This window comes from Streptomyces pratensis (genome assembly GCF_037137275.1).
Taxonomy (GTDB): Bacteria; Actinomycetota; Actinomycetes; order Streptomycetales; family Streptomycetaceae; genus Streptomyces; species Streptomyces pratensis_B.
Genome location: NZ_JBBBEN010000084.1, coordinates 1 through 104,601, shown reverse-complemented (window position 1 = coordinate 104,601; position 104,601 = coordinate 1). Strand labels below are relative to the sequence as shown.

The 104,601-nt window shown below is 71.9% G+C and carries 79 protein-coding genes, 2 tRNA genes and 4 pseudogenes; 35 read left to right on the top strand and 50 right to left on the bottom strand.

Going from position 1 to position 104,601, the window contains the following annotated elements; all coding sequences use genetic code 11:
• The 5 genes from V9U70_RS11755 to V9U70_RS11735 form a co-directional block, all read left to right on the top strand.
• The coding region (locus tag V9U70_RS11755) for an FG-GAP repeat domain-containing protein (protein WP_336674534.1) at window positions 1-744 on the top strand (744 nt) is incomplete at its 5' end.
• Between the two features lie 359 nt (window positions 745-1,103).
• Window positions 1,104-1,700, top strand: a complete 597-nt coding sequence (locus V9U70_RS11750) for an acyltransferase (RefSeq protein WP_336674533.1) — start codon at window positions 1,104-1,106, stop codon at window positions 1,698-1,700.
• Window positions 1,701-1,970: 270 nt separating this feature from the next.
• Window positions 1,971-3,074, top strand: coding sequence for a non-hydrolyzing UDP-N-acetylglucosamine 2-epimerase (wecB, locus tag V9U70_RS11745; RefSeq protein WP_336674532.1), 1,104 nt, complete (start codon window positions 1,971-1,973; stop codon window positions 3,072-3,074).
• A gap of 111 nt (window positions 3,075-3,185) precedes the next feature.
• Window positions 3,186-4,562 carry a glycosyltransferase gene (locus V9U70_RS11740; protein WP_336674538.1) on the top strand — a complete coding sequence of 459 codons (1,377 nt, stop codon included), beginning with the start codon at window positions 3,186-3,188 and terminating at the stop codon, window positions 4,560-4,562.
• Entirely contained in the window at window positions 4,559-6,679 is a 2,121-nt protein-coding gene (locus tag V9U70_RS11735) for a glycosyltransferase (RefSeq protein WP_336674529.1), read from the top strand. Before V9U70_RS11740 ends, V9U70_RS11735 begins: the two co-directional genes overlap by 4 nt.
• 92 nt (window positions 6,680-6,771) lie before the next feature.
• Here V9U70_RS11735 and galE read toward each other — a convergent pair whose 3' ends face one another.
• From galE to V9U70_RS11640, 19 genes are all read right to left on the bottom strand, one after another.
• The gene (gene galE / locus V9U70_RS11730; protein ID WP_336674528.1) at window positions 6,772-7,749 is read right to left on the bottom strand and encodes a UDP-glucose 4-epimerase GalE; all 978 of its coding nucleotides are present in this window, start codon (window positions 7,747-7,749) and stop codon (window positions 6,772-6,774) included.
• A gap of 2 nt (window positions 7,750-7,751) precedes the next feature.
• Window positions 7,752-9,035 (bottom strand): nucleotide sugar dehydrogenase, encoded by a 1,284-nt coding sequence (locus tag V9U70_RS11725; RefSeq protein WP_336674525.1) that lies wholly within the window; start codon window positions 9,033-9,035, stop codon window positions 7,752-7,754.
• Window positions 9,036-9,039: 4 nt separating this feature from the next.
• A complete protein-coding gene (locus tag V9U70_RS11720; protein ID WP_336674524.1) occupies window positions 9,040-10,656 on the bottom strand; it encodes a glycosyltransferase family 2 protein in 1,617 nt (538 codons plus the stop codon).
• Window positions 10,653-11,666 (bottom strand): Gfo/Idh/MocA family protein, encoded by a 1,014-nt coding sequence (locus tag V9U70_RS11715; protein ID WP_336674523.1) that lies wholly within the window; start codon window positions 11,664-11,666, stop codon window positions 10,653-10,655. The genes V9U70_RS11720 and V9U70_RS11715 overlap by 4 nt, the downstream gene beginning before the upstream one ends.
• Window positions 11,663-12,781: a DegT/DnrJ/EryC1/StrS family aminotransferase gene (locus V9U70_RS11710; RefSeq protein WP_336674521.1), complete on the bottom strand. Its 1,119-nt coding sequence runs from the start codon at window positions 12,779-12,781 to the stop codon at window positions 11,663-11,665. Before V9U70_RS11710 ends, V9U70_RS11715 begins: the two co-directional genes overlap by 4 nt.
• A 331-nt stretch (window positions 12,782-13,112) precedes the next feature.
• Window positions 13,113-17,375, bottom strand: coding sequence for a ribonuclease E/G (locus V9U70_RS11705; protein WP_336674519.1), 4,263 nt, complete (start codon window positions 17,373-17,375; stop codon window positions 13,113-13,115).
• A gap of 228 nt (window positions 17,376-17,603) precedes the next feature.
• Window positions 17,604-18,386, bottom strand: a complete 783-nt coding sequence (locus V9U70_RS11700) for a TIGR03936 family radical SAM-associated protein (protein WP_336674517.1) — start codon at window positions 18,384-18,386, stop codon at window positions 17,604-17,606.
• A gap of 123 nt (window positions 18,387-18,509) precedes the next feature.
• Window positions 18,510-19,703: a hypothetical protein gene (locus tag V9U70_RS11695; RefSeq protein ID WP_336674515.1), complete on the bottom strand. Its 1,194-nt coding sequence runs from the start codon at window positions 19,701-19,703 to the stop codon at window positions 18,510-18,512.
• Window positions 19,704-19,764: 61 nt separating this feature from the next.
• Window positions 19,765-21,705, bottom strand: coding sequence for a TIGR03960 family B12-binding radical SAM protein (locus V9U70_RS11690; RefSeq protein ID WP_336674514.1), 1,941 nt, complete (start codon window positions 21,703-21,705; stop codon window positions 19,765-19,767).
• Between the two features lie 51 nt (window positions 21,706-21,756).
• Window positions 21,757-23,292 (bottom strand): CYTH and CHAD domain-containing protein, encoded by a 1,536-nt coding sequence (locus V9U70_RS11685; protein ID WP_336674513.1) that lies wholly within the window; start codon window positions 23,290-23,292, stop codon window positions 21,757-21,759.
• 29 nt (window positions 23,293-23,321) lie between these two features.
• On the bottom strand, window positions 23,322-24,515 hold the full coding sequence (gene rodA, locus V9U70_RS11680) for a rod shape-determining protein RodA (protein ID WP_336674511.1): 1,194 nt from the start codon (window positions 24,513-24,515) through the stop codon (window positions 23,322-23,324).
• Complete coding sequence (gene mrdA / locus V9U70_RS11675; protein WP_336674509.1) at window positions 24,515-26,728, bottom strand: penicillin-binding protein 2; 2,214 nt, start codon at window positions 26,726-26,728, stop codon at window positions 24,515-24,517. Before mrdA ends, rodA begins: the two co-directional genes overlap by 1 nt.
• A gap of 103 nt (window positions 26,729-26,831) precedes the next feature.
• A complete protein-coding gene (gene mreD, locus V9U70_RS11670) occupies window positions 26,832-27,497 on the bottom strand; it encodes a rod shape-determining protein MreD (protein ID WP_336674508.1) in 666 nt (221 codons plus the stop codon).
• 11 nt (window positions 27,498-27,508) lie between these two features.
• A complete protein-coding gene (gene mreC, locus V9U70_RS11665; protein WP_336674506.1) occupies window positions 27,509-28,546 on the bottom strand; it encodes a rod shape-determining protein MreC in 1,038 nt (345 codons plus the stop codon).
• Between the two features lie 169 nt (window positions 28,547-28,715).
• Window positions 28,716-29,735 carry a rod shape-determining protein gene (locus V9U70_RS11660; RefSeq protein WP_336674504.1) on the bottom strand — a complete coding sequence of 340 codons (1,020 nt, stop codon included), beginning with the start codon at window positions 29,733-29,735 and terminating at the stop codon, window positions 28,716-28,718.
• Between the two features lie 289 nt (window positions 29,736-30,024).
• Window positions 30,025-30,438, bottom strand: coding sequence for a nucleoside-diphosphate kinase (gene ndk, locus V9U70_RS11655; protein ID WP_336674502.1), 414 nt, complete (start codon window positions 30,436-30,438; stop codon window positions 30,025-30,027).
• Window positions 30,439-30,587: 149 nt separating this feature from the next.
• On the bottom strand, window positions 30,588-30,941 hold the full coding sequence (locus V9U70_RS11650) for a DUF4233 domain-containing protein (protein WP_336674500.1): 354 nt from the start codon (window positions 30,939-30,941) through the stop codon (window positions 30,588-30,590).
• 7 nt (window positions 30,942-30,948) lie between these two features.
• Entirely contained in the window at window positions 30,949-32,481 is a 1,533-nt protein-coding gene (gene folC / locus V9U70_RS11645) for a bifunctional tetrahydrofolate synthase/dihydrofolate synthase (RefSeq protein WP_336674499.1), read from the bottom strand.
• A gap of 161 nt (window positions 32,482-32,642) precedes the next feature.
• Window positions 32,643-35,264 carry a valine--tRNA ligase gene (locus V9U70_RS11640; protein ID WP_336674498.1) on the bottom strand — a complete coding sequence of 874 codons (2,622 nt, stop codon included), beginning with the start codon at window positions 35,262-35,264 and terminating at the stop codon, window positions 32,643-32,645.
• A gap of 272 nt (window positions 35,265-35,536) precedes the next feature.
• Here V9U70_RS11640 and V9U70_RS11635 point away from each other — a divergent pair, with 272 nt between their 5' ends.
• Window positions 35,537-36,526: a hypothetical protein gene (locus V9U70_RS11635; RefSeq protein ID WP_336674496.1), complete on the top strand. Its 990-nt coding sequence runs from the start codon at window positions 35,537-35,539 to the stop codon at window positions 36,524-36,526.
• Window positions 36,527-36,624: 98 nt separating this feature from the next.
• Here V9U70_RS11635 and clpX read toward each other — a convergent pair whose 3' ends face one another.
• The 5 genes from clpX to V9U70_RS11610 form a co-directional block, all read right to left on the bottom strand.
• Window positions 36,625-37,923, bottom strand: coding sequence for an ATP-dependent Clp protease ATP-binding subunit ClpX (gene clpX / locus V9U70_RS11630; protein WP_336674494.1), 1,299 nt, complete (start codon window positions 37,921-37,923; stop codon window positions 36,625-36,627).
• 156 nt (window positions 37,924-38,079) lie between these two features.
• Complete coding sequence (locus V9U70_RS11625) at window positions 38,080-38,763, bottom strand: ATP-dependent Clp protease proteolytic subunit (RefSeq protein ID WP_336674492.1); 684 nt, start codon at window positions 38,761-38,763, stop codon at window positions 38,080-38,082.
• A gap of 82 nt (window positions 38,764-38,845) precedes the next feature.
• Window positions 38,846-39,451, bottom strand: coding sequence for an ATP-dependent Clp protease proteolytic subunit (locus V9U70_RS11620; protein WP_327179998.1), 606 nt, complete (start codon window positions 39,449-39,451; stop codon window positions 38,846-38,848).
• A 299-nt stretch (window positions 39,452-39,750) separates the two neighbouring features.
• The gene (tig, locus tag V9U70_RS11615; protein ID WP_336674490.1) at window positions 39,751-41,154 is read right to left on the bottom strand and encodes a trigger factor; all 1,404 of its coding nucleotides are present in this window, start codon (window positions 41,152-41,154) and stop codon (window positions 39,751-39,753) included.
• A gap of 150 nt (window positions 41,155-41,304) precedes the next feature.
• Window positions 41,305-41,381 (bottom strand) — tRNA-Pro (locus V9U70_RS11610).
• Between the two features lie 168 nt (window positions 41,382-41,549).
• Between V9U70_RS11610 and V9U70_RS11605 the strand changes: the two genes are divergently transcribed.
• Window positions 41,550-41,623 (top strand) — tRNA-Gly (locus tag V9U70_RS11605).
• Window positions 41,624-41,724: 101 nt separating this feature from the next.
• Here the strand turns inward: V9U70_RS11605 and V9U70_RS11600 are convergent.
• Window positions 41,725-41,919 (bottom strand): hypothetical protein, encoded by a 195-nt coding sequence (locus tag V9U70_RS11600; protein WP_032790970.1) that lies wholly within the window; start codon window positions 41,917-41,919, stop codon window positions 41,725-41,727.
• 520 nt (window positions 41,920-42,439) lie between these two features.
• On the opposite strand from V9U70_RS11600, the gene V9U70_RS11595 reads away from it, so the two are divergent.
• Complete coding sequence (locus tag V9U70_RS11595) at window positions 42,440-43,606, top strand: acyltransferase family protein (protein WP_336674489.1); 1,167 nt, start codon at window positions 42,440-42,442, stop codon at window positions 43,604-43,606.
• 98 nt (window positions 43,607-43,704) lie between these two features.
• On the opposite strand, the gene V9U70_RS11590 is transcribed toward V9U70_RS11595, so the two are convergent.
• The 5 genes from V9U70_RS11590 to V9U70_RS11570 form a co-directional block, all read right to left on the bottom strand.
• The gene (locus tag V9U70_RS11590; RefSeq protein ID WP_336674488.1) at window positions 43,705-44,202 is read right to left on the bottom strand and encodes an HD domain-containing protein; all 498 of its coding nucleotides are present in this window, start codon (window positions 44,200-44,202) and stop codon (window positions 43,705-43,707) included.
• 140 nt (window positions 44,203-44,342) lie between these two features.
• Window positions 44,343-45,488, bottom strand: a complete 1,146-nt coding sequence (locus V9U70_RS11585) for a PP2C family protein-serine/threonine phosphatase (RefSeq protein WP_336674486.1) — start codon at window positions 45,486-45,488, stop codon at window positions 44,343-44,345.
• Between the two features lie 207 nt (window positions 45,489-45,695).
• Entirely contained in the window at window positions 45,696-46,520 is an 825-nt protein-coding gene (locus tag V9U70_RS11580; protein WP_336674484.1) for an Fpg/Nei family DNA glycosylase, read from the bottom strand.
• A gap of 109 nt (window positions 46,521-46,629) precedes the next feature.
• Window positions 46,630-47,118: a ribose-5-phosphate isomerase gene (locus tag V9U70_RS11575; RefSeq protein WP_336674483.1), complete on the bottom strand. Its 489-nt coding sequence runs from the start codon at window positions 47,116-47,118 to the stop codon at window positions 46,630-46,632.
• Window positions 47,119-47,405: 287 nt separating this feature from the next.
• A complete protein-coding gene (locus V9U70_RS11570; protein WP_336674481.1) occupies window positions 47,406-47,999 on the bottom strand; it encodes a biotin transporter BioY in 594 nt (197 codons plus the stop codon).
• Between the two features lie 316 nt (window positions 48,000-48,315).
• Between V9U70_RS11570 and V9U70_RS11565 the strand changes: the two genes are divergently transcribed.
• From V9U70_RS11565 to V9U70_RS11555, 3 genes are all read left to right on the top strand, one after another.
• Complete coding sequence (locus V9U70_RS11565; RefSeq protein ID WP_336674479.1) at window positions 48,316-49,704, top strand: amino acid permease; 1,389 nt, start codon at window positions 48,316-48,318, stop codon at window positions 49,702-49,704.
• A 160-nt stretch (window positions 49,705-49,864) separates the two neighbouring features.
• Complete coding sequence (locus V9U70_RS11560; protein WP_336674477.1) at window positions 49,865-51,298, top strand: amino acid permease; 1,434 nt, start codon at window positions 49,865-49,867, stop codon at window positions 51,296-51,298.
• Window positions 51,299-51,419: 121 nt separating this feature from the next.
• Entirely contained in the window at window positions 51,420-52,490 is a 1,071-nt protein-coding gene (locus V9U70_RS11555; RefSeq protein ID WP_336674475.1) for a glycerophosphodiester phosphodiesterase family protein, read from the top strand.
• A 62-nt stretch (window positions 52,491-52,552) separates the two neighbouring features.
• Here V9U70_RS11555 and V9U70_RS11550 read toward each other — a convergent pair whose 3' ends face one another.
• Both V9U70_RS11550 and tkt read right to left on the bottom strand, forming a co-directional pair.
• Entirely contained in the window at window positions 52,553-53,224 is a 672-nt protein-coding gene (locus tag V9U70_RS11550) for a Dps family protein (protein ID WP_336674473.1), read from the bottom strand.
• A gap of 110 nt (window positions 53,225-53,334) precedes the next feature.
• Window positions 53,335-55,578, bottom strand: a complete 2,244-nt coding sequence (tkt, locus tag V9U70_RS11545; RefSeq protein WP_336674472.1) for a transketolase — start codon at window positions 55,576-55,578, stop codon at window positions 53,335-53,337.
• Between the two features lie 397 nt (window positions 55,579-55,975).
• Between tkt and V9U70_RS11540 the strand changes: the two genes are divergently transcribed.
• The 3 genes from V9U70_RS11540 to V9U70_RS11530 all read left to right on the top strand — a co-directional run bounded on the left by V9U70_RS11540 (window position 55,976) and on the right by V9U70_RS11530 (window position 57,937).
• A complete protein-coding gene (locus V9U70_RS11540; protein ID WP_336674470.1) occupies window positions 55,976-56,617 on the top strand; it encodes a superoxide dismutase in 642 nt (213 codons plus the stop codon).
• A gap of 187 nt (window positions 56,618-56,804) precedes the next feature.
• Window positions 56,805-57,149 (top strand): metalloregulator ArsR/SmtB family transcription factor, encoded by a 345-nt coding sequence (locus V9U70_RS11535; RefSeq protein WP_336674468.1) that lies wholly within the window; start codon window positions 56,805-56,807, stop codon window positions 57,147-57,149.
• A complete protein-coding gene (locus tag V9U70_RS11530) occupies window positions 57,146-57,937 on the top strand; it encodes a DUF2071 domain-containing protein (protein WP_336674466.1) in 792 nt (263 codons plus the stop codon). The genes V9U70_RS11535 and V9U70_RS11530 overlap by 4 nt, the downstream gene beginning before the upstream one ends.
• Window positions 57,938-58,015: 78 nt before the next feature.
• On the opposite strand, the gene V9U70_RS11525 is transcribed toward V9U70_RS11530, so the two are convergent.
• Window positions 58,016-58,246, bottom strand: coding sequence for a hypothetical protein (locus tag V9U70_RS11525; RefSeq protein WP_336674464.1), 231 nt, complete (start codon window positions 58,244-58,246; stop codon window positions 58,016-58,018).
• A gap of 171 nt (window positions 58,247-58,417) precedes the next feature.
• Between V9U70_RS11525 and V9U70_RS11520 the strand changes: the two genes are divergently transcribed.
• Window positions 58,418-59,077 carry a CatB-related O-acetyltransferase gene (locus tag V9U70_RS11520; protein WP_336674462.1) on the top strand — a complete coding sequence of 220 codons (660 nt, stop codon included), beginning with the start codon at window positions 58,418-58,420 and terminating at the stop codon, window positions 59,075-59,077.
• Window positions 59,078-59,105: 28 nt separating this feature from the next.
• Here the strand turns inward: V9U70_RS11520 and V9U70_RS11515 are convergent, their stop codons facing one another.
• The 6 genes from V9U70_RS11515 to V9U70_RS11490 all read right to left on the bottom strand — a co-directional run bounded on the left by V9U70_RS11515 (window position 59,106) and on the right by V9U70_RS11490 (window position 64,136).
• Window positions 59,106-59,264: a hypothetical protein gene (locus V9U70_RS11515; protein ID WP_336674461.1), complete on the bottom strand. Its 159-nt coding sequence runs from the start codon at window positions 59,262-59,264 to the stop codon at window positions 59,106-59,108.
• 258 nt (window positions 59,265-59,522) lie between these two features.
• Window positions 59,523-61,841 carry a rhamnogalacturonan lyase family protein gene (locus V9U70_RS11510; RefSeq protein ID WP_336674460.1) on the bottom strand — a complete coding sequence of 773 codons (2,319 nt, stop codon included), beginning with the start codon at window positions 61,839-61,841 and terminating at the stop codon, window positions 59,523-59,525.
• A gap of 366 nt (window positions 61,842-62,207) precedes the next feature.
• The gene (locus V9U70_RS11505; protein ID WP_336674459.1) at window positions 62,208-62,336 is read right to left on the bottom strand and encodes a hypothetical protein; all 129 of its coding nucleotides are present in this window, start codon (window positions 62,334-62,336) and stop codon (window positions 62,208-62,210) included.
• A gap of 193 nt (window positions 62,337-62,529) precedes the next feature.
• Window positions 62,530-62,877 carry a VOC family protein gene (locus tag V9U70_RS11500; protein ID WP_336674458.1) on the bottom strand — a complete coding sequence of 116 codons (348 nt, stop codon included), beginning with the start codon at window positions 62,875-62,877 and terminating at the stop codon, window positions 62,530-62,532.
• A 63-nt stretch (window positions 62,878-62,940) separates the two neighbouring features.
• Window positions 62,941-63,393: a GNAT family N-acetyltransferase gene (locus V9U70_RS11495; protein ID WP_336674456.1), complete on the bottom strand. Its 453-nt coding sequence runs from the start codon at window positions 63,391-63,393 to the stop codon at window positions 62,941-62,943.
• Window positions 63,394-63,485: 92 nt separating this feature from the next.
• On the bottom strand, window positions 63,486-64,136 hold the full coding sequence (locus V9U70_RS11490; protein ID WP_336674454.1) for a mycothiol-dependent nitroreductase Rv2466c family protein: 651 nt from the start codon (window positions 64,134-64,136) through the stop codon (window positions 63,486-63,488).
• Window positions 64,137-64,302: 166 nt separating this feature from the next.
• Here V9U70_RS11490 and pepN (V9U70_RS11485) point away from each other — a divergent pair, with 166 nt between their 5' ends.
• From pepN (V9U70_RS11485) to pepN (V9U70_RS11470), 4 genes are all read left to right on the top strand, one after another.
• The gene (gene pepN, locus V9U70_RS11485; protein ID WP_336674453.1) at window positions 64,303-66,894 is read left to right on the top strand and encodes an aminopeptidase N; all 2,592 of its coding nucleotides are present in this window, start codon (window positions 64,303-64,305) and stop codon (window positions 66,892-66,894) included.
• A 659-nt stretch (window positions 66,895-67,553) separates the two neighbouring features.
• Window positions 67,554-70,862 (top strand): S8 family serine peptidase, encoded by a 3,309-nt coding sequence (locus V9U70_RS11480; RefSeq protein ID WP_336674452.1) that lies wholly within the window; start codon window positions 67,554-67,556, stop codon window positions 70,860-70,862.
• Between the two features lie 246 nt (window positions 70,863-71,108).
• The gene (locus tag V9U70_RS11475; protein WP_336674450.1) at window positions 71,109-72,137 is read left to right on the top strand and encodes an aspartate-semialdehyde dehydrogenase; all 1,029 of its coding nucleotides are present in this window, start codon (window positions 71,109-71,111) and stop codon (window positions 72,135-72,137) included.
• A gap of 259 nt (window positions 72,138-72,396) precedes the next feature.
• The gene (gene pepN / locus V9U70_RS11470; protein ID WP_336674449.1) at window positions 72,397-74,973 is read left to right on the top strand and encodes an aminopeptidase N; all 2,577 of its coding nucleotides are present in this window, start codon (window positions 72,397-72,399) and stop codon (window positions 74,971-74,973) included.
• A 161-nt stretch (window positions 74,974-75,134) separates the two neighbouring features.
• Here the strand turns inward: pepN (V9U70_RS11470) and alc are convergent, their stop codons facing one another.
• From alc to V9U70_RS11445, 5 genes are all read right to left on the bottom strand, one after another.
• Window positions 75,135-76,289 (bottom strand): allantoicase, encoded by a 1,155-nt coding sequence (alc, locus tag V9U70_RS11465; RefSeq protein ID WP_336674448.1) that lies wholly within the window; start codon window positions 76,287-76,289, stop codon window positions 75,135-75,137.
• Between the two features lie 65 nt (window positions 76,290-76,354).
• Entirely contained in the window at window positions 76,355-77,263 is a 909-nt protein-coding gene (locus tag V9U70_RS11460; RefSeq protein ID WP_336674447.1) for a LysR substrate-binding domain-containing protein, read from the bottom strand.
• Between the two features lie 125 nt (window positions 77,264-77,388).
• Complete coding sequence (locus V9U70_RS11455; protein ID WP_473828693.1) at window positions 77,389-77,619, bottom strand: hypothetical protein; 231 nt, start codon at window positions 77,617-77,619, stop codon at window positions 77,389-77,391.
• 20 nt (window positions 77,620-77,639) lie between these two features.
• Window positions 77,640-79,922 (bottom strand): 4-alpha-glucanotransferase, encoded by a 2,283-nt coding sequence (malQ, locus tag V9U70_RS11450; RefSeq protein WP_336674445.1) that lies wholly within the window; start codon window positions 79,920-79,922, stop codon window positions 77,640-77,642.
• Window positions 79,923-80,234 carry a hypothetical protein gene (locus V9U70_RS11445; RefSeq protein WP_336674443.1) on the bottom strand — a complete coding sequence of 104 codons (312 nt, stop codon included), beginning with the start codon at window positions 80,232-80,234 and terminating at the stop codon, window positions 79,923-79,925.
• Between the two features lie 337 nt (window positions 80,235-80,571).
• On the opposite strand from V9U70_RS11445, the gene V9U70_RS11440 reads away from it, so the two are divergent.
• Window positions 80,572-83,556, top strand: coding sequence for a beta-N-acetylglucosaminidase domain-containing protein (locus V9U70_RS11440; RefSeq protein ID WP_336674442.1), 2,985 nt, complete (start codon window positions 80,572-80,574; stop codon window positions 83,554-83,556).
• A gap of 88 nt (window positions 83,557-83,644) precedes the next feature.
• Here the strand turns inward: V9U70_RS11440 and V9U70_RS11435 are convergent, their stop codons facing one another.
• Window positions 83,645-84,181: an HNH endonuclease gene (locus V9U70_RS11435; protein WP_003969129.1), complete on the bottom strand. Its 537-nt coding sequence runs from the start codon at window positions 84,179-84,181 to the stop codon at window positions 83,645-83,647.
• A gap of 338 nt (window positions 84,182-84,519) precedes the next feature.
• Here V9U70_RS11435 and V9U70_RS11430 point away from each other — a divergent pair, with 338 nt between their 5' ends.
• The 12 genes and pseudogenes from V9U70_RS11430 (at window position 84,520) to V9U70_RS11375 (ending at window position 97,944) form a co-directional block, all read left to right on the top strand.
• On the top strand, window positions 84,520-85,581 hold the full coding sequence (locus V9U70_RS11430) for a mechanosensitive ion channel family protein (protein WP_336674438.1): 1,062 nt from the start codon (window positions 84,520-84,522) through the stop codon (window positions 85,579-85,581).
• Window positions 85,582-85,759: 178 nt separating this feature from the next.
• Window positions 85,760-86,989, top strand: coding sequence for an ROK family transcriptional regulator (locus tag V9U70_RS11425; protein WP_336674436.1), 1,230 nt, complete (start codon window positions 85,760-85,762; stop codon window positions 86,987-86,989).
• Between the two features lie 220 nt (window positions 86,990-87,209).
• A pseudogene (locus V9U70_RS11415) lies at window positions 87,210-87,472 on the top strand (carbohydrate ABC transporter permease); the annotation flags it as partial.
• A 1-nt stretch (window position 87,473) separates the two neighbouring features.
• Window positions 87,474-88,739 carry a 6-phospho-beta-glucosidase gene (locus V9U70_RS11410; protein ID WP_336674434.1) on the top strand — a complete coding sequence of 422 codons (1,266 nt, stop codon included), beginning with the start codon at window positions 87,474-87,476 and terminating at the stop codon, window positions 88,737-88,739.
• Window positions 88,730-89,704, top strand: a complete 975-nt coding sequence (locus tag V9U70_RS11405; RefSeq protein WP_336674432.1) for an N-acetylglucosamine kinase — start codon at window positions 88,730-88,732, stop codon at window positions 89,702-89,704. Before V9U70_RS11410 ends, V9U70_RS11405 begins: the two co-directional genes overlap by 10 nt.
• A gap of 382 nt (window positions 89,705-90,086) precedes the next feature.
• A complete protein-coding gene (locus V9U70_RS11400; RefSeq protein ID WP_336674430.1) occupies window positions 90,087-90,707 on the top strand; it encodes a hypothetical protein in 621 nt (206 codons plus the stop codon).
• Window positions 90,708-90,781: 74 nt separating this feature from the next.
• The gene (locus V9U70_RS11395) at window positions 90,782-91,450 is read left to right on the top strand and encodes a type 2 periplasmic-binding domain-containing protein (protein ID WP_336674428.1); all 669 of its coding nucleotides are present in this window, start codon (window positions 90,782-90,784) and stop codon (window positions 91,448-91,450) included.
• Window positions 91,451-91,543: 93 nt separating this feature from the next.
• Complete coding sequence (locus V9U70_RS11390; protein WP_336674427.1) at window positions 91,544-92,896, top strand: coiled-coil domain-containing protein; 1,353 nt, start codon at window positions 91,544-91,546, stop codon at window positions 92,894-92,896.
• 325 nt (window positions 92,897-93,221) lie between these two features.
• Window positions 93,222-94,482 (top strand): annotated as a pseudogene (locus V9U70_RS11385) (tetratricopeptide repeat protein); the annotation flags it as partial.
• A gap of 2 nt (window positions 94,483-94,484) precedes the next feature.
• Window positions 94,485-95,891, top strand: coding sequence for a PP2C family protein-serine/threonine phosphatase (locus tag V9U70_RS11380; RefSeq protein WP_336674426.1), 1,407 nt, complete (start codon window positions 94,485-94,487; stop codon window positions 95,889-95,891).
• 55 nt (window positions 95,892-95,946) lie between these two features.
• A pseudogene (locus V9U70_RS30555) lies at window positions 95,947-96,312 on the top strand (hypothetical protein); the annotation flags it as partial.
• Window positions 96,313-96,468: 156 nt separating this feature from the next.
• Window positions 96,469-97,944, top strand: coding sequence for an FHA domain-containing protein (locus V9U70_RS11375; RefSeq protein ID WP_336674424.1), 1,476 nt, complete (start codon window positions 96,469-96,471; stop codon window positions 97,942-97,944).
• Between the two features lie 15 nt (window positions 97,945-97,959).
• Here V9U70_RS11375 and V9U70_RS11370 read toward each other — a convergent pair whose 3' ends face one another.
• Window positions 97,960-98,958, bottom strand: a complete 999-nt coding sequence (locus V9U70_RS11370) for a methyltransferase domain-containing protein (protein ID WP_336674422.1) — start codon at window positions 98,956-98,958, stop codon at window positions 97,960-97,962.
• A gap of 220 nt (window positions 98,959-99,178) precedes the next feature.
• On the opposite strand from V9U70_RS11370, the gene V9U70_RS11365 reads away from it, so the two are divergent.
• Together V9U70_RS11365 and V9U70_RS30550 are read left to right on the top strand one after the other, a co-directional pair.
• Entirely contained in the window at window positions 99,179-99,580 is a 402-nt protein-coding gene (locus tag V9U70_RS11365) for a globin (protein ID WP_336674421.1), read from the top strand.
• A gap of 19 nt (window positions 99,581-99,599) precedes the next feature.
• Window positions 99,600-99,799 (top strand): annotated as a pseudogene (locus tag V9U70_RS30550) (hypothetical protein); the annotation flags it as partial.
• A gap of 233 nt (window positions 99,800-100,032) precedes the next feature.
• Here V9U70_RS30550 and V9U70_RS11360 read toward each other — a convergent pair.
• The 4 genes from V9U70_RS11360 to V9U70_RS11345 all read right to left on the bottom strand — a co-directional run bounded on the left by V9U70_RS11360 (window position 100,033) and on the right by V9U70_RS11345 (window position 103,531).
• Window positions 100,033-100,737: a DUF8010 domain-containing protein gene (locus tag V9U70_RS11360; RefSeq protein ID WP_336674420.1), complete on the bottom strand. Its 705-nt coding sequence runs from the start codon at window positions 100,735-100,737 to the stop codon at window positions 100,033-100,035.
• Entirely contained in the window at window positions 100,734-101,156 is a 423-nt protein-coding gene (locus V9U70_RS11355) for an acyl-CoA thioesterase (protein WP_336674419.1), read from the bottom strand. Before V9U70_RS11355 ends, V9U70_RS11360 begins: the two co-directional genes overlap by 4 nt.
• A 5-nt stretch (window positions 101,157-101,161) precedes the next feature.
• Window positions 101,162-102,826 (bottom strand): energy-dependent translational throttle protein EttA, encoded by a 1,665-nt coding sequence (gene ettA / locus V9U70_RS11350; RefSeq protein WP_336674417.1) that lies wholly within the window; start codon window positions 102,824-102,826, stop codon window positions 101,162-101,164.
• Window positions 102,827-103,042: 216 nt separating this feature from the next.
• A complete protein-coding gene (locus tag V9U70_RS11345) occupies window positions 103,043-103,531 on the bottom strand; it encodes an NUDIX hydrolase (protein WP_336674535.1) in 489 nt (162 codons plus the stop codon).
• Between the two features lie 16 nt (window positions 103,532-103,547).
• Here V9U70_RS11345 and V9U70_RS11340 point away from each other — a divergent pair, with 16 nt between their 5' ends.
• Window positions 103,548-104,327, top strand: coding sequence for a GntR family transcriptional regulator (locus V9U70_RS11340; protein ID WP_336674415.1), 780 nt, complete (start codon window positions 103,548-103,550; stop codon window positions 104,325-104,327).
• Window positions 104,328-104,601 lie beyond the last annotated feature (274 nt).

The following is a 104,601-nucleotide window of genomic DNA, read 5'->3' as shown; positions in this document are numbered from 1 at the left end:
CGTGATCACGATTACACCGGTGACCTGAAGGACGACCTGCTGGGAGTGGACTCCACCAACACCCTGCAGCTCTACTACGGCAACGGCTCCACCGGCGTGGACTTCACGAAGGAGCTCGGCGGCGGCTGGGACGACATGGACAAGGTCGCCGGCGCCGACTTCAACGGCGACGGCGACGGCGACCTCATCGCCACCAACAAGAACACCGGCAAACTGTTCCTCTACCTCGGCGACGGCGACGGCGGATTCGAGTCCGCCAAGGAAATCGGACACAGCTGGACCGGCATCGAACACCTCGCGGTCGGCGACTTCACCGGCGACGGCAAGGCCGACATCGTCGCCGTCCGCAAAACAGACGCCACCCTGCACCTCTACACCGGCAACGGCAGCGGAGTGACCTACACCAAGCAGATCGGCAGCGGCTGGTCGAAGATGACCAACCTGGCCGCCGGCGACTTCAACGGCGACAACATCGCCGACCTCATCGCCACCCGCGAAGACACCGGAACCCTCCAGCTCTACCCCGGCATCTCCGGCGGCATCAGCAACGCCATCGAAATCGGCACCAGCTTCCACCTCATGAACAAACTCACCCTGGCCGACATCAACAGCGACGGACGCGCAGACGTCATCACCGTCAACCGCAACACCGGCGACCTCTTCCTCTACACCAGCAAGAGCAACAGCCTCAACGCCGCCACCAAGATCGGCCACGGCTGGGGCACCTTCAAACACCTCATCTGAGACCACCGCACGAGGGCCGGTCCCCGCGGGTGGCGGACGTGGGCCCACGCCTCGTCGCAGGCGAGCTGAACGGCCGGTCACCACACATTGGGGCCGCCCTGGGCGGTGGCGCCGAGCCCCGACGGACTCGCGATGAGGACCACTTTCTCCGCGGCGACAGAACCTCGTGCGAGGAGTGGGTTTCTCGAACTGTTGGTCGGCCCTGCGCGCGGGACCGGTCCTCGCCGTCCGCCGAGCTTACGGGTGCATACATCGTAAGGTGGTGCGGCGAAGCGGGATCGGGGGCCTGCCTATCGCAAGGCTCCTCTCCGGGGACCGTAAGCTTTCCGGAAAATCCGCCTTCCGGAAGGTGTCCGTACGTGACTTACAGGGTCCAGCCCACCGCCCAGGTCGACGAGACCGCCGAGATCGGGGCCGGCTCCAGCGTCTGGGAGCTGGCGCAGATCCGCGAGGGAGCCAAGCTCGGCGAGGGCTGCGTCGTCGGCCGCGGCGCCTACGTCGGCACCGGGGTCCGTATCGGCGACAACGTCAAGCTCCAGAACTACGCCCTCGTGTACGAGCCCGCCGAGCTCGGCGACGGCGTCTTCGTCGGCCCCGCCGTGGTACTCACCAATGACCACAACCCCCGCTCGGTCGACCCGGACGGCAAGCAGAAGCGCGGCGGCGACTGGGAGGCCGTCGGCGTCCAGGTCGCCGAGGGCGCCTCGCTCGGCGCGCGCTCGGTCTGTGTCGCGCCGGTGCGGATCGGCCGGTGGGCGATGGTCGCGGCGGGTGCGGTGGTCACCAAGGACGTCCCGGACTTCGCCCTCGTCGTCGGCGTACCGGCCCGCCAGATCGGCTGGGTGGGCCGCAGCGGCGTGCGCCTGGTCGCACGCGAAGACGAGCCGGGGGTATGGGAGTGTCCGGAAAGCGGGTCTCTGTACGAGGAGAGGGACGGGGCGCTGACCGAGCGCTGAAGTCCCGCACGGCACAGCAGGCCCTCCCCGCTCCCGGGGACGGCCATGGCGTTGACAGACGGCCCATGACGTCTGCGTCACCGAACAGCCGGTCGGGCAGGGGCAGTTCGACCTCAACTGTGTGACGAGCTCCACAGAGGCTGTCCGGACAGGTCAGGGCAGTACGCGCACCTGCGTCGCCTACAGCCTCCGACCCCCGCGGACCGGATGATTGCCTAACATGACCCTGACCAAGTCCGCACGCGACCTGACCCAGAAGAAGAGTGCCCAGTGAAAGTCATCAGCATCGTCGGCGCCCGTCCACAATTGGTGAAACTGGCACCCATCTCGGCCGCCTTCGCCGGCACGGACCACGAGCACGTCATCGTGCACACAGGCCAGCACTATGACGCGGATCTCTCGGATGTCTTCTTCGACGGTCTCGGCATCCCCGACCCGGACGTCCACCTCGGTGTCGGTTCCGGGAGCCATGGCGTGCAGACCGGGTCGGTCCTGTCCGCCCTCGATCCAGTGTTGGAACGCGAGAAGCCGGACTGGGTCCTGGTGTACGGAGACACCAACTCCACCATCGCCGGTGCGTTGTCGGCGGTGAAGATGCACCTTCCCGTCGCGCACCTGGAAGCAGGCCTGCGTTCGTTCAACCGGCGCATGCCGGAGGAGCACAACCGGGTACTGACCGACCACTGCGCCGACCTCCTCCTCGCGCCGACCGAGGAGGCCGTACGCCACCTCGCCGCCGAGGGACTGGCCGACCGGGCGGAGCTGGCGGGCGATGTGATGGTCGACATCTGCCTCCGCATTAGGGACGCCGTACTGGCCGGTGAGCATGCCGCCCCTTCGCTGCCCGACGGCATCGACCCCTCCCAGCCGTTCCTGCTCGCCACACTGCACCGCCCGGACAACACGGACGACCCCGCCCGGTTGTCCGCGATCATCGACTCTCTGGCGGGTCTGCCCGTGCCCGTCGCCCTGCTGGCCCACCCTCGCCTCACCGCGCGTGCCGAGGCCCACGGCATCGAACTGAACAAGGGCGCCGTCCACGTCGGCAGGCCGCTTCCGTACGCGGGGCTCATCGCGGCGGTCCTGGCCTCCACCGGCGTCATCACCGACTCGGGCGGACTGCAGAAGGAAGCTTTCCTCCTCCAGCGGATCACCACGACCATCCGGCCGGAGACAGAGTGGGTGGAGACCGTGCAGACGGGCTGGAACACGCTGGTCCCCGACCCGCAGAACATGGACGCGGCCACCTGGGCAGCCACGGTGAACCGTTCCGCGCCGACGGGGGACCCCGGTACCCCGTACGGGGACGGCAACGCCGCGAAGAACGTCGTCCGGATCATGGAAGCGTGGAAAGGAGTCAGCCGGTCCGTGTGACATGCGCGGCGCCACTCGTGGCGCTAATAGGTATATGTCACCGTGCTAGCGTCACTAGTTATGTCAGCGTCTCCCAGGTCCGGGCTGGTCTCGAAGGGCACACGGCCTCATGTGATCTACCTCGCCATCGGTTTCCCGCCCGCCGCCAAGAGCTGTGCCTACCGCATGCGGGAAACCGCGAACCAGTTCATCCGCGCCGGCTGGGACGTCACCGTCGTCACCATCGCCCAGGAGTCGTGGGAACGCGACTCGGGCATCGACCTCACCCTCTTGGAGCAGGTCGACCCGCAGGTGAAGGTGGTGGAGCTGCCGCTAGCGCGTGAGGATCTGGAGACGGACATCCGTCTCTACGACGAGGCCCGCGCCCTGCGCCCCAACCAATGGGCTGCCGAGCTGCGCCAGCGCCAGTCCGAGACCTTCCCGGAGCCCAACTTCGGCGAGTGGCGCGGCGCGCTGGAGCAGGCCGTCCTGGATATCCATGGGGAACACACAGCGGATCTCCTGCTGGCCAGCTGTGTTCCCTATGTGAACCTCGCCGCCGCCTGGAAGCTCTGGGAGGAACACCGGGTCCCCTATGCGGTCGACTTCCGCGACGGTTGGTCCATCGATGTCATCGACGGCACGGAAGCCTTCTCCCGCGACTCCGAACTGGGCCGCTGGGAGCAGAAGATCCTCGACCACGCCGTCTCGCTGTGGGTCGTCAACGACCCCATCGCCGAGCACTACCGGTCGCGGTATCCGGACTTCGCCGACCGTGTCCACGTGGTGCGCAACGGTTACGACGCGGACAGCTCCCCCGGCCGGGTCCACCGCCCCGACGTCGACTCGGGCCTCGTCTTCGGCTATCTGGGAACGGTGAACTTCAGCGCCGCTCACTTGGAGACCGTCCTCGACGCCTGGCGCTCGGCCCGCGAGCAGGAACCTCTGCTGGCCACGGCTCGTTTTGAGGTCCGCGGTCATATCGGCAACGGAGCGGGCCGGGGGGTAACCCGGCACACAGAGATCCTCAAGGAGGCCGAACCGGACGGTGTTCGCTTCGGCGGGCCGGCCTCCAAGGCGGAAGTCGCCGAGATTTACGCCCGCTGGGACGCCATGGTCCTCATCCTCATCGGGGGGCGCTATGTGACCTCCGGCAAGGTGTACGAGTACATGGCCACTGGCCTCCCCATCGTCTCCGCCCACGTCGTGGAACACGACGCGTCGAACGTACTGCGCGGCCATCCCCTGTGGACAGGAGCCGTCGGCCTCGATGTCGAGGCGCTGGCGCAGTCGTTCATCCAGGCCGCTCACCTGGCGGTCAACACCAGCGACGCGCTGCACGCCGAGGCGATGACCCACGCCGACCAGTTCACCCGCGAGTCGCTGATGACCTCGGCGGTGCGGAATCTGATCGAGCGGCTGGACCTGGAAAGCCCCGGATCGGTCGGTGTCGCGGGGGCGGCCGCCCTCTCCAAGAAGTCGATCGTCACCGGAGGGTCCGCAACGTGACCGATGTCCTGTTCATCGCGACCAAGAAACCACCGGTCGGTGTTCTTGCGGACGCTCTGACGCAGTTCCGGGCCAGGGGTGCCAGCACCTACCTGGCTGGTACCTTCCGCACTGCTTCGGTCGCCGAGGAACTCACCCTGGCCGGCCTCGACGAGGTGCACCAGCTGCCGCGCAATCTGAACAAGCGCAGTGCGGCATTGCGCCGCAAGGCGAAGGCATCCCCTGCGGGCATGCGGGTGTGGATGCAAGCGCAGCGTGACCGGTGGCTGCGTCGACAGGCCCGCAGCGCCCACGTGATCGTGGCCTTGGACCCCGGCGCCGTTTACACGGTCTGGCGGCTGGCCCAGTACAACACCGTGGCGGAGGCACACTTCGGCATCACGCCAGCGCTCCGGGCACTGGACAAGGTCATCGGCGGGCCTCAGCGCCCAGCGGCCCTTCCACCGGTCGGCGCGGTCGCCAGGGACCTACGGCGCTCCGTCGTCGGCATCCCCGCCGCAGTGATGCGAACCGCCACGGCCCGACCGGTCATGCGCACTACCGTAGGCGCCCGACTCTGGCGTACGGCCGTCACCGTGCCCGGCGTGCCGGGCACGGTTCGCGCGTCGGCCTCCCGGTATGTTGCCGAAGGCATGGAGGAGGCCGGAAGGATCAGTGGAGCCGCCCTGACGCTGAGCGACGCTGCGTCCAAGGTCCCCGATCCGGCACTGCGAGCAGAACTGCTCAATGAAGGCGTCATGACCGAGATCTCCCAGGGCATCAGCCCGCGTGGGCTCGGTCGGGCCGTGGACGCCCAGCTGAGCCTGGCCGACGAGCGGTACGCCCGGGGCGACTACGAGGCCGCCGCGACAGCACTGCACCGGGCCTTGTTCCTCCACTTCCACAGAGTGCTCCACATCGACCAGCTCAGCTCCCCGCTGGCAGAGGACGCCTCCGGCTACGTCGCCCGGTTGCGGAGCTCCGCCGCGTTCCGGTCGGTCAGCCACCCTCACGGTCGGAAGACACCTCCAAAGGCACCGCCGACGGACCGGCCACTGCGTCTGTTGGTCACCACCAGCGCCAACGCCAACTTCTTGCACCACATCCTCGAGCGGTACCGGAATCACCCCGGTGTCGAGCTCCGCTTCCTTGACCTCGCAACCCAGAAGGCCCTCAAGCGCATCGCCTGGGCGACACGGCCGATACTGGGGGACCGGATGTCGGGCGGTACGACCCAGTACCAGACCGATGTGGAGCGGCTGATGCGTCCGTACCTGGACTGGGCGGACACCGTGTTCCTCGACTGGTCGGTGGGCCCGGCCGCCATGCTGACCACGATCGATCCGGGTGACACCCGGATCGTGGTCCGGCTGCACAGTTACGAAGCCTTCACCTTCTGGCCTCACATGACGGACTTCTCCCGAGTGGACGACCTGGTATTCGTGGCACCGCATGTGCGGGAGCTGGTCACCTCGCTGGTGCCGCAGCTGCGAGGTGAGTCCGCTCCGCGCATGCATGTGGTCGACAACGCCATGGACCTGTCCGGCTTCGCCCGGCCCAAGGCCGCCGACGCCCGCTTCAACCTCGGACTGATAGGGATCAGCCAGGTCGCCAAGGACCCGCGTTGGGCCCTGCAGGTCCTGAAGCGGGTACGCCAGCATGACGAGCGCTATCGTCTGCTTCTGGTCGGCGGAGACATGAACCCCAAGACGAGCAAGGCGACTGCGGACTACCTGACTCTGTTGAAACGCGAGCTGAAGCCGCTCGTGGCATCCGGCGCGGTGGTCCAGCTCGGCCCCACCGACGACGTGCCGACCGCTCTCACCGACATCGGAGTGATCATCAGCTCTTCGGTTCGTGAGGGCTGCCATGTGGGTCTGATGGAAGGTGCCGCCAGTGCGGCGGTCCCGGTCGTCCGGGACTGGCCCTTCTACGCCGGGAAAGCCGAGAGCGCCCGCACCCTTTACCCCGAGGGCTGGGTCGTGGACTCGCCGGAGGAGGCGGCGCAGCGCATTCTCGAGGTCACAGCGACTGAGAGTGCCTGGCGCGAGGCTTCCGCGGCGGCATCCGAGTACGCCATCGGCACTTGGGACTGGCCTGGGGTCCAGGACCGTTTCGACGAGTTGTTCATCGGCTGACAGCTCCTCGCGCTCTCCGGCCCGTCATATGGCTGAGGCGCTCGTACCCTTACGGGGGTACGAGCGCCTCAGCCATATGACGGGCCGCTCTGTCAGGTACGTACGTCGAGGTGCCTCAGCCGCCACCCCGCCCAGGCCGACTCGATCATGGCGCGTACCCCGTGCCGGGCCGACCAGCCCAGCTCACGGCGGATGGCGTCCACTGAGGCGACCACGCGGGCCGGGTCCCCTGCGCGGCGCGCCTCTGCGGCCGGGGCCAGACCGGTGCGGCCGGTGACGTCGAGGATGGCGTCGACCATCTCCGCGACGGAGGACCCCTCGCCCCGGCCGATGTTGAGGACCAGTTCGGCAGCGGGGTCCCGGGTCAGACGGCGTGCCGCGGCTGCGTGTGCGGAGGCGATGTCCTCCACGTGCACGTAGTCGCGAACGCACGTGCCGTCCGGGGTCGGGTAGTCGGTTCCGAAGATCCGGGGCGCCTCGTCGGCTTCGAGGCGTTCGAAGACCATGGGGACCAGGTTGAAGACCCCGTCGTCGCCCAGCTCCGCCGACGCGGCGCCGGCCACGTTGAAGTAGCGCAGCGAGGCCGTGGCCATGCCGTGCGCCCGGCCGGCGGCGGCCACCAGCCACTCGCCGGCGAGTTTCGTCTCGCCGTACGGGCTGAGCGGCAGGCAGGGGGTCTGCTCGGTGACCAGGTCGACATCGGGCATGCCGTAGACGGCCGCCGAGGAGGAGAAGAGGAGGCGCCGGACGCCGGCCGCGGCCGCCGCCTCCAGCAGGGTGCGCAGTCCGTCGACGTTCTCGCGGTAGTAGTACAGCGGTCGTTCGACGGACTCCGCCACCTGCTTCTTGCCGGCGATGTGCACGATGCCGGTCACCGCGTGGTCGGCCAGCACCCGGTCGAGCAGTTCCCGGTCCAGGACCGAGCCCACGACGAGCGGGACACCTTGCGGGAGGCGTCCGGCCCGTCCGGTGCTGAGGTCGTCGAGGACGACGAGGCGCTCCTGGCCCGCCATCTCCGCGACCACGTGGGAACCGATGTAGCCGGCCCCGCCGGTGATCAGCCAGGTCATCGTCAGCCGCCGATGACGACGCGGCGTACGCCCGTCCACTTGGCCGGGTCCGTGGTGCGACGGCCGTCGACCAGGACGCGGACGTCCGGGAGGTCCGCGGCCGCCAGCTCGCGGTACTCGGCGTGGTCGGCCTGGAGGATCGCGGCGGTGACGGCCTGGTGCTCGTGCGGGACGAGCCCGAGGGCGGTCAGTTCCTGCGGGGTGTACATCGGGTCGGAGACGAACGGCATCGCGCCGCGTGCCTTGAGCGCCTCGACGACGCCGAAGACGCCGGAGAACGCGGTCTCCTTGACTCCGCCGCGGTAGGCGGCGCCCAGCACCAGGACCCCGGCGCCGTCCAGGTCGCCGTAGGCGGCGGCCAGCAGGTCTACGGCGTACACGGGCATCGCGGCGTTGGCCTCGCGGGCCGAGCGCACGACGGTCGCCTCCGGGTCGTTCCACAGGTACATCCGCGGGTAGATCGGGATGCAGTGGCCGCCGACGGCGATGCCGGGCTGGTGGATGTGGCTGTAGGGCTGGCTGTTGCAGGCCTCGATGACCTTCTTGACGTCGATGTCGTTCTGGTCGGCGAACCGGGCGAACTGGTTGGCCAGGCCGATGTTGACGTCGCGGTAGGTGGTCTCGGCGAGCTTCGCCAGCTCGGAGGCCTCCGCGGTGCCGAGGTCCCAGACGCCGTTCGGCCGGGGCAGGTCCTCGCGCTCGTCGAAGTCGAGCACGGCCTCGTAGAACGCGACGCCGCGCTCCGCGGACGCCTCGTCGATGCCGCCGACGAGCTTGGGGTAGCGGCGCAGGTCGGCGAAGACCCGGCCGGTGAGCACCCGCTCCGGCGAGAAGACCAGGTGGAAGTCCTCACCGGGGGTCAGGCCCGAGCCCTCGGCCAGCATCGGCGCCCAGCGGGTGCGGGTGGTGCCGACCGGCAGCGTGGTCTCGTAGCTGACCAGGGTGCCGGGCTTCAGGCCTGCCGCGATCGCCTTGGTGGCGGCGTCCATCCAGCCGAAGTCGGGGGTGCCCTCGGCGTCCACGAAGAGCGGGACGACGACCACGACGGCGTCGGACGCGGCGACCGCGGCCGTGGTGTCCGTCGTGGCGGAGAGCAGGCCCGCGCCGACCGTCTCCTTGAGCTTGACGTCCAGGTCGTGCTCGCCGGGGAACGGCTCGGTGGCCGCGTTGACGAGTTCGACGACCTTCTCGTTGACGTCCGCGCCGATGACCTTGTGGCCCTTGGCGGCGAACTGCACGGCGAGCGGAAGTCCGATCTTGCCGAGCGCGACTACACAGATGTTCATCGGGTTACTTCCTCTTCGACCTGGACAGCGTTCGGCGCAGCCGTGCGCCCACGCTGGGCTTCGGTTCCCACAGCGGGGCCGTCGTGATCACGAGCCGGCCCTTGGTGTTCGGGTTCGCCGCGACCCGGTGGGGGTCGGTGCTCCCCCAGCGGCGCGCCAGCGGCATCGGCCGGTCCTCGGCGCGGACGGGGATCTCGTACGTGGAGCCCGCCACGTCCACGTAGACGCGGACGCCCCGCTTGGCGCGCACGGGCGCGAGCGGAATCGTCGCGGTCAGCAGGGTGCCGCCGTCCGCGGACGCCCCGGTCGTGAGCGTGCCGGTGCTCTGCGGGCGCGGGGCGTCCGCGGGGAGCCTGCGCGCTCCGGGCTTGTCCGCGCTCTGCGGCATGGCGCCCTGGGCCAGGGCGACGGCGGCGGAGGACGTCTCGCCGGTGACTCCCAGGCGCAGCGTCACGGTGAACGCGAACGCGTCGCCGTTCTGCTCCCAGTCGGCCGACTCCAGTCGCGTACCGGCGGCGAGGCGGCCCGCGACCGTCTCGCCGAGCACCTCGTAGTACCGGTCCTCGAGGCCGACCTCCGCGTCCCGGAATCCCGCGTAGGGGGCGAAGGCACGGTCGCCCTCCAGCAGGAAGGGCGGCGCCCCGTGCTCGGTCTCCTCCGCGATGGCCCGGGTGAGCTCGTCGACGGCTTTGCGCCGGGCCAGGCCGAAGCGCACGCGCCGCTTGACTCCGGTGCCGTCGCGCAGGTCGTCGGTGAAATAGGCGTCCACCAGCGTGCCGACGCCCTCGCACACCTGGCGTCGGGTGTCGAGGTCGAGGGCGGGGAAGTCCTTCTGCAGGAGCTTGGAGAGTTCCCAGTCGAAGTGCCGCTTGAGCACGGCGTCGCGCTGCGGGCCGGCGGGGATCAGCTTGGCCGTGTGCTCCATGATCCTGCCGGTGCACCGGAGCCGGGCCAGGTGGTTCGCCCGGTAGGTGATGTTGCTGGCGTCGCCGCGCTTGACCGCGTAGTAACAGGTGTAGTCGGAGATCACGGAGATCTTCCGGGCCCGGACGCACGCCTCGATGGTGAACGGCTGGTCGCTGCCGACCGGCAGGTCCTCGGGGAACCGCAGCCCGTGCTTCTCCACCAGCTCGCGACGGAAGAGCTTGGTGTTCGCGAGCGTGAAGGGCAGCGCCGAGTCGTAGAGGCTGACGTCGGCGTGGTTCCCGTCGTACAGCTTCTGGTGGACGTAGCGCCCGTTCGTGCCGACCATCTTTCCGACGACCACGTCGGATTCGTTGGCGTCGGCGCAGTCCACCATCCGCTCCAGCGCCTCTTCGCCGAGGTAGTCGTCCGAGCCGATGAAGTACACGAAGCGGCCGGCCGCCAGGTCCAGGGCGCGGTTGCTGGGTGCGGCCGGGCCGCCCGAGTTGGGCTGGTGGACCACCGTGAAGACGTCGGGGTACTGCTGTGCGAAGCGGTCGAGCTCCTTGCCGCTGTCATCCGTCGAACCGTCGTCGACCGCCACGACCTGTAGCCGCTGATGACCGATGCTCTGTCCCACCAGCGAGTTCAGGCACTCGGTGAGGTAGGGCATCGTGTTGTAGACGGCTACGACCACCGTGACATCGGGTGTGGTCATGTATGCGTCCCCCGGTCCGCACCGCACCGCACCGTGGTGCCCGTGGCGGCGGATTCCAGCACGGAGGCGGCCACCTCGACCGTACGAAGTCCCTGCCGCAGGGTGCAGATGTCGGCCGGTCCGCCCCGCACAGCGTCTCGGAAGAGCTCGTGCTCGACAAGCAGCGGCTCGCGCTTGGGGATGGCGAAGCGAACCATGTCGCCCTCGGAGACCCCGCGGAACGCGCGCAGCGCCTCCCACTCGGTGGCGACGGCGGCGTTGGAGTGGAAGGTGAGGTCGGCGGTGAGGGTGTCGGCGATGAAGCAGCCTCGCTCGCCGGTGACCGAGGTGAACCGCTCCTTGAGCGGGCTCAGCCAGTTGACCAGGTGGTTGACCATCGTGCCGTCGGACAGCTGGCCGACGGCGGAGACCATGTCCTCGTGCGGGCGGCCCGACTTGGAGACGGTGTGGGCGGCGATCGAGGTGTACTCCTGACCGGTGACCCAGGCCGTCAGGTCGATGTCGTGGGTGGCCAGGTCCTTGACCACGCCGACGTCCGCGATGCGGTGCGGGAAGGGGCCCTGGCGGCGGGTGACGACCTGGTAGACGTCGCCCAGTTCGCCAGACTCCAGGCGGGCGCGCAGCGAGAGCAGGGCCGGGTTGCAGCGTTCGATGTGGCCGACGCCGGCCACCAGGCCGCGTGACTCGAAGGCCTCGACGAGGCGGCGGGCGCCCTCGACGGTGTCCGCGAGCGGCTTCTCGACCAGGGCGCTGACACCGGCGTCGGCGAGCTGGAGGCCGACCTCCTCGTGCAGCGCGGTCGGGCAGGCCACGACGGCGTAGTCGATGCCGAGAGCGATGAGCTCCTCGACGGTGGCGAGGACGGGCGCGCCCTGCGCCCATCCGTTCTGGTCGCCCATCGGGTCGACGACGCCCACCAGCTCCACGCCCTCCAGGCCGGCGAGGACCCGGGCGTGGTGGCGGCCCATGGAGCCCAGGCCGACGAGCCCGGCCTTGAGTACGGCGCTCACAGATTCTCCCCCAGGGCGTTCACGGCGGCGACGATCCGCTCCAGGTCGGCCGGGGCGAGCGACGGGTGGACGGGCAGCGAGACGACCTCGGCGGCGGCCCGCTCGGTCTCGGGCAGGTCCCAGGCGCGGCCGGCCTTCTGGTCCGGCTCCCAGTAGGGCTTGAGCCGGTGGATCGGCGTCGGGTAGTAGACCGCGTTGCCGATGCCCGCCTCGGTGAGCTTCGCCATCGCGGCGTCCCGGTCGCCTCGGACGCGCACGGTGTACTGGTGGTAGACGTGCCGGGCGCCCTCGGCCACCGGCGGCGTGGTGACGGCCGGGGCGGTGATGTGCGCGTCCAGGTAGGCGGCGTTGGCGCGGCGCTGCTCGGTCCAGCCCTCGACCTTGGCGAGCTGTACGCGGCCGATGGCGGCGGACACGTCGGTCATCCGCATGTTGGCGCCGACGATCTCGTTGGCGTAGCGCTGCTCCATGCCCTGGTTGCGCAACAGGCGCAGGGTGCGGGCCAGTTCGGCGTCGGCCGTGGTGACCATGCCGCCTTCCAGCGCGTGCATGTTCTTGGTCGGGTAGAAGCTGAAGGCGCCGCCCGCCCCGAAGGCGCCGACCGGGGTGCCGTTCAGCGCCGCGGTGTGCGCCTGGCAGGCGTCCTCGACCACGGCGAGCCGGTGCTTGTCGGCGATGGGCTTGAGCTTGTCCATCGCGGCCGGGTGACCGTAGAGGTGCACCGGCATGATCGCGGCGGTGCGAGGCGTGATCGCGGCTTCGACCGCAGCCGGGTCGAGGCCGAAGCCGTCCGGCTCGATGTCGGCGAACACCGCGTCGGCGCCGACGAGACGCACGGCGTTCGCGGAGGCCGCGAAGGAGAAGGAGGGGACGATCACCTCGTCGCCGGGGCCGATGCCCAGGGCCAGCAGCAGCAGCTGGAGGGCAGAGGTGCCCGAGTTCACGGCGACGCAGTGCCGGTCGTCGACCAGCCGCGAGAAGCCCTCCTCGAAGGCCGCGACCTCCGGCCCCTGCACGACGCGACCGCTGCGCAGGACGCGTACCGCGGCCTCGATCTCGTCTTCCCCGATGACCGGACGGGCAGCAGGAATCGGCTGCTCGTTGATGCTCGTCATGGACGTCCTCCTTGAACACCGCAAGAGCTCGTTACCAGGCAGAGCTCCGAGGTGCGGGACGTCTTACGAGGTCGCGCATAACCTCACCGGCGCGATGCCGACGCCCTGCCGAGGAAAGTGGCCCGGTCCGTTCGCTCCCGGGCCTGTCACCAACCGTAGTTGCGTCAGAAACGCTCACAAGCATGGCAACCATCGTCACATTATCAGGGATTTCTCAGCCCATTTCTGGCCCGTTAACCAGAGGCGGCATCAGTTCGGAAACAGAGCAGGTGTCCCGCCCCCATGGGCTCGGGGCGGGACACCTGAAGATGAACAGCCGCTTACGGGTTCATCAGCCGGCCGACGGCTCGCCGTCCGCGGAGGGCGCGGAGGCGGTCACGGAAGGCGACGACTGCTCGGCGGCGACGGTCTTCTTCGTCGTCTTCTTCGCGGTCGTCTTGGCCGGCGACTTCGCCGTCGTCTTCTTCGCGGCGGCCTTCTTGGCGACGGTCTTCTTCGCCGCCGCCTTCTTCGCCGGGGCCTTCTTGGCGGCGGCCTTGCGGGCCGTCTTCTTCGCCGGAGCCGGCTCCGCGGAGCCCTCGGCGCTCTCGGCCCCCTGGTCGGAGACGGGAGCACCGGATTCCGGTGCGCCGGACTCCGGGGCCTGCGACTCCGGTGCCGACGCGACCACGACGACCGCGGCCTCGTCCGACCCGGTGGGCGAACCCGCCGGAGCGGTGGCCTTGCGGGTCGCCCGGCGCCGGGCACGCGGCGGGGCCGCCGCCTGCGGGGCCTCGGCCGGCTCTGCGGCGGGCTCGGCCACGGGCGGCGCTTCGACGACCGGGTCCTCGGCCGCGACCGGCTCCGTGGTGGGCTCGGTGGGCTGGACCGGCTCCGCCGCCTCCGCCTGCTTCGGCGAACCCGCCGGAGCGGATGCCTTACGGGTGGCCCGACGGCGTGTACGGCCCTGGGGCGCGGCCTCGGCAGCGACCTCGGGCGTTTCGGCCTCGGGAGCCTCTGCCTCCGGCTTACGGGCCGGCTCGGCGGCAGGCGTGTCGGGAACCGGCTCGGTGCGGGCCTCCGCGACGGGAGCGGGGGCCTGGGCGGGAGGAGCCTTTGCGACCGGGGCGTCGGCCTCGGCCTTCGGAGCGCCGGCCGGGGCGGACGCCTTGCGGGAGGCCCGGCGCCGGCCACGACCGCGCGAAGCGGCTGCCTCGGCCTCGGCCGGGCTGCTGTAGAGCTCCTCGTCCGCGACGAACTCCGGTTCCGGGAGCGCCACCGGGGCGGCGACCTCGGCGGCCAGCTCGGCCTCGGACTCGGACTCGGCGGGCTCGGCCGCCGCGTGCTCGTCGTGACCGTGATCCTGCTCGTGGGCGTGCTCGGGCTCCTGGACGCCGCCGCGGCCGCGCTTCTTGGAACGCTTGCCGCCGCCACCGCCGCCGGCCGACGTCGGCTGCTCCATGTGGACGATGACGCCGCGCCCGTTGCAGTGGACGCAGGTCTCGGAGAAGGACTCCAGCAGGCCCTGGCCCACCCGCTTGCGGGTCATCTGCACCAGGCCCAGCGAGGTGACCTCGGCCACCTGGTGCTTGGTGCGGTCCCGGCCCAGGCACTCCAGCAGCCGCCGCAGCACCAGGTCCCGGTTGGACTCCAGCACCATGTCGATGAAGTCGACGACGACGATGCCGCCGAGGTCGCGCAGCCGCAGCTGGCGCACGATCTCCTCGGCCGCCTCCAGGTTGTTCCTGGTGACGGTCTCCTCCAGGTTGCCGCCCTGGCCGGTGAACTTGCCGGTGTTGACGTCGACGACGATCATCGCCTCGGTCTTGTCGATCACCAGCGAACCGCCGCTGGGCAGGTAGACCTTGCGGTCCAGCGCCTTCATCAGCTGCTCGTCGATGCGGTACGTCGCGAAGACGTCGACCTCGGAGGTCCAGCGCGAGAGCCGCTCCGTCAGGTCCGGCGCGACGTGCGAGACGTACCCGTGGATGGTCTGCCACGCGTCGTCACCGCTGACGATGACCTTGGAGAAGTCCTCGTTGAAGATGTCGCGGACGACCCGGACGGTCATGTCCGGCTCGCCGTAGAGCAGCGTCGGCGCGTTGGAGCCGCTGGTGCCCTTCGCCTTCCTCTGGATCTCCTCCCACTGCCCCTGGAGCCGCTCGACGTCACGGCGCAGCTCGTCCTCGCTCGCGCCCTCGGCGGCGGTGCGCACGATGACGCCCGCGTCCTCGGGGACGATCTTCTTGAGGATCGTCTTGAGGCGGGAGCGCTCGGTGTCGGGGAGCTTGCGGCTGATCCCGGTCATCGAGCCCTCGGGCACGTAGACGAGGTAGCGGCCGGGCAGCGAGACCTGGCTGGTCAGGCGGGCGCCCTTGTGGCCGATCGGGTCCTTGGTCACCTGGACGAGGACCGACTGCCCGGACTTGAGCGCCGACTCGATCCGGCGCGGCCCGTGGGCCATGCCGAGCGCCTCGAAGTTGACCTCACCGGCGTACAGGACGGCGTTGCGGCCCTTGCCGATGTCGACGAACGCGGCCTCCATGGACGGCAGGACGTTCTGGACCTTGCCCAGGTAGACGTTGCCGACGTAGCTGGTGGCCTGCTCCTTGTTGACGTAGTGCTCGACGAGCACGTTGTCCTCGAGGACGCCGATCTGGGTGCGCTCGCCGCTCTGGCGGACGACCATCACGCGTTCGACGGCCTCGCGGCGCGCCAGGAACTCGGCCTCGGTGATGATCGGCACCCGGCGGCGGCCCTGCTCGCGGCCTTCGCGGCGGCGCTGCTTCTTGGCCTCCATACGGGTCGAGCCCTTGATGGACTGGACCTCGTCGAAGCCGGTGCCGGGCTCGCGCTCCTCCTTCTTGCGGGGCTCGCGCACCTTGACGACCGTACGCTCCGGGTCGTCCGCGCCCTGCTCGGCCTCGGCCGCGGCGGCGTCCCCGCTGCGACGACGGCGACGACGGCGACGACGGCTGCTGCTCGATCCGGCGGCGGAGGAGTCCTCGTCCTCGTCGCCCTCGTCTGCGTCCTGACCGGCGGCCGGCTCCTCGTCGGAGCGGGCCTCCTCCGAACGGGACGGCGTGCGCACCTCGTCCGCGTGCTGCTCGGCCTCGTCGAAGTCGTTGGCCTCACCGCGGCGGCGGCGACGGCCACCACGACGGCGGCGGCGCGAGGGGCGGTCGCCATACTCGTCGGCGTCCTCGGCCTCGTGCTCGGCCTCCGCCTCTGGCTCGGCCGCGACGGCCGGCTGCTCGGCGGCCGCCTCCACCGGGGCGGCGGGCTCGGCGGCCTGCTCGTTCCCGGCGGCCTCGCCACGGCGGCGGCGACGGCGGCGCGAGCCGCCCTGCGGTGCGGCCTCTGCCGACGCTTCGGGCTGCTCGGCCTCGGCGACCGGCTGCTCCTCGGTCTCCTCCGCCTCGTCGTACGGCGTGGTCGATCCCACCGCGGCAGCGGCGGCGGCCGCCGTCTCGGGGGTCTGGAACATCGGCTCGGCGAACACCGGGGCCTGGAACACCGCGACGGCCGGGCGTGTCGCGCGGCGGCCCTTGCGGGCGGGCTCCTCGGTCTGCGCGGTGAACTCGGGGCGGCCGGAGCTGGTGGCCCGGCGGCGCTGGCGTCCGCGCGGGGCGGCCTCCTCGACCTCCTCGGTCTCGGCGGCCAGCTCCTCGGCCGCGGCGGCGGGCAGGCTCTCGCCGGTCCCGACGGCCTCCTCGACCGGTCCGGCGGCCTCCGCGGGCTGCGGGGCTCCGGCCGGGGCGGTCGCCTTCCGGGACGCGCGACGGCGGCGGGGCGCCGGGGTCTCCTCCACGGCCTCCGCCTCGGCGGCGGGCTCCTCGGTAGCGGGCTCCTCTGCGGCCGGGGCGGGCGCGGCCGCCGTCTCCGCGGCGGGCGCGGCGGCCTGCGGCGCACCGGCCGGGGCCGAGGCCCGGCGGCGGGTACGGCCGCGCGGGGCCTGCGCGGCGGGCTCCGGCTCCGCGGCCGGCTCCGGAGTCGTCACGGCCGGTTCGACCACGACGGCGGCCTCTGCGGCCTGCGGGGCTCCGGCCGGGGCGGTCGCCTTCCGGGACGCGCGACGGCGGCGGGGCGCCGGGGTCTCCTCGATGACGTCCACCTCTGCCTCCTCCTCGGGCTCGGCTTCAGCCGCGGCGGGCTCGACCGGGGCCTGGACGGCCTCTGCGGTCTGCGGCGCCCCGGCCGGAGCGGTCGCCTTGCGGACCGCGCGGCGGCGGGTGCGCGGCGCGGGTGCGGCGGGCTCTTCCTCGGCGACGGGCTGCTCCGGGGGCTGCGCCGCTGGGGCGGCCTCCGGGCTCTCCACCGGTTCGGCCGGCTGAGGCGCGCCCGCGGGCGCGGTCGCCTTGCGCACGGCACGGCGGCGCGTACGGGCGGGCGGGGCGGCCTCTGCGGCCGTCTTGGCGGGTGCGGCGTCCGGGGCGCGGTCACCGGACTCGGCGGCCGGTATGGCCGGCGTGACGTCCTCGGTGGGCCCCGCGACGGCGCCCGGCGGGCCCGCCGGGCGGGAGGCGGCGCGGCGCCTGCGGCGCGGCGGCAGCTTGTCGCCGGGGGTGTTCTCTTCGTTGTTCCCGGTCGTACCGGGTTCGTTCGGCTGAGGCATGCGGGCGTTTCTCCCGTCACGCTCCCGGGCGCCGCGCCTGGTTCCGGTCCGGCACGGTCCGCAGAGGTGCGATACCGCCGTCCGGGGCGCGGGCGCCGCACGGGAGCTGATGTCTGGCTCGCCGGTTCCGTGCGCGGTGTGCGTACGGCCTGGCGAAAGTCTTATGGGTCAGTGCGCGGCCCGACCCAGGTGGCTCCCGAGTCGGAGGGCTGCGCTGCGACGACCGCCCTACGCGGAACCTGTACCTTCCGGCGCCGTCGCGACGGCTGCCCCGGCGACCGCGGGATGTGCGGTCGGGGCGGCCTCGCGGTCGGGCGCGAGCGGGTCGGTCACCGTGCCGGACTCCTCGTCGAAGAGCCCCTGCGCCAGCCTCGTCACCGCGGGGGGGACGGGCGGCGCCAGGTCGGCCACAGCGCGGAGACCGGACAGGACGTCGTCGGGTCGCACGGCAGGTGTCATTTGCCGAACAACCAGGCGCAGTATCGCACAGGGCGCCTCGCCCGGCCTATCAGCCGGTGGGTCGAGGGCCTGCAGGTCGGCGACGGCGGCGCGGGCGTCGAACGTACGGATGCCGTTCTTCGCCTTGCGCTGCACCTCCACGGCCTCGGCCGCGTTGAAGGCGGCCACGGCCGTGCGGGCGTCCTCGGGGTCGACGCCGTCCAGGCGGATCTCCCAGACGGAGGCGGTCAGCCGCTCGGCGAGGCCGGAGGTGCGAGCCTCCACCGCGTCGATGACGTCGAGGCCGTCGGGCATCGACGCGTCCAGCAGCCGACGCAGGACGTCGGGGTCGCGCGCCTCGGTGAGCGCGATCTCCAGGTACTCCGCCTCGCTGCCCGTGCCGGTGGGTGCGGCATTGGCGTAGGAGACCTTGGGGTGGGGCGTGAAGCCCGCCGAGTACGCCATGGGTACCTGGGAGCGGCGCAGTGCCCGCTCGAAGGCCCGCTGGAAGTCTCGGTGGCTGGTGAACCGGAGGCGGCCGCGCTTGGTGTAGCGCAGGCGGATGCGCTGCACTGCCGGTGCGGGCGGCGGGCCTTCGGGCTGTCGCTTGCCCAGTGGTTCTTCTCCTCGGTGCGGGGCGGGCGCGGTGGCGCGCCGCCCACGAAATACGGGTGGCCCCCGGGGTGCCGCTCCGGCTCAGCCCCGCTTGACGAATTTCTCGCCGAACGGGGAGGTCTCGGACGCCTGCGCCGCGCTGGGGACAGTCGTTGTACTACCCAGAGTACGCGCAGGGGCCTCGTGCGGTTCCCCGGACCGCGCGTCGCCCGTGGAGCCGACGAGTACGCGCCGGGCGTCCCGGCGGGCCTGCCGCACGGTTTCCCGGGCGGTGGCGAGGGCGGCCCGGGCGGTGCGGCCCGCCTCTGCGGCGGCGCGCCGAGCCGGGGCCCAGAGGCTGTCGCGCGCGAAGTGGCCGACCGGAGTGCAGACGGCACGGTACGCCCAGGCGGCCGGCGCGCCGATCAGGTACCACGCGAGCCGGGCGACGCCCCGGCCGATGGCGCGGCTGAGGTATCCGGCGATCCGCCAGGCGACCTCGAACGCGGCGGCGACCTCTCGGCCTGCCGGGAGGAGGAGGCGGCGGTACGTCCAGGAGGCGGGGGCCACCAGCAGCGTCCCCACCAGCCGACCGACGACCGCGCCCAGTCCCCGCCCGACGGCCGAGAGGGCCTGCCACAGGACGGCGGAGGCCCGTGCGACGCCCTGCCAGACCCGTTCGAGGACCCACTCGGTGGCCTGCCAGGCCTGGCCCAGCGTCCACGCGGCGCCCCGCCCGAGGGCTCCGAGGAGCAGGGCCGCGCCGTGGCCGGCCGGAGTGAGGACGGCCCCGTACAGCCATGCCAGCGGGGCGGCGACGCCGTGACGCGCCACGGGGACGATCACGTGACGCCACAGGCCCACCGCCGGCCGGACTAGCAGGAGGACGACCAACAGGACCAGACCGACCCCGACACCGCGGGCGGCCGGGGCGAGCAGAGCCGTGCCGGCCCACCGCAGCCCGTGGCCCAGCGGGGTGAGGACCCAGGTGTAGAGGCTGCTCAGCGGTTTCAGCACCAGGACGCCGAGCAGCCACCCCAGCACCCACCCGACGCCGCCGAACACGGCTTCCAGGCCCCGGCCCACCCCGTCGGCCAGCGCGGTGAGCCCGCGGCGCAGCGGGGGCAGCAGGACGCGGCCGGCGGCGTGCCACCCCGCGGTGAGCACGTCCCAGACCATGCGCACGGGCAGGACGAGCACCAGGACCACGATCCGCACCGGAATCCTGATCAGCGTGGTCAGGGCGCTGTCGCCGGGGTCGTGCGCCGGGCGGGCCTCGTGCTTGCCGTCGTCCATACGGAGGATGACGCGTGGGCCCGGTCCGGGGTTGCGGACCGGGCCCGGCGTCAGCGCTCCGTCATCCGGCGGGCTGGTTGTTCACGACGCTGAGCGGCAGGAGCTTCTTGCCGGTCGGGCCGATCTGGATGTCCAGGTCGAGCTGCGGGCAGACGCCGCAGTCGAAGCAGGGGGTCCAGCGGCAGTCCTCGACCTCGGTCTCGTCGAGGGCGTCCTGCCAGTCCTCCCAGAGCCAGTCCTTGTCCAGGCCGGAGTCGAGGTGGTCCCAGGGCAGGACCTCCTCGTAGGTGCGCTCGCGGGTGGTGTACCAGTCGACGTCCACCCCGAAGGCGGGCAGCGTCTTCTCGGCGCAGGTCATCCAGAGGTCGTAGCTGAAGTGCTCGCGCCAGCCGTCGAAGCGGCCGCCCGACTCGTAGACCTCGCGGATGACGGAGCCGACGCGGCGGTCACCGCGCGAGAGGAGTCCCTCGACGATGCCGGGCTTTCCGTCGTGGTAGCGGAAGCCGATGGAGCGGCCGTACTTCTTGTCGCCGCGGATCTTGTCCCTGAGCTTCTTCAGCCGCGCGTCGGTGTCCTCGGCGCTGAGCTGCGGGGCCCACTGGAAGGGGGTGTGCGGCTTGGGCACGAAGCCGCCGATGGAGACGGTGCAGCGGATGTCGTTCTGCCCGGAGACCTCACGGCCCTTGGCGATGACGTTGACCGCCATGTCCCCGATCTGGAGGACGTCCTCGTCCGTCTCCGTGGGCAGGCCGCACATGAAGTACAGCTTCACCTGGCGCCAGCCGTTGCCGTACGCGGTGGCGACCGTGCGGATCAGGTCCTCCTCGGAGACCATCTTGTTGATGACCTTGCGCATGCGCTCGGAGCCGCCCTCGGGGGCGAAGGTGAGACCGGAGCGGCGGCCGTTGCGGGTCAGCTCGTTGGCCAGGTCGACGTTGAACGCGTCGACCCGGGTGGAGGGCAGCGACAGGCCGATCTTGTCGTCGGTGTACCGGTCGGCGAGGCCCTTGGCGATGTCGCCGATCTCACTGTGGTCGGCGGAGGAGAGCGAGAGGAGGCCGACCTCCTCGAAGCCGGTCGCCTTGAGCCCCTTGTCGACCATGTCGCCGATGCCGGTGATGCTTCGCTCCCGCACGGGGCGCGTGATCATGCCGGCCTGGCAGAAACGGCAGCCGCGGGTGCACCCGCGGAAGATCTCGACGGACATCCGCTCGTGCACGGTCTCCGCGAGCGGGACGAGGGGCTGCTTGGGGTAGGGCCACTCGTCGAGGTCCATGACGGTGTGCTTGGAGACCCGCCACGGCACACCGGACCGGTTGGGCACGACGCGGCCGATGCGGCCGTCGGGGAGGTACTCGACGTCGTAGAAGCGCGGGACGTAGACGCCGCCGGTCTTCGAGAGCCGGAACAGCACCTCGTCGCGGCCGCCGGGGCGGCCCTCGGCCTTCCAGGCGCGGATGATCTCGGTGATCTCCAGGACGGCCTGCTCGCCGTCGCCGACGACCGCGCAGTCGATGAAGTCCGCGATCGGCTCGGGGTTGAAGGCCGCGTGGCCGCCCGCGAGGACGATCGGGTGGTCGACGGTGCGGTCCTTGGACTCCAGCGGGATGCCCGCGAGGTCCAGGGCGGTGAGCATGTTGGTGTAGCCCAGCTCGGTGGAGAAGCTGAGCCCGAAGACGTCGAACGCGCCGACGGGCCGGTGGCTGTCCACGGTGAACTGGGGGACCCCGTGTTCACGCATCAGCGCTTCGAGGTCGGGCCAGACGCTGTAGGTGCGCTCGGCGAGGACGCCCTCGCGCTCGTTGAGCACCTCGTAGAGGATCATGACGCCCTGGTTGGGGAGTCCGACCTCGTACGCGTCGGGGTACATGAGGGTCCAGCGGACGTCGCAGCTGTCCCACTCCTTGACGGTGGAGTTCAGCTCACCGCCGACGTACTGGATGGGCTTCTGCACATGCGGGAGCAGAGCTTCGAGCTGTGGGAAGACCGATGCGGCAGACATCTCGCGAACCTTCGTAGCCGGCAGGGGTGACCATCCAGCGTACCCCGGCGCTCAGTGCTTCAGATCCGCGCGCAGTGCGGGGGCGGACGCGCGGGCCCACACGCCGGGCAGTTCGCGCTCCCTCGCCGCTGCGGCCGCCTCCTCCCGCCCGTACAGCAGTCCCCAGGTGAACGTGGTCTCCCCCGCCGCGTGCGCCTGTGCCGCCAGGGTCCGCAGGGCCTCACGGGTGACGACGCTGTCCTGGTGGTCGCCGAGGAGGGACTGCACGGCCTTGATCCGTTTGGCGAAGCGCTTGGCGGGCTTGCCGAGCGCGGGGCGGGCCGCCTCGCCCCCGTACCGGGCGCGCTTGGCGGCCTTGCGGGCCTCGTGCAGCGCCGCGTCCCGCTCGGGTCCGGGCGGCTGTTCGAGGGCGTGGCCGACGCGGGCGGCGAGGCGGCCGTAGTCCTTGAGCAGGGCGCGGGGCAGGACCTTGTCGGGGGCGCGCCCGGCGGCGGGGCGCAGCGGCGGGGCAGCGCTCAGCGCGTCGAGGGCGTCCAGGAGGGCGAGGTAGCGCTCGCCGTCCAGTACGGCGATGATCCCGCGGCGCGATCCGGTGCGGCGGGCGGCCGACCGGATGCGGAGCCGGGCGTGCACCGGGCCGAGCGTCAGGGTGCGGGGCAGCTCTCCGACGCGGGAGTCCAGGCGGGCGTCCAGGACCTCCTGGTCGCGGTCGACGCCCAGCTCGGCCGCCAGCCACTTGAGCTCCGCGCCGATGGGGTCGGTGACCTCGCGGTCGAGGATCTTGCGGTGCGTCTTGAAGGCGCTGCGCAGTCGGCGGGTGGCGACGCGCATCTTGTGCACGGAGTCGGGCAGGTCGCGGCGGACGGCCGGGTCGAGAGCGATGATCGTGCGGATCTGCTCGCGGACGTAGGCCAGGACGTGGTCGCCCGCGGTGTGGGGCCGATCCTTCTTCCGCTCCGCGCGCTTCTGCTTCCGGGGGGCGGGTCCGGTGTCGGCGAGCGCCCTGGCGAGCTTCGACGGGGAGTCGGAGGGGCGTACGCCGGCCTTGCGCAGCCGCTTCTCGACCGCGTCCAGGAAGGCGGGGTCGCCGTCGTCGGCCAGCTCGACCTCGATCTCGGTCCAGGTGGCCGTGGTACCGGTCCCGCTGCCCGTGAGCCGTTCCGCGCACACCGTGTCGACGCTGACCTCGGCGAGCAGGGCGCCGTCGGCGGCCGTCAGGTGCTGGACGTCGCGGGAGGAGAGCAGCCGGACGACGGGGGCGGGCGCGTCGTGGCGGACCCGGGAGCGGAGCAGGGCCGCGAAGGAGGGCGGCAGGGCGTCGCTGAGCGGTTCGCGGATCTCGTCGCGGATGCCGACGGCGACGGGGAACTTGAGGTGCCAGCCATCGTCGTCCCCGCCGGTCCTGCGGCGCAGGGTGAGGGAGTCGGCGGCGAGGCGGAGGTCGGAGGTGTCGTAGTAGACGGCGTCGAGCTCGGTCCGCCCGCGTCGGACCACGCTGTCGACTCCGGCCACCCGGCTCAGGTCGGGCAGCCGGGTGGCGTCGGTGGCTTCGTATTTCCGCTCGATCTCACGCTTGGTGTCCGCCATGTACGGTCTCGTACCCCGACGGGCCGGGTTCAGGCGGACATCGGCCGCTGCATCCTGATCGACTGGAGCAGGCCGATGGCGACCCAGACGGCGAACATGGAGGACCCTCCGTAGGAGACGAAGGGCAGCGGGAGTCCGGCGACCGGCATGATGCCGAGCGTCATGCCGATGTTCTCGAAGGACTGGAAGGCGAACCAGGCGATGATCCCGGCGGCGACGATCGTCCCGTACAGCTCGGTGGTCTCCCGGGCGATCCGGCAGGCGCGCCACAGGACGACGCCCAGGAGCAGGATGATCAGTCCGGCGCCGAGGAAGCCCAGTTCCTCGCCGGCGACGGTGAAGACGAAGTCGGTCTGCTGTTCGGGGACGAACTGGCCGGTGGTCTGGGTGCCCTCGAAGAGCCCGGTGCCGGTGAGCCCGCCCGAGCCGATCGCGATGCGGGCCTGGTTGGTGTTGTAGCCGACGCCCGCCGGGTCCAGCGCGGGGTTGGCGAAGGCCGCGAACCGGGCGATCTGGTAGTCGTCGAGGAGACCGAGCTGCCAGACGGCGACGGCTCCGGCGGCCCCGGTGCCGAGGAGGCCGAAGACCCAGCTGTTGGAGGCCCCGGAGGCCAGCAGGACGCCGAGGACGATGACGGCCATCACCATCACCGAGCCGAGGTCGGGCATCAGCATCACGATGGCCATGGGGATGGCCGCGATGCCCAGGGCCTTGGCGACCGTGCGGTGGTCGGGGTGCGGCTGGTCGCCCGCGTCGACGCGGGCGGCGAGCAGCATCGCCATGCCGAGAATGATGGTGATCTTGGTGAACTCGGAGGGCTGGATCGAGAAGCCGGCTCCGAGCTTGATCCACGCGTGGGCGCCGTTGACGGTGGCGCCGAGCGGGGTGAGGACGGCGATGACCAGGATGACCGAGAGGCCGTAGAGGATCGGGACGGCGCCCCGCAGGGTGCGGTGGCCGAGCCAGATCGTGCCGACCATCAGGACGAGTCCGATGCCGGTGTTGAGGACGTGCCGGAAGAGGAAGAAGTAGGGGTCCCCCTGGGTGAGCGCGTCACGGTTGCGGGTGGCGGACCAGACGAGCAGCGCGCCGAGCGCGGACAGCGCGAGCGCGGAGCCCAGCAGCGGCCAGTCCAGCCGCCGCACGACGGAGTCGCGGGCGGTCAGCTTGGCCCAGGAGCCCTGCTCGGGGGCGTACCGGGAGACGGAGAATCCGTCGGCCATCAGGGCTGCCTCCCCGCCGGTGAGCCGGTGAGCCCCGGCTGGCCCGCGGGCCGGACCGGCAGGCCCTCGATCTCGGGCTCCTCCCCTTCCGGCTGGGCCGGGTCGGGGTTGTACGGCTTGATCTCCGGGGCGGGGATCGAGCCGTCGGGCTGGATCTTCGGCAGCGCCTTCTGCGGCTGGGGCAGCAGGGCCCTCTCCAGGTCCTGGTTGCCCTCGGCGTCGAGACCGTAGATCGCGTCGTAGATCTTGCGGACGGCCGGCCCGGAGGCGCCGGAGCCGGTGCCGCCCTGGGAGATCGTCATGACGATCGTGTAGTCGTCGGTGTAGGTCGCGAACCACGACGTGGTCTGCTTGCCGTACACCTGGGCGGTGCCGGTCTTGGCCCGCATCGGGATCTTGTCCTGCGGCCAGCCGCCGAACCGCCAGGCCGCGGTGCCGCCCGGCTCGACCACGGAGCGCAGGCCCTTGTCGAGGTCGCTGATCGTTTGGGCGTCTATGGGCAGCTTCCCGGTGACCTGGGGCTCGATCCTTTCGACCTTCTTGCCGTCGGGGCTGATCACGGCCTTGCCGACGGTGGGCGCGTGGAGGGTGCCGCCGTTGCTGATGGCGGCGTAGGCGGTGGCCATCTGGATGGGGGTGACGAGGACGTCGCCCTGGCCGATGGCGTAGTTGATGCTGTCGTAGGCCTTGAGCTGGTTGCCTTCGAGGCAGCTCTCGTAGGCGATCTGCTGCACGTAGGTGCCGCCCTTCTTGCCCTGCTTGCACCAGGCGTCCTTGTTGGCCTCCCAGAAGTCCTGCTTCCATTCGCGGTCCGGGATGCGGCCCTTGACCTCGTTCGGCAGGTCGATGCCGGTCTCGTCGCCGAGCCCGAAGTCCCGGGCGGTCCGGTAGAACCAGTCCTTGGCGTCCTTCTTCGGCTTGATGCCCCCGTCGCGCTGCCACTCCTGGTGGCCCAGACGGTAGAAGACGGTGTTGCAGGAGTACTTGAGCGCCTCGCCGAGCGTGATGGGCCCGTGGCCCTGGGACTCGAAGTTGGCGAAGCTCCGGCTGCCGAGGCTGTAGGAGCTGCTGCAGTTGTAGCGGCCGTCGAAGGGGTAGCCGGCCCGCACGGCCGCGCTCGCCGACACCACCTTGAAGATGGAGCCCGCGGGGGCCTGCCCCTGGATGGCCCGGTTCAGGAGCGGGTAGTTGGAGTTCTTGCCGGTGAGTTTGGCGTACTCCTTGCCGGAGATGCCGCCGACCCAGGCGTTGGGGTCGTAGTCGGGCTGGGAGGCCATCGAGACGATGCGGCCCGTCTTCGACTCCATGACCACGACCGCGCCGGAGTCCGCCTCGTACTTCCGGCCGGTGATCTTGTCGGTCTCCTGACGGACGGTCTTCATCGCCTGGTGGAGCTCGTACTCGGCCACTGCCTGGACCCGGGCGTCGATGCTGGTGACGACGTTGGAGCCGGGCACCGCAGGGTCGTTCTCCGCCTCGCCCATGACGCGGCCGAGGTTGTCGACCTCGTAACGGGTGACGCCCGCCTTGCCCCGCAGCTCCTGGTCGTAGGTGCGCTCCAGCCCGGAGCGGCCGACCTGGTCGGAGCGGAGGTAGGGCGAGTCGCTGTCCTGGGCCTTGGTGAGCTCCTCGTCGGTGACCGGAGAGAGGTAACCGAGGACCTGCGCGGTCCGCGCCCGGCCGGGTGCGGCGTAGCGGCGTACGGCGGTGGGCTCCGCGGTGATGCCGGGGAAGTCCTCGGCGCGCTCCCGGATCTGGAGGGCCTGCTGGGTGGTGGCCTCGTCGGTGACCGGGATGGGCTGGTAGGGCGAGCCGTTCCAGCAGGGCTGCGGGGTCTGGGAGTCGCAGAGGCGGACCTTGTCCCGGACCTCCTCGGGCTTCATGTCCAGGACTTCGGCGAGCCGGGTGAGGACCGCGACGCCGTCGTCCTTCATCTTCAACAGCTCGGTGCGGCTCGCGGAGACGACGAGCCGGGTCTCGTTGTCGGCGAGCGGCACGCCCCGGGCGTCGAGGATCGAGCCGCGGACGGCGGGCTGCACGACCTGCTGCACGCCGTTGCCCGCCGCTTCCGCGGTGTACTCGTCGCCGTTGCGGATCTGGAGGTACCAGAGGCGTCCGCCGAGGGTGAGGAGCAGGGAGAAGACGAGGACCTGGATGACGATGAGCCGGATCTGGACGCGCTGGGTCCGGCCGGTCTCGGGGATGTTGCTCACCCGGCGCCCCCGGTGACGGCGCGGGGGCCGGTCGCCGGGGCGTACGGCCTCGCCGGGCGCCCCTCGGCCGCGTTGCGGGGGCCGGCCCCCGTGGAGTGCGGTGTCACAGTCGTTTGACCCCCTTGATCCGTCCCGCGCGGGCGGCGCGGTTGCGGGCGGCCTTGACGCGCAGGCCGCCGCGCTGGTTGCCGATCCGCAGGCCGGTGCCGGAGGCGAGCCAGCCCGCGGCCACGTCGTTGCCGCCGGAGGACGCCTCGGCGACCGGATCGTTCTCGGTGCGTCTGGCCAGCGCCATGATCAGCGGCACGGTGAAGGGCGCCAGCAGCAGGTCGTAGACGGCGGCGGTGAACAGCAGGCCGCCCAGGCCGACATGGCGGGCGGCCGTGTCGCCGACGAGGGCGCCGACCCCCGCGTACAGCAGGGTCGAGCCCACCGCCGCGACGACGACCACGGCCATCGGGGCGAACGCCGACCGGAGCTGGCCGTTCTCCGGCCGGGCCAGGCCGGCGAGGTAGCCGACGACGCAGAGCACCAGGGCATAGCGCCCGACGGCGTGGTCGGCGGGCGGCGCGAGGTCGGCGAGGAGCCCCGCGCCGAAGCCGATGAGCGCGCCGCTGACGTGCCCGTACACGAAGGCGAGGGCCAGGACGGTGAGGAGCAGCAGGTCGGGGACGGCGCCGGGGAGTTGGAGGCGGGCGAGGACGGAGACCTGGACGACCAGGGCGACGACGACCAGGGCGGTGGAGAGCAGAGTCCGGTTGAGGCGCATGGGGGTCAGCTCTACTCCTGGTCGTCGGCCGCGTTGTCGGGTCGGGCGTCGCCGGCGGCGTCGGCCGCCCGGCCTTGGTCCTGCTGGTCGTTGATGTTGCCGACGACCTTTCCGGAACCGTCCACGAGGTCGCCGTCGGGCTGGGCGGTGACAGTGACGGTGGGGGCCGGCTTGGACTTCTTCCTGGCGGGCTTCTCGGGCAGGACCATGTCGCGGGGGTCCTCTCGGGGGGCCTGGACGACGACGCCGACGATGTCGAGCTTGGTGAACCCGACGTACGGCTCGACGTAGACCGTGCGGGTCAGCGCGCCCCCCGAGGGGTCGACGCGGACGACCTCGCCGACCGGGACGCCGGGCACGAACGGCTTGTCCTTGCTGGAGCCGAAGGTGACCAGCCGGTCGCCCTTCTTCACCTGCGCCTTGCCGTTGAGGAACTGGACCGCCAGCGGGCGTGCGCCCTGGCCGGTGGCGAAGCCGAGCTCGTCGGTCTTCTCCATCCGGGTGCCGACGGTGAAGTCGGGGTCGTTGGCGAGCAGGACCGTCGCGGTGTGCGGGCCGACGGTGGTCACCCGGCCGACCAGCCCGTCCCCGTTGAGGACGGTCATGTCCCGGCGGATGCCGTCGTCGGAGCCGGCGTCGATGGTGACCGTCCAGGAGAAGCCCTGAGCCGCTCCTATGGCGATGACCTCGGCGCCCTTGATGCCGTACTGCCCGGCGCCCGCCTTCTTCAGCATGGCGTCGAGCTGGCGGACCCGGCTGTCGGTGCGGTCGTCGCTGCCGAGCCTGGTCTTCAGCGCGGCGTTCTCGCGCTCCAGGACGGAGATCCGGTCGTGCCGCTTGCCGGAGTCCCGTACGGCGCCTATGGCGTTGCCCACCGGGTCGACGGCTGCCGCCACACCGTTCTCGACCGGTCCGAAGACCGTGGCGGCGGCCTGCCGCGCACCATCGACCGGTGACTCCTCACCGCCTCGGATATCCACCGTGATCAGGGCGAATGCGATGGCGATGAGCAGCACTAGGAGCAGCCGGCTCTCTCGTGTGTCCCTCACGTGCGGCGGCCGTGCCTTCCTCGTCGGAATGTTCGTGCCTGTATGTACGCATCTGTACGCGGGTACGTTCGTACGTGTACAGCAACGATCTCTGTCAACGGTCCGGCGCGCGGAGCGACAGCGTCCGTACGCCGGATCGGGTGATGCCGTAGGGCCGAACGCCCGGCCCCTATCGGCGGGGCTGGGCGTCCAGGACCTGCTGGAGCGCCTCGAACTCCTCGACGCACTTGCCGGAGCCGAGCGCCACCGAGTCCAGCGGGTCCTCCGCGATGTGGATCGGCATGCCCGTCTCGCGGCGCAGCCGTTCGTCCAGCCCGCGCAGCAGCGCGCCGCCGCCGGTGAGGACGATGCCGCGGTCCATGACGTCACCGGACAGCTCGGGCGGGCACTTGTCGAGCGTCGTCTTCACGGCGTCGACGATGGCGTTGACGGGCTCCTCGATGGCCTTGCGGACCTCTGCGGCCGAGATGACGACGGTCTTGGGCAGCCCGGAGACCAGGTCGCGGCCGCGGATCTCGGTGTGCTCGTCCTTGTCCATGTCGTACGCCGAACCGATGGTGATCTTGATCTGTTCGGCGCTCCGCTCACCGAGGAGGAGCGAGTACTCCTTCTTGATGTGCTGGATGATCGCGTTGTCCAGCTCGTCGCCCGCGGTGCGGATCGACTGGGCCGTGACGATCCCGCCCAGCGAGATCACGGCGACCTCCGTGGTGCCGCCGCCGATGTCGACGACCATGTTCCCGGTGGCCTCGTGGACCGGCAGGCCGGAGCCGATCGCCGCCGCCATCGGCTCTTCGATGATGTGCACCTGGCGCGCTCCGGCCTGCGTCGACGCCTCGATGACGGCGCGGCGCTCGACCCCGGTGATGCCGGAGGGCACGCAGACCACGACCCGGGGGCGCGCCAGGTAACGACGCTTGTGGATCTTCAGAATGAAGTAGCGGAGCATCCGCTCGGTGATCTCGAAGTCGGCGATCACACCGTCCTTCAGGGGCCGTACGGCGACGATGTTGCCCGGCGTACGGCCGATCATTTTCTTGGCCTCGGAGCCGACCGCCAGAATTCCGCCGGTGTTGGTGTTGATGGCCACGACGGACGGCTCGTTCAGGACGATGCCGCGCCCCCTGACGTACACCAGCGTGTTGGCAGTCCCGAGGTCGATAGCCATGTCACGGCCGATGAACGACATTGAGTTCCCCTTGTTCCCCATGAGGATGCGTCGGGCCTTCCCAGGAAGCGATGATGGCTTGTTCTGGTAGGCGAGAGGTGGCGCTGCGGGCGTGGAAGCTTCCATCGTAGTGCTGTATGTGCGGGTACAGCGCGACGGACCTTCGCCAGGATGGGTGGAACGGGTGCACGTTCCACCCATGGTGACGTTACGTCGGAGCAATGGGTTCCCGCGAGCCCGAACCCTATGCCGAGGGGCGACCGAATTACCTCGGTCGCCCCGTACGGACAGCGCTGTTCGGCCGATCGGGTCAGGAAAGTCCCGGAAAGAAAAGCTTCAGTTCCCGCTCTGCGGACTCCACGGAGTCCGAGGCGTGGATGAGGTTCTCCCGGGTGATCGTGCCGAAGTCCCCCCGGATGGACCCGGGCGCGGCGGCGATCGGGTCGGTGGGGCCGGCCAGGGCGCGGACGCCCTCGATGACCCGCTCGCCTTCGGCCACCAGAGCGACGACCGGGCCGGAGGCCATGAACTCCATGAGCGGCTCGTAGAACGGACGGCCCTTGTGCTCGCCGTAGTGCTGCTCCAGCGTCTCCTGGTCCAGGGTGCGCAGCTCCAACGCGGCGATCCGCCAGTCCGCCTTGCGCTCGATGCGGCCGACGATCTCACCGATGAGGCCGCGGCGGACCGCGTCGGGCTTGAGCAGGACGAGGGTGCGCTGAGTCATGTACGGCTCCTTGCAGGCCAGGCATACGGGTGCGGTGAGGGCGAGATTACAGGGGGGCGTGAACGGGCCGACGCCCGGGTTCACCCAGCGTCACCCTCAGCCCCTGGGACACGGGGTGGGCGGTGGCCGAAGTGGCCGGGGCCCGGGCGTCAGGCCGCAGCCTCCCCGGCTTCCTGCTGGGCGGCCCAGTCGGCCTTCACCGCGTCGATCTTGCGGCCGTAGTGGATCGAGGCCCACCACAGACCGCCGAAGGCCAGCCCCAAAATGAACATCATCGGAACCACGAAGCCGCTGAGCACGAGGGCGACCTGGAGCGCCCAGCCCAGCTGCACGCCACCGGGGCGCGTGATCATTCCGCACAGCAGCACGGACAGCACCATGCCGACGCCGCACACCGTCCAGACCGCGGCCATGGAGACGTCGTCCAGCTTCATCGCGACGAGTCCGGCGAAGCCGATCACGAAGAACTCACCGATCAGCGTCGAGGCGCAGAGTGTCCGCATGCCTGTCTCAGCCCCTTCCCAGCAGCAGCCGGGCTTCGCCGACCGTGATCACGGAACCGGCCACCAGCACCCCGGCGCCCGCGTACTCGTCCTCTTCCTCGGCCAGCGTGATCGCCGCCTCCAGCGCGTCGTCGAGACGTGGTTCGACCTGGACCCGGTCGTCGCCGAAGACCTCGACGGCGATCGCGGCCAGCTCGTCCGCGTCCATCGCGCGGTCGCTGGAGTTCTGCGTGACCACGATCTCGGCGAAGATGGGCTCGAAGGCTTCCAGCAGCCCCCGCACGTCCTTGTCGCCGCTCGTGCCGACCACGCCGATCAGCCGGGAGAAGCTGAACGCCTCGGAGATCCCCTCGGCGGCGGCCTTGGCTCCGGCCGGGTTGTGCGCGGCGTCCAGCACGACCGTGGGGCTGGAACGCACGACCTCCAGCCGACCGGGCGAGAGCACAGAGGCGAACGCGGAGCGGATCGCGTCGATGTCGAGCGAGCGGGCCTGCTCGGCGCCGATGCCGAAGAACGCCTCGACGGCCGCGAGCGCCACCGCGGCGTTGTGCGCCTGGTGGGCCCCGTACAGCGGCAGGAAGACGTCGGTGTACTCGGTGGTCGCGCCGCCCAGGCCGCGCAGCGTCAGCAACTGCCCGCCGACGGCGACCTCTCGGGAGACGACGCCGAACTCCATGCCCTCGCGGGCCACGGTCGCGTCCACCTCGACGGCCTTCTTCAGCATCACCTGCGCCGCGTCCACCGGCTGCTGCGCCAGGATGACCGTGGCGCCCTGCTTGATGACCCCGGCCTTCTCCCCGGCGATCTCGGCCGGCGTGTCACCGAGCCGGTCCGTGTGGTCCAGCGAGATGGGCGTGACGACGGCGACCGAGGAGTCGATGACGTTGGTGGCGTCCCAGGTGCCGCCCATGCCCACCTCGACGACCGCCACGTCCACGGGCGCGTCGGCGAACGCCGCGTACGCCATGCCGGTGAGGACCTCGAAGAAGGAGAGCCGGTAGGGCTGCTGGGCGTCGACCATCTCGACGTACGGCTTGACGTCCTCGTACGTCTCGATGAACCGCTCGGGGCTGATCGGGGACCCGTCCAGGCTGATCCGCTCGGTGATCGACTGGACGTGCGGCGAGGTGTAGCGGCCGGTGCGCAGTTCGAACGCGTTGAGCAGGGCCTCGATCATGCGGGCCGTGCTGGTCTTCCCGTTCGTCCCGGTGATGTGGATGGAGGGGTAGGCGCGCTGCGGCTCGCCGAGGACGTCCATCAGGGCGGCGATGCGCGTCACGGACGGTTCGAGCTTGGTCTCGCCCCAGCGGCCGGCGAGCTCCTGCTCCACCGCGCGCAGCGCCCGGTCGGTCTCGGGGTCGGCCGGGCGGGCCGGGACCGCTTCGCCCCGGGGCTGGCCCGAGTGGGCGCGCAGCGTGCGGCTCCCGGCCTCGATCACCGCCAGGTCGGGGTCGCGCTGGGTCGCCTCGTCGACGATCTCCTCGAAGGTGTCGTCGGGATCGGACGCGTCATGCCGGTCTGAAGGGCGGGGCTCACTCACGGGGCCAGTCTACGGATGGGCGCGGACATCGCGCGCAGCGCCCGGCACACGGACGGGCGAGGGCGCGGCGGGGACCAGGCGCGCGCTGCGCCGTCCGGGGGTACGGCGAGGCCCCCGCGCTCCCGGTCGGTCGGGGGCGCGGGGGCCTCGGGTTCAGCTCATCAGTTCTGCGGGAGAGCCGCCAGCTGGGCGCCGATCCGCTCGATGTCCGCCTCGGCCTTGGAGAGCCGGCCGCGGATCTTGTCGACCACGTTGTCCGGGGCCTTGGCCAGGAACGCCTCGTTGCCGAGCTTCCCGGTGGCCTGGGCCTTCTCCTTCTGCGCGGCCTCCAGGTCCTTCGTGAGGCGCTTGCGCTCCGCCGCCACGTCGATCGTGCCGGACAGGTCCAGGGCGACGGTGGCCCCGGCGACCGGGAGGGAAGCGGTGGCCTGGAAGCCGTCCCCGGCGGGCTGGAGCCGCAGGAGCTGGCGGATGGCCGCCTCGTGCGGGGCGAGCGCCGTGCCGGTCAGGACCAGTTCGGCCGGGACCTTCTGGCCGGGCTGGAGGCCCTGGTCGTTGCGGAAGCGGCGGACTTCGGTGACGACCTGCTGGACGAGCTCGATCTCCTGCTCGGCGGCGTCGTCGCGGAAGCCGGAGTCACCGGGCCACTCGGCGATGACGACGGACTCGCGGCCGGTGAGCGCGGTCCACAGCGCCTCGGTGACGAACGGGACGATCGGGTGCAGCAGCCGCAGCATCACGTCCAGGACCTCGCCCAGGACCCGGCCCGAGACCTCGGCCTGCCGGCCGCCCGCGAAGAAGGTGGTCTTGGACAGCTCGACGTACCAGTCGAAGACCTCGTCCCAGGCGAAATGGCGCAGCGACTCGCTGATCCTCGCGAACTGGAAGTCGTCGTAGAAAGCGTCGACCTCCGCGACCGTCTTGTTGAGACGGGACAGAATCCAGCGGTCGGTGACCGACATCTCCTCGACGGGGGGCAGTTCGCCCTCGATCGTGGCGCCGTTCATCAGGGCGAATCGGGTGGCGTTCCAGATCTTGTTGGAGAACTTCGCCGAGCCCTGGACCCACTCCTCCCCGATCGGCACGTCGGTGCCCGGGTTGGCGCCGCGCGCGAGGGTGAAGCGCAGGGCGTCGGAGCCGTACTTGTCCATCCAGTCCAGCGGGTCGACCACGTTGCCGAAGGACTTCGACATCTTCTTGCCGTGCTCGTCGCGGACCATGCCGTGCAGGACGACGGTGCCGAACGGCGGGACGCCGTCGTTGACGTAGAGGCCGAACATCATCATCCGGGCGACCCAGAAGAAGAGGATGTCGTAGCCGGTGACCAGGACGGAGTTCGGGTAGAACTTCGCGAGGCTGTCGGTCTGCTCGGGCCAGCCGAGGGTGGAGAACGGCCACAGGCCGGAGGAGAACCAGGTGTCCAGGACGTCGCTGTCCTGGGTCCAGCCCTCGCCGGTCGGCGCCTCGTCGTCCGGTCCGACGCAGACGACCTCGCCGTCGGGCCCGTACCAGACGGGGATGCGGTGGCCCCACCAGAGCTGGCGCGAGATCGTCCAGTCGTGGAGGTTGTCGACCCAGTCGAAGTAGCGCTTCTCCATCTCCTGCGGGTGGATCTTGACGCTGCCGTCGCGGACCGCGTCACCGGCGGCCTGGGCGAGCGGGGCGACCTTGACCCACCACTGGAGCGAGAGGCGCGGCTCGATGGTGGTCTTGCAGCGCGAGCAGTGGCCGACGGAGTGGACGTACGGCCGCTTCTCGGCGACGATCCGGCCCTCGGCGCGCAGGGCGGCGACGATGGCCGAGCGGGCCTCAAGGCGGTCCAGCCCCTCGAAGGGGCCGGGGACGGTGATGACCGCGCGCTCGTCCATGACCGTGAGGAACGGCAGGTCGTGGCGCCTGCCGATCTCGAAGTCGTTCGGGTCGTGCGCGGGGGTCACCTTGACCGCGCCGGTGCCGAACTCCGGGTCGACGTGGTGGTCGGCGACGACGGGGATGGTCCGGTCGGTGAGCGGCAGCTTGACCTGCTTGCCGATCAGGTGCCGGTAGCGCTCGTCGTCGGGGTGGACGGCGACGGCGGTGTCACCGAGCATCGTCTCTGCGCGGGTGGTGGCGACGACGATGGTCTCCTCGCCCTCCCCATAGGTCATGGAGACGAGTTCGCCGTCGTCCTCCCGGTACTCCACCTCGATGTCGGAGATCGCGGTGAGGCAGCGGGGGCACCAGTTGATGATGCGCTCGGCGCGGTAGATCAGCCCGTCGTCGTACATCCGCTTGAAGATGGTCTGCACGGCCTTGGACAGGCCCTCGTCCATCGTGAAGCGCTCGCGGTCCCAGGCGACGCCCTCGCCGAGGCGGCGCATCTGACCGGAGATCTGGCCGCCGGACTCGTTCTTCCACTTCCAGACGCGCTCGACGAAGGCCTCACGGCCCAGGTCGTGGCGGGACCTGCCCTCCTTGGCGAGCTCGCGCTCGACGACGTTCTGGGTGGCGATGCCCGCGTGGTCCATGCCCGGCTGGTACAGCGCCTCGAAGCCCTGCATCCGCTTCCGCCGGACCAGCGCGTCGATCAGGGTGTGCTCGAAGGCGTGGCCCAGGTGGAGGGAGCCGGTGACGTTCGGCGGGGGGATGACGATGCTGTAGGGCGGCTTGTCGCTGTGTTCGTCGGCTTCGAAGTAACCGCGTTCTACCCAGCGCTCGTACAGCTTCCCCTCTACCTCGGCCGGCGCGTACTGGGTCGGCAGTTCGGGGGTGCTGGCTGGCTGCTGCTGAGCGTTCTCGGTCACGGGGGACAGTTTAGGGCCGTCACAGTCCTGCACTGAAACGGGTTGGTTCAGTAACGGTGTCCGGCCCGGCCCCCCATGTCGGGTCGGCGTCCGTCAGGATGTCAGCAACGCATAAGGACCGACCGGCACGTGGAGGGCGGGAGCCGGAGCGGGGCCGGGTGCGTGCAGTGGCGGGGCACAGGATTGGGTCGACGCCGCGGACGCACACGCCCGGCCCCGCGACGCCGCCCTTCAGTGCCCGTCGGTCCGAGAAATCTGGAGGGGACACCGCAATGAGCTACAACCAGCCGGGACCGTACGGCGGGCAGCCGCCGCAGGGCCAGCCCGGTCCGTACGGGCAGCAGCCGGGCCCGTACGGCGCCCCGCCGCCGCAGGGCCCGCCGCAGGGCCAGCCCGGCTACGGTTACCCGCAGCAGGCTCCGCAGGGCGTCCCGCCGCAGCAGCCCCCGCAGGGCTACGGCTACCCCCAGGCCCAGCAGCCGGGTCCCTACGGCCAGCAGCCGCCCGCTCCCCCGTACGGCGGTCAGCAGGCGTACGGGGGGCAACCCCCGTATCCGCCCCAGCAGCAGCCGAAGAAGAAGACCGGGTTGATCATCGGCGCCTTGGTGGTGGCTCTGGCGGTCATCGCGGGCGGGGCCTACTTCCTCACGTCGGGCGGCGGCAGTGACGTGGCGGACTCCACCAGGGGGTACAAGCTGACGCCGGCGGCCTCGGTGGACGACTACAAGAAGGACCTGAGGGAGAAGACCCCGTCCGGGCCGCTGACGGGCGAGGAGAAGGCCGAGACGGAGGCCATGGGGATCAAGAACCCCAACCAGGCCGGCGCCCGGTACGTGAGCGGCGACGTGGAGAAGAACCCGCTCACCGCGAAGATGCTCATGCTCATGGGGGTGTGGGGCGAGGTCGACGATCCGGACGCCGCCATCGACCGCTTCTTCAAGAACGCCGAGAAGGAAGTGATGTCGGACGAGAAGTTCGAGGGTTCGCTGGTCGGCAGCGCGAAGAGCGTCACTCCGGACGGCTTCGAGGGCGCGCTGATGAAGTGCCAGGACTTCAAGGTCGTCAACGAGGACGCCGACGGCACCCTGCAGAAGGGGCCCAAGGACATGACCATGCCCATCTGCGTCTGGGCCGACTACAGCACGGTCAGCGCGGTGATCGGCGTCGACATCGGCGGAGCCATGACCAACAAGGCGATGTCGCAGGACGAGGCGGCCGGCCTGGCCGCCAAGCTCTACAACACCTCGCGCACCAAGATCTGACGCATCGGGACCGACGCGCCGTAGGGCCCGTCAACGCCGAAGGGGCGCCTGCCGGTCGACCGGCAGGCGCCCCTTCGGCGTGGTGACGGAGCGGACCGCTACGCGGACTTCTCGTGGCGGCCGCCGTCGTTCTTGCCGATGGTGCGCGGCTCACGCGGGACCAGCGTCGGGTTGACGTTGCTGCGGACGACGTCCGGGGTGATGACGACACGGGCGACGTCCTTGCGGGACGGCACCTCGTACATCACGGACTGGAGGACTTCCTCCATGATCGCGCGCAGGCCGCGGGCTCCCGTCTGGCGCAGGATCGCCTGGTCCGCGATGGCCTCCAGCGCCTCACGCTCGAACTCCAGCTCCACCCCGTCGAGTTCGAACAGCCGCTCGTACTGCTTGACGAGGGCGTTGCGCGGCTCGATGAGGATCTGGAGCAGAGCCTCGCGGTCCAGGTTGTGGACCGAGGTCAGGACCGGAAGGCGGCCGATGAACTCGGGGATCATCCCGAACTTCACCAGGTCCTCCGGCATGACCTCCTGGAACTGGTCGCTCGCCTGGATCTCCAGCTTGGAGCGGATGGTGGCGCCGAAGCCGATGCCCTTGGCGCCGGCCCGGGACTCGATGATCTTCTCCAGGCCGGAGAACGCGCCGCCCACGATGAAGAGCACGTTCGTCGTGTCGATCTGGATGAACTCCTGGTGCGGGTGCTTCCGTCCGCCCTGCGGCGGCACGGAGGCGGTCGTGCCCTCCAGGATCTTCAGCAGGGCCTGCTGCACGCCCTCGCCGGAGACATCGCGGGTGATCGACGGGTTCTCGCTCTTGCGGGCGACCTTGTCGATCTCGTCGATGTAGATGATCCCGGTCTCGGCCTTCTTGACGTCGTAGTCCGCGGCCTGGATCAGCTTCAGCAGGATGTTCTCGACGTCCTCGCCGACATAGCCGGCCTCCGTCAGCGCCGTCGCGTCCGCGATGGCGAACGGGACGTTGAGCATCCGGGCCAGCGTCTGTGCGAGGAGCGTCTTTCCGGAACCCGTGGGGCCCAGCAGGAGGATGTTGGACTTGGCCAGCTCGATCGCGTCCTCACGACCGGCTCCACCGCCGTTCTCCCCGGCCTGGACCCGCTTGTAGTGGTTGTACACAGCGACCGAGAGGGCCTTCTTCGCGGGCTCCTGCCCGACGACGTACCCCTCCAGGAACTCGTAGATCTCGCGGGGCTTGGGAAGCTCCTCCCAGCGCACCTCGCTCGTCTCCGCGAGCTCCTCCTCGATGATCTCGTTGCAGAGATCGATGCACTCATCGCAGATGTACACACCGGGTCCCGCGATGAGCTTCTTCACCTGCTTCTGGCTCTTTCCGCAGAACGAGCACTTGAGCAGGTCGCCGCCATCACCGATGCGTGCCACGAGGTGCTTCCCCTTCGCCTGGGAGACGCCTGGTTCAGCGGCTCCTGGTGCCTCTATCCGACGGTACCTTGCCTGGGCCCCCGATCGGGCCCCCCTTGGCCCGGTTCACACGGCCGTGGTCGTGCGAACCGCACATGCCAAGGGGAAAGACCGACGTCAGAGCGATGAACCCGCGGTGGTCTTGCGGGTGGAAACGATCTGGTCGACCAGACCGTAGGCCAGGGCGTCCTCGGCCGTCAGGATCTTGTCGCGCTCGATGTCCTCGCTGATCTTCTCCAGCGGGGTGGTCGAGTGCCGGGCCAGCATCTCCTCCAGCTGCGTACGCATACGGAGGATCTCGTTGGCCGCGATCTCCAGGTCGGAGAGCTGCTCGCGGCCCGTCTGGGAGGACGGCTGGTGAATGAGCACCCGGGCGTGCGGGAGCGCCATGCGCTTGCCCGGCGTGCCGGCGGCCAGCAGGACCGCCGCGGCGGAGGCGGCCTGGCCCATGCAGACCGTCTGGATGTCCGGCTTCACGAACTGCATCGTGTCGTAGATCGCGGTGAGCGCGGTGAACGAGCCGCCGGGGCTGTTGATGTAGATCGAGATGTCGCGGTCGGGGTCCATCGACTCCAGGCACAGCAGCTGCGCCATGACGTCGTTCGCCGACGCGTCGTCGATCTGGACGCCCAGGAAGATCACGCGCTCCTCGAAGAGCTTCGCGTACGGGTCGTACTCGCGCACGCCCTGCGAGGTGCGCTCCACGAAGCGCGGGACGACGTAGCGGTTGTCCACCTGCGGGCCGGTGTAGAGGCCGCTCGCGGAGGCGCCGGAGAAGTTGTTCATGTGGGTGTTCACCATCCTGGTGGCGTTCTGTGGGCTGGGGGTCTCGGCGTACGAGAGGTGAGCGGAAGGTGGTTCCGCCGGTCCGGTGGGGACCAGGTCAGGCACCGGTGCCGCCGCCGCCCGGGATGCCCGACGCGAACGTGATGATCTCGTCGATGAGGCCGTAGTCCTTGGCCTCCTCCGCCGTGTACCAGCGGTCGCGGTCGCCGTCGCGGATGATCGTCTCGACGGTCTGGCCGGAGTGGTGGGCGGTGATCTCCGCCATCCGCGTCTTGGTGCGGAGCAGGTACTCGGCCTGGATCTTGATGTCCGAGGCCGTGCCGCCGATGCCCGCCGAGCCCTGGTGCATGAGGATGTCGGTGTTCGGGAGCGCGAAGCGCTTGCCCGCGGCGCCGCCGGTGAGCAGGAACTGGCCCATCGAGGCGGCCATGCCCATGCCGATGGTGACGACATCGTTGGGGATGTACTGCATGGTGTCGTAGACCGCCATACCGGCCGTCACCGAACCGCCGGGGCTGTTGATGTAGAGGTAGATGTCCTTGTCCGGGTCGGCGGCAAGGAGCAGGAGCTGTGCGGTGATCTTGTTGGCGATGTCATCGTCGACCTGCTGGCCGAGGAAGATGATGCGCTCGCCGAGCAGTCGGCTGTAGACCTGGTCACCGAGGCCTCCACCGAGGGACGGCTCTCCGGCGGCGTAGGGCATCAGATTCGTCACGTATCCACCTGCTCGTCTCTGACGGCTCCGGCCGTCTCAGCGTCTTCGTACCGGGCGGGTGAGGGACTCCCCCACCCTTCCTCTTCATGGACCCTAACGCGCAGGTGGGACAACGCCATCCCGCTTCCGCAACTGTTCGCTGGGAGCGCAAGGTGCGCAGTGGGCACAAGGGTTCCGGGGCCGCACAGCGATACGACCGCCCCATGACGGCGGGCCCCGGACGCGTGGTGCGTCCGGGGCCCGCCGTACCGGTCAGCGCGAGGCTGCCGAGTGGATCAGCGCGAGGCTCAGGCCTCGTTCTTCTCGTCGGCCTTGCCCTCCGCCTCGTCCTCGGTGGCGGCCTCGGCCGTCTCCGTGGTCTCGGCGGTCTCGTCCTCGTCCTCGTCCTCGAGGTCGACGATCTCACCGTTGGTGTCGACGACCTTGGCCGCCTCGACGACGACGGCGAGCGCCTTGCCGCGGGCGACCTCGCCGACGAGCATCGGCACCTGGCCGCCCTCGACGACGGCCTGGGCGAACTGGTCGGGGCTCATGCCGGAGGAGGCAGCGCGCCGCATGAGGTGCTCGGTGAGCTCCTCCTGGTTGACGTTCAGCTTCTCCTTGTTGACCAGCTCGTCAAGGATGAACTGGGTCTTGATGCCCTTGACGGCCTGCTCGGAGGTCTCGTTCTCGAACTCCTCCAGGGTCTTGCCCTGGATCTCGAGGTACTTCTCGAGGTCGAGACCCATCTGGCCGAGCTGGTGGTGCTCCAGGTTGTGCTTGCGGGTCTGGACCTCGTCCGCGAGCAGCTTCTCCGGGATCGGGACCTCGGCGAGCTTCAGCAGCTCCTCCAGGACGCGCTCCTGGGCCTGGGTGGCCTGGTCGTACTGCTTGGTGGTCTCCAGGCGCTTGCGGCTGTCGGCCTTCAGCTCCTCCAGCGTGTCGAACTCGCTGGCCATCTGGGCGAAGTCGTCGTCCAGCTCGGGGAGCTCACGGGCGGCGACGGCGGTGACCTTGACGGTGACCTCCGCTGCCTTGCCCTCGGCCGAGCCGCCCTTCAGCTCGGAGGTGAAGGTGGCCTCGCCACCGGCCTCCAGGCCGGTCACGGCCTCGTCGATGCCGTCGAGGAGCTCGCCGGAACCGATGGTGTACGAGACACCGGCGGCCACGCCGTCCTCCAGGACCTCGCCGTCGACCTTGGCCTCCAGGTCCAGCGTGACGACGTCGCCGTCGGCGGCGGCGCGCTCGACCGGGTTGGTGGCGGCGAAGCGCTCGCGGAGCTCCTCCACGGCCTTCTCGACCTCTTCGTCGGTGACCTCAAGGGCGTCGACGGTGACCTCGATGCCGGAGTAGTCCGGGATCTCGATCTCGGGGCGTACGTCAACCTCGGCGGTGAAGGCCAGCAGTTCGCCGTCCTTCAGCTCGGTGATGTCGACCTCGGGCTGGCCGAGGACGTTCAGCTCACCCTCGTTCACCGCCTCGGTGTAGAACTTCGGGAGGGCGTCGTTGACGGCCTCCTCCAGCACCGCACCGCGGCCGAACCGCTGGTCGATGATCCGGGCGGGGATCTTGCCCTTGCGGAAGCCCTTCACCGTGACCTGCTGGTTGATCTTCTTGTACGCCGCGTCGAGGCTGTCCTTGAGCTCCTCGAAGGGCACCTCAATGCTGAGCCGAACCCGAGTCGGGTTCAGGGTCTCCACGGCGCTCTTCACGGTTCGGTCTCCTTGGTGGCTGACTTCTTGGGGTTCTGCTGGGCCGCCGAGTGGCGGCTTCGCGGACCGAGCCCGGTACATCAGACACACGGGCACGCATTTTGCATAGTAACGGCAAGGGGGAGCACTCCCACAATGCGATCTTGCTGGTGGTCGGGGTGGCCGGATTCGAACCGACGACCTTCCGCTCCCAAAGCGGACGCGCTACCAAGCTGCGCCACACCCCGTCGGTGCGAGACGTAGGGTACATGCACGGGAGCAGGGGGGTCGCCGCTTTCCCCGGGCGCCGCGGCGGGTCCGTTCCGGCGGCCGGCGGGCGGAGGTGTGCGAGCACCGCCGTCGACCCGCTACGATGCTCTTCGTGCCGCGGTCCACGGACCGGCGGCGCGGTGCTTGCGGGCGTAGCTCAATGGTAGAGCCCTAGTCTTCCAAACTAGCTACGCGGGTTCGATTCCCGTCGCCCGCTCCACATGGCCAGGGGCCGGGTCGGAGGATGCTTCCTTTGACCCGGCCCCTGCGCGTCGGCAGACGCGTCGCGGCCTGCCGCCGCCCGCGCTCGGGAGCCGACCCTCAGAAGCTGATCTGGTTGATGGTGTCGGCTATCGAGTTCATGAACCGGTTGATCGACGGGGCCATGCCGGTCGACGCCAGGAAGAAGCCGAAGAGGGCGGCGACGATCGCGGGGCCGGCCTTGATGGAGCCCCCACGGATCATTACCACCAGGATGACCGCGAACAGCAGCACCATAGACAGTGAAATAGCCACGTCTGATCACACCCTCGGTCGGTCCGCCTTGCCGGCCCGGAAGCGTGCACCAGAGCGCGCCCCGTCGCCCCCATCGTGCCACCAACTCCCCCCTGGTCGCTGCTGGGTGATGGAACGAACTGACCGGATTCCGCCATCCTCGCCCACCCTGGCGCGCCCGCGCGGGGCGCACCCGGGCGGGGCGCGGGGAGTCGGCACGGCCCGCGCCCCGCCCGCGGCCGGCCGGTGGACCGGCTGCGGCCCACCTGCGGCCCACCTGTGGCACACCTGTGAATTCCCTGCGGACAAAAGTCCGGTGCGACGATCCTCTCCGTATCCCCACACTTCTTTCACAGCCAATTGCAAGCTCAGGTGCGACGCAATTCACTCACGCCAGCACTTCGCCGTCATGCCCCACTTGAGCGGGGATCAAAAGGGCGTAACGGGCACTACTCGACGGTTCCACAGGGAAATAGCGGGGAACACGCTGCATTTCCCCGCGGTTTTACGCGAGACAATCAGCCGGTCTAATGTTCCTGAGATGTTCCGAGCTCCGAGCGCATACGACAGGGCCCCGCTTCCCCCGGCGACCCGGGAACCGGAGCCCAGACACGAGCAGACACCGACCGCCACCGCGCCGCCGCCCGACCCCGGGACGGCAGCGCCCCCCACCGCCGCCGCGTCCTCCTCCGCGGCGAGGAAACGCGACCCCTACTTCGACAATGTGAAGTATCTGGCCATCGTTCTCGTCGCGGTGGCCCACGCCTGGGAACCGGTGATGGACGGCAGCCGGGCGACCCGGGCGCTGTACATGATCGTGTACACGTTCCACATGCCGGCGTTCATCCTCATCTCCGGCTATTTCTCCCGTTCGTTCGACATGACCCCGGCCAAGGTGAAGCGACTCATCACCTCGGTCGCCGTGCCGTACGTGCTGTTCGAGACGGCCTATTCGCTCTTCAAGCGATACGCGGGCGATTCGCCCGACACGCCGATCAGCCTGGCCGATCCGCTATATCTGACCTGGTTCCTGGTCGCCCTCTTCGTCTGGCGGGTGACCACACCGATCTGGCGCGCCTTGCGCCACCCGCTGCCGGTGGCGCTCGCGATCGCGATGCTCGCCACCCTGTCCCCGGACATCGGGGACGACCTCGATCTCCAGCGGGTGCTGCAGTTCCTGCCGTTCTTCGTCCTCGGTCTGCTGATGAAGCCCGAGCATTTCGCGTGGGTCCGGCGGCGCGAGGTGCGCCTTCTGGCCCTGCCTCTGTTCGCGGGCGCGCTGCTCCTCGCCTACTGGATCGCCCCGCACATGCGGCTCGGCTGGCTCTACCGCGCCAACAGCGCGCAGGAGATGGACGTCCCGTGGTGGTCGGGCGCGGTGTTGACCCTGGTGATGTTCGGCTGCGCCTTGGCGCTGACCATCGGCTTTCTGGCGTGGGTGCCCAGGAGGGCCACCTGGTTCACGGCGCTGGGGGCCGGGACGATCTGCGGCTACCTGCTGCACGGATTCCTGGTCAAGGGGGCCGTGTACGCAGGCCTGTTCGACCACTACACCTGGCTCTCCGGTCCGGCAGGGCTCGTCGTCGTCTCGGTCGTGGCCGGGAGCGCGGTGACGCTCATGTGCACACCGCTGGTCGGCCGGGCCCTGAGGTCCGTCACCGACCCGGATATGACGTGGGCCTTCCGAAAGGATTCCGCCAAGCGCTGACCCCGGGCGGAGGGGGCGCCCCGGCCCCGCCCTCGGCCCCCTCCGCTCGCCTTCTGCGCTGTTCGCCGGTCCTTCGGTCCGCCGGCGACCGGAGGGGGTCAGCGCCTCTCGGGGTTGGCCGAATTCTTTCGGTCCGGAGGCGGTGTGCCGCCGCCCAGCCCCAACAGGCGTCGCGTCTGCGCATATTTCGCCGCCAGCCGGGTACGGGTCGCCGGATCGAGGCTCGCGAGACGTGCGGGGTCCGCGTTGTGGGCGAGATCCGCCTCCTTGATCAGCAGGGCGCCCGGAGTCGCGAGAATCCGCCCCGTGTACGAGGTCAGCGCCTCCCCCGGCCACTTGGTCATCGCCAGGACCATGTCCTTCACCTCCTGGGGCAGGGGCGCCTGAGCCAGCCACCGCGCGGAGAGCACGTCGTCCTCGACCGCGTCGTGCAGCCAGGCCGCCGCGATCTGCTCCTCGCTGCCGCCCCGCACCCGTACTCCTTCGGCCACGGCCGCCAGATGCTCCGCGTACGGGCGGCCCGCCCTGTCGGTCCGGGTCGCGTGCGCCTCGCGGGCTACGGCCTCCACCGCGGCGAGCGTCAGTCGGTCTGTCATGAGTCGACCCTACGGCGGCACGGGCAGGAAGGGCGGACCCGCCCCGTGCTCCGGTCGTGCCGCCCCTCCGACGCCGGGCGCGCGCCGCTGCCGGCCGGCCAAGGCCCCCGCCACGAGACCGTGGCCCCTCGGGGCGCTTCTCACGCCCGGCGTGAGAGCAGCAGCAGCGCCCGGTCGTCGTTGACGTCCTTGGCGCAGGCCTCGATGAGATGCCAGGCGGCCCCCTCGAAGCCGGTCGGCACATAGCGCTCGGCCTCGCCCGTCAGCCGGTCGATGCCCTCGGAGATGTCCCGGTCGGACGCCTCCACCAGGCCGTCCGTGAAGAGCATGAGCACGTCGCCCGGAGCGAGCGACCCCTTCACGGCGTCGAACTCCGCCCCGTCGTACACCCCGAGCAGGGGGCCCTCCCCGGACTTCTCCTCCCAGTGGCCGCTGCCGGCGTGCAGTTGGAGGGCGGGCGGATGGCCGGCCGAGTAGATCTCGTAGTCCCCGGAGTCAAGGTCCAGCACCAGGTGGATGGAGGTGGCGAAGCCCTCGTCCCAGTCCTGGCGGAGCAGATAGCCGTTGGCGGCGGGCAGGAAGCCGTGCGGGGGCAGCGAGCCCAGCAGCCCGCCGAAGGCGCCCGAGAGCAGCAGGGCCCGGGAGCCCGCGTCCATGCCCTTGCCCGAGACGTCGGTGAGGACGGCCTCCAGGGTGCGGCCTCCGTGGGTGCGGGCCGCCACGACGAAGTCCCCCGAGAACGACTGGCCGCCCGCCGGGCGCAGGGCCATCTCCCGGTGCCAGCCCTGGGGCAGTCGGGGCAGGGAGCTCTGGACCCGGATGCGTTCGCGCAGGTCGAAGAGCATCGTGCCGCCGCGCCGCCAGGGGACCCCGACGCGGGCCCGGAACTGGGCGAGGACCAGGCCGAAGAACCCGCAGGCCGCGACCACGAGCACGGTGCCGGGGGTGACCCGGGCCGGGCCGTCCTGGTAGGGGCCGAGGGTGAGCGCCTCCACGATCAGGGCGGTGGCGGCCGTCGCGTACAGGCCCAGCAGGCTGGCGGGGCGCAGCAGCAGACCGCCCGCCACGATGGGCAGGACGAGGGCGGTCGGGGGGACCCACAGCGGGCTGACGACGGTGGCGCAGGTGATGGCCGGGATCGTCAGCAGCAGGCCTGCCAGGGCGATCCAGTCGGCGCCGTCGCCCCGGAAGTAGTCGACTCCGGATTTGCGCAGCCCGATGCGGGCCCGGTGCAACGCCCTGCGCCACCGGGCCCAGAAGTCGTCTGCTCCTCCGCTACGGGCCACTGCGGGGACCTTATCCACCCGGACGCCTCCGGTGCAGGGGGACCCCGGTGGCCAGGCGCGCGAAACGGGGGCGTCCGGGCGGCGCGAACCGTCACTGCCCGGCATATGCCCCGGTCCAGTGGGGCACAACCGCGTGGGACGGCAGGGGGGTTGGCGCCTCAGCGGTGAGGCGCGGGGGGGGGCGTCAGCGGTCAGGCACGGGGGGTGTCAGCCGCCGTCCGGGCCCGGCTTCTGGCACCCCGGGCACCAGAAGAGGTTGCGGGACGCCAGGTCCGCCGTGCGGATCTCCGTACGGCAGATGTGGCAGGGCAGGCTGGCCCGGCGGTAGACGTAGACCTCGCCGCCGTGGTCGTCCACGCGGGGCGGCCTGCCCATGGCCTCGGGCAGGTGTTCGGGGCGAACCGTGTCGATGCGGTTGTTCCGTACGCCCTCGCGCATCAGCTCGGTCAGGTCCGCCCAGATCGCGTCCCATGCGACGCGGGCGAGGTCCTTGCCCGCGCGGTAGGGGTCGATGCCGTGGCGGAAGAGGACCTCTGCGCGGTAGACGTTGCCGACGCCCGCGACGACCTTCTGGTCCATCAGGAGCGCGGCGACGGTGGACCGGCTGCGGGAGATCCGCCGCCAGGCGCGCTCGCCGTCCTCTTCGCCGCGCAGCGGGTCGGGGCCCAGCCGCCCGTGTATCGCGCCCTTCTCGGGGTCGGTGATCAGGGCGCAGGCAGTGGGACCGCGCAGATCGGCGTAGTGGCCGGCGTTCACCAGCCGGAGGCGGACGGTGTCGGTGGGCGGCGGAGCCGGCGCCGTGCCGAAGCCGAGCCTGCCGAAGAGGCCGAGGTGGATGTGGACCCAGCCGGCGTCGCCGAAGCCGAGGAAGAGGTGCTTGCCGTGGGCGTCGGTACCGGTGAGGGTGCGCCCGTCGAGCAGGGCCACGCTGTCGGAGAACTTTCCCTGCGGGCTGCTCACCCGGACCGGTGCGCCGGCGAACCGTTCGGCGTGGTCGGCGGCGAGGCGGTGGATCGTGTGTCCCTCGGGCACGGCGGGCTGCTCCCTATCCCTGAGGCGAGGCGGTGAGGCGGGGGCGACATGGCGGTGCCGCCGGGCACGGGCCCGGCGGCACGGAAAGGCGTGGGGCGGCGGGGCGGGGTCAGCCCTGCTGGGGGTGGTGGGCCGGGATCGGGGGGAGTTCGCGGGTCGTCTCGTACGCCGAGAGCATCTCGATGCGGCGCGTGTGGCGCTCCTCGTTCGAGTACGGCGTGGAGAGGAAGATCTCGACGAACTTCGTGCACTCCTCGACCGTGTGCATCCGGCCGCCGATCGCGACGACGTTGGCGTTGTTGTGCTCACGGCCGAGGGCGGCGGTCTGCTCGCTCCAGGCCAGTGCGGCGCGAACGCCCTTGACCTTGTTGGCGGCGATCTGCTCGCCGTTGCCGGAGCCGCCGATCACGATGCCGAGGCTTTCGGGGTCGGCGGCCGTCAGCTCTGCGGCACGCAGGCAGAACGGCGGGTAGTCGTCCTGGGCGTCGTAGATGTGGGGGCCGCAGTCGACGGCCTCGTGGCCGTGGGCGCCGAGCCACTCGACGAGGTGGTTCTTGAGTTCGTAACCGGCATGGTCGGATCCGAGGTACACGCGCATGGGCGAAGTGTGGCACGAACCGCGCGGACGGCCGCACCCGGGCGTCGGCCGCGGCCCCCGCACCGGCCGTCGCGCGCCTCTCCCCGTCCTCGTCCCGGCCGGCCCGGGGTACGGGAGCCCGCCTGCGGCCCCCGTGCCCCTCCGGCCACACGGGCCGGAGGGGACAGCGAAGAGGCCCGCCGGTCCTGGTGTTCCAGGGCGCTCCCGGTCTTCCAGGACGATCCGGCGGGCCTCTCCCGCGGCCCTCGCGGGGCCGGGCCCCCGTGGAGCCAGGGGCGGGGGCGGGTTCAGCCGCGGCGGCCGATGAGCTTCCAGGCGGCGGGCAGCGCGCCCATGGCCAGCGCCGCCTTGAGCGCGTCACCGATCAGGAACGGGAGGAGGCCGGCCGCCACGGCGGCGCCCAACGACATCCCGGTGGACAGCGCCAGGTAGGGGACGCCGATGGCGTAGATGATCGCGGAGCCGATGACCATGGTGCCCGCGGTGCGCACGACCGAGCGGTCGCCGCCGCGCCGGGCCAGCGCGCCGACGACGGTGGCGGCCAGCAGCATGCCGAAGACGTAGCCGAGGGACGGCATCCCGTAGCCAGAGGAGCTTTCGGCGAACCACGGCATGCCGGCCATGCCGACGACCGCGTACAGCGCGAGGGAGAGGAAGCCGCGGCGGGCGCCCAGCGCGGTGCCGATGAGGAGCGCGGCGAAGGTCTGGCCGGTGACCGGGACCGGGGAGCCGGGGACCGGGAGGGCGATCTGGGCCGCGATGCCGGTCAGGGCGGCGCCGCCGAGGACGAGGGCCGTGTCCACGGCGTAGCGGTGCCGGGCTGCGGGCAGCAGGTCGGCGAGGACCGCTCCGGAACGGACGGGGGCGGCAGCAGTGCTCATCGGGACTCCGCGGGTGAGGGCAGGTGGCCCGGGGGAAGGCCCCTGCCGGGCAGTGGGGTCGGGCTCCCGCCGACGTTAGCCCACGGCCCGACGCCCGATCACCATCAGCCGCCCACAAAGCGGCGGTTGAGGCCTTGGTGGGATTCACACAAAGGCGTCGGCACAATCCTGTTCCGACGTGACGCTCATCACGGAGGTGAAAGCCGCTTCGGAGGCTTTTGGCAGAGAGGGCTCCGGGAGGCGAGACTGTTACTTCCCCATAAACGATCAGCTCGCCCTGATCGACCCGCGACTGACCCGGAAGTGACCGCCCCCCATGCACGAGGTTCCGCCTGCCGCCCCCTCCCTCGTCCCGTCCGAGCCGCTCTCCCCCGGGCTCAAGCAGCGGCATCTGACGATGCTGGGACTCGGCGGGGTGATCGGGGCCGGGCTGTTCGTCGGCTCCGGCGCCGGGATCGCGGTGGCCGGGCCCGCGATCGTCGTCTCGTATCTGATCGCGGGGGCGCTCGCGATGCTCGTGATGCGCATGCTCGGCGAGATGTCCGCCGCGATGCCCGCCTCCGGATCGTTCTCCGTGCACGCCGAGCGGGCGCTCGGGCGGTGGGCCGGTTTCAGCGTCGGCTGGCTGTACTGGTTCCTGCTGGTGGTCGTCCTCGCCGTGGAGGCGACGGCCGCCGCGCAGATCGCCCACGGCTGGGCGCCCGGCGTCGAACCGTGGGCGTGGGTGCTGCTGTTCATGGTGGTCTTCACGGTGGCGAACCTGGCCGCGGTGAAGAACTTCGGCGAGTTCGAGTTCTGGTTCGCCGCGCTGAAGGTGGGCGCGATCGTGGTGTTCCTGGCGCTGGGGCTGCTGGCGGTGTTCGGCCTGCTGCCGGACACCGATCCGGTCGGGATGACGAACCTCACCGGGCAGGGCGGCTTCCTGCCGAACGGCTGGAGCGGAGTCGTCTCCGGCGTGCTGACCGTGGTCTTCGCCTTCGGTGGGCTGGAGGTCGTCACCATCGCCGCCGCGGAGACGGACGATCCGGCGCGCGCGGTGGGGCGCGCGGTGCGCAGCGCGGTGGTGCGCATCCTCTTCTTCTACGTCGGTTCGATGCTGGTCATCGTGACCGTGCTGCCGTGGACTGCCCAGCAGGCCGGGCTGAGCCCGTACGTGAAGGTGCTGGACGAGGTCGGGGTGCCCTCGGCGGGGCAGATCATGAACATCGTGGTGTTCGTGGCGCTGCTCTCGGCGCTCAACGCCAATCTGTACGGCTCCTCGCGCATGATCTTCTCCCTGGCGGAGCGCGGTGAGGCGCCCCGCGGGCTGCTGAAGGCGTCGGGCAGCGGGGCGCCGCGGCGCGCGGTGCTGGCTTCGGTGGCCTTCGGTTTCGTCTCGGTCCTGCTCAACCTGCTGTGGCCGGACACCGTGTTCCTCGCCATGCTCAACTCGGTCGGCGCGGTGCTGCTCTTCGTCTGGGCGCTGATCGCCGCCTCCCAGCTGCGGCTGCGGGGCCGGCTGGAGCGGGAGGCGCCCGGGGCGCTCACCCTGCGGATGTGGTGCTTCCCCTATCTGACCTGGCTGACGCTGGCCGGTCTGCTCGGGGTGCTGCTGTTGATGCTGACCGACGACGCGGCGCGCCCGCAGGTGCTGTGGTCGGCCGGGGCGACAGCTCTGGTGCTCCTGGTGGCGGTGGGGCGGGAGAGGCGCGAGCGCACCCGATGACCCCCGACCGGTAGCCACGTGGGCACCAGGTGTGAACCTCGTGACCGTATAGCGGACACTCGTCCCCCTTCAGCGGTACTGGTGCTCAGATGGTGGGCTCGTCCTCCGCCTCGACCGACGAACCCCGCCCCCCGCCTCAGCCAACGAACAGAGCTCGTCCATGTCCCGGACTTCCGCGTCAACCCCCACCGCTGACCCCGCGGCTCCCGCGACCGCGACGGCGGACTCCGCACTCACTCACGGCCTCAAGCAGCGCCACCTCTCCATGATCGCCCTCGGCGGGGTGATCGGCGCGGGGCTGTTCGTCGGCTCGGGCGCCGGAATCGCCGCGGCCGGGCCTTCGATCATCATCGCGTACGCCATCTCCGGCCTGCTCGTCATGACGGTGATGCGCATGCTCGGCGAGATGTCCGCCGCGAACCCGGCCTCCGGTTCCTTCTCCGTGCACGCCGAGCGGGCGATCGGGCCGTGGGCCGGGTTCACCGCGGGGTGGTCCTTCTGGTTCCTGCTCTGCGTCGCCGTCGGCCTGGAGGGCATCGGCGCCGCCCAGATCGTCGGCGGGTGGCTGCCCGGGACGCCGGAGTGGGCGTGGGTCGCCCTGTTCATGGTGATCTTCCTCGGGACGAACCTGGCCGCGGTGAAGAACTTCGGCGAGTTCGAGTTCTGGTTCGCCGCGCTCAAGGTCATCGCGATCACGCTGTTCCTGGTGCTCGGCCTGCTGGCGATCATCGGCGTACTGCCCAGCACGGACGCGCCCGGCCTGTCCAACCTCGCGGGGGACGGCGGCTTCCTGCCGAAGGGCATGGACGGTTTCATCATCGGACTCCTGGCCTCCGTGTTCGCGTACGGCGGCCTGGAGACGGTCACCATCGCCGCGGCCGAGTCCGAGAACCCCGTGCAGGGCGTCGCGAAGGCGGTCCGCACGGCGATGTGGCGCATCGCGGTGTTCTACATCGGCTCCATGGCGGTCATCGTCACGCTGGTCCCCTGGGACGACCCGAAGGTCGCCGAGGTCGGCCCCTTCTACGCGATGCTCGACCACCTCGGCATCGGTGGGGCAGCGCAGATCATGAACGTGGTCATCCTCATCGCGCTGCTCTCCGCGATGAACGCCAACATCTACGGCGCTTCGCGGATGGCCCGCTCGCTGGTCGCCCGCGGCCAGGGCCCGGCCGTGCTCGGCCGGATCTCCTCCGGTGTGCCGCGCAACGCCGTGCTGTTCTCCTCGGTCTTCGGCTTCCTGTGCGTGCTGCTCAGCTACTGGCGGCCGGACGACGTCTTCCCCTGGCTGCTGAACATGATCGGCGCGGTGATCCTGGTGGTGTGGATCTTCATCGCCGTCTCCCAGCTGATCCTGCGCCGCCGTACGGAGCGGGAGGCTCCGGAGAAGCTGGTGGTGCGGATGTGGTTCTTCCCCGTCGGCACGATCGTCGCCCTGGCCGCGATGGTGGGCATCTTCCTGCTGATGCTGCGCCAGCCGGGCACCCGGGACCAGCTGCTGGCGACGGGGGCACTGACCGTGGTCCTGATCGGCATCGGGCTGGTGCGCCGACGGCGGGGCCAGGACTCCCAGGCCCCCGCGCAGCGGCGGTAGGAGCAGGCCGGGGGCACGGCGCGGGGCCGTGGCCGAGCGGACATGACAGCTCCGGCCAGCGTTCCCCCGGCCGTCATCCGCCCTCGCTTCGGTGGTGCTTCCGCCACCCCGAGGAGCTGTCATGTCCGTCACGCCACGGCGTCGTTCGATCCTCCTGGCCACAGCGGCCGCCACCGTGGCCGCCACCGCCCCGGCCGCGGCCGCGGGGAGCGCCGGCCGCGGCCCGGACCGCCCTTCGGGACCCCTGGTCATCGGCCATCGCGGTGCGGCGGGCTGGCGGCCGGAGCACACCGCTGACGCGTACGCCTACGCCGTGCGGTCGGGGGCGGACTGGATCGAGCCGGACCTGGTGCCGACGAAGGACCACGTCCTGGTCGTGCGGCACGAGAACGAGATCGGGGGGACGACGGACGTCGCCGGACACCCGGAGTTCGCGGACCGCCGGACCACGAGAACGGTCGACGGCAAGGCAGTGACGGGCTGGTTCACCGAGGACTTCACGCTGCGCGAGCTGAGGACGCTGCGCACGGTCGAGCGGCTCCCGCAGGTCCGCAACCGCAACACGGTCTTCGACGGGCGGGGCCGGGTGATGACGTTCCAGGAGGTCGTCGACCTGGCCCGGCGGCTGTCGAAGGAGTCGGGCCGACGGATCACGGTGTTCCCGGAGACCAAGCACCCGGCGTACTTCCGTTCGATCGGGCTGCCGCTGGAGGAGGAGCTGATCCGGGCGGTCCGCCGCAACCGGCTGACCGCCCGGGACTGCGTCGTCCAGTCCTTCGACCCCTCCAGCCTGCGCCGGGTGGCCGCCGCCCGCCTCGGACTCCCGCTCTGGCAGGCGCTCGGCACGAGCGGCGGCCCGTACGGTCACCCGCTCACCTACCAGGACATGATGAGCCCGGCCGGCCTGCGCGAGATCGCCTCGTACGCGCACTGGATCGGCCCGGACAAGTCATCCCTGCTGCCGCCGGGCACGCTGCTCCGGGACGCGCACGCGGCGGGCCTGAAGGTCGGCGCGTACACCTTCCGCGCGGAGAACCGCTACCTCCCGGCCGCGCACCGCAGGGGCGGCGCACCCGACGACTTCGGCGACGCGTTCGCCGAGTACGCCTTCCACTACGGCCAGGGCGTGGACGCGGTGGTGACGGACTTCCCGGACATCGCCGTGCAGGCGCGGGCCGGCCTGCGCCCGTGACCCCGCGACCGGCCGCCGGNGGGGGGCGGCCGGTCGCGGGGGCGGGCAGGGGGCGAGCCTGCTCAGCGGGTCGTGCGCTTGCTCGCCGTCGTCTTCTTGCCCGCCCGCTTGGTGGTCTTCTTGGCCTCGGCGGACGACGTCTTCTTGGCCTGGGTGCGCTTCGTGGCGGCCTTCCCGGGGGAGGCCGCTCGCGCCGCTCCCTCCTCCGTGTCCGCGTCGGCGTTCGCGAGCGACCCCGAGTTGCTCTCCAGGTGGGCGCGGACGAACCACTGGAACTGCTCCAGTCCGCGCAGGTGCTCGATGAGCAGGTCCTCCGTGACGGGGTCGATCTCGCCGGCCTTCTCCACCGCTTCGCGGTGGTCTTCGATGATGCCGGTGTAGACGAGGTCCAGGGCGCCGAGGTGGGCGATGGCGTCGGCGCGGCCGACGCTGTAGTCGTCCCAGGTGCGCTCGGCGACCAGGGCCCCCGGTGTGCCCAGCGGCTCCCCGCCCAGGGCCGAGATGCGTTCGGCGGCCGCGTCGGCCATGTCGCGCACGGCCGCCGTCTGCGGGTCGAGCATCTCGTGGACGGCGATGAAGTGGGGGCCGACCACGTTCCAGTGGATGTGCTTGAGAGTGAGGGCGAGGTCGTTGAGCGCGTGCAGGCGCAGCGTCAGGAGTTCGATGACCTGCCGGCCCTCGTCGACGCTGAGACCGGGGACGGTGTAGCGGGGGGTGGGGCGTGAGGGGGACATGGGGCTCCTCCGTGGAGTGACGAACGACAGGGGTGGGGGCGGGCGCCGCCGGTGGAGTGTGTGTAGGCGGGGCGGGCGGCGGTGCGGTGAGGGGGCGGCGGCGAGCGGCGTCAGCCGACGTCTCCCGTGCCCCCCTCGCTCGGGGCCGCCGAGGGGCGTTCCCCGCCGGGCCGGACCGGGCCGGACGCCGCACGGATGCTCTCCAGGGCGGCGTCGGCCACCGCGCGGGGCGTGATGCCGAACTCCTCGTACAGACGCTCGTAGGCGGCCGAAGCGCCGAAGTGCTCCAGGCTGACCATCCGGCCCGCGTCCCCCACCACGTCCCGCCAGCCCTGGGCGACGGCCGCCTCGACACTGACGCGGGCCCGCACGTCGGGCGGCAGCACCTCGTCCTGGTAGGCGTGCGGCTGCTCGGCGAACCACTCGCGGCAGGGCATGGAGACCACCCGCGCGTCGTGGCCCTCGTCCGCGAGCAGCGTGCGCGCCTCCAGGGCGATGTGGACCTCGGAGCCGGTCGCGACGAGGATGACGTCCGGCGTCCGCGCCTGGCTGTCGGCCAGGACGTAGCCGCCCCGGGCTGCCCCCTCTGCCGGGGCGCAGGCGTCCTGCCCCCGCTCCAGGACGGGCAGCGGCTGCCGGGTGAGCGCCAGGCCCGCGGGCCGGTCGTGGTGCTCCAGGACGGTGCGCCAGCACACCGCGGTCTCGTTCGCGTCGGCGGGCCGTACGACGTCGAGGCCGGGGACCGCGCGGAGGGCGGCGAGCTGTTCCACGGGCTGGTGGGTGGGGCCGTCCTCGCCGAGGCCGATGGAGTCGTGGGTCCAGACGTAGATCGCCGGCAGCTCCATCAGGGCGGCGAGCCGTACGGCCGGGCGCATGTAGTCGCTGAAGATCAGGAACGTACCGCCGTAGGGGCGGGTGAGGCTCTGGAGGGCGATGCCGTTGAGGATCGCGCCCATGGCGTGCTCGCGGATGCCGAAGTGGAGCGTACGGCCGTACGGGTTGCCGGAGAACTCGTCGGTCTGCCGGGACTCCGGGACGAAGGACGGCTCGCCCTCCATCGTGGTGTTGTTGCTCCCCGCGAGGTCGGCCGAGCCGCCCCACAGCTCCGGCAGCACGGGCGCCAGCGCGGTCAGCACCTCGCCGGACGCCTTGCGGGTGGCCATGCCCTTGGCGTCGGGGGCGAAGACGGGCAGGCTGTCGGTCCAGCCCTCCGGCAGCCGTTGCTCCCGCAGCCGGTCGAGCAGTTCGGCGCGCTCGGGGTGGTCGGAGCGCCACTTCTGGTAGCCGGGCTCCCAGGCGCGGTGGGCTTCGGCTCCGCGGTCGCGGACCGCGCGGACGTGCCGCAGGACGTCGTCCTCGACCGTGAAGGCGGCCTCCGGGTCGAACCCGAGCAGCTTCTTCGTGGCGGCGACCTCGTCGTCCCCGAGGGCGGAGCCGTGGGCTTTGCCGCTGTTCTGCTTGGTGGGGGCGGGCCAGCCGATGATCGTGCGCAGCAGGATGAGGGAGGGGCGGTCGCTCTCCGCCTTGGCGGCCTCGACGGCGGCGAGCAGGGCGTCGACGTCCTCGACGTAGTCGCCGGTGCGGGTGAAGTCGACGGTCTGGACGTGCCAGCCGTAGGAGGTGTAGCGGGCTGCTACGTCCTCGCTGAAGGCGATGTCGGTGTCGTCCTCGATCGAGATGTGGTTGGAGTCGTAGAAGAGGATCAGGTTGCCCAGTTCCTGGTGTCCGGCCAGCGAGCTGGCCTCGGACGTCACGCCCTCCATCAGGTCGCCGTCGGAGGCGACGACGTACACGTGGTGGTCGAAGGGGCTCGTGCCCTTCGGCGCGTCGGGGTCGAGCAGGCCCCGTTCGCGCCGGGCCGCCATCGCCATGCCCACAGCGGAGGCGAGCCCCTGCCCGAGGGGCCCGGTGGTGATCTCGACGCCTCGGGTGTGACGGTACTCGGGGTGCCCCGGAGTGGCCGAGCCCCAGGTCCGCAGGCTCTTCAGGTCCTCCAGCTCCATGCCGTAACCGCTCAGGTAGAGCTGGATGTAGAGGGTCAGGCTGGAGTGGCCGCAGGACAGGACGAAGCGGTCCCGGCCGAGCCACTGGTCGTCGGCCGGGTCGTGCCGCATCACCTGCTGGAACAGCAGGTACGCCAACGGGGCCAGGCTCATCGCCGTGCCCGGGTGGCCGTGGCCCGCCTTCTGCACCGCGTCGGCGGCCAGCAGCCGTACGGTGTCGACCGCCCGGACGTCGAGCGGGCCCCAGCCCGCGTCCTTCGCCACGGGCGGGGCGATCTCCGGGTCACGACCGTAGCCGCCGGAGGCGTCGTTCGAACTGTTCGGCGCATCGGGGGCGTTGGGGGGTGCCATCACGTCCTCCTGATCGGTGGGGCGGAGCGGCGGCGCGGGCGGCACGCCTGCGGCCCCTGCCTCGGGCCGCCCGGCCGTTTCGGCGGGTCCCCCGGAAAAGCGGACCCAAACGTGCGGCGGCACACATGCCCGTCGCGCCACCCCGCGTTTCCGGCGTGACGGCGCTCGCGACGCACGAGGGGCGGCCGACGCGGCGGTCCACCGCCGCGCTTGACGAGTGGACCACAGAAATGCGGCCACATCACCTGTAGAGCGACAAAACGGAGTAACCGAGCCCCGTCGCTGGACCTAGGCCGAAGGACTGATCACCGAAGATCACTCCTGCTGCTAGCCTGCTTCTGCATATAGATTGCAATAACAACTGGACGGCATTCCCCGCAGTCGAAGGGTTCGCACCATGGCCACGTACACGCTTCCGGAACTCCCGTACGACTACGCGGCGCTCGAACCGGTCATCAATCCGCAGATCATCGAGCTCCACCACGACAAGCACCACGCCGCTTACGTCAAGGGCGCGAACGACACCCTGGAGCAGCTGGAGGAGGCCCGCGCCAAGGACGCCTGGGGCGCCGTCAACGGCCTGCAGAAGAACCTGGCCTTCCACCTGTCCGGCCACATCCTGCACTCGATCTACTGGCACAACATGAGCGGCGACGGCGGCGGTGAGCCCCTCGCGGCGGACGGCGTGGGCGACCTCGCCGACGCGATCGCCGAGTCCTTCGGCTCCTTCGCGGGCTTCAAGTCCCAGCTGACGAAGGCCGCGGCCACCACCCAGGGCTCCGGCTGGGGCGTACTGGCGTACGAGCCCGTCAGCGGCCGTCTCATCGTCGAGCAGGTCTACGACCACCAGGGCAACGTCGGCCAGGGCTCGGTCCCGATCCTGGTCTTCGACGCCTGGGAGCACGCCTTCTACCTCCAGTACAAGAACCAGAAGGTGGACTTCATCGAGGCGATGTGGCGGGTCGTCAACTGGCAGGACGTGGCGAAGCGGTACGCCGCCGCCAAGGAGCGGGCGGACGTCCTGCTGCTCGCCCCCTGACGCGCCCGCCGACGTCGGGCCGGCGCCCCCGGACGCCCTGCCTCGTGATCGTCTTCTCAACCTTCACCACGGCGGGCGGATCAACGGAGAGCCCCCGCGAGGACATGACTCGCGGGGGCTCTCCCCTGCCCGGGGCCCTTCCCCACCCGGATGATTAGCTATTTGGCTCATATGCTAAACATGCTCCATGGAATCACCCGCCGACACGGCTGACGACGAAGCGAGCGTTTTCCGCGCCCTCGCCGACCCCACGCGACGCCAGATCCTGGAGGATCTGCGCGGAGGCGAACTGGCCGCCGGGGAGATCGCGAGCCGGTTCTCGATCAGCGCCCCGTCCATCTCCCGCCACCTCGGCGTCCTCAAAGGGGCCCGACTCGTCACCGAGCGACGCGACGCCAACCGCATCCTCTACTCGCTCGCGGAGGAACGCCTCGCCATGTGTGTGGGGCGCTTCCTGAGCGCCGTGTGCCCCGAACAGATCGTGCTCCGTCACTCGAAGTGGCGTGCCGCCCCGGAAGGCAACGCCCGATGATCCGCTCCCGTCTCTCCAGCGTCATCGAACGCCGCCTCCTGGTGAACTACCGGGTGGACCCGCACGTCGCCGCCGCCCAGCTCCCCGCTCCGCTCCGCCCCCATCTGGTGCGGGGCCACGCGGTGGCGGGCATCTGCCTGCTGCGGATCAGCGGTGTCCGCCCCGGCTGGGTCCCGGCCGCGGCCGGGTTGAGCAGCGAGAACGCGGCGCACCGGCTCTCCGTCGAGTGGGACGGCCCGGGAGGCGTCGAGAGCGGCGTGTACATCCCGCGCCGTGACACCGCCTCCCGCATCACCGCGTTCGCGGGCGGCCGCGTCTACCCGGGCGAGCACGGCCGCGCCGACTTCACGGTGCGGGAGGAGGCCGGCGCGGTGCGGGTGGCGTTCACGACCCGGGACGGCGCGGTGGAGGCCGACGCGACGGTGGAGGATGCCGACGCACTGCGGGGCAGCGAGCTGTTCACGGACCTGGCGGAGGCGTCGGAGTTCTTCCGCCTCGGCGCCCGGGGCCTCTCCCCCAGGGCCGGGGACGGCGGGCTGGACGTCCTCGAACTGAGCACGGACGCCTGGAAGGTGACGGCGGGGCGGCCCCGCGCCGTACGCTCCTCGTTCTTCGAGGACCCGGACCGCTTCCCGCCGGGCAGCGCGGTGCTGGACAGCGCGTTGGTGATGCGGGACGTGCCGGCGCACTGGTCGCCGGGCGCACCGCTGCGGCCGGGGAGCGGGGCCGGGGCCGGGGCGGTCCCGGGGGCGCCGGCCGACGGGTGGAGGCCCGACCGCACCGCCTGAGCCGTGCCGTCGCACCGCCTGAGCCGTGCCGTCCGCCCCGCCCGGCGCCCCGGTCCGGGAGCCCCGCTCTGTCGCCCCTCAGTCGAAGACGTAGGTGGTGCCCAGGAGCGCGGCGTGCTCCAGCACGTCTTCCAGGGGGTCGTCGATCTGGCCGATGTGGATCAGTGCCACCCGCGGCCCGTTGTCCGAGTGCGTGTGCTCCTCGTCCGCGTACGCCGGCCCGGCGTGCACCCCCACCACCGCCAGTGCGGCACCGCACCAGATCGCCCATCGGACCAGCGCCCGCGCCGGCCCCCGCCGTGCCTTCATGCCGCTACCTCGCCTGTTCTCATGAGATGTGTCCACCCGTTCATCCGTCCAACCGACGAACGGCCCGCTAGGTCACGCAAGGTCATCCGTCAGGGAATCGACTCGAACCTTCCGCGTTCGAAGGGCACGATGGCCTCCGTCCCCCCGCCCGTGAGCCCCGGAAGCGACCCCATGAGCCCCGAGCCCGTCCCCGCCGACCCCACCGCCCTGCACCCGATGCCCGGCCAGCCGCGCGTGGTGCAGTTGAAGCCCCTGGTCACCTCGCCGCTGATCGAGGCCGGTGACTACTCGTACTACGACGACCCCGAGCACGCCACGGAGTTCGAGTCGCGCAACGTGCTCTACCACTACGGTCCGGAGCGGCTCGTCATCGGCAGGTTCTGCGCCCTGGGCACCGGGGTGCGCTTCCTCATGAACGGCGCCAACCACCGTATGGACGGCCCGTCCACCTTCCCGTTCCCGACTCTGGGCGGATCGTGGTCCGACCACTTCGACCTGCTGACAGGCCTGCCCAACCGGGGCGACACCGTGATCGGCAACGACGTGTGGATCGGCTACGAGGCGGTGGTCATGCCGGGTGTCCGCATCGGGCACGGCGCGATCGTCAGCTCCCGGTCCGTGGTCGTCTCGGACGTCCCGGACTACGGAGTCGTCGGCGGCAACCCGGCGCGGCTGATCCGCACCCGGTACGAGGAGGCGGACATCGCGCGCCTGCTGGCCGTGGCCTGGTGGGACTGGCCTGCGGAGCACCTGACGCGCCACATCCGCACCGTGATGTCGGGCACGGTGGCGGAGTTGGAGGCGGCGGCGCCGGCGGCGGGGGCGGGCTAGCGGGACGCGCGTAGGCCGGGCTGAGCCGTCAGCCGTTGAAAGCGCCCGCCTTCACGCCGTCGAGGAACGCGGCCCCGCCGATGAACGCTGCCCCGTGCTCGGGGCCGTAGAGCGGGAGCCCTGCGGCCGGGTCCTTGCTGTCACGGACGACCCCGGCGCCGTCGGCGTGTGGGCGCCCCCGACGCACTGCTGCCGGCCCCTGCGAGGATCGCGGCGCGGGCCGCTCTGCCGCGGCTGTTACGGGTCGAGGACCGCGACGGAGTTCGGGGCCGCGTCCTAGCCGTGGTCCCTGCTGTCTCCCCCTGTCCTTTCACTCCAGCCAGGGGCATGGGTGAAAGCGGCCGTGACCTCGCGCCGCTTGCTGGTCGGAACTGCGGGTGGAGCGCCTCTGCGGGGCGGCCTGTCCGCGAAGACGCTCCACTGTCGCATCAGGTGATGGGGCGGGTCAGCGCACGTAGACGTTGGGCCGGGGCGGCCTGGTCATGTCGGCGCCCAGGAAGTAACTGGGGTGGGGCGGTTGGTTGTAGGCGGTGTTCTGCCAGGCCAGGGCGACTCGGTACTGAGCGTCGTGGGCCAGGGTGTGGAGTTTGGTGGCGGTCGGGGTCGAGGTGGCGTAGATGCGCAGGGCGTTGTTGCTGGAGTGGCGCCAGATGACTTCTTCGCGCCAGTCGCCGAAGAGGTCCCCGGACAGGACCGGGGTGGATTTGGTGCCGTTGCTGGAGGCCACGCCGCTACCGGTGAGCAGGCGGTTGTCACCGCCGGTCCCGTACTTGTCGATCTGTGTGCCGTTGAGCAGTTCGCGCACGGGGTCGCCGTCCCACCAGGCGAGGAAGTTCGCCGAGGAGGGGTTGCGGCCGACATTGCCGCCGGATGAGTTGCGCAGCTGGGTCATGTTCGGTCCCGCGCCCCAGAACTCAGCGCCCGGGTTGCCGGCGTGGATGTCGGCGGCCACCCCGCGGCCGGGGCCCTCCGTGCCGCTGGTGGGGGTGCGGTGGATGACCGCTCCGGTGGCGGCGTCGTGGAGGTCGGAGCCGGGCTGGTTGCCCGATTCGTGGATGGTGAACACCTCCAGACCGGCGCGGGAGGGCACGAAGTCGCCCACGTGCAGAGCGTCGCCGTGGCCGTAGCCGGTGGCGTACATCAGGGCGCCGTTGTCGTTGATGGTCGCGGAGCCGTAAATGACCTCCTGGCGGCCGTCGGCATCGACGTCGGCGATGGACAGCTGGTGGTTGCCCTGTCCGGCCGCGCGGGAGTTCCCCGAGGCGTTGGAGTCGAACGTCCACCGACGGGCGAGCCGGCCGTCGCGGAAGTCCCAGGCCGCGACGACAGCACGGGTGTAGTAGCCGCGCGCCATGATCAGCGAGGGCCGCTTCCCGTCGAGGTAGGCGGTACCGGCCAGGAAGCGGTCCACCCGGTTGCCGTAGGAGTCGCCCCAGGAGGAGACGTTGCCGCGCGGGGGGTCGTAGTTCGCCGTGTCCATCGCGACCCCGGTCAGCCCGTTGAACATGGTCAGGTACTCCGGGCCGGCCAGGATGTAACCGTCGCCGTTGCGGTGGTCCGCGCTCGCGTTGCCGATCACCGTGCCCTGCCCGTCACGCGTACCGTCGGCGGTCTTCGCGGCGACCTCCGCCCGGCCGTCGCCGTCGTAGTCGAAGACCTGGAACTGGGTGTAGTGCGCGCCGGCCCGGATGTTGCGACCCAGATCGATGCGCCACAGCCGCTGGCCGTTGAGCCGGTAGGCATCCAGGTAGACGTTCCCGGTGACTCCGGCCTGGGAATTGTCCTTGGCGTTGGACGGGTCCCACTTCACGATCAGCTCGTACTGCCCGTCGCCGTCCACATCACCCGGACTGGCTTCCACCGGGGTGTAGCCGGAAGCAGGATTCTGCAGCTGGACATCGAGGTAGTCGCCGCCTGTGAAACGCAGCGAGGACTCCGAGGCGGGCTGCTCGGCGCCGCCGACCACGGCTCGAACCGTGTACGTGGCGTCGGCTGGAGCGCCGTTGTCCAGGTAGTTGGTGGAGCTGGTGATCGGCGAGGTGTTCACCTTGCTGCCGTTGCGGTACACGTTGAACGCCGTCTCGTAGCCCTCGGTGCCCAGCAGTCGCCAGGACACCAGGTTGCCCGAGCCGGACCGCACCGAGACCAGGCCCCGGTTCAGATCCTCCATCTGCAGCCCGTCACCGGGCGGGTCCGGGTCGGGGCCAGGGTCTGATCCGCCCCCGACCTTCACCAACTGCCACTGCTGATTGGTGCCGTCGTTGTCGGTGTACTGGGAGATCCGGGCGCCGTCCGCGGTGGACCGCTCCCAGACGTCCAGTGCTTTTCCGCTGTTGCGGTTGATCAACTGGACGAAGCCGCTGTCGGTGTCGACCACGCTGAACTGCTGGTTGGCTCCGTCGTTGGGGGTGTACTGCTGGACGTTCGCGCCGTCCGCGGTGGACTTCGCCTCTATGTCCAGGACCTTGCCGCTGTGCCGGGCCCGAAGCTGGTGGAAGCCACCGCCGGCGTCGACGAACTGGAACTGCTGGTGAGTCACCGAGCCAGGGGTGCGTTGAACCAGCGCGGCCCCGCTGGCCGTGGACCCCCCATCGATCTCCATGGCCTTCCCGCTGTGCCGGGAAACCAACTGATAGTGCGCCGCGGTATCGATCTCAGCGGCCCCGGCGCCGGCCGCCGGCAGACCGACGAACAGCGCGGCGAGCAGTGTCACGAGCCCTGCCCATGCCACCGTACGGAACCGGTGAGGTCTGATCTTTTTCACGGTCCTGATGCTCCTTCTCCAGAGGACTCCACGAAGCAGGGAACGAGACAGTTCATCAGCGGCGTACGCGATGGAGCACGTTGCGAATGCCGGAGTGGGAGCGCTCCCGCACGATAGAGGCGGCAATCACCCCCTACAACCCTTCGCGTCGAACTCGTTCGCGCGGGCCCATCCCCACGCAGGTGTCGCCGCCGACTGCCGTCGACAGCAGCCGGCTCCGGGTCTCGAGCGTTCCTGTCGATGGGGAACCCGTGGGCAGCCGGGGGCGTCGATCACGCTCGATCTGACCGCGTGTCGCCGCCTGCCCGCCCCGATGCGGCACGGTCAGCGTCCGCCTCGTTCAGGGGTGTTCGTCTGCTGTCGGCGTCAGTCGTCAGCACGGCCGACGCCGCGGGCAGCCGCCATGTGCAGCCGGGTGGCCGCGTGAGCGCCGACGAACTGTTCCCGGTCGACCTCGCTGGACGCGTCGCGCTCTGCGTCGAGCGCGGGGCCCACACGCGCGCTCCGATCCCCGTCCGCTGGACACAGGCAACAGCGTTCCCGGAACGACCCTCTACGCGTGCCCCGACCACGCCGTGCCGCTCGGCACGGGACCGGCACCCGAAGGCGTGCCGCGCGTCCCGCTAGTCAATCGCACCGACAGCGAAACACCCCGTGCGGCCAAGTGCCGTGCGGGGGCCCTGCCCGCTCAGTGGCTCCCGGCCTCGGCGAGGCAGAACTCGTTGCCCTCCGGGTCCTTCAGGACCGTCCAGACCATGCCCTGCATGGTCTGTTCGCCGACGACGGTCGCGCCCAGCTTCGCCAGGCGGTCCACGTCGGCCGGGCGGTCGGGGGACGAGAAGTCGATGTGCACCCGGTTCTTGACGGTCCTGGGCTCGGGCACCCGCTGGAAGCCGAGGACCAGCGGGGTCGCCGCGAGGACGACGAACGTGTCGTAGTCCTGTGTCTCCTCGACGCCCAGCGCCTCGGCCCACCAGGCGGCCAGCGCCTGGGGGTCCGCACAGTCGATCGTGATCATTTCCGGTGAGATGCGCATGGCCCTCACCGTACGGCGCACCGCTGACAACGGCCGTGAAGCCGACGCCTCCAGGTCGTCCGTTCAGGCCAGCGCGACTGCCAGCAGCGGGAGTTCCCGGCCCGGGACGGAGCCGGAGGGCGTGGTGCCGATCCGGACGGCGCCCATGGCACGGTAGAACGGCTCCGCGTTCGGGTCGGCGTCGATCGTCAGGGAGGTGAAGCCCAGCCTGCGGGCCTCGTCCATGGTGCGGGTGAACAGCAGCCGCCCGACGCCCCGTCCGATGGCGTCCGGCTCGACGAACATCATGCCGAGCGCGCCCCGCGGCGGCTCTCCGTCCAGGGTGGTGAAGCCGAGGGCCCTGCCGTCCTCCTCGGCCACCGAGGTCCGGCGCGGGCCCACATCGGCCGGGCCGAGCGTCAGTTCCTCGCGGCAGGCGGCCAGGAACTCCGCGTCGTACCCCCAGTGGCCCTTCGACCGCAGAGCCAGCTCCGTCAGTGCGGCGGCCTCGGCCGCCTCGCCCGCGCGTATCCGCATGAGGCATTGTCCCCCGGGACGGACACCCGCGGGCGCGTGGCGGCTCGCCCGCGTGGACACGCGGCCACCGGGCCGCGTGCCCCGGGCGGGCCTCAGTCGAAGATCGGGCCCTGCGTGCGGGTCCGCTTGATCTCGTAGAAACCCGGGATGGAGGCGACCATCAGCGTGCCGTCCCAGAGCTTCGCCGCGTCCTCGCCCTTGGGGGCGGGGGTGACGACGGGGCCGAAGAAGGCGACCTGTTCGCCGTCCGCGCCGGGAACGGCGATGACGGGGGTGCCGACCTCCTGGCCCACCTTGTCGATGCCCTCCTTGTGGGAGGCGCGCAGCTCGGTGTCGTACGCGTCGGAATCGGCGTACCGGGCGAGTTCCGCGGGCAGGCCGACGTCCTGGAGGGCGCCGGCGACGGCCTCGGGGGTGGGGCCCTCGCCGTTGTTGTGGAAGCGGGTGCCGAGCGCGGTGTAGAGGGGGCCGACGACCGCGTCGCCGTGCTCCTGCTGGGCTGCCACGACGACCCGGACCGGGCCCCAGGACTTGTTCTCCAGCAGGTCGCGGTACTCCTCGGACAGCTCGTCCAGCCGGTCCTCGTTCAGGACGCCGAGGCTCATCACGTGCCAGCGGACCTCGATGTCGCGGACCTTCTCCACTTCCAGCATCCAGCGCGAGGTCATCCACGCCCAGGGGCACAGTGGGTCGAACCAGAAGTCGACCGGGGTCCTGCCGTTCGCCGGGGTCTTCTCGGGCATGTCTCTCCTCAGAAGGGCGTGTTGTCGCTACGGGCGGAACGTCTCCGGAGAACCGCTCATTCCCCCGAAGGGCGCCGTCCCTTCCCGGAATACCTGCGTCCACCGGCGCATGCAAGGATCAATGGGTTCGAACACGACACATGACGCGCGTCACGAAGGAGTGCCCGTGCCCGGTGAAAACCTGTCCCGCGACGAGGCCCAGAAGAGGGCAGAACTGCTGACCGTCGACGGTTACGAGATCGCTCTCGACCTGCGATCCGCCGTCGGGGAGCCCGACGGGGGCGAGGGGGAGGCCGGTGTGCGGACCTTCCGCTCGCTGACCACGATCCGGTTCCGTTCGGCCCGTGCGGGAGCCTCGACCTTCGCCGACCTGGTGGCCCCGGCCGTGGACGCGGTGACGCTGAACGGTACGCCGCTGGACCCGGGCGCCGTCTTCGACGGGGCCCGGGTGGCCCTCGACGGGCTGCTGGAGGGCGAGAACGTCCTGGTGGTCGACGCCCGGTGCGCGTACAGCCGGACCGGCGAGGGCATGCACCGCTTCGTCGACCCGGAGGACGGCGAGGTCTACCTCTACACCCAGTACGAGCCGGCCGACGCCCGCCGCGTCTTCGCCAACTTCGAGCAGCCGGACCTCAAGGCCCCCTACCGCTTCCAGGTGACCGCCCCCGAGGGCTGGCGGGTCTGGTCGAACGGGGCCGAGGAGTCGCACGAGGGCGAGGTCTGGCGGTTCGCGGAGACCCAGCCGATCTCCACGTACATCACCGCCGTCGTCGCCGGTCCGTACCACTACGTGACCGATCACTACAGCCGCGCCCTGGACGACGGCTCCACGCTGGAGATCCCGCTCGGCGCGATGTGCCGCAAGGGGCTGGCCAAGCACTTCGACGCGGACGACGTCTTCCTGATCACCAAGCAGGGCCTGGACTTCTTCCACGACCACTTCGACTATCCGTACCCCTTCGGGAAGTACGACCAGGCGTTCGTGCCCGAGTACAACCTCGGGGCCATGGAGAACCCGGGCATGGTCACCTTCCGCGAGGAGTACATCTACCGCGGCAAGGTCACCTCGGCCGCCTACGAGCGGCGCGCCAACGTCATCCTGCACGAGATGGCGCACATGTGGTTCGGGGATCTGGTCACCATGGAGTGGTGGGACGACCTGTGGCTGAAGGAGTCCTTCGCGGACTTCATGGGCTCCTTCTCGATGGTCGAGGCGACCCGTTTCACCAACGGCTGGATCACCTTCGCCAACAACCGCAAGGCCTGGGCCTACCGCGCCGACCAGCTGCCCTCCACGCACCCCGTCACGGCCGACATCCGTGACCTGGAGGACGCCAAGCTGAACTTCGACGGCATCACGTACGCCAAGGGCGCCTCCGTGCTGAAGCAGCTGGTGGCGTACGCGGGCCGGGACGCGTTCCTGGAGGGCGCCCGCCGCTACTTCAAGCAGCACGCGTACGGCAACACCCGCCTCGGCGACCTGCTGTCGGTGCTGGCCCAGACGTCCGGCCGCGACATGACCGCCTGGTCGCGCTCCTGGCTCCAGACGGCGGGCGTCAACGCGCTGGCCCCCGTCGCCACTTACGACGCGGCCGGGACGCTGACGGAGCTGGCCGTCGTCCAGGAGGCCGCCGCCTCGCACCCCGAGCTGCGTCCGCACCGGGTCGCGGTCGGCCTGTACAGGCGTACGCCCCAGGGCGAGCTGACGCGCTACGCCCGCGCCGAGGCGGATGTGGCCGGGGAGCGCACGGTGGTGAAGGAGCTGGCCGGGTCCGAGCGGCCCGACCTGATCCTGGTGAACGACGACGACCTGACGTACTGCAAGATCCGCTTCGACGAGGCGTCGCTGGCCACGCTCCGCGCCCACCTCGGCGAGATCACGGACCCGCTGGCCCGCGCCCTGTGCTGGTCGGCCCTGTGGAACCTCACGCGGGACGCCCTGATGCCGGCCCGCGACTTCGTCGCGCTGGTGCTGGCGTTCGCCGGGCGGGAGAGTGACATCGGCGTCCTCCAGATGCTGCACGCCTGGGCGCAGTCGGCGCTGGTGAACTACGCCGCCCCCGCCTGGCGCGAGGAGGGCGGCCGGGCGCTGGCCGAGGGCGCGCTGCGCGAACTGCGGCGCGCGGAGCCGGGCAGTCAGCACCAGCTGACCTGGGCCCGCTTCTTCGCGGCGGTCGCCGGATCGGACGCGGACTTCCAGCTGCTGGGCGAGCTGCTGGAGGGCTCCGCCCGGATCGACGGCCTGGACATCGACCAGGAGCTGCGGTGGGCGTTCCTGTCCCCGCTGGCCTCGCACGGAGTGGCGGACGAGAAGGCGATCGACGCGGAACTGGCCCGTGACGACACGGCGTCCGGCAAGCGCCACCACGTACGGTGCCTGGCCTCGCGCCCGTCCGAAGCGGTGAAGGCGCAGGCGTGGGCGGCGGTCGTGGAGTCGGACAAGCTGTCCAACGCGCTGGTCGAGGCGACGATCGCGGGGTTCGGGCAGCCCTCGCAGCGGGAGCTGCTGGCCCCCTACGCCGACCGGTACTTCGCGGCGATCGAGCGCGTGTGGGAGGAGCGGTCCATCCAGATCGGCATGCACGTGGTGCGGGGGATGTTCCCCGGTCTCCAGGACAGCCCCACGACCCTCGCGGCCACCGACGCCTGGCTGAGCGAGAACGTGGACGCGGCTCCGGCGCTGCGCCGGCTGGTGCTGGAGGCGCGGGACGACCTCGCGCGGGCGCTGCGCGGCCAGGAGTGCGACAAGGCCGCCTGAGGAGGGAGGCCGAGCGGGCGTCCGCCGGTTTCCGCGCGGCGCGCGCCGGGGCAGGGGTCCCGGCTGCCGACGCAGTCGGCCGGGGCGCCGGAGAAGGCGTCCGGGCCGGCGGCGCGGCCCGGTCCTGCGGGCCCGGCTACGGTGCGGCGGTGGTCACCGGGGCCGCCGCGCTCGCCCTGCACGGCCTCGCCGTCGTGCCGGGCCTGGAGGGGCTCGGGGCCACGGTCGTCCGCCTCACGCCGGGGAGGCCGCGCGATGCGCCGGACCAGCAGGCGGCGGTGGTGGTGCGGACGGCGCTGATGGCGGCGGCCGACCAGGAGCCGGCCGCGTATCTGCGGGTGCTGCCGCGGCGATGCGAGGGGCGCCGCCGTGCTCGGCGCGGCGGCGGCCGAAGCGGGCGGGTGAAGCGGGCCGGTGAAGCGGGTGGCGACGCAGGCGGCCGAGGCGGGCGGGCCGGCTGGTCCGGACCACCACGTGGCATCGCCCGCCACCGGCGTACCGTTTGGCCTCATTCATCCCTCGTGACGCATCACGCCCCGTGGCGGATCTCTGCCATGTCCCTGACTGATCTCCGCCAACTCTCCACAACATCAGTCATCTACGACAGGCTGAGCGGTCATCCGGTACCGAATTCCGGACTCTCTCTTTCAATTACAGGGATGCTGATGACCAAGGAATCCCCCGGCTCCATACCCGGGGCCAGACGCGCCGCGCGCATCGCGGCCGCCGCCGGCCTCGCGGCCGCACTCGCCGCCTCCGGCGCCGCTCCGGCCTTCGCCACCGAGGACCCGGCTCCGGCCCCCGTCAAACCGGCCGCCACGAGCGACCGGGGCGACAAGCTCGGCAAGGCGGACGCCGACGTCCTGGCCAAGGCCGAGGCCAAGGGCGAGAAGAACATCACCATGATGGTCGCCACTGCCCCCGGGGCGACCGAGCAGGTCAGCAAGCAGCTGGACGCCGTCGAAGGCTCCGTGCTCGGACAGACCTACGACAAGCTCGGCTACGTCCGGGCGACGGTCCCGACCCGCAGCGCCGAGTCCACCATCAAGGCAGCCTCCAAGCTGTCGTCCGTCCTCGGCATCGATCTCAAGCAGGAGATCAAGCTGGACGACCCGACGCCCGTGGGCGACCGGGCGGCCAAGGCCAAGCAGCAGAAGGTGACGGGCAGTTACCCGGCGCCGGGCAAGACGACCCCGGCGAAGAACCCGTACAACCCGTCCCACGAGACGGGTGCGGTCACGTTCGTCAAGAAGCACCCGAAGGCCGACGGCCGCGGGATCACCATCGGCATTCTGGACTCCGGGGTCGACCTCGGTCACCCGGCCCTGAAGAAGACCACCACCGGCGAGCGCAAGGTCGTCGACTGGGTGACCGCGACCGACCCGGTCACCGACGGCGACGGCACCTGGCTGCGGATGACCCAGTCCGTCTCGGGCCCCACGTTCACTACCGGCCAGAAGACCTACTCGGCGCCCGCGGGCGACTACAGGTTCAGCCTGTTCGCCGAGTCGGCCACCACCGGCGGCGACATGCAGGGCGACCTGAACCGCGACGGTGACACCACCGACGTCTGGGGCGTCCTGTACGACCCGGTCACCGGCACCACGCGGGTCGACCTGAACGAGAACGCGGACTTCTCCGACGACAAGGCCCTCAAGCCCTACAAGGAGAAGTTCCAGGTCTCCTACTTCGGCGAGGATGACCCGCGCACGCAGGTCGTCGAGCGCATCCCGTTCGTCATCGAGACCCGCCGGGACGTGGTCTACAACGCCGCGGGCGCGAAGGCCGACTTCGTCAACATCGGCGTCATCGAGGGCTCGCACGGTACGCACGTCGCGGGCATCACCGCGGCCAACGGCCTGTTCGGCGGTGAGATGGACGGCGCCGCTCCCGGCGCCAAGATCGTCTCCTCGCGCGCCTGCACCTGGTCCGGCGGCTGCACCAACATCGCGCTGACCGAGGGCATGATCGACCTCGTCGTCAACCGCGGCGTCGACATCGTCAACATGTCGATCGGCGGCCTGCCGCCGCTGAACGACGGCAACAACGCCCGCGCCGAGCTCTACAAGCGCCTGGTCGACATCTACGGCGTGCAGCTGGTCATCTCGGCCGGCAACAGCGGACCGGGGCTCAACACCATCGGCGACCCGTCGCTCGCCGACCACGTGATCTCGGTCGGCGCGTCGATCTCCAAGGAGACGTGGGCCGCCAACTACGGCTCCCAGGTCACCAAGAAGTACGACATGCTGCCCTTCTCCTCGCGCGGTCCGCGTGAGGACGGCGGGTTCACGCCGATCATCTCGGCCCCGGGCGCGTCCATCAACACCACCCAGACGTGGGCGCCGGGCGGGCCGGTCAGGGAGGCGGGTTACGACCTGCCGGCCGGCTACTCCATGCTCCAGGGCACCTCGATGGCCTCTCCGCAGGCCGCCGGCGCCGCCGCGCTGCTGCTGTCCGCGGCGAAGCAGAAGAACATCGAGCTTCCCCCCGCCGACCTGCGAGTGGCGCTGACCAGCACCGCGTCGCACATCAAGGACGTGCCCGCGCACGTCCAGGGCTCCGGTCTGATCAACATCGTCAAGGCGTGGAAGCAGATCGCCAAGCAGGGCAAGCCCGCCCACGAGTTCTCGGTGAAGGCCCCGGTCGACACGGCGATCGACTTCGCGCTCAAGGACCCGGGCTTCGGCACCGGCCTCTACGACCGCGAGGGCGGCCTGAAGGTCGGCCAGAGCAAGGTCTACGACGTCGTCGTGACCCGCACCACCGGCCCGGACCGCGACGTCCGGCACAAGCTGTCGTGGAAGAACAACGACGGCGCCTTCGAGCTCAGCAGCCCCCGGTACGTCTCGCTGCCGCTCGGTGAGCCGGTCAAGCTGAAGGTCAGGGCGAAGGCCCGCACGGCCGGCGTGCACAGCGCCATCCTCCAGGTCGACGACAAGAAGACCTCCGGCGTGGACCACCAGATCATGACCACGGTCGTGATCGCCCAGGACCTGAAGCAGCCCGGCTACGCGTACAAGGCGTCCGGCTCGGTGCAGCGCAACGGCACCACGTCCTACTTCGTCAACGTGCCGGAGGGCGCGAAGACCCTTGAGGTCGCCCTCGGCGCGCTGCGCTCGGGCAGCCAGACCCGGTTCGTCTCGCTGCACCCTTACGGGACGCCGGTCGACCCGACCTCCACGATCAACTGCTACCCGAACTACGAGAACCCGGCCAACACCTGCCGTCCGGACGCGCGCTCCTACCAGGACCCGCAGCCCGGCGTGTGGGAGATCGAGGTCGAGGCGCGCCGTACGTCGCCGCTGCTGGACAACCCGTACAAGCTGGACGTCTCGCTCCTCGGCGTCACCTTCGACCCGGCGGTGCAGACCATCGCCGAGGCGAAGATCGGCGCTCCCACCGCGGTGGACTGGAAGGTCACCAACGGCGCGGCGGCCCTGCAGGGCAAGCTCAAGGGCGGCCCGCTGGGCTCCGCCAAGGTCGCCAGGCCGTCGATCTCCACGGGCGAGACCCGGGAGACCACGGTCACCATCGGTGACGGCGTCGAGAAGCTCGACGTCGCCATCGGAGGCACCTCGGACGCCAACGCCGACATCGACCTGTACGTCTACCGGGGCGCCACCCAGGTCGGCAGCGGGACCACCGCCGGCTCGGAGGAGCGGGTCAGCCTCGTGAAGCCCGCCGCGGGCACGTACACGGTCGTCGTCGACGGTTACTCGGTCCCGGCCGGGACCACTGCGTACGACTACCGCGACGTCTACTACTCGGCGTCGCTCGGCACGATCCAGGTCGACACCGCCCAGGCGGTGAACCTGGCCAACGGCGCCTCGGCCCGGATCGGCGCCGACGTCCTGGTCGCCGGAGAGGCCCCCGAGGGCCGGCAGTTCTTCGGCGAGGTCCAGCTGGTCAACGCGCGCGGCACCGCCGCGGGCGCCGGCAGCGTCGTGATCGAGAAGGTCACGCCGTAACGGACACCCCATGAACGACGGCGGGGCGGGGCTCTTCACGAGCACCGCCCCGCCCCTGTGTGAATCGTCACATCCCGAGGCTCGCGTCGAAGACGCTCCCCCGTGGGCACACGGGCAGGGCAGCGCCTGCGGTGCGCCCGCAAGATGCCCACAGGCCGGACAATGGATTGGACAGGGCGGGCCGGGACATACACATCATGGAGCGGCAAGCGGGTCGCACAGACGCACAGAAACAGAGGAGTTCTCGTGAAGGTCGGAATCGTCGGCGCCACCGGTCAGGTCGGCACTGTCATGCTCAGAATCCTGGCCGAGCGGGACTTCCCGGTGTCCGAGCTGCGGCTGTTCGCCTCCGCCCGGTCCGCGGGCTCCACGCTCGACTGGAAGGGCACGGCCGTCACCGTCGAGGACGCCTCCACGGCCGACTACACCGGCCTGGACATCGTGCTGTTCTCCGCAGGCGGCGCGACCTCCAAGGCGCTCGCCGAGAAGGTCGCCTCCCAGGGCGCCGTCGTGATCGACAACTCCTCCGCCTGGCGCAAGGACCCCGAGGTTCCGCTGGTCGTCTCCGAGGTCAACCCGCACGCCGCCCGGGTCCGCCCGAAGGGGATCATCGCCAACCCGAACTGCACCACGATGGCCGCGATGCCCGTACTGCGGCCGCTGCACACCGAGGCCGGCCTCGAAGCGCTGACCGTCGCCACCTACCAGGCGGTCTCCGGCTCCGGCGTGGCCGGTGTCGCCGAGCTGCACGGCCAGGCCTCCAAGGTCGTCGCCGACGCGGAGAAGCTGACCCACGACGGTGAGGCCGTGGACTTCCCCGAGCCCGCGGTCTACAAGCGTCCGATCGCCTTCAACGTGCTGCCGCTGGCCGGCTCCATCGTGGACGACGGCTCGTTCGAGACGGACGAGGAGCAGAAGCTCCGCAACGAGTCCCGCAAGATCCTGGAGATCCCGGAGCTCAAGGTGTCCGGCACCTGCGTCCGCGTCCCGGTCTTCTCCGGCCACTCGCTCCAGATCAACGCCCGCTTCGCCCGCCCGATCAGCGTCGAGCGCGCCTACGAGCTGCTGAAGGACGCCGCGGGCGTCGAGCTCTCGGAGATCCCGACCCCGCTCCAGGCGGCGGGCAAGGACGCCTCCTACGTCGGCCGCGTCCGGGTCGACGAGACCGTCGAGAACGGCCTCGCGCTCTTCGTCTCCAACGACAACCTCCGCAAGGGCGCGGCGCTGAACGCCGTGCAGATCGCGGAGCTCGTGGCGGCCGAGCTCAAGGGCTGAGCTCCCCCTGCCCGTACGCCGAGGGGCGGCCGCCGGTGCGGCCGCCCCTCGGCGTGCCCGGGGCAGCGCGGAAGGCGGGGCCTTCGGCCGCGGTGGACGCGGGGCGGGGCGGTGGGGCCGCGCGGCCGGGCCCGTGCCGGGTCGCGGCGCCGCGGCGCCGCCGCCGTCCGGCGGAAAACGGACATCGCGCAGCTGCACGGCACGTGGAAGGATGACGGAAACGCCGCATACCAACGTCGCACACCTAGGAGATGACCGCGTGCCTGGCACGAATCTGACCCGCGAAGAGGCACAGGAGCGGGCGCGCCTGCTGACCGTGGACGCGTACGAGATCGATCTCGACCTCTCCGGAGCGCAGGAGGGCGGCGCCTACCGGTCCGTCACCACCGTGCGCTTCGACTGCGCTGAGGCGGGTGCGGAGACCTTCATCGACCTGGTCGCCCCCGCCGTCCACGACGTGGTGCTGAACGGCAAGGCGCTGGACGTGGCCGCCGTGTTCCGCGACGCGCGCATCGCGCTGCCGCACCTGCGCGAGGGCGCCAACGAGCTGAAGGTCGTCGCCGACTGCTCCTACACCAACACCGGCGAGGGCCTGCACCGCTTCGTCGACCCGGTCGACGAGCAGGCGTACCTCTACACGCAGTTCGAGGTCCCGGACGCCCGCCGGGTGTTCGCCTCTTTCGAGCAGCCGGACCTGAAGGCTGCCTTCCGCTTCACCGTGAAGGCTCCCCCGGGCTGGACGGTCATCTCGAACTCGCCGACGCCGACGCCCGAGAACGACGTCTGGTCGTTCGAGCCGACGCCGCGCATCTCCACCTACATCACGGCCCTCATCGCGGGCCCGTACCACTCGGTGCACAGCAGCTACGAGAAGGACGGCCAGTCCGTCCCGCTCGGCATCTACTGCCGCCCCTCGCTCGCGGAGTACCTGGACGCGGACGAGATCTTCGACGTCACCCGGCAGGGCTTCGAGTGGTTCCAGGAGAAGTTCGACTACGCCTACCCGTTCGCCAAGTACGACCAGCTGTTCGTCCCGGAGTTCAACGCGGGCGCGATGGAGAACGCGGGCGCGGTCACCATCCGCGACCAGTACGTCTTCCGCTCCAAGGTGACGGACGCCGCGTACGAGGTGCGGGCCGAGACCATCCTGCACGAGCTGGCCCACATGTGGTTCGGCGACCTCGTCACGATGGAGTGGTGGAACGACCTCTGGCTGAACGAGTCGTTCGCCACCTACACCTCGATCGCCTGCCAGGCGTACGCAGAGGGCTCCAAGTGGCCGCACTCCTGGACCACCTTCGCCAACTCCATGAAGACCTGGGCGTACCGGCAGGACCAGCTGCCCTCCACGCACCCGATCATGGCGGACATCCGGGACCTGGACGACGTCCTCGTCAACTTCGACGGGATCACGTACGCGAAGGGCGCCTCGGTGCTCAAGCAGCTCGTGGCGTACGTCGGCACGGACGCGTTCTTCCAGGGCGTGCAGGCGTACTTCAAGGCGCACGCGTTCGGCAACACCCGTCTGAGCGACCTGCTGGGCGCGCTGGAGAAGACCTCCGGCCGCGACCTGAAGACCTGGTCGACGGCGTGGCTGGAGACCGCGGGCATCAACATCCTGCGACCTGAGGTCGAGACCGACGGACACGGTCACGTCACCTCGTTCGCCGTGCTCCAGGAGGCCCCGGCGCTGCCCGCCGGCGCGAAGGGCGAGCCGACTCTGCGGCCGCACCGGATCGCCGTCGGCTGCTACGACCTCGACGCGGACGGCAAGCTCGTCCGGACCGACCGGATCGAGCTGGACGTCGAGGGCGAGCGCACCGTGGTGCCGTACCCCGAGGGCAAGGCGCGCCCGGCGGTCATCCTGCTCAACGACGACGACCTCTCGTACGCGAAGGTCCGCCTCGACGAGGAGTCGCTGCGCGTCGTCACCGAGCACCTGGGCGACTTCACCGAGTCGCTGCCCCGTGCGCTGTGCTGGGCGTCCGCCTGGGACATGACGCGCGACGGCGAGCTGGCGACCCGCGACTACCTGGAGCTGGTGCTGTCGGGCATCGGCAAGGAGTCGGACATCGGCGTCGTGCAGTCGCTGCACCGCCAGGTGAAGCTGGCGCTCGACCTGTACGCGGCCCCGCAGACCCGTGAGGGGGCGCTCAACCGGTGGACCGAGGCGACGCTGGCGCATCTGCGCGCGGCGGAGCCGGGCAGCGACCACCAGCTCGCGTGGGCCCGCGCCTTCGCGGCGACCGCCCGTAACCCGCAGCAGCTGGACCTGCTCCAGTCGCTGCTGGACGGCACGGACAGCATCGCGGGCCTGAGCGTCGACACCGAGCTGCGGTGGGCGTTCGTACAGCGGCTGGCCGCGGCCGGGCTGCTGGACGAGGAGGAGATCGCGGCCGAGTACGAGCGCGACAGGACGGCGGCGGGCGAGCGCCACGCGGCGTCCGCACGGGCGGCCCAGCCCTCAAAGGAGGCCAAGGCGGAGGCGTGGGCCTCGGTCGTGGAGTCCGACAAGCTGCCCAACTCGCTCCAGGAAGCGGTCATCAGCGGCTTCGTCCAGACCGACCAGCGCGAGCTGCTGGCCCCGTACGCCCAGAAGTACTTCTCCGCGGTGAAGGACGTCTGGGACTCGCGGAGCCACGAGATGGCCCAGCAGATCGCGGTGGGCCTCTACCCGGCCCTCCAGGTCTCCCAGGAGACGCTGGACGAGACCGACGCCTGGCTGGCCTCGGCCGAGCCGAGCGCGGCCCTGCGCCGGCTGATGTCGGAGTCGCGTTCGGGCGTCGAGCGCGCCCTGAAGGCCCAGGCTGCGGACGCGGCGGCGGCCACCGCCTAGGTGTGTGGTTCGGACAGGGGCGCTTCCTCCGCAGCGGCGGGGGGAGCGCCCCTCGCGGTGTGCCGTCCGGCTTCGCGGGGCGTGGAGACCGCCCGGCGGGCGGGCGCTGGAGCGCAGCCGTCCGCCGGGCGGGAACCGGGGGCTGCCGAGGGGTCACGGCCTCACGCGCCCGACTCCTCGTAGCGACGGGTCAGCTCGGCCGCGCCCGACTCCGTGAGGGCGCCGTGCAGCCGCATCCGGGCGACGCCGCCGTCGGGGAAGGCGTCGAGGCGGACGTGGGTGACGACGGCCCGGGCGCCCAGCACGAAGCGGTGGAGGGTGTCGGGTTGCAGGCGGGTGCGCGGGAGTATCTCGAACCACTCGCCGCTCTCGCCGTCGCGGCCCTGAAGGGCGGCCCAGCCCGCGGAGTTGCCCTTGAGGTAGGCGGTGTCGATCTCGATCGCGCGGACCGCGCCCTGGGCGGGCAGCCGGAAGCGGACCCAGTCGTTGGTGTCGCGGACCCGGCGGCGGCGGTTCTCCCAGCCGTCGTCCATCTTGCGGGAGGTGCCCGGCAGGATGATCTGGGTGGGCGAGGAGTAGAAGCGGTCGGAGGCGTCCTCGCAGGCGCCGCCGTTGAGGACCGAGATCAGGTCGACGGTGCCGAGCGCGGCGAGCCAGGCGGGGTCCGGGACGACCTCGCCGTGCACGCGGAGGCGGGCGATGCCGCCGTCGGGGTGCTGGCACAGGCGCAGGTGGGTGTAGCGGCGGCCGCCGGGCGTCTCGAAGGCGTTGGCGGCGTGGCCGCGTACGGGGGTGGGCGGGAGGATCTCCTCCCACGTCACGTCGTCGGCGAGCAGCTCGTCGGGGCTCGGCGCTCCGTCGACGGACGCGGCCTGCACGGAGACGCGTTGCGGGTAGTTGCCGCGGAAGTGGGCGGTGTCCACGATCAGGCCGCGCACGATGCCGGGCGCGCCCAGGCGGATGATCGCCCAGTCGTGCTCCTCGGGGGCCGGGAAGGGGTGGGCGGCGTCCGCGCCGCGGCGGCGGCGGGTCTCCCAGCCGTCCATGATCTTGCCCTTGTGCCCGAAGCGCTCGGGGTCGAAGACGGCGCGCTCGCGGATCAGCAGGTTCTCGCGCTCGGCGAAGAACTCGTCGTTGGCCGCGATCACGCCCGCGCCCAGACGCCGGTCCGCGAGGTCGACCAGCTCGGTGAAGGGGAGGTCTTCGGCCTCGCGGTAGTCGGCGTAGGGGTCGCCGCCGCCGTAGGGCACCGCGTCGTTGGCGTGCGGGTCGTTTTCAGAGGCCGGAGATGCGGGCTCGCTCGCGTCGAAGGTCATGCCCGCTACCTTCTCCCCCACAGACCCGTCAGGTCCATCGAAAGTTTTCGCAGATACCGTTCAGTTCAGCCGAACGATGCCGCGACCCGGGACAGGGCCGTGAGGACCCGCGCCACCGCGGGGCCCTCCGCCGCCCCGTGCCGGACGGCCGCCAGCACATGGCGGCGCGGCTGGTCCGCTTCGAGCACGCGCATCACGACGCCCTCACGACGCTCGCGGGCCGCCATCCGGGGGACCAGCGCGATGCCCATGCCGGCCTCGACGAGCGCGAGGATCGCGGTCCACCCGGCGGCGCTGTGGGCCTGCTCGGGCACGAAACCCGCCGCCTCGCACGCGGCGGTGGTGATCTCGGACCAGGGGCCGGAGCCGCCGAAGATCCACCGGTCGGAGGCCAGGTCGGCCAGTCGCAGCGCGGGCGCGGCGGCCAGCGGGTGGCCGGCCGGGAGCGCCACGTCCAGGGGGTCGGCGAGCAGCGGCAGCAGGGTGAAGCGGGGGTCGCGGGCGGTCGGCGCGTGCGCGGCCAGCGAGAGGGCCACGTCGACCTCGCCGGCGGTGAGCAGCTCGTACGCCTGCGCCGCTTCGGCCTCCCGGACCCGTACGTCGGGGCCGGGCCGGTCCTCGGCGCGCAGCAGCCGGACGGCGGGCACGACGAGCGCGGGCACGGCGGTGGAGAAAGCGCCGACCCGCACCTCGCCGGCCTCGCCCCGCAGATAGCCGGTCAGCTCCGCGTCGGCCCGCTCCAGCTGGGCGAAGACGGCTTCGGCGTGGCGCAGGACGAGGTGGGCGGCGTCGGTGAGGCGGACCCGGCGGCCCTGCGCCTCGAGGAGCGGCACTCCGAGCTGCTTGGCCAGGTTGGTGAGCTGCTGGGAGACCGCGGAGGGGGTCATCAGGAGCGCCTCGGCGGTGGCCGTCACGGTGCCCCGGTCGCGCAGGGTGCTCAGGATGCGGAGCTTCTTGACGTCCCACTCGGTCATGGGCGCAACCTACCGGGGCGCGGCCGCGGGACGGGCCCGGTGGCGCCGGGCCCGCCGGGAGCCGGACGCGCGGAAGCGCCGCGCGGCAGCTCCTGCCGGCGGCGCGCCCGTCGTGCGTATGCGGGTCAGACCTGCTTCTTGGACTTGTCCAGGGCCATGACCAGGCCCGTGATCACCACGAACAGGGCGATGGGCGCGACGACGTAGAGACCGATGGTCTCCATCGCGCTCAGGCCCGGACCCGGGTCGTCACCGTCGTCGGGCGTCAGTGCGAGTGCCGGGGCCGACATGAGCAGCATCATCAGCGTCGTCCCGGCCGCAACGACGCCGGCGCGCATAGCGTTCTTCTTGTCCACGGTGCCAACGTAGCGAACGCCTAGCGGCGGCGCTCGCCCGGGGGTGCCGTACGGCCCTCTCCAGGACCGAGGACGTCCATCAGGGCGTGCAGCCGGGGCGAGGCGGCGATCTCCTCCAGGGTGACGGGGCGGCCCTCCGCGTCGGCGATCGGCAGCCGCCAGTTGGGGTACTGGTCCCAGGTGCCGGGGAGGTTCTGCGGGCGGCGGTCGCCCACGGCGTCGGGCAGCCAGACGCCGGTCATCCGGGCGGGTGTGCGGCGCAGGAAGCGGTGGACGGCGCGGACGGCGGCCTCCTCGTCGCCGTCGCCCTCGGGGAGCATCCGCAGCCGGGCCAGGAGGGCCAGCCACTCGGCGGTGTCGGTGGCGTCCTCCGTCAGCTCCTCGTCCAGGGGGTGGGAGAGCAGGCCGAGGCGGTGGCGCAGCATCACGTGATCGCCGGTCAGCCGGGCGGCGGTGGAGGGCAGGTCGTGGGTGGTGGCGGTGGCGAGGCAGTCCCGGCGCCACTTCTCGGGGGCCAGCGGGCGGCCGTCCTTCTCCCAGTCGCGCTCGAACCAGAGGACGGAGGTGCCGAGCACCCCGCGCCGGGCGAGCGTCTCACGGACGCCGGGGGCGACGGTGCCGAGGTCCTCGCCGACGACTGCGGCGCCGGCCCGGTGGGCTTCCAGGACGAGGACGGCCAGCATCGCCTCCGCGTCCTGGGCGACGTAGGTCCCGTCGGTGGGCGGGCGGCCCGCCGGCACCCACCAGAGCCGGAACAGGCCCATGACGTGGTCGACGCGCAGCGCTCCGGCGTGGGCCAGCAGCCCGCGCAGCAGGTCCCGGTAGGCGGCGTATCCGGTCGCGGCGAGGACGTCGGGACGCCAGGGCGGCAGGCCCCAGTCCTGGCCGCGCGCGTTGAAGGCGTCGGGGGGCGCGCCGACGGACATGCCCGGGGCGAAGGCCTCCTGGCGGGCCCAGACGTCGGCCCCTGCCGGGTGCACGCCGACGGCGAGGTCGTGGACGATCCCGACGGGCATCCCGGCGTCCTGGGCGGCCCGTTGGGCGGCGGCGAGCTGGGCGGCGGTCAGCCAGGCGAGGCGGCAGTGGAAGTCGACCCGGTCCAGCAGTTCGGCGCGGGCGCGGGCCGTCGCCGGGGAGCGTGGGTCGCGCAGGCCCGCGGGCCAGGCGTGCCAGTCCGGCCCGTGCACCTCGGTGAGCGCGCACCACAGGGCGTGGTCCTCCAGCGCCTGGCCCTGCTCGGCCAGGAAGTCACAGTAGGCGGCGCGGCGGCCGGGGGTGAGCGGGACCTCCGCGACCAGCTCCAGGGCCTGCCGCTTCAGCCCCCAGACGGCGTCCCGGTCGATCAGCGCGCCCTTGTTCAGCACGGCGTCGCTGAGCGCGGCCGCGTCCTGGCGGAGGTCGTCCAGCGTGGCCCGGTCGCGGACGAGTCCGTACTCCGGGATCGACTCGACCCGCAGGTGGACGGGGTCGGGGAAGCGGCGCGAGGAGGGGCGGTAGGGGGAGGGGTCGGTGGGGCTGCCCGGCACGGCCGCGTGCAACGGGTTGACCTGCACGAACCCGGAGCCGAGCGTACGGCCGGACCAGGCGGCGAGGTCGGCCAGGTCGCCGAGGTCGCCCATGCCCCAGGAGCGGGCGGAGAGCAGGGAGTAGAGCTGGACGAGGAAGCCGTGGGAGCGCTCGGGCGGCTGCGGGACGCGGGCCGGGGCGACGACGAGGGTGGCGGCCGCCCGGCGGTGGTCCGGCGTGCGGACGTGCATCCGGTGGACACCGTAGGGAGGGGCGCTCCACCAGGCGGGGAGCGGCGCGGCGGGGGGCGCGCCCGGCCCCGGGGCCGCCTCGCCCGAGGGCCGGGGCGCGGCGGGGGGCGCTTCCGCGTTCGCGGCGGGGAGCGCGTCCGCGCCGGCCTCCACCGGCGGGGGCGGAGACGGGGGCAGGCGCCCGGAGGCCCGCACGCGCATGCTCAGCGAGGCAGAGGCGGGAGCGGGGGCGAAGCCGGGCCAGGAGGAACGCTCCCGGCCCTCGAACGGCTCCGGCTCGACCGTCACGGTCGAGCCGGAGGGCAGCCCGGTCAGAACGGGCGGCAGCGGCTCACCGGCCCAGACCACCACGGTCGGTGGCAGCAGGTTCGAGCGGGACTCCGCGGCGACGAGGCACTTCCGTACGTCCGCCGGAGTGCCGGCGTCCACGCCCAGCGCGGCGAGCACGGCGATGACCGTGTCGTCGGGGACGGACACCGTGACATCCGGCGACGGGGAGTAGGAGGTGGCGACACCGTGCAGTGCGGCGAGCCGGGACAAGCCCATTCAGACTCCAGGGAACTCCATGCCCCCTGCGGTGCCGGGCGCGGTCGGCTCGCTGGTCAGAGGGGCGACGGCGGCGAGCGGCGGCTCGCTCGTGAGAGGGGTGGCGTCGGCGAGCGGCGGCTCGCTGGTCAGGGGTCCGGCGGCGGCGAACGAGAAGGCGCCGAGCTGGAGGGAGACGTCGGCGAGCGGGGGTCCGCTGATCAGGTGGCCGACGGCGGCGAGAGGAAGTTCACTGGTAAGAGGTGCGGAAGGCGTCTGAGTGGGCACCTGTTTGGAGCGGTCGGAGAACAGGAGCTGCGTGGCAGCGGGCATGGTGGCCTCCTGGCCATGGAGAACAGGACACAGCAGGCCTACCCAGCCCTCGCCACCGCAGACGTGGACGTGATGCAGGCGTTATGACAACGAGCCCAACGTGCTCCAGGTCACATTCCTTTCCCCCGTATGGCGGGTATGGGCCGCTTTCAGCCGCTCTCGGCGACCCCACCCGCCCCACCAGGGCCGAAGGTGGCACCATTCCTGGCAAAGCCGACAGATCAGCCACGCGCATTGACACCCTCGCGCGCGGGTGGTGGGCTCTGACCTCGGTGTGGGGCTCCCACCGTCGATACGAACTGTCGGTACTGGCTGGTGGCATGAAGGGGAGCACGGCATGCGGATCGGGCGCAGAAGGCAGGCGACGGCCGTCGCCGTCGCCGTGATCGGCGGTCTCCTCGGGTCGGTGGCACCGGCCGCGACGGCCGCACCGGCCGATCCCGGCAGACCCGCCGCCAGCGCCGGCGACCGCGCCGACAGTGCGCAGCCGCCGTCCGTGTGGCCCCGGCCGCAGAGCATCAGGACCACCGGGCCCGCCGTGCCGCTCGGCGGACAAGCCACCCTCGTCGCCGCACCGGACGCCGATCCGTACGCCGTGGAGCGGGCGCGCTCCCTGCTGCGCGGAGCGGGCGCCCGGACCCTGCACGAGAGCCTGCCCGGGGCCGGGCCCGTCATCCGCCTCGGCGGAGCGGGCGCCGGCGAGGCGCTGCGGGCCCTGCGCGCGCCCGAGCGGGCCGACCTGCCCCCCGGCGGCTACCGGATCGCGGTCGGCCAGGTCGCCGGGCGGGCCACCGTCGCGCTGGACGGGCACGGCGAGGACGGCCTCTTCCACGCCGTCCAGACCCTGCGCCAACTCGTCTCCGGCGGCTCGGTGGCGGGCGTCATGGTGCGGGACTGGCCGGGGACCGCCGTACGCGGCATGTCCGAGGGGTTCTACGGCGAGCCGTGGACCCGTGAGGAGCGGCTCGCGCAGATCGCCTTCATGGGACGCACCAAGCAGAACCGCTACCTCTACGCGGCGGGCGACGACCCCTACCGGCTGGCGCGCTGGCGCGAGCCGTATCCGGCCGACCGGCGCGCCGACTTCCGGGCCCTGGCGAAGAAGGCGCGGGCCGAGCACGTGACGCTCGGCTGGGCCGTCTCGCCCGGTCAGGCCATGTGCATGGCGTCGGACGCGGACGTACGGGCGCTGACGAAGAAGATCGATTCCCTGTGGGCGCTGGGCTTCCGCGTCTACCAGCTCCAGTTCCAGGACGTCAGCTACAGCGAGTGGCACTGCGATCTGGACGCGGAGACCTTCGGCGACGGCCCGAAGGCCGCGGCCCGCGCGCAGGCCCGGGTGGCGGGCGCGGTGGCCCGGCACCTGGCCGAGCGGTACCCGGGCGCGGCCCCGCTCTCCGTGCTGCCGACGGAGTTCTACCAGGACGGGGCCACCGACTACCGCACCGCGCTCGCCGCCGAGCTGGACGATCGGGTGCAGGTGGCCTGGACCGGCGTCGGGGTCGTGCCGAAGACGATCACCGGGGGTGAGCTGGCCGGGGCCCGCGCCGCGTTCCGCCACCCGTTGGTCACGATGGACAACTATCCGGTCAACGACTACGCCCAGGACCGCATCTTCCTGGGCCCGTACACCGGCCGGGACCCGGCGGTGGCCAGCGGTTCGGCCGCGCTGCTGGCCAACGCGATGGAGCAGCCCTCCGCCTCGCGTATTCCGCTGTTCACCGCCGCCGACTTCGCATGGAACCCGAAGGGCTACCGCCCCGACGCGTCCTGGCGGGCGGCGATCGAGGACCTGGCGGACGGGGACGCGGGGGCCCGGGACGCCCTGCTGGCACTCGCGGGCAACAGCGCGGCCTCGGTGCTCGGCGCGGAGGAGTCCGCCTACCTCCAGCCCCTCTTCGCGGCCTTCTGGAAGACCCGTGCGGCCGACTCGCCGAGCCGTGAGAAGGCGGCGGGCGAGCTGCGTGCGGCCTTCTCCGTGATGCGGCGGGCCCCCGAGCGGCTGAAGGCGCCCGCGGAGGGCCGCCTCGACGACGAGGTGCGCCCGTGGACCGAGCAGCTGGCACGCTACGGCCGGGCCGGCGAGCTGGCCGTGGACCTGCTCCAGGCCCAGGCGGCCGGGGACGGGCCGGGGGCCTGGCGCGCCCAGCTGGCCCTGGAGCCGCTGCGCGAGGAGATCGCGGCGAGCGGGGCGAGCGTCGGCAAGGGCGTCCTGGACCCGTTCCTGGACAGGGTGGTGGAGACGTCCGCCGGGTGGAACGGCACCGACCGGTCGTCGGGCCGGGTCGCCAAGGACGCGCACAGCTATACGGTCCGGCTGGACCGAGCCCGCCCGGTGGAGGCCGTGACGGCGCTCGCGGAGCCCGGGTCCACCGCCGCCGACTCCGTGGTCGAGGCCCATGTCCCCGGCCAGGGGTGGCGGGCGCTGGGCAGGCTCTCGCCCAGCGGCTGGACCCAGACCGCCGCGAAGGGGCTGCGGGCGGACGCGGTGCGGGTCATCGTGCCGGAGGCCGCCCGGACCGCCCCGCCGTCCTATCTGCGCCCCGGCCTGCCCCCCGCGCCGGCCGTGGAGGCGGGGGGCCCGCCGGTGCGCGCGCTGGTGCCGTGGTTCGGCGACGAGCCCGCCGCCACTCTCCACCTGGACCGCGGCGAGGCGGACGCGGTGATCGGCGGCGCACCGAAGCGCGTGGAGGCGCGGCTGGCCGGGCGGCGCCCGGCCGAGGTGAAGGGCACGCTCACCGCGAAGGCGCCCGAGGGCATCGAGGTGCGGGTCCCGAAGCAGACGACGGTGCCGCGCGGATCGCGTACGGAGGTGCCCGTGGACATCACCGTCCCGGCGGACACCCCGGCGGGCGAGTACGAGGTGCCGCTCGCCTTCGGCGGGGAGCGCAGCACGCTGACCGTGCGGGCCTTCCCGCGCACGGCGGGCCCCGATCTGGCACGCACGGCGAAGGCGTCCTCGTCCGGCGACGAGACCCCGGACTTTCCCGCGTCGGCGGCCTTGGACGGCGACCCGGAGACCCGGTGGTCCTCCCCGGTGGAGGACGGGGCCTGGTGGCAGGCCGAGCTGCCGCGCCCGGTGCGCCTGGGCCAGGTCGTGCTGAGCTGGCAGGACGCGTACGCCTCCCGCTACCGCGTCCAGGTGTCCGCCGACGGCCGCACCTGGCGTACCGCGGCGACCGTCCAGGACGGGCGGGGCGGGCGCGAGGTGGTGCGGATGGACGCGAAGGACACCCGGTTCATCCGGGTGCAGGGCGAGGGCCGGGCGACCGAGTACGGCTACTCGCTCTGGTCGGTGGAGGCGTACGCGGTCGCCGACTGACCCGGGGACGGTAGGCGCGGGAGACGCGAGGTCCCGTCGCGCGGGCGCGGTCGGCCGCACGGGCGCGGAAGCCGGCGCGGGCCCGCCGTCAGGCGGAGACGCCGTCGATCCGGGCCATCACGTCGTCCGCGCCGAACGGTTGCAGATACGGCAGCCAGCGCGGGTCGCGGTGGCCGGTCCCGATGATCCGCCAGGCCAGGCCGGTCGGCGGGGCGGGCTGGTGCCGCAGCCGCCATCCGAGCTCGGGCAGGTGGCGGTCGGCCTTGACGTGGTTGCAGCGGCGGCAGGCGGCCACCACGTTGTCCCAGGCGTGCTGCCCGCCGCGGCTGCGCGGGATGACGTGGTCGACGCTGGTCGCGGCGGCCCCGCAGTACATGCAGCGCCCGCCGTCCCGGGCGAACAGGGCCCGCCGCGTCAGGGGAACGGGCCCCCGGTAGGGGACCCGTACGAAGCGCTTGAGCCTGACCACGCTGGGCGCGGGCACGGCTCGCGTGGCACTGTGCAGGAAGGACCCGGACTCCTCCAGGCAGATCGCCTTGTTCTCGAGGACGAGCACGAGAGCGCGGCGGAGCGGTACGACGCCGAGCGGCTCGTACGACGCGTTGAGAACCAGGACGTGCGGCACGGTGGATGCCTCCTTGTACGCCGGCGGCGCGTGGCTCGCGCCGGGACGATCCGATCTCAGTCTCTCCTCATGCCTGGTCAAAGCGCCACCACGTACGGGTAACGGGCCGGGAGGAATTTCTCACGCCCGGGGGTGCGGCGCACCGGCCGCGGCGTCCGGCGGCCCTGCCGCCCGGGGAGGCCGCCCGCCGCGTGCGTCCGGCCGCGCCCCGGCGCGCCCGATGAGACGTGTATCTCCCTCCCCGGCGGCAACGATCCGCTGCCCCGGCTTCGTTACTGTTATTGCGCAGCCGTCGTCCGTGCTGTCGGCCGTCCGTCGTCCGCCTGGAGGTCCCCGCCGTGTCCCTGTCCGCATTCCGGGCCGCAGCCCCCTCCCCCGAGCCGGGCGGTTCGCTGGACGAAGCCGCAGAGCAGGCCGGGAACGCCGCGGGCTGGGTCGAGGCGAACTGGTCCATCTGGCTCAGCACCGGTCTGCGCATCGTGCTGATCGTGGCGGTCGCCGTCACCCTGCGCTATCTGATCCGGCGCGCTCTGACCAATCTGATCGAACGGATGAACCGCAGCGCCCAGGCGGTGCAGGGCACCGCGCTCGGCGGGCTGCTGGTGAACGCCGAGCGCAGACGCCAGCGCTCGGAGGCGATCGGCTCCGTGCTGCGCTCGGTGGCCTCCTTCCTGATCATGGGCACGGCCGCCCTGATGGTGCTGGGGGCGTTCCAGATCAACCTGGCCCCGCTGCTGGCCTCGGCCGGGGTCGCGGGGGTGGCCCTGGGCTTCGGCGCCCGCAACCTGGTCACGGACTTCCTCTCCGGCGTCTTCATGATCCTGGAGGACCAGTACGGGGTCGGGGACAGCATCGACGCGGGGGTCGCCTCCGGCGAGGTCATCGAGGTGGGCCTGCGGGTCACCAAGCTGCGCGGAGAGAACGGCGCGATCTGGTACGTCCGCAACGGCGAGGTGAAGCGGATAGGCAACCTCAGCCAGGGCTGGTCGACCGCGGGCGTCGACGTCACGGTGCGCCCGACGGAGGACCTGGAGCGCGTCCGCGCGGCGATCTCCTCGGCCGCGGAGACCATGACGAGGGAAGAGCCCTGGTCGGAGCAGCTGTGGGGCCCGGTCGAGGTGCTCGGGCTGGACGCGGTTCTGCTGGACTCCATGACGCTCCGGGTCTCCGCCAAGACGATGCCCGGCAAGTCCGTGGGCGTGGAGCGGGAACTGCGCTGGCGCATCAAGCAGGCCCTGGACGCCGTCGGCATCCGGATGATCGGTGAGACGCCGCCGCAGGCGGACGGCGGCGCGGCGGACCCGACCGCGGCGATGGCCGCCCCCTCCGCCTACGCCTCGTCCGTCTCCCCGCAGTCCCTGGCGACGACGCCGATCCCGCCCGCCGGCATGAACAAGTAGGACCCTCCCACCACGCCCCCGGCGACCGACGGCCGCCGGGGGCGTCGGCGTGCGAGGCAACTCTTCGGCGTCGGACGGCGGGCGCCCATTGACGGTGCGGTGGCCCGCGTCCTACGGTCCTCCCATCCGAACAGGAAACCTTCCTAACAGAGTCCCTCGCAGAGGCGGTGCGTCCACGATGACGGGAACCACTCCGGGCCGCGGCACTCCCGGCGCCCCGGGGACCCCCCGGGTGCTGCGCGCCATGAACGACCGGGCCGCCCTCGACCTGCTGCTGGAGCACGGGCCGCTCTCCCGGACTCGGATCGGAAAGCTGACCGGCCTCTCCAAGCCCACGGCCTCGCAGCTGCTGGCCCGGCTGGAGGCGGCCGGGCTGGTCCTCGCCACCGGCACCAGCGAGGGACGCCCGGGGCCCAACGCGCAGCTCTACACGGTGAACCCGCGCGCGGCCCACGTGGTCGGGCTCGACGTGAACAGCCGGCGGATCGTCGCCGCCGTCGCGGACGTGACCGGGGCGACGGTCGGGGAGTTCGAACTAGCCACGCCCGGCCGGCGCGCCGACGGGGCGGTGCGCCAGGTCACGGACGCGCTGGACGGCGCGGTGAAGGACGCCGGGCTCTCCCGGGCCGACGTCCACCGGATCGTCATCGGCACCCCGGGCGCCTTCGACCCGGGCACCGGGCGCCTGCGCTACGCCTCGCACCTGCCCGGCTGGCACTCCCCCGCCCTGCTGGAGGAACTGGCCGCGGTCCTGCCGATGCCGGTGGAGTACGAGAACGACGTCAACCTGGTCGCCGTGGCGGAGCAGCGGCTCGGCGCGGCCCGCGGCCACGAGGACTTCGTCCTGCTGTGGAACGAGGAGGGCCTCGGCGCCGCCCTCGTCATCAACGGGCGGCTGCACCGCGGCTTCACCGGCGGCGCGGGCGAGGTCGGCTTCCTGCCGGTGCCGGGCACCCCGCTCGTGCGCCAGGTCGTCAAGGCCAACAGCGGCGGCTTCCAGGAGCTGGCGGGCGCCCAGGCGGTGCCCCGGCTGGCGAAGGCGCTCGGCATCGAGACCCCCCAGCAGCCCTACGCCGCGGTCGCCGCCGCGCTGCTGGCGCGGGCCGCCGACGGGCACGAGCGGGACGAGGCGCTGGCCGAGCTGCTGCGCCAGTACGCCCAGCGCCTGGCCACCGGGCTCGCCTCCGTCACCGCCGTACTGGACCCCGGGCTGATCGTGCTCTCCGGCGGGGCGGTCGCCGCGGGCGGCGAGGTCCTGCGGTCGCTGGTCCAGTCCGAGCTCTTTGAGCTCGCCGCCTCCCGGCCCCGCCTGGTCGTCGGCGAGATCGACCGTACCCCCGTGCTGCGCGGCGCCCTGGAGCGGGCCCTCGCCGACACCCGCGACGAAGTGTTCGACACCTCGCGCTGATCCGCGTCACCGCTCTTCCCGCCCTGCCGTCCCGCCTCTTCCCCGGCCCTGGGAGCCCCCCATGCGCACCAGCCGCCTCACCGCCACCGCTGTGGCCTCCGACGACCCGTACGCGAAGACCACGATCGACTTCTGGCACGGCTGGAGCCGGCCCGCCGAGGTGAAAGCGGTCGAGGACGACATCGACCGCTTCGAGAAGGCCCGTCCGCACATCACGGTGCGGGCCGACGGCTGCGGCGAGCTCCGCGCCCTGCTCCGCGCCGGGCTGCCGATGGCCGAGCCCGGCATCGCGGCCATCGCCCTCTTCCCGTTCTTCAACGCCTGGGGCGACCGCTTCGGACCACAGATCCACGCGCGCACCACACCGACCGGAACCTGACCATGGCCGCGACCGTACTGGTCATGGCCCCTGAGATCGCCGTCTTCTTCTCTGCCCTGAAGGCATGCGCCGAAGACGTCACACTGACTGGAGCGAAGGGCTGACATGAAGCTCGCAGTAGTGGGTGGCGGGTCCACCTACACCCCCGAACTGATCGACGGATTCGCCCGGTTGCGCGACACGCTGCCGGTCGAGGAACTGGTCCTCGTCGATCCGGCGGCCGACCGCCTCGCCCTGGTCGGAGGCCTCGCCCGGCGCATCTTCGCCAAGCAGGGCCACGCCGGGAAGATCACCACGACCGGCGACCTCGACGCGGGCGTCGCCGACGCGGACGCGGTCCTGCTCCAACTGCGCGTCGGCGGGCAGGCCGCGCGCGAGAGGGACGAGACCTGGCCGCTGGAGTGCGGCTGCGTCGGCCAGGAGACGACCGGCGCCGGCGGACTCGCCAAGGCCCTGCGCACCGTGCCGGTCGTCCTGGACATCGCCGACCGGGTCCGACGCGCCAACCCGGACGCCTGGATCATCGACTTCACCAACCCGGTCGGCATCGTCACCCGGGCCCTGCTCCAGGCCGGGCACCGGGCGGTCGGCCTGTGCAACGTGGCGATCGGCTTCCAGCGCAAGTTCGCCCGGCTGCTGGAGGCGGACCCCTCCCAGGTGCACCTCGACCACGTCGGGCTCAACCACCTGACGTGGGAGCTGGGCGTGCGCCTGGGCGGCCCGGACGGCGAGAACGTGCTGCCCCGGCTGCTCGCCGAGCACGGCGACGCGATCGCCGACGACCTGCGCGTGCCCCGTCGGCTCGTGGACCGGCTCGGCGTCGTCCCCTCGTACTACCTGAGGTACTTCTACGCGCACGACGAGGTGGTCCGGGAGCTCGGCGCCAAGCCGTCCCGGGCCGCGGAGGTCGCGGCGATGGAGAAGGAGCTGCTCACGATGTACGGCGACCCGGCGCTCGAGGAGAAGCCCGGGCTGCTCGCCAAGCGCGGCGGCGCGTTCTACTCGGAGGCGGCCGTGGACCTCGCCGCCTCCCTGTTGGGCGACGGCGGTTCGCCGGTCCAGGTCGTCAACACCTACAACAACGGCACCCTGCCGTTCCTCCCCGACGACGCGGTCGTCGAGGTGCAGGCCCGGGTCGGCCACGAGGGTGCGACACCACTGGCCGTCCCGGCGCTCGACCCGCTGTACGCCGGCCTGATCGCCAACGTGACGGCGTACGAGGACCTCGCGCTGGAGGCCGCGCTGCGCGGCGGCCGGGAACGGGTCTTCAGGGCGCTGCTCGCCCACCCGCTGATCGGCCAGTACGAGCAGGCCGAGGGCCTGACCGACCGGCTGATCGCCCACAACCGGGAGCACCTCGCGTGGGCGTGAACGTGTCGGTCGTCGCCGTCGACGCGGGCAACAGCAAGACCGATGTGGCGTTGGTCGGCGCGGACGGCACGGTGCTCTCCAGGGCCCGCGGCGGCGGCTTCCAGCCGCCCGTCGTGGGAGTGGAGGCCGCGCTCGACGAGCTGGGCGCGACCCTGGACCGGGCGGTCGCGGCGCTGCCCGGCCCGCTCGACTCGGCCGGGCATCTCTCCGCGTGCCTGGCCAACGCCGATCTCCCGGTCGAGGAGGCCGAGTTGACGGCGGCCCTGGAGGCCCGTGCGTGGGCGTCGACGGTGGAGGTGCGCAACGACACCTTCGCGGTCCTGCGCGCCGGGGTGGACGAGCCCCGGGGCGTGGCCGTGGTGTGCGGGGCGGGGATCAACTGCGTGGGCATGACTCCGGACGGCCGGACCGCCCGCTTCCCCGCGATCGGGCGGATATCGGGCGACTGGGGCGGCGGCGGGGGGCTCGCGGAGGAGGCGCTGTGGTGCGCCGCGCGCGCGGAGGACGGGCGCGGCGGGCCGACCGAGCTGGTCCGTACGCTGCCCGGTCACTTCGGGCTCCCCTCGATGTACGCGCTCATCGAGGCGCTGCACCGGGGCGCCATCGCGCCGACCCGCCGGCACGAGCTGACACCGGTGCTGTTCGCCACGGCCGCCGCAGGCGACCCGGTGGCGGCGGCCCTGGTCGAGCGGCAGGCGCAGGAGGTGGCGACGATGGCGGCGGTGGCGCTGGCCCGGCTGGACCTGCTGGAGGAGGATGCGCCGGTGCTGCTGGGCGGCAGTGTGCTGGCCGCGCGCCATCCGCAGCTGGACGAACGGATCGGCGCCCTGCTGGCGGACCGCGCGCCGAAGGCCGCGGTGCGCGTCGTCTTGGAGCCGCCGGTGCTGGGGGCGGCCCTGCTGGGCCTGGACCGCACGGGCGCGGCCCCCCAGGTCCACCGCAGGCTGCGCGCGCAGTACGGCTGAGGGCCCGACGCGCAGTACGCCGGGCCCCGGGGCGCCCCACCGCACATCGCGGCGGGGCGCCCCTCGTACGAGGGACAGGAGGGGCGCCGGGGAACCGATCGGACGGCCCATACGTGTACGGGGTGGAGTCCGGCCGCCTTCGGGCGGACTCGTGACGGTTCGGGGGCGCCGCAGTGGACCGGGGCGCTGATGGGGAGGTTCCCGGGCGCCCCGCACCGGCCGCCTTGATCGACTGCGTCCGCCCTGGTCGAATGCGGGGACCGGTGCGGGATCAAGGCGTTCCCGGTAGGGGCGTCCGTCCCTGCGGCCATACTTCTGGCCGGGCGTCAGCCTCCGACCGGCCGGGGGCGGCGCCGCCGTCCATGACCGAGGGGGAGGCCGAGTGACATACCCGCCGAGCGGCGGCTCGTCCGCGCGGCGTGCGCCGGTCCCGGCGCCCGCGCCCGTCGGCGTCCCGGCGCAGCGCCGGAGCGCCTGGGGGGCCCAAGCGCGGCGGCTGCGCGGTGTGACGAGGTCCGAGCCCGGCCGGCTCCAGGCGACCGGGGCCGTTCTCGCCCTGGCCGTCGTCGCGTTCGGCGCACTGGCCGCCCTGGAGGTCGCGCGGCGGGCCGCCGCCGACGACGACGTGGTGAGCCGCAGTCAGCCGCTCAGCGCCGACGCGGCGAGCATCTACCGCGCGCTGGCGGACGCGGACACCGCGGCTGCCGGTGGTTTCCTCGCCGGCGCGCAGGAGCCCGACGATGTCCGCGAGCAGTACCGCGAGGACTACGAGGGCGCGCTGGAGCGGGTCGTCGGAGCGGACGGCTCCACCGGGCAGTCCTTCCAGCAGGTGGGCGCCGCGCTCCAAGAGGCCCTCGCCCACGAGCAGGAGGAGTTCACCGTCGCGGCCGAGAGCGGGCGAGGCGCCCTGCGGGGTCTGCCGGCGGGGGCCGCGGCGCTGGCGGTGCTGGGGGCCGTCGCCGTCATCGCCGGGGTCAACCGCAGGCTCGCGGAGTACCGGTGAGGGGGGCGGCGACGGCCGGACCACCCGGCCGGCGGACGCGGACCGGCCTGCGCGGCTGGGGCGGCGTGGCGGGGATGGCGGTCGCGTGCGCCGTCACCGCCGCGGTCACCCTGCTGCCGCTGGCCCGCCACAGCGGCGGGCCGGCCGGTGCGGGTCCCGCGGGCGGGCCGGCGGCCGTGCAGGCGCGGGCCGACGCGTGCACCGAGCCGGAGGTGATCCCGCCCGCGTCGGGGGGCGGCGGGCCGAGCATCGACCGGATCAAGAAGCGCGGCAAGCTGGTGGCGGGCGTCGACCAGAACAGCTTCCGCTGGGGCTACCGCGATCCGGAGACCCGCCGGCTCGGAGGGTTCGACATCGACCTGGTGCGGGCGATCGCCGAGGACGCCCTGGACGGCACCGAGCAGGACCCGGACGTGCTGACCGTGCCCAACCAGCTGGACTGCCTGGCGCGGCTCCAGCTCGGCGAGGTCGACGCAATCGTCACGGACAACGCCCTGGCGGCCGGCCAGGCGGCGCAGGACCCGACCGTCGAGCTGAAGGGGAAGGCGCCGTTCACCACGGAGTACTACGGCGTCGGTGCGAAGAAGGGTGCGGACGACCTGGCGGCCCGGGTGAACAAGGTCCTCGCCGACTACCGGGCGGGCGGCGCGAAGAGCGACTGGACGGCGGCCTACGACACGTGGCTGGCCCGTGTCCTGCCCGGGATGACGGCGCCGCCCGTGCCCGAGTACCGCAGTGACTGACCCCGTACGACCACGGTGCGTACGGGCCGAGCAGACAGAGGCGAGTGACCCCGCCGGGCCGACCGCCCGGCGGGGAGAGCGGAGAGGTGATCGATGAGCGTCGCGGGCTCCTTCCCCGGTTTCACGGGGAGGCCCCCCGGCCCGGTGATGGACCGGGAGGAGGCGGACCGTGAGCTGGCCCGGCTCGGCGCGGAGCACGAGGCCATCGAGACCTCGCTCCTCGCCCTCCAGGACCATGCCGGCCGCCGGCTCCTGGAGGGCGCCGAGCTGACCGGCGCGACCCGGGAGCGCTGGGCCACGACCGAGCAGTCGATCACGCTGCTGTGGGGGTATTTCGACGCCTACGCCAGGGCGTTGTCCGAGGCCCGGGAGATCCGGGCGCGACGGCGTCACCCGAACCGTGACGACCTGAGCGCGCTGACGGAACTGCTGCGCGGCGACGCGGTCACCGTGGCGAACACGGGGGCGGTGCCGCCGTCCGCGGTCACGGGCCCGGCCCGGCTCTCCGAGCGCTTCACGCTCCACGAGCTGGTCGCGCGGATGAACGAGCTGTACGCCCGCTCCCTGGACATGGTCGTCGCCGCCGATTCCGTGTGGTCGGCGCTGCCCGCCCGGATCGACCTGCTCGCGGCCGAGCTGCGCCGCACCCGTTCGCTGGCGCACTCCGTGGGGGTGCGGCCCGGCGAGCACCCGGCCGGGGACGATCTGGCGGAGATCACGGAGGAGCTGGCCACCCTGCGGGTCCAGGTGGTCTCGGACCCGCTGGCGTTCTGGCTGCCGGGGCCGGGCAGCGCCGCGCCCGGCGGCGGCCGCCCCGACACCTCGCGCTACGACCGGGCCGCCCGCGCCCTGGAGGACGTACGCCGGGAGATCGAGGCGGTCCTCACGGTCCGGCAGGACGCGGAGGCGCGCCTGGTCCGGCTGCGGGACGTGCTCTCCCGGGCCGACCGGACCCTCGCAGAGGCGCGGGCGGCGCGCGGCGAGGTGCTGGCCAAGATCGCGGCCTCAGAGGTGCCGGCGGTCAGCGGGCCCCCGACCGTCCTGCAGGAGCGTCTCGCCGCCGCCTCCGCCTACCGCAGGAACGCCCAGTGGCACCGGCTGTCGCCGCTTCTGGAGTCGCTGGAGCGGGAGGCGGAGGACGAACTGCTGCGCGCCCGTGCCTCGCTGACCTCGGTGACGGCCCCGCTGGCCATCCGCGCGGAGCTGCGCGGCCGGCTCGACGCGTGCCGGGCGAAGGCGGTCCGGCATGGCCTGGCGGGAGACCCGCTGCTCGTCGAGCGGTACGACGCGGCGCGCCGGATGCTGTGGAGCGCGCCGTGCGATCTGCGCGTCGCCGAGCAGGCCGTGCTGCGCTACCAGCGCGCGGTGGCGGAGCCGCTCACGCCGCCCGGTCCGGAGGAGCCGCGGGGTCGGCCGGACGCGGGCGGACGGGGGGAGGCGGGATGAGCGCGCGCTGCCGGCGCCCGGGGTGCGCGGGCATCGCCGAGGACACGGGGGCCGGCGAGCTGTCCTGCGGCGCCTGCGGCCCGGCCCCGGCCGACCCACCGGCGGGCATGGCCGGGCCGCCGCCCTGGGACGTCGCGGCCGGCGACCGGGCCAGCGGCAGCGCCGGCTCGTCGCAGCTCTCCGGCTCACGCCCCTCCTCTCGCTCCTCCGGTTCGTGGGCCCCGCGTCGGCCGGTCTCCGGCCGGCTCTCGCGCTCGCTGTCCGGTGCGTCCACCGCCCGTTCCGTCTCGGTACGTTCCTCCGGCTCGGCGTCCGGCACGTCCGCGCGGGGCCGGCCGTGCCCGGGGCCGTGACGTCCGCGGTGGCCGGCGCGGCGCCGATCGGCGCTCAGCCGTCGGGCCCTGACGCCTCCGACGCGGTGGACGCTCAGCCCGGCCCGGACGGGGCCGCACCGCTGCTGTCCCCGGCGCCGACCCACGTCCGGGGCGGCACGCCCGGCGGCGCTCCCCACGCGTACGCTCCCCCGGCACGCACCCCGGCCCCGGCCCCCCGGGCGGCGGAGCCCGGCCCCGGCGCGCCGAGCGGTCCGCCGGCCCCGGAGGGCCCCTCGGAGGCGAGTGCCGAGGGGATGCGGCTCGCCCCGTTCGACGTGCGGGCCACCGCACTGGCGCTGCCGGCCCCCCGGGTCGACGTGACGGACCCGAACGCCGGTTTCCTCGCCGGGTCGACGGCCTTTGCCCCGGCCGAGCTGATCACGGCTCTGCACACGGCGCCCGCGCCCTGCCTGGAGACCCGGCTGCGGGAGCTGCGGGCCCGGTGGGAGACGGGGCAGCAGGATGTGGCCGACCGCGCGCTGACCACTCTGGAGGGTGAACACCCGGACGACTGGCGGGTCGTCCGGTGTCGGGGCGTCGCCTCGCTGGTGACCGGCGACCACGAGAGCGCCGCGCTCTCCTTCGACGCGGTGTACGACGCGTTCCCCGGGGGGGACGGCCCCCAAGCCGGCGCTTGCGGTCTGCGCCGAGGCGCTGGGCCGGCTGGACGACGCCGCCGCGTACTACCGCCTGGTGTGGGCGACCGATCCGGGGTACGTCAGCGCCGCGTTCGGCCTGGCCCGCGTGCGGATCGCCACCGGGGACCGGGCCGGGGCGGTGAGCACCCTGGAGTCGGTGCCGGAGGCGTCGGTCCACTGCACGGCGGCCCGGGTCGCCGCGGTCCGGGCGCGGCTGCGCGGGCGCTCCCCGTGCGAGGACCTGGCGGCCGATCTGACGGCCGCCGGCGTCCAGCTGACGGAACTGAGCGCTTTCGGTCTGGATTCGGTGCGCCGCGAACGATTGACGACCGAGGTTCTGGGCAAGGCGCTGGACTGGGTACTCTCCGGTGGTCCCGGTGCTCCGGCGCCGGGCGGGCCGGCCGCCGGGGCTCCGGACGCGCACCGACTGCTCGGCTGCGAACGGGACGAGCGGGGGCTGCGGTTCGGGCTGGAGCGCTCATACCGCATGCTCGCCCGGCTCGCGCAGCGGGGTGACGAGAGGATCGAACTGGTGGAGCGGGCCAACCGTTTCCGCCCCCGGACGTGGGTGTGAAGATGTCTCAGAGCCACCAGAAGCCCGCCCTGTCGAGGTGCCCCGGCTGCGAGGAGCCGCTGGAGTCGGGCGACCTGTTCTGCGGGGCCTGCGGTTACGACCTGTCAGCCGTGCCGGCCCGCCCGGACGACCGGCCCACGGCGGCCGTCCCCGCGCCCCCGGCGGTCCCGCCCGCCGTCGGCGCGGGCCCGGTCCCGGAGCCGGGCGGCCCCGCCGTCCCCCCGCCGGCGCCGTGGCCCGCCGCCCGGGAGACGGACAGTGCGGACGTGCCCGCGCCCTTGCACCGGGCGGCGGACCTGCCCGGCACGGACTCGGGCGGTCGGCCGCTGTCCGCGTCGGACCCGGTGCGCCATGACGACCGGGCCGCGACGGGGGGGACGGGCGCGGAGGGCTCCGGCGACTTCCCCCTGGCCGCGCCCGCCCCCCGTACGGCGGAGCACGCGGCCACGCCGCCCCCCGCCGCCCCCGCCCCCGGGCTGGAGGTCTGTGTGGCCTGCCGGGCGGGCCGGGTGGCACGCGACGGCTCCTGCGAGAACTGCGGGCACGCCCAACCCCGCGAGCGCGACCACGTGGAGCGGGAGCTCGACACGGTGGCGGCCGTCAGTGACCGGGGGTTGCGCCACCACCGCAACGAGGACTCCTTCGCGGTCTCCTCGACCGCCCTGCCGGACGGCTCGCCCGCCGTCGTCGCGATCGTGTGCGACGGCGTCTCCTCCGCGAGCCGGCCCGACGAGGCGTCGGCTGCCGCGGCGAGCGCCGCCAACGCGGCGCTGCTGGAGTCGCTGCCCCGGGGCACGCAGCCACAGCGGGCGATGCACGAGGCGATCCTCGCCGCCTCCGATGCGGTCAACGCCTTGGCGCAGGAGCCGGCCGGGGCTGTGGAGCACGAAGCACACCACCAGCAGAACGCCCCGGCCTGCACCCTGGTCGGCGCGATCATGGCGGGCGGTCTGCTGATCGTCGGCTGGGTCGGCGACAGCCGGGTCTACTGGGTGCCGGAGGACCGGTCCGGCCCGTCCGCCCGGCTCACCGAGGACGACTCCTGGGCCGCGCAGATGGTGGCGGCCGGCCTGATGAGCGAGACCGAGGCCCACGCGGACGAGCGGGCCCACGCCATCACCGGCTGGCTGGGCGCCGACGCGTACGAACTGGAGCCGCACACCGCCGCGTTCAAGCCGGACCGGCCGGGGCTGGTGGTGGTCTGCACGGACGGCCTGTGGAACTACGCGGAATCCGCGGAGGAGATGGCCGCCGCCGTACCGGCCGACGCCCGGGACCGTCCGCTACGGGCGGCGCAGGTGCTCGTCGGGCACGCGCTCGACAGCGGGGGCCACGACAACGTGACCGTGGCCCTGCTGCCGTTCTCCGTGGAGGCCGAGGGGGAGGGGCCGGCCTGCGGCCCGGCGTGAGCCCTCGCTCCGCCCGGCCCCCGGTCCCTTCGCGCTCCTTTGCCCCGGAGGAGACGTGAAAGACGTCACAGCCGCCGCCCTCGCCTCTCGGGGCAGGGGCTCTGCGCCGCCCTTGCCGCAGGGGGTCGTGCGAGCCGCGTGGACCACGGCATCGCGAGGGCGACGGTGGTCGATCCGCGGGTCGCGCACTGCACGGCTCGGGCCGAACGGGCCCGCCTCCTCCACGGAGGGCCGGGCGCACACGAGTCGGGCGACTGCGCCGGGGCGACGACCGGGCCGGGGCGAACGCTTCGGGCCGGGGCCGACCTCCGGAAGCCGGGGCCCTGCGAAACTGCTTTCGAAGGGGGTCGCCGTCGTCGACATGGCGACCGGTACTGTGCGACTGACGGCGAAGGCGGCGGAAGCGGACGGGGCGGCCCTCGGGACGCGCTCTGCCCAGGCGCGCACGGGAACAAATACCATGGTGCGGCCACCGCGCCGTCAGCACGGAACACCTGACGCATTCGCTGAGCGACGACGCCGCGATCGACAGCATGACGGCCTCCGCGGCCGGAAGAGGAGAGGGGGAAGCGCCGACATGCCGACCTGCCCGAACGGACACCAGTCGGGTTCCGAGGACTGGTGCGAGGTCTGCGGCCACCGCATGGCCGCCGGCGGTGCGCCCACGGGCGCGGTGCCCCCGCCCCCGCCGCCTCCGCCCGCGCCCGGTTACGGCTATCCGCAGGGCCCCGGCTCCGACAGCGGCCGGCCCCCCGCGCAGGCCGAACTCTGCCCGCAGTGCCGTACGCCGCGCGAGGCGATGGCGCCGTTCTGCGAGGAGTGCCGCTGGGACTTCCTCACCAGCACGGCGACCTCCTACACCCCTCTCTCCCCGCAGAGCGGCCCCGGCGGGCCGGCCGGTCCCGGGGGTCACGGCGGGCCCCCGCCCGGTCTCAACCTGCCGCCCGGTTTCCAGTCCCAGCACGGGCCCGGCGGGCCGGGCGGCCAGGGCGGACCCGGCGGCCAGAGCGGACCCGGTGGCCGCAGCGACCAGCGCGGGCCCGTCGGCGCGCCCCCGTCGCGCGACTCGTTCGACTTCCCGGGTCCGAGCCCCTCGCAGGTGCACCGCCCCGCCGAGCCTCCCGCCCCGGAGCGGGGCGGCCCGCAGGGGGACGGCGGCCGGGGAGGGCCCCCGCCGCCCTCGTTCCAGCAGGGGCCTTTGGCTCCGCCCTCGTTCCAGCAGGGGCGCCAGGCGCAGCAGCAGCGGCCGGCCCCGTCGGCGTTCGAGCCGCAGCAGTCCTCGCCGTACGATCCCCAGGGGTCCTCGCCGTTCGAACCGCAGAGGCCCTCGCCGTACGAACCCCAGAAGCCCTCGCCGTTCGAACCGCAGCAGCCCTCGGCGTTCGAGCCGCGTCGGCAGCAGTCGGCCCCGCCTGCGCCGCCGCAGCCGTCCGACCGTACCGACGGCGGGGACGACTGGATGCTGCCGCCGCCCTCCCAGGCCCAGCCGCCGCAGCAGTTCCAGCAGCCGGGCCCGCACCACGGCCAGGACCAGGGATACGACCGGCAGGGTCAGCACCACGGCCAGGACCAGGGGTACGACCGGGGCAGGCCCGAGCAGGGCAGGCCGCACGGCGGGGTCCCCGGCCAGGGCCGTCCCCAGCAGTCCGCGTCGTGGACCGCCGTCATCGCTCCGGACCGTGAGTACTTCCTCGCGATGATGCAGCGCAGCGGCCCGGAGGCGACCGGGCTGAACCTGCCCGCGTACTCCCCGGAGCAGCGTCTTGCGCTCAGCGGGAGCCAGGTCACCATCGGACGCCGGCGGCAGAGCACCGGCGAGTCCCCCGACATCGACCTGTCGGCGCCGCCGGAGGACCCGGGCGTCTCGCACCAGCACGCGGTGCTGGTGCAGCAGCCGGACGGCGGCTGGGCGGTCGTCGATCAGAACTCCACCAACGGCACGACGCTGAACGGGGCCGAGGACCCGATCCAGCCCTACGTCCCCGTGCCGCTCCAGGACGGCGACCAGGTGCACGTCGGAGCGTGGACGACGATCACGGTCCGCCGGGACTGAAGGCGGTCGGGGCCCTCACCCTCCGCCGTCGATCGGCCAGGTGTACGGGCCCCGCGGGTCGTCGAGCCAGGCCCACTGCCCGCCCCGGCCGACCGTGACGCCGTACCTCTCCCGCTGCGGGCGTCCCTCGCGCTCCCACAGGGAGAGGGCCTCGTGCGGGTCCAGGACGCCCGCCGTCAGGGTGAGCAGGAACCGGAAGAGGTCGTCGCCGGCCGCCCGGCGCGGCAGTCCGCGCAGGCGTGGAAGCCCGGCGGGGAGCGGCAGCGCTCCGCGCAGGGGCACGAAGTGCGCCGGGGTGTGCAGGAAGCGCCCCTCGGCGCACGGTCCCCGCGCGGTCGCGTGGACCCGGAGCGCGATGAGCCCGGTGGCGAACGGCGCGAGGACGCACGCCCCCGGGCGGCACTGTTCCGGCCAGGCCTGCGGCACGGACGGCAGGGTGCAGGTGGCGATGATCCGGTCGTACGGGGCGTGCCGGGGGCAGCCCCGCGCCCCGTCGCCGGTGACCACCGTGGGCCGGTACCCCGCTGCGGCGAGGTGGCGGCGGGCCGGTTCGGTGATCTCGGGGTCCAGGTCGACGGTGGTCACCGCCCGCTCGCCCAGGCGGTGGGAGAGCAGCGCGGCATTGTAGCCGGGTCCGGTGCCGATCTCCAGGACCGTGTGCCCGTCGTGCACGTCGAGGGCGTCGAGCATCAGGGCCATCAGGGACGGCTGGCTGGAGGACGAGACGAGTTCGCCGTCGCGCAGGCGGGTGGCGAGGGGCTCGTCCGCGTAGACCCCGCGCAGCCAGCGTCCGCGGCGCTCAGGGTCGGGGTCCTCGCCCCGGAGGCGCTCGTAGCCCCGGACGCCGTGCACGTAGTAGTACGGCACGAACAGATGGCGGGGCACCTGTTCGAAGGCGGCGCGCCAGGCGGGGTCGGTGAGGCCGCCCCGCGCGAGGATCTCCCGCACCAGGGCCTGCCGCGCGTCGTCGGCCTCGGCGTCGAGGCCGGGGGGATCGTTCCGGTGCGGGCCCATGTACCCACTGTCCTGCGGCCGGGCGGGAGAGGCCAGCGGCGTGGCGGGAGAGCGCGCTGTGAACCGGGGCGGGAGAGAGGGCGTGCCGTGCGGGGCGGGAGAGGCCCCTCGGCCCCGGCGCGACGCGAGAGAGGGCGTCGCGGGCCCGGTACGGCGGGGCGGACCGGTCCTTGGTCCTAGGACCCCTGTCCTCGGCCGGTCCGTCTGCGACCATGGACGGGTGACAGAGATTCCGCGCGACACGCTTCAGGAGCAGACCTTTTACGAGCAGGTCGGTGGCGAGGCCACGTTCCGGCGCCTGGTCCGCCGCTTCTACGAGGGTGTGGCGGGCGACGATCTGCTGCGGCCCATGTACCCGGAGGACCTGGGCCCCGCAGAGGAGCGGTTCGCCCTGTTCCTCATGCAGTACTGGGGCGGCCCGCGCACCTACAGCGACCGCCGGGGCCATCCGCGGCTGCGGATGCGGCACGCGCCGTTCCGGGTGGACCGCGCGGCCCATGACGCCTGGCTGGCCCATATGCGGGTCGCGCTGGACGAGCTGGATCTCGCGCCCGAGCACGAGCGGCAGTTGTGGGACTACCTGACGTACGCCGCCGCCTCGATGGTCAACACCGCCGACTGATCACTTCTGATCGCTCCTGGCCGCGCTCACCGTCTCCGCCTCCGTGGACCATGTCTGGCGCACGGAGGCCGACGACGCCGTCCGCGAGGCGGCCCGGGGCGCCTTCGACGGGCGCGCCTGTGACCGTGGTGAAGCTGGAGAGTTCGGGGGCCGTACGCGCTGCCGCGCAGCCTGCAGGCTCCGGCTGCCCGGCGCGGCGAGCCCGACCTCACCCACTTCGTATGGTGCACCGGGTGCTGCTGGAGCTGGAGCAGGACCACATCGGAGTGCGGCCGGACGCTCCCCGGGCACCCGAGAGCGCCACCGGGGCGCCGGAGCAGCGAGACGACGGCGCTGAGCGGCGGGGACTCGTCCGGCAAGGCGGGAGGCGGCCGCCGGAGCAGGCGCGGCAGACAGCGGGAGGCACGGAGGGGAAGCCGCGGTCCGGCCGTACGCCCGGGGAGAGCGGCGGTTCAGCCGCGTCCGACGGTCAGCCCCAGCGCGCCGAGTCCGCCGGTCGGGTCACGGCGCAGGGCGATCGAGCCGAACGGGGTCCGCAGGCGCAGCCAGCCGCCCGCGGAGAGCAGCGAGAGAGGGAAGTCGGGGGCGGCGCGCAGGAAGCCGAGGGACTGGGCGGCGTGCACGGCGCGCAGCGGCAGGTCCGTCGTGCCGACCGGGCGGGACCAGATCTCCCGGCCGATGCGGTCCCGTTCGGTCCGGGTGCGCCGGTTCTCGGGCAGCTCCTCGTCCCGGGCGCGGAACTCGGTGACGGCGTCCTCCAGCGCGGCGCTCAGGACGTCGGGCCCGGGCAGTCCCTCCTGCTCCCGCCAGGGCCCCCGGGGCGGCAGGACCCCGGTCCAGGGCGGCCCGGTGACCACGGGGGGCAGGGCGCCGCCCCCGGGCCCGTCGTCCTGCGGGCCGGGGGCGTCGAGGGACTCCAGCAGCTCCCCGGCCGACACCGTGACGTCGAGCGCCTCGGGACGGGCCAGACGGGACGTGCGGATCGCGAGGACATCGAAGGAGGGCGGGCGGCCGAACACGGCCAGGGCACCGCCGCCGCCCGCCTGCAACCGGACGGCGGCGGCCCGGTCGTAGTGGAGGAGCCGGCCGAGGAAGGCGGCGAGAGCCGCCGCCTCCCTCGCGTCGGCGAACCGCAGCGACCTCACAGGCACCGTCATACCGCGGCGGGCTCCTCTGCCAGGTACTCCTGGAGGAAGAGCTTCTCCTCCGCGGAGATCCGCCGGGGCCGCTCCGCCGCCAGGTCGTAGGGCACCACGACGGTCGAGGCCCGGACGTACACCTGGTCGACGTCCTTGATCTCATAAGCGATCGTCAGCGACGCGGCGCCCAGCCGTGTGACCCAGGACTCCACGGTCACCGGCTCGTGCCGGTGGACCAGCGGCCGTACGTAGTCGATCTCGTGCCGGGCCACGACGGACCCGCCCGCGAACGACGGCGAACCGTCCCCGGGCGCCAGCCGGAACATGAAGTCGATGCGCGCCTCCTCCAGGTAGCGGAGGAAGACCACGTTGTTGACGTGGCCGAAGGCGTCCATGTCCGACCAGCGCAGGGGGCAGCTGTAGATGTGCCGAGCCAAGACGATCAGCCTCGCGTGAGCTTCTTGTACGTGGCACGGTGCGGGCGGGCCGCGTCCGGGCCGAGGCGCTCGACCTTGTTCTTCTCGTACGACTCGAAGTTGCCCTCGAACCAGTACCACCGGGAGTCGCCCTCGTAGGCGAGGATGTGCGTGGCGACACGGTCCAGGAACCAGCGGTCGTGGGAGATGACCACAGCCGCGCCCGGGAACTCCAGGAGGGCGTTCTCCAGCGAGGAGAGCGTCTCGACGTCCAGGTCGTTGGTGGGCTCGTCGAGGAGCAGCAGGTTGCCGCCCTCCTTGAGCGTCAGCGCCAGGTTGAGGCGGTTGCGCTCGCCACCGGACAGGACGCCGGCCGGCTTCTGCTGGTCAGGGCCCTTGAAGCCGAACGCGGAGACGTAGGCGCGCGAGGGCATCTCGACCTGGCCGACGTTGATGTAGTCCAGCTCGTCCGACACGACGGCCCAGAGGGTCTTCTTGGGGTCGATGTTGGCGCGGGACTGGTCGACGTAGGAGATCTTGACCGTGTCGCCGACCTTGATCGAACCGGAGTCGGGCGTCTCCAGGCCCTGGATCATCTTGAACAGCGTGGTCTTGCCGGCGCCGTTCGGGCCGATGACGCCGACGATGCCGTTGCGGGGCAGCGTGAACGACAGGTCCTCGATCAGGACCTTGTCACCGAAGGCCTTCGAGAGGTTCTCGACCTCGACGACGATGGAACCGAGGCGCGGGCCCGGCGGAATCTGGATCTCCTCGAAGTCCAGCTTCCGCATCTTGTCCGCCTCTGCCGCCATCTCCTCGTACCGGGCGAGACGGGACTTGGACTTGGTCTGGCGGCCCTTGGCGTTGGAGCGGACCCACTCCAGCTCCTCCTTGAGCCGCTTCTGCCGCTTCTCGTCCTTACGGCCCTCGACCTTGAGGCGGGTGGCCTTCTTGTCGAGGTACGTGGAGTAGTTGCCCTCGTAGGCGATCGCGCGGCCGCGGTCGAGCTCGAGAATCCACTCGGCGACGTTGTTCAGGAAGTACCGGTCGTGGGTGACGGCGATGACGCAGCCCGCGTACTTCGAGAGGTGCTGCTCCAGCCAGTTCACCGACTCGGCGTCGAGGTGGTTGGTGGGCTCGTCGAGGAGGAGCAGGTCCGGGGCCTCGATGAGGAGCTTGCAGAGCGCGACGCGGCGCTTCTCACCACCGGAGAGGTTGGTGACGGGCCAGTCGCCGGGCGGGCAGCCCAGCGCGTCCATGGCCTGCTCCAGCTGGGCGTCCAGGTCCCACGCGTTGGCGTGGTCCAGGTCCTCCTGGAGCTTGCCCATCTCCTCCATCAGCGCGTCGGAGTAGTCGGTCGCCATCAGCTCGGCGACCTCGTTGAAACGCTTGAGCTTGCCCATGATCTCGGCGGCTCCGTCCTGGACGTTCTCCAGGACCGTCTTCTCCTCGTCCAGCTTCGGCTCCTGCATGAGGATGCCGACGCTGAAGCCCGGGGAGAGGAAGGCGTCGCCGTTGGACGGCTGCTCCAGGCCCGCCATGATCTTCAGCACCGTGGACTTGCCGGCCCCGTTGGGCCCCACGACACCGATCTTCGCGCCGGGCAGGAAGTTCAAGGTGACGTCATCAAGGATCACCTTGTCGCCGTGCGCCTTGCGCGTCTTGCGCATGGTGTAGATGAACTCAGCCAAGAGAAACCGTCCGGCAGCAATAGAGGTGTGGGCAGATACACCCCATCTTGCCTGACAGCCACCGGCCGGGGGAAACCAGCATGTTCGCAGGCTCCTGACCTCGGGCGAGAGGCACGACGCAACTGCGCGTCATGGTCGTTGAAAGTCGTCGTTGGGCGTCATTGGTCAGCCCCTGACGGCCCACAGACGGCCCGGCACCATGGGGCCGCCCGCTGGTCAGGCACCCGAAACCGCGTCCTGCCCGGCATCCAACAATCGCCGACCGTCGTGCGCGCGCACCTGCGTTCCCGAATCTTCTAGTGCGTCCAGCACCCGGACCGCGTACGCCTCCGTCATGAGTGTCGGGACCTCCTCGCGGGTGAGCCATCGCACGGCGGTCGACTCCTCGGAGGTCTGCTCGCTCCCACCCGTCATTCGGCAGCGAAACACGAGCGCCACCACCCCGCGCGTCATGTTCTTGTACACACCCGTGAGGCGGACCGGGTTCACCTTGATACCGGTTTCCTCCAGCACCTCCCTGCAGGCACCGTCCTCCGGGCGTTCATCCAGCTCCAGAACGCCACCCGGAGCCTCCCAAGCACCGTTGTCAGCCCGTCGGATCGCGAGGACACGGCCGTCCTCGCGGACAACCACGCCTGCCACTGAAACCGAGTGCAGCGACATTGGCGCACCTTCCTGGGTAGCGTTACTCATGTATATGAGCATAGGAGAGCAGAAGGACATGGGCACAGCAGCCTCTAGGGACACCGGTCAGCCCCGGTACCTACAGATCGCCAACGACCTCGCTCAGCAGATCAGGGAAGGGGTGCTGAAGCCTGGCGAGAAGGTCCCCAGCGAGTCAGAACTCATGACCCGCTATTCCGTTTCGCAAGGGACGGCCCGGAAGGCCGTTGCGGAACTCCGGCCGACCGGCCTGATCGATACGCTTCACGGCAAGGGTTCGTTCGTGAAGAGCCAGCCCCCCGTTCGCCGCAAATCTTCGGACCGCTTCAGGCGATCCCACCGCCGGGCCGGAAAGGCTGCGTACCTTGCTGAGACCGAGCAGGCGGGGAAGATGCCGGGCGTCACAGTGCTCTACATCGGCCCCACCGAGGTGTCGGGCGAGGTAGCGGAGCGCCTGGGGGTCCCGGACGGAACCAAGGTCCTCGCACGCCGGCGGCTCTACTTCAGCGATGGGACACCGACCGAGGAAGCCACGTCCTACCTGCCTTGGGACATCGCCAAGGACATCCCGGAGCTGTTCGAGGAGAATCCGGGGGGTGGTGGCATCTACGCGCGCCTGGAAGACAACGGCCACACCCTGAGTCAGTTCGTGGAAACCGTGCGCGCCCGCCTGGCGACCAAGGCAGAGACGGGCGCTCTCACCCTCAGCCCGGGATCACCAGTCATCCACCTGACACGGAGCGCGGAAACCGAAGATGGCCGCGTGGTTGAGGTGTGTGACACGGTCATGGCCGCTGACCAGTTCGTTCTCGACTACCGCATCCCGGCTGGGGACTGACCAGCACATGCCCTCACAGCCCGTCGTGAAGAAATCCTTCGCGGCGGGTTGACTCATGTACAGGAGTTGGGCACTCTGATGAACGTAGCTCCTGCACATGAGTGCAGGAGCACAGGAGCCCTCGGGTTCCGTGCATTGCATGCCCTCAAGCACAACAACTCCACAGCGTGATCCACCGCAGTACGGCGGCCGTGACCGTTCCGGCCGAGGCGAGTGGAGACCAGTCGGCCGAGAAGGGGCCCCCGTCACACCGGGGCTCAACACCTCAGATGAG

Coding starts and splice junctions, on each gene's coding strand:
- V9U70_RS11660 (WP_336674504.1), bottom strand. CDS start 29,735: ATGTCGTTCATCGGCCGTGACATGGCTATCGACCTCGGGACTGCCAAC.
- V9U70_RS11375 (WP_336674424.1), top strand. CDS start 96,469: ATGCCGACCTGCCCGAACGGACACCAGTCGGGTTCCGAGGACTGGTGC.
- V9U70_RS11720 (WP_336674524.1), bottom strand. CDS start 10,656: ATGACCACACCCGATGTCACGGTGGTCGTAGCCGTCTACAACACGATG.
- V9U70_RS11570 (WP_336674481.1), bottom strand. CDS start 47,999: ATGAGCACTGCTGCCGCCCCCGTCCGTTCCGGAGCGGTCCTCGCCGAC.
- V9U70_RS11685 (WP_336674513.1), bottom strand. CDS start 23,292: ATGGCGGACACCAAGCGTGAGATCGAGCGGAAATACGAAGCCACCGAC.
- V9U70_RS11555 (WP_336674475.1), top strand. CDS start 51,420: ATGTCCGTCACGCCACGGCGTCGTTCGATCCTCCTGGCCACAGCGGCC.
- V9U70_RS11410 (WP_336674434.1), top strand. CDS start 87,474: ATGAAGCTCGCAGTAGTGGGTGGCGGGTCCACCTACACCCCCGAACTG.
- V9U70_RS11495 (WP_336674456.1), bottom strand. CDS start 63,393: ATGCGGATACGCGCGGGCGAGGCGGCCGAGGCCGCCGCACTGACGGAG.
- V9U70_RS11540 (WP_336674470.1), top strand. CDS start 55,976: ATGGCCACGTACACGCTTCCGGAACTCCCGTACGACTACGCGGCGCTC.
- V9U70_RS11440 (WP_336674442.1), top strand. CDS start 80,572: ATGCGGATCGGGCGCAGAAGGCAGGCGACGGCCGTCGCCGTCGCCGTG.
- V9U70_RS11690 (WP_336674514.1), bottom strand. CDS start 21,705: ATGTCTGCCGCATCGGTCTTCCCACAGCTCGAAGCTCTGCTCCCGCAT.
- V9U70_RS11520 (WP_336674462.1), top strand. CDS start 58,418: ATGAGCCCCGAGCCCGTCCCCGCCGACCCCACCGCCCTGCACCCGATG.
- malQ (WP_336674445.1), bottom strand. CDS start 79,922: ATGGGCTTGTCCCGGCTCGCCGCACTGCACGGTGTCGCCACCTCCTAC.
- V9U70_RS11575 (WP_336674483.1), bottom strand. CDS start 47,118: ATGCGCGTGTACCTCGGATCCGACCATGCCGGTTACGAACTCAAGAAC.
- V9U70_RS11565 (WP_336674479.1), top strand. CDS start 48,316: ATGCACGAGGTTCCGCCTGCCGCCCCCTCCCTCGTCCCGTCCGAGCCG.
- V9U70_RS11480 (WP_336674452.1), top strand. CDS start 67,554: ATGCTGATGACCAAGGAATCCCCCGGCTCCATACCCGGGGCCAGACGC.
- V9U70_RS11340 (WP_336674415.1), top strand. CDS start 103,548: ATGGGCACAGCAGCCTCTAGGGACACCGGTCAGCCCCGGTACCTACAG.
- V9U70_RS11695 (WP_336674515.1), bottom strand. CDS start 19,703: ATGGACGACGGCAAGCACGAGGCCCGCCCGGCGCACGACCCCGGCGAC.
- V9U70_RS11560 (WP_336674477.1), top strand. CDS start 49,865: ATGTCCCGGACTTCCGCGTCAACCCCCACCGCTGACCCCGCGGCTCCC.
- V9U70_RS11345 (WP_336674535.1), bottom strand. CDS start 103,531: ATGCTCATATACATGAGTAACGCTACCCAGGAAGGTGCGCCAATGTCG.
- V9U70_RS11445 (WP_336674443.1), bottom strand. CDS start 80,234: ATGCCCGCTGCCACGCAGCTCCTGTTCTCCGACCGCTCCAAACAGGTG.
- V9U70_RS11590 (WP_336674488.1), bottom strand. CDS start 44,202: ATGACAGACCGACTGACGCTCGCCGCGGTGGAGGCCGTAGCCCGCGAG.
- V9U70_RS11725 (WP_336674525.1), bottom strand. CDS start 9,035: ATGAACATCTGTGTAGTCGCGCTCGGCAAGATCGGACTTCCGCTCGCC.
- V9U70_RS11380 (WP_336674426.1), top strand. CDS start 94,485: ATGTCTCAGAGCCACCAGAAGCCCGCCCTGTCGAGGTGCCCCGGCTGC.
- V9U70_RS11395 (WP_336674428.1), top strand. CDS start 90,782: ATGGCGGTCGCGTGCGCCGTCACCGCCGCGGTCACCCTGCTGCCGCTG.
- V9U70_RS11525 (WP_336674464.1), bottom strand. CDS start 58,246: ATGAAGGCACGGCGGGGGCCGGCGCGGGCGCTGGTCCGATGGGCGATC.
- rodA (WP_336674511.1), bottom strand. CDS start 24,515: ATGGCCGACGGATTCTCCGTCTCCCGGTACGCCCCCGAGCAGGGCTCC.
- V9U70_RS11635 (WP_336674496.1), top strand. CDS start 35,537: ATGAGCTACAACCAGCCGGGACCGTACGGCGGGCAGCCGCCGCAGGGC.
- V9U70_RS11425 (WP_336674436.1), top strand. CDS start 85,760: ATGACGGGAACCACTCCGGGCCGCGGCACTCCCGGCGCCCCGGGGACC.
- V9U70_RS11370 (WP_336674422.1), bottom strand. CDS start 98,958: ATGGGCCCGCACCGGAACGATCCCCCCGGCCTCGACGCCGAGGCCGAC.
- V9U70_RS11550 (WP_336674473.1), bottom strand. CDS start 53,224: ATGTCCCCCTCACGCCCCACCCCCCGCTACACCGTCCCCGGTCTCAGC.
- V9U70_RS11460 (WP_336674447.1), bottom strand. CDS start 77,263: ATGACCGAGTGGGACGTCAAGAAGCTCCGCATCCTGAGCACCCTGCGC.
- V9U70_RS11490 (WP_336674454.1), bottom strand. CDS start 64,136: ATGCCCGAGAAGACCCCGGCGAACGGCAGGACCCCGGTCGACTTCTGG.
- V9U70_RS11535 (WP_336674468.1), top strand. CDS start 56,805: ATGGAATCACCCGCCGACACGGCTGACGACGAAGCGAGCGTTTTCCGC.
- galE (WP_336674528.1), bottom strand. CDS start 7,749: ATGACCTGGCTGATCACCGGCGGGGCCGGCTACATCGGTTCCCACGTG.
- V9U70_RS11710 (WP_336674521.1), bottom strand. CDS start 12,781: ATGACGAGCATCAACGAGCAGCCGATTCCTGCTGCCCGTCCGGTCATC.
- ndk (WP_336674502.1), bottom strand. CDS start 30,438: ATGACTCAGCGCACCCTCGTCCTGCTCAAGCCCGACGCGGTCCGCCGC.
- V9U70_RS11595 (WP_336674489.1), top strand. CDS start 42,440: ATGTTCCGAGCTCCGAGCGCATACGACAGGGCCCCGCTTCCCCCGGCG.
- V9U70_RS11530 (WP_336674466.1), top strand. CDS start 57,146: ATGATCCGCTCCCGTCTCTCCAGCGTCATCGAACGCCGCCTCCTGGTG.
- V9U70_RS11360 (WP_336674420.1), bottom strand. CDS start 100,737: ATGACGGTGCCTGTGAGGTCGCTGCGGTTCGCCGACGCGAGGGAGGCG.
- V9U70_RS11390 (WP_336674427.1), top strand. CDS start 91,544: ATGAGCGTCGCGGGCTCCTTCCCCGGTTTCACGGGGAGGCCCCCCGGC.
- alc (WP_336674448.1), bottom strand. CDS start 76,289: ATGACCTTCGACGCGAGCGAGCCCGCATCTCCGGCCTCTGAAAACGAC.
- V9U70_RS11625 (WP_336674492.1), bottom strand. CDS start 38,763: ATGGTGAACACCCACATGAACAACTTCTCCGGCGCCTCCGCGAGCGGC.
- mreD (WP_336674508.1), bottom strand. CDS start 27,497: ATGCGCCTCAACCGGACTCTGCTCTCCACCGCCCTGGTCGTCGTCGCC.
- V9U70_RS11705 (WP_336674519.1), bottom strand. CDS start 17,375: ATGCCTCAGCCGAACGAACCCGGTACGACCGGGAACAACGAAGAGAAC.
- tkt (WP_336674472.1), bottom strand. CDS start 55,578: ATGGCACCCCCCAACGCCCCCGATGCGCCGAACAGTTCGAACGACGCC.
- V9U70_RS11500 (WP_336674458.1), bottom strand. CDS start 62,877: ATGCGCATCTCACCGGAAATGATCACGATCGACTGTGCGGACCCCCAG.
- V9U70_RS11620 (WP_327179998.1), bottom strand. CDS start 39,451: ATGCCCTACGCCGCCGGAGAGCCGTCCCTCGGTGGAGGCCTCGGTGAC.
- V9U70_RS11650 (WP_336674500.1), bottom strand. CDS start 30,941: ATGCGGACACTCTGCGCCTCGACGCTGATCGGTGAGTTCTTCGTGATC.